Origin of the sequence: Nonomuraea sp. C10 (assembly GCF_008017515.1) — a bacterium.
GTDB lineage: Bacteria > Actinomycetota > Actinomycetes > Streptosporangiales > Streptosporangiaceae > Nonomuraea > Nonomuraea ferruginea.
This window is the reverse complement of sequence record NZ_VPFF01000003.1, coordinates 2473503-2571749: the sequence shown is the minus strand read 5'-3', so window position 1 is coordinate 2571749 and position 98247 is coordinate 2473503. Positions and strand designations below refer to the sequence as shown.

Genomic DNA, 98247 nt, shown 5'->3' with positions numbered 1-98247 from the left:
TATCCCGGTCAAGCTCGCCCCCGACCTGGCCGACCACGACCTGACCGGCAGATCGCTGTACGAGCTCCTGGAGAGCCGCTACGGGCTGGTCATGGACGCGGGCGAGCTGACCATAGACGGGGGGATAGCCGATCCGAGCGACGCCGACCTGCTCAAACTTCCCCGCGGCGGCGCCGTGCTGCTGCTCCAGCGCAGGTCGTTCTCCGGAGGCGTCTGCGCCGAGCTGGGCGTGTCCACCTACCGGGCGGACCGCTACCAGCTGCGCACCATACTCGAAATGCCCGCAAGACGGGGTTGAGGGCCCGACCCGGAGGAACACCCGGTGAACGAGACCACCGCCGCCCGGCCTTCGCCGTTCTCACGCCTGATGAACGTGCTGCAGAGGCTGGGCCGCTCGCTCATGCTGCCCATCGCCGCCCTCCCCGCGGCCGCCCTGCTGCTCCGCTTCGGCCAGCCCGACATGCTGGGCGGCAACGGCGCCGAGCCCGGCGGGCTCGCCGACGTGGCGGGCTTCGCCTGGATGACCGAGGTCGCGGCCGTGCTGGCGGCGGCCGGCGAGGCGCTGTTCGAGAACCTCCCGCTGCTGTTCGCGGTGGGCGTGGCCATCGGCTTCGCGCGCAAGTCCGACGGCACGACGGCGCTCGCCGCCGTGGTCGGCTACCTGGTGTTCGACCGGGTGAGCAAGGTGATGTTCGCCGGTTCGGCCATCCGCGAGACCGTGACCCTGCGGCAGGCCGCGGACCAGGGCGTCATCGAGATCATCAACCACGGCATGCAGAACCCCACCAAGGTGCTCGGCGGCATCCTGATAGGGCTGGTCACCGCGCTGCTCTGGCAGCGCTTCCACCGGATCAAGCTGCCGTCGTGGCTGGCGTTCTTCGGCGGGCGGCGGTTCGTGCCCATTCTCACCGCCTTCGTGGCGCTCGGGCTCGGCGTGCTCATCGGCTGGGTGTGGCCGATTCTCGGCGAGTGGATCGGCCACGCCGGTGAGGCGCTGACCACCCTCGGGCCGCTCGGCACCGGCCTGTACGGGCTGATCAACCGGCTGCTCATCCCGCTCGGGCTGCACCACTTCGTCAACTCGATCGTCTGGCACGTGGTGCCCACCTGCGAGGTGGACGGGCGGGTGCTCGGCGGCGACTGGAACTGCTACTTCGGCGGCGCCCCGGAGTCGGGGCAGTTCATGGCCGGGTTCTTCCCCGTCATGATGTTCGCGCTGCCGGCCGCCGCGCTGGCCATGTGGCGGGCCGCGCCCCCGCACCGGCGGGCCACGGTGGGCGGCATCATGCTGTCGGCGGCGCTGGCCTCGTTCGTCACCGGCATCACCGAGCCGATCGAGTTCGCGTTCATCTTCGTCGCGCCGCTGCTGCTGGCCGTGCACGCCGTGCTCACCGGGCTGGCCATGGCGCTGACCACGCTGATCGGCGGGCAGCTCGGCTTCGGCTTCTCGGCCGGGCTGCTCGACATGCTGCTCAACGCCAGCAAGTCCAACACCCAGAACCTGCCGGGCATCCTGCTGCTCGGGGTGGCGTACGGGGCGGTCTACTACGTGGTGTTCAGCTTCCTCATCAGACGGCTGAACATCATGACCCCGGGCCGCGAGCCGGAACCGGACGTGGACTCGGGCGAGGCCACCCCGATTCGGTCGTGACATCGCGGCGTGGCCGAGGGTCCGCAACCCGGACGCGGCCACCCCAACTCGCGCTGACCTTCTTCGCCATCCTCCGCGAACCAGGGCATGGATCGGGGAAGTTGGCGTGCCGTGTATCCCGGGGCCCGGCCGGAACCTCTTAGTACCGTCTCTCACCAGGAACGCCCCCGGAGGCTCCCGATGTCGCCCTCTCCCCAGGTCCACGGCTCGCTCGCGCTCGACACGCCCCTCGTGTGGGGCCCGCCCGGCGCGCTCCCGGACGAGCGCCGGCTGCGCCACCTCGGCCAGGCGCTCGCCGAGGTCCTCTCCGGCCGTCGGCCCCCGGAGACGGTCGCCGACCGCCTCACCGGCCAGGCCTACCGCGAGCTCGTACGGGCCGGTCGCATGCTCGACACCCGCCGCCCGCCCTTCGTCGGCGTCCCGCACGTCAAGGAGCCCAGCGACGGCGTGGTGGAGATGTGCCTCCTGGTCCACTGCGGCGAGCGCGACCGCGTCCTGGCCCTGCGCCTGGAACGCAGGGGCGTGCAGTGGCTCTGCACGGACTTCGAGACCGCCTGACGGCAAGCCGGCTCCAACCGAGCTCCCACCTCTGAGCCGGACGCACGAGGACCCCCCGCCCGTCCGCCGGGCGAGGGGTCCTCGTGTCACGCGTCAGTTGCCGGCGTTCTTCGGGTCGCCGTGGCAGCGCTTGTACTTCTTGCCCGAGCCGCACGGGCAGGGGGCGTTGCGCTCGACGTTGCCGTAGGCGGCGCGCTCGGCCGAGGTGGTGCGGACGCGGGTGTGTTCCACGTCGCCCTGCTCGCCGGGAGCGGTGTACTCCAGCTCCGCCGGGCGGTCGGGCCCGCGGAGGCCGCGCGCGATGATGGAGCGCGTCTCGGCCAACACCGGGTCCTCCTGCTCCTCGACGATGGGGTTCTCCTGAACCTCCACCTCCAGGTTGAACAGGAAGCCTACGGAGTCCTCCTTGATGCCCTCGAGCATCGCGTTGAACATCTCGAAGCCCTCGCGCTGGTACTCGATCTGCGGATCCTTCTGCGCGTAGGCCCGCATGCCGATGCCCTCGCGCAGGTAGTCCATCTCGTAGAGGTGCTCGCGCCACTTGCGGTCGAGGACGGACAGGATGACGCGCCGCTCGAGGTCGCGGGTCGCCTCGGCGCCCCACTCCTCCTCGCGCCTGGCGTACGCCTCCAGCGCGTCGGCCTTGACCCGCTCCCTGATCAGGTCGTCGGTGACGTTCTCCTGACCACCGGCCTCCTCCAGGAGGTCCTCAAGCTTGACGGAGATCGGGTAGAGGCCGGTGAACGCCTTCCACAGCTTCTCGAGGTCCCACTCCTCGGAGAACCCGTCGGAGGTGGCGCCGTCGACGTAGCCGTCGACGACGTTGCCGATGAAGCCGCGCACCTGCTCGTGCAGGTCGGCGCCCTCCAGCACGCGCCGGCGCTCGGCGTAGATCACCTTGCGCTGGCGGTTCATCACCTCGTCGTACTTGAGAACTTCCTTGCGGATCTCGAAGTTCTGCTGCTCGACCTGGTGCTGGGCGGAGGCGATGGCCTTGGAGACGATGCCGGACTCGATCGGCTGCTCGTCGGGGATGTTGAGGCGCGTCATGATCGCCTCGACCCTGACCGAGTTGAACAGGCGCATCAGGTCGTCGCCGAGCGACAGGTAGAAGCGGGACTCGCCCGGGTCGCCCTGGCGGCCGGAGCGACCGCGGAGCTGGTTGTCGATGCGGCGCGACTCGTGGCGCTCGGTGCCCAGCACGTAGAGGCCGCCCAGCTCGGTGACCTCGTCGTGCTCGGCCTTCACCGCGGCCTTGGCCTTCTCCAGCGCCTCGGGGTAGGCCTTCTCGTATTCCTCGGGCGTCTCGACCGGGTCGAGACCGCGCTGGCGCAGCTCCTGGTCGGCGCGGAACTCGGGGTTGCCGCCGAGCATGATGTCGGTGCCTCGACCGGCCATGTTGGTGGCGACGGTGACGGCGCCCTTGCGGCCCGCCTCGGCGATGATCGACGCCTCACGCGCGTGGTTCTTCGCGTTGAGGACCTCGTGCGTGACGCCTCGGCGCCTGAGCGCCTTGGACAGCCGCTCCGACTTCTCGACCGAGGTGGTGCCGACGAGGACGGGCTGGCCGTGCTCGTGACGCTCCTTGATGTCGTCGACCACCGCGTTGAACTTGGCGTCCTCGGTCTTGTAGACGACGTCGGCCTGGTCCTTGCGGACCATCGGCCGGTTGGTCGGGATGGGGACCACGCCGAGCTTGTAGGTCTGGTGGAACTCGTTGGCCTCGGTGGTCGCCGTGCCGGTCATGCCGGCGAGCTTGGTGTAGAGGCGGAAGTAGTTCTGCAGGGTGATCGTGGCGAGAGTCTGGTTCTCGTCCTTGATCTTCACGCCTTCTTTGGCCTCGATGGCCTGGTGCATGCCCTCGTTGTAGCGGCGGCCGTGGAGGACGCGGCCGGTGAACTCGTCGACGATGAGGACCTCGCCGTCGGTGACGATGTAGTCCTTGTCCTTCTTGAACAGCTCCTTGGCCTTCAGGGCGTTGTTCAGGAAGCCGACCAGGTGGGTGTGCTCGGCCTTGTAGAGGTTGTCGATGCCGAGCCAGTCCTCGACCTTCTCGACGCCGGACTCGAGGATGCCGACCGTGCGCTTCTTCTCGTCGACGATGTAGTCGCCGGTGCTCTCCTCGCCGGGGTTCTTCGCCTCGACGCCGCGGCGGAGCCGCGGGACGATCTTGGCGAACTCCTGGTACCACTTCCCGGACTGCTCGCCCGGGCCGGAGATGATCAGCGGGGTCCTGGCCTCGTCGATGAGGATCGAGTCGACCTCGTCGACGACGGCGTAGTTGTGGCCGCGCTGCACGCACTCGTCGAGCCCCCACGCCATGTTGTCGCGCAGGTAGTCGAAGCCGAACTCGTTGTTGGTGCCGTAGGTGATGTCGGCGAAGTACTGCTTGCGGCGCTCGTCGGGCGCCTGGCCGGACAGGATCACCCCGACCTCGAGACCGAGGAAGCGGTGGACGCGGCCCATGTTCTCGGCGTCGCGCTTGGCCAGGTAGTCGTTGACCGTGACGACGTGGACGCCCTTGCCGGACAGCGCGTTGAGATAGGCGGGGAGGGTGCAGGTGAGGGTCTTGCCCTCACCGGTCTTCATCTCCGAGATGTTGCCCATGTGGAGATTGGCGCCGCCCATGATCTGCACGTCGAAGTGGCGCTGACCGAGCACGCGGCGCGCGGCCTCGCGTACGGTGGCGAACGCTTCGGGAAGCAGGTCGTCGAGCGACTCGCCATCGGCATGGCGCTGCTTGAACTCGTCCGTCAGGGCGCGCAACTCCGCGTCGGACAGGCTCGTGAAGTCGTCCTCGATGGAGTTGACCTGGTCTGCGATCCGCTTGAGCTTACGCAGAGTCTTGCCCTCGCCGGCACGTAGGATCTTGTCGAGAATGGCTGCCACTTTATGTAAAGCTCCTCGCAGGTCTACCCCGGCGGCGCCGCCAGGAGGAGAGGCCGAGACAAACTTCCCCGCTGCCATCGTAGGCGGTTCTCCAACCAGACACAGCCACCGTGCCGACAAGGGCGCAGGACATGTCTGGGAGAATGTCAGGCGGGCTGATAGTACGCCGGTCAAAGGCCGGTTCGCCCCGATAACCGGGATATCCGGGCAAGGAGGGATTTGTCATGGTTGAGGGACAGAAGTCGGAGCAGACCGAGAATCTCGGTAGCCACGGCGGCCGCGCGTCCTCATGGCTGGCCGTGACGGTGATGCTGCTCGGCAGCGTCGTCGCCGGATTCGGCCTGACCATGGAGAACTGGATGGTCGTCTGGATCGGCGTCGGCCTGTTCGTGGTGGGCGGCATCCTCGCCCTCGTGTTCGACATCTTCACCGATGTGGTGATCGACGCGCCCCGGGTGGGACTGAACGCCGAAGACCACCGCTGACGTTTCCCCCTCGGAGCGGGCACCGTCGAGGCGGCCCCTCCGAGAAGCACCCCCGACGGCGACGGGTTCGTCCCATCATGAACGCGGGCCCGCTGACGGTAATTCCCGGGCCCCGTTCTGTCAGTGGCCGCGGCTAGCATTCCGGCCATGCTCCCCCGTACGGAATCGCGAACATGACCGAACTGACCGCCGACGAGGCGCGCCGGCTCATCCTGCGCGCCCAGGGGCTGCTCGGCTCCGACGGCCGTCAGGGCGGGGTGCAGGGCATGCTCCGCAGGCTCGGCGCCGTCCAGCTCGACACCATCTCGGTGCTCGCCCGCTCCCACGAGCTCGTCGCCTACGCCCGGCTCGGCGCCGTGGGCAGGCCCGCCGTCGAGCGGGCCTACTGGGACGCCCCGGCCCGCAGCTTCGAATACTGGTGCCACGCCGCCTGCATCCTGCCGATCGAGAACTGGCCCCTTTTCGCGTTCCGGCGGCGCGCCTACCGCGAGCGCCGCTTCCGCTGGCACGAGGTGCCCGACAGCGTCGACAAGCTGCTCCAGCAGGTGCGCGACCACGGCCCGCTCACCACCGCCGACGTCGGCGGGGCCAAGAACGGCGGCCCGTGGTGGGACTGGTCCGACTCCAAGATCGGCCTGGAGTGGCTGCTCGACATCGGCGAGGTGGTCTGCACCCGCCGGGTGGGCTGGCGCAGGGTCTACGACCTGGCCGAGCGCGTGGTGCCCGCTGGCCTGCTGGCCGAGGACCTCACCGACGAGGAGTGCGTCGTGCGGCTCGCGGGCATCGCGGGCCGGTCACTCGGGATCGCCACGCGGGCCGACCTGATCGACTTCCTCCGTCTCAAGGGGCGCTCCGCCGCGATCCTCGACGAGGCCCTCGCGAGCGGCGCCGCCGGGCTGACGCCGGTGCGCGTCGCCGGCTGGCCCGCCGTCAGGGCCGGCCGCAACGGCTCGGCGTCTAGATCCGTGCCCAACGCCTGGGCCGACCCTGCCGCGCTGGAGTCGGAGCCGCGCGGACGCCACCGCACGACCCTGGTCTCGCCGTTCGACTCGCTGATCTGGCACCGCGGCCGCACCGAGCGCGTCTTCGGCTTCGCCTACCAGCTTGAGCTGTACGTGCCGAAGCACAAGCGGGTCCACGGCTACTTCACGATGCCGGTGCTGGCCGGCGGCCGCCTGATCGGCAGGGTGGACCCGGCGCGCGAGGGCACCACGCTGGTGGCCAGGAAGGTCAGCCTGGAGCCGGGCCTGACCAGCGCCCGCTGGGTCGAGGCGATGGGCGACGCGCTCCGATCGGCCGCCACCTGGGTCGGCTGCGACACCGTACGCGTCGAACGCGCCGACCCACCCGAGCTCGCCGAGGCACTCAACACGACCCTGGCCCGCTGATTCCCAGGTCGGCGAGCCACCCCTCGCGGGACCGTGGCCCGCTGAGGTTCCCGGACCGGCGAGCCGTCCGTCCCAGGACCCTAGCCCGCTGACTTGCCCAGGTCGGCGAGCCGCCCTTCGCGGGACCTTGGCCCACTGAGGTTCCCCGGCCGGCGAGCCACCCCTCGCGGGACCTCGGCCCGCTGAGGTTCCCGGACCGGCGAGCCGCCGGGCCCGAACCCGCCTTGGCCCGCCCTCCCTCAGGGGGAGGGGCGGGCGGGGCTGGGGCGGATCAGGTGATTTCCAGCATGCGCTCGCGGACCGCGTACACCACGGCCTCCATGCGCGAGTGCAGTTGCAGCTTGTCCAGGATGTTGCGGACGTGGTTCTTCACCGTGTTCTCGGAGATGAACAGCTGCTTGGCGATCTCCCGGTTGTTCATGCCCTTGGCGACGAGCCGCAGGACCTCCATCTCGCGCTCCGTCAGCCGCGGGACCGGCACCTGCGGCGGGCGTTCGGTCTCCTTGCGGCTCATGCTGGCGAACTCGTTGATGAGCTTGGCCGCCATGGCCGGGTTGATCAGCGACTGCCCCTCATGGACGCCGCGGACCGCCGCGGGCACGTCGTTGATCTGGACGTCCTTGAGGAGGTAGCCGGTCGCGCCGGCCTTGATGGCCTCGAAGAGGTCTTCTTCCTCATCGCTCACCGTCAGCATGATGATGCGGGTGCTCGGCACCGAGGCCTTGATGCCCTTGGTCGCCTCGATGCCGTCCTGCCGCGGCATGCGCACATCCATCAACGCCACGTCGGGCATGAGGCGATCGGCCAGCTCGACCGCCTCCTGACCGTCGCTCGCTTCCCCGACCACCTCGATGTCAGGCTCCGCGGCCAGCGCCAGGGCCAGGCTGCGCCTGATCAGCTCGTGATCGTCCACGATCAGCACGCGGATCGGCTCGCCGCCGGAGGGGCGCGCCTCGCCGGACTCCGTCACAAGGCCTCCTTGATGCGCCTCGCGACCGTCGTGTCTCCGGTTCGCTCGCTCGTCCTCGCCTGACTGAGCTCGCTCACGTCTCCTCCTCGTCGGGGGGCCAGAGCCGTCGAACCGCCATGATCGCACGTGTGCCGCGGTTCTCGGGTGGTCGAGAAGATCTTTCCGGCGGCCGTCAGGGCTCTACGAGCCGCAGCACACCGTAGTTGTACCCACGCCGGTTGTAGACGACGGATGGCAGGCCGCTCTCCTTGTCACGGAACAGATAGAAGTCGTGTCCGACCAGCTCCATCTCGAGGAGGGCCTGGTCGATGGTCATGGGCTCTGCTTTGTGGTGCTTCTCCCGGACGATCAGAGGGCCTTCGCCGTCCATCTGGATGGGGACGATGTCGTCGTACTGCTTGTCTTCCGGCAGCCGATCCTCCTCGGGCTCGGCCTCCTCGCGGGCGGGCTCGACCTTGGACGGCGCGGGCGCGGCCAGGTCGGGCATCGTGGCGGTGATCTCCGCCATGGACGGCTGCTTGTGGTTGCCGTGATGGATCTTGCGCCGGTCGGCCAGCCGCCTGAGGCGGCCCTCCAGCTTGTCCATCGCGATGTCCAGAGCGGCGAAACGGTCGTCGGCGCTGGCCTCCGCGCGGATGGCGGGGCCGCGGGTGTGAATGGTCAGCTCGACCCGCTCTCGCTGGTCGGCCGCGCGCACGTTGCGCTCCTTCGACACCTCCACATCGACTCGGATGAGTTTGTTGTCCAGACGCTCGATCCTGGCCAGCTTGGTTGTCACCTGGTCTCGGAACCGATCACTCACTCCCGTGTGCCGGCCCTTGACGATGATGTCCATGCAACAGCCCCCCTTCGTCTAACGACTGAGATAGAGCGCCCGACGACTCGCGTGGTGCCGGGCAGGGTTTTCTGCTGTCCGCCTGTCCTTCAGGGTTACCCTCCTCCGACGCCTCGTCACCGGGAACGCGGGTGGCACCCGTCCGGCCGACCTGGTCTTCGACCCCACATCCGCCTGCTGAGGGTTTCGCAGCTCTGATGCCACTACCGCCCTTCTCTCCTGGCGGGGGACATCTGGACCCCCGGGGAGGCAGGACTTACCCCTAAGCCGCACCGTGATCGGACGACGAAAAGTCGCCTTACGTGGGCCGTTTCGCCTGCGGCTGGCATCGGCTAGCGGAGCCGGGAGCCCCGGCTCTGCGCAACCACGGACCCGAACGGGTGCCATGTTCAGAACGCTATCCGGATCGGCGGCGAATGTCAGCCGGAGGAAGCTCCAAAGGATCACTTTCCGTGATTTTCGCGCGGGGTTACGGGCCGGCTGAATGCCCCGTTTGGTCCCACGGCACCCCTTACAGGACAGGGCGGCAAGCCTTCTGAGCTGCCTCACCTGGCGCTTCCCGCTACGGACATGTGGCCCTCCGGAAGGCAACACACCTGGGCCTTTCTTTACTGACTGTCACCGTGACCATTTCGTGAGATCCGGCGTGTCGCGGCGACGGTGACGGCCAGCGGCACCGTCGCCCCCACCGCCCGCAGCGCCCTCGCGGCGTCCGCGAGCGTGGCTCCCGTCGTGACGACATCGTCCACGACGACCACCCGGGCACGATCGAACACATCCCCGGCTGTCCGCACGAAGCCTGCGGAACTCCCACGTACGCGGACACCACCCCTCCCTGCGACCCGCAGATCATGGACACCTCCTCTCTCTGCGACCGACAGATCGTGGGCACGTCCTCTTCCTGCGGCCGACAGATCGTGGGCACCTCCTCTCCCTGCGGCCCACAGATCGTGGACCCCTCCTCTCCCTGCGACTTCGAGATCTCGGACAGCGCTCTCAGATACGGAGAAGGACCCGGCCAGGTTCGACACTCGGTCGGCGGAGCTCAGGCCCGACTGGTCGGCCACCTTCCGGCGCTGCCGCAGCGCGGGCCAGAGCGTGACGGCCATCCCCCGTCCGCGCAGCCGGCGCACCACCCGCTCCGCCAGCGCCCCCACGTGGTCGTGACCCCGCCCCTTGACGGCCGCCCGCCCACTGGGCACCGGCACCACGATCACCCCCTCCCCTCCCAGAAGAAGCCCGCACTCCCCCACCCCACGAAGCCCCACCGACGACCGAGCGCTCCCCCGGCCACGGAACCTCTCCACAGCGCCCTCAGCGACCTCCTGCGGCGACCGGAGGGCCGCCACGAGGGCGAAGGCCAGAAGGTCGGCGAGGGCCGCCGCCAGGGCCGCCTCACCCCGTTCCTTGTAGGCGATGACGGCCTTGCGCACCACGCCCCCGTACGGAGAAGCGGACCAGCACACGGGAAGCCCATCGGGACACGGCGCGGGCATCCGGCGAGAGGGCACCACCACACCCGCCAGACACTCCTCGCACAGACGCACCCCCGGAGCGCCACAGCCAAGACAGGGCTGCGGCAGCACGACATCAAGCAGACCGGCGAACACGGCCCCAGCATGCCACCCACCACCGACACTTTCAGTAGCCGAACGGGCACCCAGAGACGCCACCTGTCGCGAACGACTCTCTACGGAACTACGGCGGGCTGAGCGGGCCGTCAGGCACGCCTATCGGCGCCCAGCCCGAGGGGGTTCCCAAAAGGATTTTCGCTTTTGGATCTTTCGTTTGAACCCAAGACGCTGACCGAGCGTGCGTCCCTCGGGCCCGCACAGAAAAGATCAAGAGAGGCGCGTGCCTCTGCGCTCGCGCCGCGAGAAATTCGGGCTCGCGCCCCAGGAAGCTTCGCACCCGCGCCCGCAAGAGACGCCCGGCTCACCCCCCAAGAAGCGCCACGCCCACGCCCCAAAAGACATCCGGCTCACGCCCCACAAGGCTTCGCGCCCGCGCCCGCGAGAGACGTCCAGCTGCGCCCCAGGAAGCCTCACTCCCACGACCCAAGAGACCTCCGTGTCACGCCGTAAGAAGCTTCACGCCCGCGCCCCCGAAAGACTTCCCGCTCGCGCCCCAAGCAGCTTCCGGCTCGCGGTCGAGGCGGTCGAGGCGGTCGAGGCGGTCGAGGCGGTCGAGGCGGTCGAGCCAGTCTGGAGAGCCGCCGGAGCGATCCCCCAAAGTCAGCCCAGGGCGAAGATCGGCTGGTCGACGGCGGTGGCGGGCTTCGGGGTCCAGGTTTGTTTGTCGCGGCTGTATTCGAGGATCTCGTTGCTGTCCTCGGTGGTCGCCAGGATCGCGTCGCCCAGGGCGGCCAGGCGCTCCAGTCGCTTGCTGGTGGTCGGGAGCTGGGTGGTCTCCCCGTCGCCGACGTTGATCTCCTTGACGACCTGGCCCGCCTTGGTCTGGACGAGGACCAGGAGGTGGCCGCCGTCGCTCCAGGCGATGTCCACGATCTCGTCGCCGCCCGAGACCGTGGTCAGCGTCTCGAAGTTGCTCAGCATGGCGTTGCCGCCGCCGCCCGTGAGCGCGCCGACCTGGACCCGGTTGTCGCCGATCTCGACCGCGACGCGGACCCCGTTGCGCGCCATCCGCAGCGAGGTGACGTTCAGCCCCTGGAGGGCGGGCGCGGCGACGCGTTCGGGGCCCCGGCCGACGACCGGGTGGGAGCGGATGACCTCGCCGTTCTGCCGGTCGAACGTCCACAGGCTGCCGTCGCGATGCCAGGACGGGTCGGTGAGGTCGGCGCCGGGGATGGACTCCTGCCAGCGGCCGTCGGGCGAGTGCCGGGTCACCCAGATGCCGCCCGCCGCGGACCTGGCGGCGATCCGGTCGCGGTCCTTGGAGACGGCGAAGCCGGTGTAGCCCTGGCTGGGCTGTCCGGCGGGGCCGGTCACGGGGTGGCCCTCGCCGTCGCTGCCCAGCACGAAGACCGCGCCGCCGCTGCTGTAGAACACCTGCTTGTCCTCGCTGCCCAGCCAGCTCTCCGGCAGGTTGGCCGGCACGGTGAGCGGGCCGGAGGAGAAGAACTGCTCGCCGTCGAGCAGCACCTCCAGGGTGCGGCCGTTGGCCAGGTTGTTGCTGCTCAGGCTGGCCCTGAGCTGGGCCTGCAGGCCCTGTGTGTAGGTGTCGAGCGGGTTGAACGGGCCGCCCATGTTGATCACCACCCGGTCCTCGGTGGACCGGATCCACCGCACCCTGGCGCCCTCCGGGAACTCGTTGCCGACCGCGCCCTGCAGCCCGCTGGTCGGCCCTTCGGCGAGGCGCTCGACGATGGTCTGGGCGAAGCTCTTGTCGGGGTCGACGCGCAGCCGCAGCCGGTCGACGACCAGCCGGTCGGGCTGCGGGTCGGCGCCGGAGCTGCCGTTGAGGTAGTAGAGGTTGGTGGGACGGTACGCGCGCCGCACGTCGGCGTCGGTGAGCAGCAGGCCCTGCTGCAACCCGTTGACCTTGAAGGCCCCGTTGGCGTCCTTGACCAGGGTGATCGGCCGGTTGATCTTGGGGTCGTCGGACGAGCCGACCGGCACGTACGTGTCGTCCTCGTTGATCTGCGCGATCTTGTTGCCCTGGATGGAGAGGACGGTCTCGTTCTTCTCCTTGTTCTCGACGAGCTCGCCGAACCGGAACGAGTTGTCGATCACCGTGATGGCGCCGTCGGGTTTCCAGACCCGCCTGGCCTCCTCGGTCAGGTACTTGGGCAGCACGGAGGGGTCGTCGTCGTAGGCGGCCATGGCGGCCAGCAGGCCCTCCACGACCTGCTGCGGCCCCCAGTCGGGCTGCGGCGCGACGGCGAGCATGCGCTGGAACGGCACGGTGACGGAGTCGCCGCTGCCCGCGTCGTCCACCGGGAACGGCCCGCCCACGGGGATGACCGCGCAGCCGGTGCCGGCCAGGAGCATGGTGAACGCGAAGGCGGCGGCGCCGCCCAGCCGCCTAATCCTCGTCATGGCCGCCCCCGTCTCCGGTGGCCGGCAGCAGGACCGGCGTCATCTGGCCGCGCCAGGTGCGGCGCATCTCGATCTCGGGCGGGACCAGCGACAGCGGGGAGCCCTTGAGGTCGGTGCCGGCCTTCCTGGGCAGGGTGAGCCGGAACTGCGAGCCCTCGCCCGGCTGGCCCCACGCCTGCAGCCAGCCGCCGTGCAGGCCGGCGTCCTCGCGGGAGATCGCCAGGCCGAGCCCGGTGCCGCCGATGGTCCTGGCCCGCGACGGGTCGGCCCGCCAGAACCGGTCGAACACCAGCGTGTCCTCGCCGGGTTTGAGCCCTATGCCGTGGTCGCGCACCGCGACCGCGACCGCGTCCCTGTCGGCGCCGACGGTGACCACGACGTCGCGGCCCTCGCCGTGCTCTATGGCGTTGAACAGCAGGTTGCGCAGGATGCGCTCGACCCGGCGGTTGTCGACCTCGGCCATGCACGGCTCGTTGGGCAACCGCAGCTCGAAGCGGGTGCTGTGGCGCTCGGCCAGCGCCTCGGAGTCGGCGATGGCGCGCAGCACCACGTCGCGGATGTCGACGGAGTCGAGGTCCAGGTCGGCGGCGCCGGCGTCGTACCGGCTGATCTCCAGCAGGTCGGCCAGCATCGACTCGAACCGTTCGAGCTGGGCCTGCATCAGCTCGGCCGAGCGTGAGGCCATCGGCTCGAAGTCCTCGCGCGCGTCGTACAGCAGGTCGGCGGCCATGCGGACGGTGGTGAGCGGGGTGCGCAGCTCGTGCGAGACGTCGGAGACGAACTGCCGCTGCACCTGCGACAGCTCTTCCAGCTGGTGGATCTTGAGCGCCAGGTTGGCGGCCATCTCGTTGAACGAGGTCGCGAGCCTCGCCAGGTCGTCCTCGCCGCGCACCTTGAGCCGCTCGTCGAGCTTCCCGGCGGCCAGCCGCTCGGCGGCCTGGCGGGCGAGCCGGACCGGCGTGACGACCTGGCGGGCCACGAGGTACGCGATGGCGGCGAGCAGCAGCACCAGCCCGAAGCCGACCACGACGATGGCCAGCCGGACGTTCGACAGCATCTGCTCTTCCTCGTCGAACGGGAAGAAGTGGTAGACCTCGTAGCTGCCGTTGACGTGGATGATGGCGCCGATGACGAGGGTCTGCCTGTGCTGGCTCTCGCCGGGCAGCCTGATCGGCTCGGTGTAGCGCTGCGGCCTGTCGATGAACTTCTCGGCCTGGCGGCGCAGCATCTGCTGCAGCGCCTCGGGGATGTTCTGCTGGTTGACGTTGCCCGACGCGCGGGACCGGCCGGGCTCGTCGACGTTGAGGATCAGCACCTCGTAGCGCTTCTTCCAGCCGTCCCTGCCGGTGCCGATGATGTTGTCCATCACCTCGTCGAGCGGGTCGGGCGGCACGCTCTTGCCGGGGTCGGAGGACTTGGCCTGGTCGTCCTCGCGCCGGGTGAGCGCGTCGGCGATCTGCAGCCGGTCGGCGGCGGCCTCGCTGGCGGCGGACTGCTGCCGCCGCTCGATGACCGAGTTGTTGATCTGGTCCGACAGGAAGATGCCGAGCACCACCACGACGATCAGCGAGATGACCAGGGTGCTGGTGACGACCTGGAGCTGGAGCGAGCGCCGCCACAGCCGGCGTGCCCTGCCCGCCGCACGACGAGCCCGCCGCCGGATCCCGCCGAGTATCTGGCGGAGGGTCCGGCGGCGTGTGCGTCTCGTCTTGGTCGGGGGCATGGCGGGGAGAGCCGGGTCCCTAAGCGGGACCGGCCTTGTAGCCCACGCCGCGGACCGTCACCACGATCTCGGGGTGCTCGGGGTCCTTCTCGATCTTGGCGCGGAGGCGCTGCACGTGCACGTTGACCAGGCGGGTGTCGGCCGCGTGGCGGTAGCCCCAGACCTGCTCCAGCAGGACCTCGCGGGTGAAGACCTGGCGCGGCTTGCGGGCCAGGGCGACGAGCAGGTCGAACTCGAGCGGGGTGAGGTTGATGGTCTCGTCGCCGCGCTTGACCGAGTGTCCGGCCACGTCGATGGTGATGTCGCCGATCTGCAGGATCTCGGGGGTCGGCTCGTCGGTGCGGCGCAGCCTGGCCCGCACCCGGGCCACCAGCTCCTTCGGCTTGAAGGGCTTGACGATGTAGTCGTCGGCGCCCGACTCCAGCCCCAGCACCACGTCGATGGTGTCGCTCTTGGCCGTGAGCATGACGATCGGCACGCCGGACTCCGCCCTGATGCGGCGGGCGACGTCGATGCCGTCGGCGCCGGGCAGCATCAGGTCGAGCAGGACGAGATCGGGGCGCGTGTCGCGGAACGCGTCCAGCGCCTTGTCGCCGTCACTGACAAAGGATGGTTCGAAGCCCTCTCCGCGCAACACGATGCCGAGCATCTCGGCGAGAGCGGCATCGTCATCGACGACCAGCACGCGACCTTTCATGGCCCCTCATTCGTTCTACGCATTCTGGGACATACCTGCACGGTCGGTGAAGGTTACCCCCGCTCGGCCCATGAGTGTGACATGAGTCCCGCGAAAGGTCTGTATCAGGCTCGCGCCGCGACCGCTTTCTTCAGTCTGCGGTAACGGAAGGTCTTTCGGCCACCCTGGACGAGATCCGCCGCGCCGAAACGCGTGGAATGCGAGCCAAGATGCGGTCTTCTCGACGGCGCGACGCCACCCAGCCGCCCAGCGTGCCAGGATTGGGATATGTCAGACGGTCACGGTTCCGCGTCAGAGAGGCCTTCGGGCTGGGCAGCGGAGCAGCCCCCGCCCTACGGCGCGCCTCCGGCGTCGCCGTGGACCGCCCCCGGCAGCGAGCAGCCGCCGCCTTCCGGTCCTCCCTACGAAGCCGGCCCCCAGTCCGGCGGGCAGCAGTCTTACGGGCCGCCCCACGGCCCCTACCCGCAGGGCCAGCCCTACGGGTACGGTCCCCACCCGCCCGCGCTGCGGCCCGGCATCATCCCCCTGCGCCCGCTCGCTCTGGGCGACATCTACGACGGCACCATCAAGCTCATCCGCTCCAACCCGAAGGCCGTGCTCGGGCTGTCGGCGGTCGCGGCGCTGCTCGCCGCCATCCCGCTGGCCGTCGGCCAGGGCTTCGTGTTCGGCGCCGTGGCCCCGTTGATGAACGACCCCGCCGCCCTCCAGGCCGAGGACCCGGCCGGCACCTACGGCATGCTCGGGGCCCAGTACGTCAGCGCCTTCGTCTCGTACGCGATCAGCTTCGTCGCGGTGACGGTGCTGACCGGGGTGCTGACGCGCATCCTCGGCCGGGCCGTGTTCGGCGGCAAGATCACCACTCAGGAGGCGTGGCAGACGACCAGGAGGCGGCTGCCCGCCCTGTTCGGCGTCGTCGGGCTGCTGGCCCTCATCATGCTGGCTCCGGTGGCCGTCATGGCCGCGGTGCTCGTGGTCGCCTTCGGCACCGTCGCCGGGGGCTCGCCCGAGGCGGCCGGCGGGCTGCTCCTGCTGTTCCTGCTGATGATCGTGCTCTACATCGGGTACGTGTTCTTCTTCCGTACGCGCTTCGCCTTCGCGCCCGCGGCCGTGGTGCTGGAGGGCAGGGGGCCTGTCGACGCGATGCGCCGCTCGTGGAACCTGGTGACCGGCGACTTCTGGCGCGTCCTCGGCATCCTGTTCCTGACCACGCTCGTGGTCGGGCTGATCGCCAGCATCCTCCAGGTGCCGTTCATGATCGTCGGAATGGTGATCGGGCTGGTGGGCAGCGGGTCGGTGGCGACGATCGTGATCGGTTCCATCCTGGTCGCCGTCGGCGGCACGCTCGGCGCCATGATCACCTACCCGTTCGAGGCGGGCGTCGCCGGGCTCCTGTACGCGGACCGCCGCATGCGGGGCGAGGCCTTCGACCTCGTCCTGCAGACGGCGGCCATCGAGCAGCAACGGCAGGGCTGGGTGCATTCGACGGCCGACGAGCTGTGGCACCCGTCCAACTCCGCCAAGTCGTGAGCCCGATCGGCAGGGACGAGGCCGCCGGGCGTGCGGCGCGCGAGCTCCTCGACCCTCAGTACGCTCGGGAGCCGCTGTTCGACCGGCTGCAGCGCTGGTTCTTCCAGTTCGTCAACGACCTGCTCGACACGGTGGCCGGTGGCGGCACCGCGGGCGGCGTGCTGGCGGCGATCGTCATCCTGCTGCTGCTCGTGGGCGTCGCGGCGCTGGTCGTCTGGCAGGTCCGCCGCGCCGGCCGGCGCAGGGCCGCCGCTCCCGGCGAGCTGTTCGACACCCGGCGGCTGACGGCGGCCGAGCACCGTGAGGCCGCCGAGCGGCTCGCCGCCGAAGGCCGGTGGACCGAGGCGATCCAGGAGCGGCTGCGCGCCATCGCCCGCGACCTGGAGGAGCGCGCCCTGGTCGACGGCATGCCGGGCCGCACCGCCGCCGAGCTCGCCGCCGAGGCCGGCCGGGCGCTCCCGCCGTTCGCCGCCGACCTGGCGGCGGCGGCCCGCTCCTTCGACGACGTCACCTACGGCGACGTCCGCGGCACCCCCGCGGCCTACGAGTCCATGAGCACGCTGGACACCCGCCTCGCGACCGCCCGCCCGGCCGCCCTGGGAGCCACCCCATGACCCTTCCCCGCCCATCGCCCCCGCACGACCGCCCCGTTCAGACCACCCCAGCAGGGCACCATCCCCTGGAAGGACGCCGGGCCGGGAGGCCGGGTGGGGTGCGGTTCGGAGGTTCTGATGGCCGGTGAAGGCGTGCGGGTGAGGCCGGAGGAGAGCGTTCCGGCGTCGGGCGGGCTGGCGCCGGCGGCCGGGGGCGGGTCGGTGCCGACGTCGCCGACCGTGCGGTCCGTGTGGCGGGGCGGCCGGCTGATCGCGCTGCTCGGCCTGATCGTCGTGGCGGTCGCCACGGCCGTGGTGCTGCTCGGCCCCGACCGGGGCGCCCAGCGCTTCCTCGATCCGGACGACACCTCGCTGCAGGGCTCCAAGGCGCTGGCCGAGCTGCTGCGGGCCAGAGGCGTCACGGTGGACCGGGTGGACTCGGCGGAGGCGGCCAGGGCCCTGGGCGGCGACCGGCTGCTGTTCGCCGGCGACACGACGTACGTGGACACGTCCGCCCTGGCCTCGCTCCCCGGCGACCGGCTGATCGTGGGCTTCTACGACCTGCCGACGCTCGCCCCGAACGTCGACCCGGTGCCGGAGGCGGTGCGGGAGCGCTCGCGCGACCCCGAGTGCGCGCTGCCCGCCGCGACCGCCGCGGGGAGCGCCTACATCGGCGGGGTCGCGTTCGAGGTCCCCGCCGGCGGCACCGGCTGCTACCCGTCGCATGAGGGCTCGACGCTCGTCAGCTTCCCGAACGGGTCCGGCACGACCACGGTCGTCGGCAGCGCCTCGTTCATGACGAACCTGCGCCTGGCCGAGGACGGCAACGCCGCGCTGGCGCTCAACCTGCTCGACACCGGCAAGCCCGTGACCTGGCTGGTGTCCCCCGACACCCCGCCCGCCGGCGACCTGGCGGGCACCGAGGGCCGGTCCATGTACGACCTCATGCCCGCCGGCGTCGGCTGGTCGCTGGTGATGGCGTGCGTGGCGGTGGCGCTGGTGGCGTTCTGGCGGGGCAGGCGGCTCGGCCCCGTCGTGGTGGAGCGGCTGCCGGTGGTGGTGCGGGCCGCCGAGACGGTGGAGGGCCGCGGCAGGCTCTACCGCGCCAGGAAGGCCAGGGCCAGGGCCGCCGACGCGCTGCGGGCGGGCGCGATCGACCGGCTGACGCCCCGGCTCGGGCTGGGCCAGGGCGCGGACAGCCGGGAAGTGGTGGCGGCGATCGCCGTACGGACGGGTGAGGACGCGCAGCGGGTCGGCGCCGCGCTGTACGGGCCCTCACCGGAGACGGATGACGAGCTGGTCGCCCTGGCCGGATACGTGGACCACATCGAAAGGAAGGTCAGTGAGCTCTGAGCATTTCGCCCGGACGGCGGCCCCCGCGGACGCGGCCAGGGAGGCGCTGAGCGCGCTCCGGGCCGAGGTGTCCAAGGCCGTGGTCGGGCAGGACGCGGTGGTGACCGGGCTGGTCATCGCCCTGCTGTGCCGGGGACACGTGCTGCTGGAGGGCGTGCCGGGCGTGGCCAAGACGCTGATGGTCCGCACCCTCGCCGCGGCGCTGTCGCTGGATTTCAAGCGGGTGCAGTTCACCCCCGACCTGATGCCGGGCGACGTGACCGGCTCGCTCATCTACGACGCGAAGACGGCGGAGTTCGAGTTCCGCGAGGGCCCGGTGTTCACGAACCTGCTGCTCGCCGACGAGATCAACCGCACCCCGCCGAAGACCCAGGCGGCGCTGCTGGAGGCGATGGAGGAGCGGCAGGTGAGCGTGGAGGGCGCGGCCCGCCCGCTGCCCGACCCGTTCGTGGTGTGCGCGACGCAGAACCCCGTCGAGTACGAGGGCACCTACCAGCTCCCCGAGGCCCAGCTGGACCGGTTCATGGTGAAGCTGACGGTGCCGCTGCCGCCGCGTGACCAGGAGATCGCGGTGCTGGAGCGGCACGCGCTCGGCTTCGACCCGCGCGACCTGTCGGAGATCAAGCCGGTGGCGACGGCCGCCGACCTGGAGGCGGGCCGCCAGGCGGCGGCGCAGGTGCACGTCGCCCCCGAGGTGCTCGGCTACATCGTGGACGTCGCCCGCGCCACCAGGAACTCGCCGTCGCTCCAGCTCGGCGTCTCACCGCGCGGGGCGACCGCGCTGCTGGCTGCCTCACGGGCGTGGGCGTGGCTGTCGGGCCGCGCGTACGTGACTCCGGATGACGTCAAGGCGCTGGCCAGGCCCGCGCTCCGGCACCGGGTGCAGCTGCGGCCGGAGGCGGAGCTGGAGGGCGCGACCGCCGACGGCCTGCTCGACGGCATCCTCGCCTCGGTCCCGGTCCCGCGCTGATGGCGCTGACGGGACGCGCCGGGCTGGTCGCGGCGCTCGGGATCGTGGTGGTGCTGTTCGCCCCGCAGCCCGGCCCCGCGCTGGCCGGGGTGTGCCTGCTGCTGGCCGCCGGGATCCTCGTGGACCTGGTGTTCGCGGGCGCGGTGCGGCCGCTGCGCTTCCACCGGTCGGGCGAGCGGCTGGTGCGGCTCGGGCAGCGGGCGACGGTGGAGCTGACGGTCGAGAACCCGGGGAGCAGGCGGGTGCGCGGGGTGCTGCGCGACGCGTGGCCGCCGTCCGCCGGGGCGGCGCCGCGCGAGCTGGCGCTGGACGTGCCGGCCGGCGAGCGCCGCAAGCTGGTCGTGACGCTCACCCCGACCAGACGCGGCGACCGCGAGTCCGTGGCGGTGACCGTGCGCTCGCGCGGGCCGCTGGGGCTGGCCGCCCGGCAGGGCAACCACCACTCCCCCTGGTCGGTGCGGGTGCTGCCGCCGTTCCTGTCGCGCAAGCACCTGCCGTCCCGGCTGGCCAGGCTGCGCGAGCTGGAAGGTCAGCATCCGGCGCTGGTGCGCGGTCAGGGCACCGAGTTCGACTCGCTGCGCGAGTACGTGATCGGCGACGACGTGCGCTCGATCGACTGGCGGGCCACCGCGCGGCGGCACGACGTGGTCGTGCGCACCTGGCGGCCGGAGCGCGACCGGCGGGTGCTGATCGTGCTCGACACCGGCCGCACCTCGGCGGGCCGGGTGGGCGCGGCGCCGATCCCGCTGGCCGGGGCGGTCGCGGACGGCCAGGGCGGGCTGCTGGTGCGTCCCGCGCCGCGTCCCGAGCCCGGGTGGCCGCGGCTGGACTGGTCGATGGACGCGGCCCTGCTGCTGGCCGCGCTCGCCGCCAGGGCCGGCGACCGGGTGGACTTCCTGGCCTACGACCGGTCGGTGCGCGCCTGGCTGAGCGGCGCCTCCCGCACCGAGCTGCTGTCATCGCTGGTCAACGTGATGGCGCCGATCGAGGCCGAGCTGGTCGAGGCCGACGCGCAGGGCATGGTGGCCGCGATCCTGTCCCGGGCCAAGCGCCGCTGCCTGGTGGTGCTTCTCACCGACCTGAACGGGGCCGCGATGGACGAGGGTCTGATGCCCGTGCTGCCCCAGCTCTCCTCGCGCCACCTGGTGCTGGTGGCGGGCGTGTCGGATCCCCGGGTGGCGGCGATGGCCGCCGGACGGGGCACGGCCGAGGAGGTGTACGACGCGGCGGCGGCCGAGCACGCCCGGCTGGAACGCCGGCGGATCACGGCCAGGCTGCGCCGCCACGGCGTCGAGGTGGTCGACGCGCCGCCCGACGACATCGCGCCCGCGCTGGCCGACCACTACCTGGCGCTGAAGGCCGCGGGCCGGCTCTAGCCGCTCGGGGCCACGTCGGGGGCGTCCTCCAGGTCACCGGTCTGGTCGTCGCGGGCCGCGCGGCGTCCGAACGCGATCACGTACCCGAGGAAGACCACCTCGGCGAGCACCCCGATGCCGACGCGGGCGGCGGTGGGGAGCCCGGACGGCGTCACGAACGCCTCGATCAGGCCCGACACGAACAGCACCACGACCAGCCCGAGCGCGACCGCCATCACCGCTCTGCCGTGCTCGGCCAGCACCTCGACGCGTCTGCGCGGGCCTGGCGCGATGACGGTCCAGCCGAGCCGCATGCCGACGGCGGCGGCGAGGAACACGGCCGTGAGCTCCAGCAGGCCGTGCGGGGTGATGAGGCCGAAGAAGATGTCGAGCTTGTCCCTGGAGGCCATGAGGCCGCCCGAGATACCGACGTTGGCGGCGTTCTGCCAGAGCACGTAGGGAATCGGCAGGCCCAGGAGGACGGCGTAGGCGATGACCTGGAGCGACACCAGCGCGTTGTTGATCCACACGCGGTTGGCGAAGGACGCCGCGGGGTTCTCCGAGTAGTAGTCTGCGAAGTCGTGCTCGACCAGCTGGGTGATCGCCTCCTCGGTGGCGATCGAGGCCTGCACCCTCGGGTCGCCGGCCACCCACGCGCCGAGCGCCCAGGCCACCGCCACGAACGCCAGCGACGTGGCGAGCCACCACCAGCGCGTCCGGTAGGCCACCACCGGGAAAGAGACCGTGAAGAAGCGGACGACCTCCCGCCAGGCCGGGTTGCGGGAGCCGGTGACGGCCGAGCGGGTGCGGGCGACCAGCGCCGACAGCCGGCCGGCCAGCATCGCGTCCGACGAGGAGGAGCGGACGATCGACAGGTGGGTCGACACCCGCTGGTAGAGGTCGACGAGCTCGTCCACCTCGGCCCCCGTCAGGGAGGAGCGGTGCTTGACCAGGTGCTCCAGCCGATCCCATGTCGGGCGGTGGGCCGAGACGAACGCGTCGATGTCCACGTGACCATTCTGGCCGCTCACGCGGGCGGTCATTGCCGTTAGGCTCCACATATGTCAGAGGTTGTGACCGGTGACGCCGTCGTCCTGGAGGTACGGGTAGCGCAGTTCCCCTCGCGCGCCCTGGCCTTCTTCATCGACTACGCCATCCAGATCCTGCTCCTGATCGGAGGGCTGAGCACGCTGCCGTACCTCGCGGCGTTCACCGATCCGGCGATGTTCGCGGCCGTGGTGACCCTGTTCCTGTTCCTGGTCATGGTCGGCTATCCGGTGATCTTCGAGACGGCCACGCGCGGGCGCAGCCTCGGCAAGCTGGCGCTCGGGCTGCGGGTGGTGAGCGACGACGGCAGCCCCGAGCGGTTCCGGCAGGCGCTGTTCCGCGGGCTCGCCGGGCTCGTGGAGTTCTGGGCCTTCTTCGGGGCGCCGGCGCTGATCTCCTCGCTCGTCTCGCAGAAGGGCAAGCGGCTGGGCGACCTGTTCGCCGGGACGATGGTGATCTCGGAGCGGGGGCCGCGCGACAACTCCGACGCCATCGTGATGCCGCCGCAGCTGGCGTCCTGGGCGGCGTCCCTGGAGCTGTCACAGGTGCCGGACGAGGTGGCGACGGCCGCCCGTCACTACATCCTTCGCTGGCATGAACTGTCGCCGCGGATCCAGTACGAGATGGGGGTGCGGATCGCCACCCAGATGGCGTCGTTCGTGTCCCCGGCCGCGCCGCCGGGCGTGCCGCCGCACGCCTACCTCAGCGCCGTGCTCGCCGAGCGCCGCCGCCGCGAGCAGGCCCGCCTGATGCGCCAGGCCGCTCCTCTCCCGTACGCGCCGCAGACCGGCCCGTACGGGCCCCCTCCCGTCCAGCCGGCCCCGTACGGGCCCGCTGCCGGTCCTCAGGGCGGGCCGAATCCGTACGGACCGCCGGCGCCGCCCGCTTCGGAGGGGACCGGCGGGTTCGCGCCGCCGCAATGAGGGGCGCCGGCCCCGGGGAGCCGGGACCGGCGCTGATGGTCGGGTCGTGGCCTAGTGGCGGCCCGAGCCTCCACCGGGGTAGGACTCCTGGGTCTGGACGTTGAGGATGTCGCTGCGGACGTGCGACGCCCCCTTGACCAGCGGGTCGTCGATCTTCAGCACGTCGAGGCCGTTGTCGAAGTCGGCCGCGTACACGTACCCGTTGTAGTAGTACGCCGACCAGACACCGCCGCCGCTGCCGTCGGCCTTCGGGCCGCGCTCGAAGTAGCCGAACTCGCGCGGGTTGGCCGGGTCGGTGAAGTCGATGAACGAGACGCCGCCCATGTACCAGGCCTGGACCATGATGTTCTTGCCCTTGACCGGGATCAGCGAGCCGTTGTGCGCCACGCAGTTCTCGGTGTCGGCCTGGTGCCGCGGGATCTTGAAGTAGCCCTGGAAGACGAGCTCGCCGCGGTGGATGCGGTAGATGGCGTCCGCGCCGCGGTTCGGCCCGACGGTCTCGTTGCAGGTGGCCGCGCCGCCGCCGCCGAGCTCGTCGGTGAACAGCACCGTCCTGGCGTCGTTGGTGAAGGTCGCCGAGTGCCAGAAGGCGAAGTTCTCGTCCGTGGTCCTGGCGGTCACCTGCGGGTTGAGCCGGTCGCGGATGTCGAACAGCACGCCGTCACCCATGCAGGCGCCGGCCGCGATGTCCTTCTCCGCGTAGACGGTGATGTCGTGGCAGCCGGTGGTGGGCACGAGCAGCCCCGGCTGGGTCTCGTTGCCGCCGTCGGGGAAGACGACCGGCGTGGCGGCCACGTGCGCCTGCGTCGGGTTGCGCAGCGGCACCTTGATGATGGAGATCTTGTCGTGCGGGGGCTGGCAGTCGGGCAGGTTGGCCGCCGGCAGGTACGACGAGACGTAGACGTAGACGTTCTTGTTCCGGTCCCGGCCCTTACCGGGCACCAGGGTCAGGGTGTGGGAGCCGCAGTCGGTCTCGACCGACTTGATGTAGCGGGGGTTGCGCTTGTCGCGGATGTCGAAGATCCGGACGCCCTCCCACGACTCCTTGATCGCGGCGCTCTGCCCGGTGCTGTTGCACGAGTCGTCGCTGCGGGAGCTGTCGACGGCGGCGAACAGCAGGTCGCCGTAGACGCTGAGGTCCATCTGGGCGCCGGGGCAGACGACCGAGCTGACGACCTTGGCCCGCTTCGGGTTCTTGATGTCGTAGATCGAGAATCCGCCGTAGTTGCCGACGTAGGCGTAGTCGCCCTGGAAGGCGATGTCGGTGTTGATGGTGCCGGCGAGCGGCGCCGGCTTGGGGATGTTGAGCACGTGGCTCACGTTCGGGCTGTGGACGATCGTGTCCGCGGGCGGGATGTCACCCGCGGTGGCGGGTAACGCCGTAAGGCTCAGGGCGACGGCTGCGCCTGCCGCGAGCAGCGTTCGGAACATACGGGACATGCAGAGAGCCTCCTCGGTCTCGTGTTTCCTCATGCCGAAGGCGGCGGGGCCCCGGTGAGGTCCCGCCGCCGACGGACGATCAGTGGTGCCCGTGGTCCTTGTAGGACTGCTGGGTCTGGGCGTTGAGGATGTCGAACTTCACGCCGTTGGCCTTGTTGGTCCGCGGGTCGTTGATCTTGAGGACGTCGAGTCCCAGGTTGAAGTCCGAGCCGTAGATGTAGCCGTTGTAGTAGTAGGCCGACCAGTGGCCGCCGCTGAGCGGGTTGGGCGCGTCGGGCCCGCGCTCGAAGAAGGCGATCTCCTGGGCGTTGGCCGGGTCGGTGAAGTCGACGACCGAGATGCCGCCCTGGTACCAGGCCTGGACCATGATGTCCTTGCCCTTGACCGGGATCAGCGAGCCGTTGTGCGCCACGCAGTTCTCGGTGTCGTCCTGGTGCCGCGGGATCTTGAAGTAGCCGCGGAAGGTCATCTGGCCGTCGGCGCCGATGTCGTAGTACGCGTTGGCGCCGCGGTCCGGCCCGATGGCTTCGTTGCAGGTCGCCCTGGTGCCGCCGCCGAGTTCGTCGGTGAAGATCACCCGCGAGCCGCTGTTGTTGAAGGTGGCGGAGTGCCAGAAGGCGAAGTTGGTCTCGTCGCGGACGGTCGCGGTCACCCTCGGGTTCTCCGGGTCACGGATGTCCATGAGGATGCCCTCGCCCATGCAGGCGCCGGCGGCGATGCCCTTCTCCGGGTAGGCGGTGATGTCGTGGCAGCCGGTGGTGGCCGACTTGCCGTTGGGGTACGAGCCGGGCACGCCGGGGAAGCCGCCGTCGGGGAACAGGTTCGGCGTGGCGATGACCGACGCCGAGCCCGGGTCCCGCAGCGGGACCTTGACGATGGAGATCAGGTCGTGCGGCGGCTGGCAGTCGGGGAAGGCCGCGTTCGGGCTGTACGAGGAGATGTAGAGGTAGACGTTCTTGCCGCGGCGGTCGGGGACGAGCGTGTGCGTGTGGGAGCCGCAGTTGGTCTCGACGGACTTGATGTACCGCGGGTTCTTCTTGTCGCGGACGTCGAAGATCCGGATGCCCTCCCACGACTCCTTGATCGCGGCGCTCTGCCCGGTGCTGTTGCAGGAGTCGTCGTTGCGGGAGGAGTCGACGGACCCGAAGACCAGGTCACCGTAGACGCTGATGTCCATCTGGCCGCCGGGGCAGACCACGGAGCTGACTACCTTGGTCTTCTTGGGGTTCTTGATGTCGTAGATCGAGAAGCCGTAGTAGTTGCCGACGTAGGCGTAGTCACCCTGGAAGGCCATGTCCGTGTTGATGTCGGCCAGGGCCTCGGGCTTGGGCACGTTGGTGACGTGCGTGATGTTCTGGCTCTTGACGATCTCGCCGGGAGCCGGGATGTCCGCAGCCTGCGCGGGAAGGCCGGCCATCACCAAGGTGAGGGCGGCTCCAGCGAGGACGAGGAACCTGCGGGTGGACGGCACGGGAGGTGTCCTCCTATAAAGGGGGCATAAATGGTGAAATTTTCACCCTTCAACTCCGCTCACGACCAGCACGCAATATGTCAAACATTAGAGCAGGTTGCCCTCTATTAATGATCACCATTCCCTCTTAGAATGCGACGTTCCGACCGAAACCGTCAGGAGGCTGAGTGCGCGCTGCGCTCGTCGTCGTCACCGGTGCCCTCACGATATTCGCCGTTTCCGGCTGCACCTCAGAGACTCAGGCCCCGCGCGCCGACTCGACGGCGCCGGTCATCGCCCCCGGCAAGCCCGGCGAGGAGGCCAGGACACTCGCTCCGGGTGAGGCGGTCACCGCCGTGCCCCAGGCGAGCGCGAACGCGGCCGACGTCGCGTACGTCCAGGACATGATCGTCCATCACCAGCAGGCGCTCGACATGGCCATCCTGGCGCCGAACAGGGCGGAGTCGGCCAAGCTCAAGAGCCTCGCCTCGCGGATCAAGGACTCCCAGGGCCCGGAGATCCAGTGGATGCGCACCTGGCTGCAGCAGCAGGGCCAGCGGGTGCCCGACCACCACGCCGCGCACGACGGCATGGCCGGCATGGCCACGCCCGAGCAGATGGAGCAGCTGAAAGCGGCGTCGGGCCAGGCGTTCGACCGGCTGTTCCTGGAGCTGATGATCAAGCACCACGAGGGCGCGATCGAGATGTCGACCGAGGTGCTCAAGGGCGGCTCGCACCTGCGGATCGAGGAGCTGGCCAACGACGTGGGCGTCACCCAGCTCTCGGAGATCCGGCGGATGCGCGAGATGCAGGCGGCCGGTTAGCGCTAGGAGCCGCTGCGCCAGGAGTGGAGGTAGGACTCCTGGTCACCGGTGAGCACGTCGATGCCGATGCCGGCGGCCACCAGCTTGAGCCTGGCCACCTCCTGGTCGATCTCTTGGGGCACGTCGTACACGCCGGGCGCCATCCCCGCCCGCTCGCGGGCGAGCCAGGCGACGGCGAGCGCCTGCGCGGAGAACGACATGTCCATCACCGCGGCCGGATGGCCCTCGGCGGCGGTGAGGTTGACCACCCGGCCCTCGGCGAGCAGCAGCAGGCGGCGGCCGTCGGGCAGGACGTACTCGTCGGTGTTGGGCCGGATCCCGCGGTGCACCTCGCTCGCCAGTTCGTCCAGCGCCCGCACGTCGATCTCCACGTCGAAGTGGCCGGCGTTGGCCAGGATCGCCCCGTCCTTCATGGCCGCCACGTGCGCGGCCGTGATCACGTCGCGGTTGCCGGTGACGGTGATGAACACGTCGCCCGCCGGGGCCGCCTGCTCCATCGGGCGCACCTCGTATCCCTGGAGGGTGGCGTCGAGTGCCTTGACCGCGTCGATCTCCGTCACGATCACCCGCGCGCCCAGCCCCTTGGCCCGCTCGGCCACGCCGCGCCCGCAGTAGCCGAACCCGGCGACCACGACCGTGCTCCCGGCCAGCATGGTGTTGGTGGCCCGCATGATGCCGTCGAGCGTCGACTGGCCGGTGCCGTAGCGGTTGTCGAACATCCGCTTGGTCCGGGTGTCGTTGACCGCCACCATCGGGAAGCGCAGCGCCCCCTCGGCGGCCATCTGCCGGAGCCTGATGACGCCGGTGGTGGTCTCCTCACACCCGCCCGACACCCCGTCGAGCAGGTCGGTGCGCTCGGTGTGGAGGATGTTGACCAGGTCGCAGCCGTCGTCGAGCACCAGGTCGGGCCGCACGTCGAGGGCCTGGTGGATGTGGCGGTAGTAGGTGGCCCGGTCGACGCCCGCCCTGGCGTGCACGGCCACGCCGTAGCCGCGCAGCGCCTCCGCCACGTCGTCCTGCGTCGACAGCGGGTTGGAGGCGGCCAGCGCGATCTCCGCGCCGCCCGCCTTGAGCGTGCCCATCAGCACCGCGGTCTCGGCCGTGACGTGCAGGCACGCGGCCACCCGCAGCCCGTCGAGCGGCCGCTCGGCGGCGAACCGCTCCCCGAGCGCGGTCAGCACCGGCATCGAACGGGCGGCCCACGAGATGTGCCGCTCCCCGCTCTCCCACAGATCCATGCAAGCCTTCAGACACCAAGGCTCCGGAGGGGCGCCCGCCCCTCCGGAGCATCGAACACGCCGGAGATCAGTAGCGGTAGTGGTCGGGCTTGTACGGGCCCTCGACGTGGACGCCGATGTAGGCCGCCTGCTCCTTGGTCAGCTGGGTGAGCTTGACGCCGAGGGCGTCGAGGTGCAGCCTGGCGACCTTCTCGTCGAGGTGCTTGGGCAGCACGTAGACGTCGATCGGGTAGTCCTCCGTCTTGGTGAACAGCTCGATCTGCGCGATCACCTGGTTGGTGAACGAGTTGGACATGACGAACGACGGGTGGCCGGTGGCGCAGCCGAGGTTCATCAGCCGGCCCTCGGCGAGCACGAGGATGGAGTGGCCGTCGGCGAACACCCACTCGTCGACCTGCGGCTTGATGTTGCGCCGCTCGATGCCGGGGGTCTTGGCCAGGCCGGCCATGTCGATCTCGTTGTCGAAGTGACCGATGTTGGAGACGATCGCCTGGTGCTTCATCCGCGCCATGTGGTCGGCGGTGATGATGTTGAAGTTGCCGGTGGTGGTGACGAAGATGTCGGCGATGCCGACGACGTCCTCCAGCGTGGTGACCTGGAAGCCGTCCATGGCCGCCTGGAGCGCGCAGATCGGGTCGATCTCGGTGACGATGACCCGGGCGCCCTGGCCGCGCAGCGCGTCGGCGCAGCCCTTGCCGACGTCGCCGTAGCCGCACACCACGGCCACCTTGCCGCCGATGAGCACGTCGGTGGCGCGGTTGAGGCCGTCGATGACGGAGTGGCGGCAGCCGTACTTGTTGTCGAACTTGGACTTGGTGACCGAGTCGTTGACGTTGATCGCCGGGAACAGCAGCTGGCCGTTCTTGTGCATCTCGTAGAGACGGTGCACGCCGGTGGTGGTCTCCTCGGTGACGCCCTTGATGCCCTCGGCGATCCGGGTCCAGCGCTTCTCGTCGGTGACGGTGCGCTTGAGGAGGCCGATGATGACGTGCCACTCCTCGGGGTCCGCGTCGGTGGCGTCGGGCACGAAGCCGGCCTTCTCGTACTCGGCGCCCTTGTGGACCAGGAGCGTGGCGTCGCCGCCGTCGTCGAGGATCATGTTGGGGCCGTCGGCGCCGGGCCAGGTGAGCGCCTGCTCGGTGCACCACCAGTATTCCTCGAGCGTCTCGCCCTTCCAGGCGAACACGGGCACGCCCTTGGGGTCGTCGGCGGTGCCGTCGGGGCCGACGACGACCGCGGCGGCGGCGTGGTCCTGGGTGGAGAAGATGTTGCAGCTCACCCAGCGCACCTCGGCGCCGAGCGCGACCAGCGTCTCGATGAGGACGGCGGTCTGGATGGTCATGTGCAGGGAGCCCATGATCTTCGCGCCGCGGAGGGGCTGGGAGGCCGCGTATTCACGGCGGATCGCCATGAGGCCGGGCATCTCGTGCTCGGCGAGCCGGATCTCCTTGCGGCCGAACTCGGCCAGTGAAAGGTCGGCGACCTTGAAGTCCATCTGCGTTACCCCTCGCGTCATCGTGTGGTCGCGGACGAGTCTAGGCGGCAGTCCGGCAAGGTCGCACCCCGAGAGCCCGGAAGTTGACGTAAGAATGTAAGAATGCGAATCACGGAAGCGGCCAAGCGGCTCGGCATGTCTCCCAGGATGCTCCGCTACCGGGAAGCTCTCGGGCTGCTGCCACCGGTGCGCGGTCGCGGCGCGCACCGGCGTTTCGGCCCTGAGGAGCTCGCCGCCGTCGCCCACGCGGTGGAGCTGGAGAAGCGGTTCGACGTCTCACCGGCCGAGCTGGCGTTCGCGCTGCGCGCGCTCAGCGAGCCGGCCGTCGCCGCGAGCGTGCGCGAGCTGGGCGTGCGCATCGGCCGCATCCAGGTGCCGCGCAGGGCGCTGGACTTCGAGAAGGAGAAGGCGCTGCGCCTGCTGCGAACCCCGGCCGCCGGCGATACGTCGAACAGGGCATGAAGGAGCTGCTGCTGGCCACCGTGCTCACCACAGGACTGGCCCTCACCCCCGCGCAGACCGCCGCCGACGTCCAGGTCTACTTCTCCGAGGGGCACGGGGTGCCCGGCAAGGTCGTGCCGGTCACCAGGACCTCCCCGCACGCCGGCGTCGCCAGGTTCGCCGTCGAACAGCTCATCAAGGGCCCCACCGCCGCCGAGCGGCGCCGCGGCCTGCACTCCGAGCTGACCGGCAAGCTCCGCGGCCGCTCCGACTGCGGCGCCGACTTCACGCTGAAGATCCGCGAGGGCACCGCCACGCTCCGCTTCTGCCGCACGGTCTGGGGCTCGGGAGTCGGCTCCGACGCCCGGGCGCTGCGTACGATCGAGGCGACGCTCAAGCAGTTCGCCACCGTCAAGAAGGTCGTGACGCTGGCCAGAGACGGCCGGTGCCTGTTCGACCAGACCGACTCGGGCAGGTCGTGCGTCACCGGCCACGAGTGACCGGTCAGGCCGTGGTGGACACCTCACGGTCGAGGTCGGGCTCCAGGTAGATGACGCGGGCGATCGGCACCGCCTCGCGGATGCGCCGCTCTGCCTCGTCGATGCCCTGGGCGATCTCCGGGGCGGTGTCGGACCGCGTCACCGCGATCTTGGCGGCCACCAGCAGCTCCTCCGGGCCGATGTGCAGCGTCTTCATGTGGATGACGCGGTCGACCTGCGAGGAGGCTTCGAGCGCGGCGCGGATGCGGCCCTCCATCTCGGGGGCGGCGCTCTCGCCGAGCAGCAGCGACTTGGTCTCCACGGCCAGGATCACCGAGATGACGGCGAGCAGGGCGCCGATCATGAGGGTGCCGACGGCGTCCCAGACCGGGTTGCCCGTCACCACGGCCATCGTCACGCCGAACAGCGCGAAGATCAGGCCGAGCAGCGCGCCGAGGTCCTCCAGCAGGATGACGGGCAGCTCGGGCGCCTTGGACCGGCGGATGAACGCCATCCACCCCTGGTCGCCGCGGACCGCGTTGGCCTCGATGATGGCCGTGCGGAACGAGAAGATCTCGGCGATGATCGCGAAGATCAGCACGCCGAACGCCCAGCCGGGCGAGGTGAGCGGCTCCGCGTGGGTCAGCTTGTGATAGCCCTCGTACAGCGAGAACAGCGCGCCGATCGCGAACAGCACCACGGCCACCACGAACGCGTAGAAGTAGCGCTCGCGCCCGTAGCCGAACGGGTGCTCGCGGGTGCTGGCCCGCTTGGCCCGCTTGCCGCCCAGCAGCAGCAACGCCTGGTTGCCCGAGTCGGCGACGGAGTGGATGCCCTCGGCCAGCATCGACGACGACCCGGTGAAGGCCGCCGCCACGAACTTCGCGACCGCGATGGACATGTTCGCGGCCAGAGCCGCGATGATTGCTTTGGTTCCGCCGCTCGCACTCACCGGTCGTCTCCAGTCATACGATCACAAAGTCCTGGACGGATGGATCCTAGTGGGAAATCCGAGCCCTCAACTCCGTGATCGGCCGCACCGGGGTCGGGTCGACGCCGTAACCCAGCGCGAGATAGGTGCTCGCGAAATCCGTAAGCCCAATCAGCGAGGCCAGCCGCTCCAGCGGGTGGTCGCCGTCGGACGCCAGCTCGGTGACGCGCACGTCGCGATCCTGCGCGACCCGTAGGACCGCCTCCCTCGTGCTGGTCACCCGGGGGTGCTCCTCCATGTCGCGCAGCAGCACCAGCCGGAGCGTCCGTGAGGAGGTGTCGGCGAAGATGTCGCGCTCGGCCAGCGGCCCGTCGAGCACCGCCACCTGGTTGTGGCCGGCCTCGGGCAGCTCGCCGGCCATCGCGGGATATTTGGCGTTCTCGTTGAGCCGGTGGGCGAAACGGGTGGCCGCCACGGTGGCCAGCGGGGACGAGCCCCAGATCATCGGCACGGATTCGGCCAGGTCCATCGCCAGCGCCTTGCCGGGGTTGATGAACGAGTCGCTGGACGGCCGGCAGCGGTGCGCGATGTCTTCGAGCGTCCTGGCCACCCGCTCGTAGACCGTCGGCTCGGCCCGCACCAGCCTCAGCGAGGCGGCGGCCACCACCAGCGGGGTCGTCACGAGCCACAGGTCGGCCCTGGGCCGGCGGCCGGTGGGGATCGCCACGTGGAGCGAGGACGACTGGACCGCCACCGCCTCCAGGGCGGACCCCGCGGGCCCGACCGCGAGGAGCGTGCAGCCGCGCCGCACCGCCTCGGCCGCCATGGCGAGCGTCTCTCCGGTCTCTCCGGACCAGGAGACGGCGATCACCAGGTCGGTGGCGCCCACCCAGCCGGGGAGCTGGTAGGAGCGCACCGTGACCACGGGGATCGGAGCGCCGGGCCCGCACACCGCGGCCAGGATGTCGCCCGCGAGGGCGGAGCCCCCCATGCCCGCGACCACGACCGCTCTCGGCCGCACGTTCGCGGAGAGGCGGTCGACGCCGGACTCGACCGCGCACCGATAGCCGGTGCGGACCTGGGCGGCGGAGTCGGCGACCGCGCGGAGCATGCCGCCGGGGTCGCCCTCGGTGAGGTGATGCGTGTCGTCGAGCCGCTCGGGCTCCCAGGTCACGGCTTCCTGGCCTCGTCGACGAGCAGGACGGGGATGTCGTCACGGACGGGATAGACCAGGCCGCAGCCGGTGCAGGCCAGCTCCTCGGCCCCGCCTTCGGCGCGGAGCGGCGCCTTGCACGCCGGGCACGCCAGGATCTCCAGCAGCCAGTCGTCGATCTTCACTGTTGAACCTCTCTCAGCAGGTCGAGGACCTCGTCCCGGACCGCCGTCATCGTGGTCTCGTCGGCCGCTTCGGCATTGAGCCTGAGCAGCGGCTCGGTGTTGGACGCGCGCAGGTTGAACCACCAGCCGTCGCCGCTCACGGTGAGCCCGTCGAGCTCGTCGGCCTCGCCCCGGCCGCCGAACGCCGAGCGCACGCGGCGCACGGCCGCGTCCTGGTCGGCGACCGTGCTGTTGATCTCGCCCGAGGCGTGGTAGCGGGAGTAGGCGGACACCACCCGCGACAACGGGTCGGGCTGCTCGCCGAGCGCCGCCAGCACGTGCAGCGCGGCCAGCATGCCGGAGTCGGCGAACCAGAAGTCGCGGAAGTAGTAATGAGCGGAGTGTTCGCCGCCGAAGACGGCCCCGGTGCGGGCCATCTCGGCCTTGATGAAGGAGTGGCCGACGCGGGTGCGGACCGGGTCGCCGCCGTGCTCGCGGACGATCTCCGGCACGCCGCGCGAGGTGATCAGGTTGTGGATGACCGTCGCGCCGGGGTGTTTGGCCAGCTCACGCACCGCCACCAGGGCCGTGATCGCGGACGGCGAGACGGACTCGCCGCGCTCGTCGACCACCCAGCACCGGTCGGCGTCGCCGTCGAAGGCCAGGCCGATGTCGGCGCCTTCCGCCACCACGGCCCGCTGCAGATCGACCAGGTTGGCCGCCTCCAGCGGGTTGGCGTCGTGGTTGGGGAAGGAGCCGTCGAGCTCGAAGTAGAGCGGGGTGAGGTCGATCGGCAGCCCGGCGAGGACCTCGGGGACGGTGTGGCCGCCCATGCCGTTGCCGGCGTCGACCACGACCTTGAGCCGCCTGATGCCCGACAGGTCGACGAGCGTGCGCAGGTGGTCGGCGTAGCCCGGCAGCAGGTCCTTCTCGATCAGCGACCCGGTGGGCGTGGCCGTGACGCCGACCAGCTCGGCCGCCCGGTCGCGGATCTCGGTGAGCCCGGTGTCGCCGCCGATCGGCACCGCGCCCGCGCGGCACATCTTCATCCCGTTGTACTGCGCGGGATTGTGGCTGGCCGTGAACATCACGCCCGGCAGCCCCAGGCTGCCGCTGGCGTAGTAGAGCAGGTCGGTGGAGCCCAGCCCGGCGTGCACCACGTCGGCGCCGCGGGAACGGGCACCCCGGACGAACGCGTCGGCCAGCACCGGGGACGACTCGCGCATGTCGTGGGCGAGGACCATCGACCGGGCTCCGGTCACCTCGACGAACGCCGCCCCCACGGCCTCGGCCACCGGCTCGTCGAACTCGTCGGGCACCAGGCCACGAACGTCATACGCCTTGAAGATCCTGGCGAGATCGCCCATCCAGCTCCGCCCCTAGGTCGTCACTCCGGCTAGAGCCGAGCCTACCGGTCGCGGTGCTGCTGGGCCGACCTCAGAACACGCAGGTGTCCGCGCCGCCCGACCTCGACTCCCTGGCCGACGGGCTCCCCCACGCCGGATCCGCTGGGCCTGGCCGCCTCCCTGACCGCGTTGGCCAGCGCTTCGAGATCGTCGGTGCTCGGTGTGGCGCCGTCGGTGGGCAGACGCACCACCTCCCAGCCGCGGGGGGCGGTGAGCCGCTCGGCGTGTTCGGCGCACAGGTCATAACAGTGCGGCTCGGCGTACGTCGCCAGAGGGCCGAGAACTGCGGTCGAATCGGCGTATACGTACGTGAGCGTGAAGACGGCAGGCTGACTGCAGGCGGTGCGGGAACAGCGGCGGACGGGGCTCACGGAGGGACCGTATCTGGTAAGGGGGCGGGACGCCACTATCTGAGCGCTCTTAAAAGGCGTGTCGCCACAATTCGGACAGCTGTCGCAGCCTTTCCACCTACATGCACCGATGCCGGTGTTCTTCGCCGGGGGCGGCTTACACTTGCCGTGTGACTAGCAAGCGCGGTCCTCGACGGCGCGACAGGCACGGCCGCGGCCTGCGCGGCCCGATCGCCCCTTCCTACGTTCCCATGGCCCGTGCCCGCAGCGAGCGCTTCGACGACCTGGTGCTCGACGCGGTCGACCGGCTCAGGCCGAAGTGGGGCAGGCAGCTGTCGTCGGTGGAGTTCGCGGTGGAGGAGGTGCCGCCGCTCAGCGAGCTGGGCGACGGGCCCGGCTTCGGCGCCGACCCGATCCCGCTCGGCCGCGCCGACACGGCCAGGGGGCAGGACCCGGCGTCCATCGTCCTCTACCGGCGCCCGCTGGAGGCCCGCGCCCGCGACCGCGACACGCTGGGCGCCCTCGTCCACGACACCGTGGTGGAGCAGGTCGCCTCCCTCCTCGGCCTGTCCCCCGAGACCGTCGACCCGGGCTACGACGAACGCCGCTGACAGCCGCGGCAGGTCAGGGAAGGACCGCACGGGGAGTGTCGGTGAGCGGCCGGAGCACGGTCCAGAGCCGGGCGGGGGCCAGGGGCTGAGCCGTGATCAGGAGACCGCTCCTGAGCCGTTCCTCCATCACCCGCCCCCCGTACACCCTCCCCGACACCGGCGTGACCACCACCGCGTACGCGCCCTCGCCCTTCAGCCGCACGTTCCTGGTCCGGTCCGCCGGCACCGCCACGTCGATCGGCGCGGGCGGTTCGCCGCTCTCCGGCACCACCTGCACCCGCACCTTCCCCGCGGCGCCCGGCGCGGTCAGCACCAGCCGGGAGCCGGCGCCGTTGGCGGCCACCGCGCTGCCCAGGTCGAGAGAGGGCGTGCCGGCGGTGAACGCCACGTCCGGCTGCCGCCCCGTACCCGTGATCACCACGCCCGCCACCACCGGCGCCGTCGAGGTGAGCACCAGGGCGGCCGACTCGCCGCCGATGCCGGTGGTCACGTCGAGCGGCAGCACGCTGCCCGCCGGCACGTCGACGGACTCCCTGCCGCGCATCGCGTACGCGGCGCCCTCGGTCACGGCCTTGATCGTCACGGTCGCGTCGGTCTCGCCGGGCGCGGCGACCAGCAGCTCACGACGCCCGCCGCCGCCGGGGACGGCAGGCACCACGACCTCGGTGGCCGGGGCCGCGGCCGGGGGCAGCCAGTCGACGCCGCCGGTCTCCAGCACCGCCCTGGCCGAGACCGCCAGCCTCCCGGTGAACGTCTTCACGCTGACCGCCATCACGTCGGCGGCGTCGGCCAGCGTGCGGAGGTCGATCTGGCGGTGCTCGCCGGGCTCGATCTCCAGCCCGAGGCCCCTTTCGCCGGAGACGGGCCCCTCCGCCGCGTACACCTCGACGTCGGCGAAGGCGGGCGCCTTGTCGGCGTTGACCAGGTGCAACGTGACGCGGGCGCGGGCGGGTCCCGGCCCGACGAGCCAGCTCTCGGCGGCGGGCTCGGCGCACCGCACCCCGGCCAGCCCGCGCCCGGCGCCGCTGGTCGTCCGCGTGATGTAGCCGGCCTCCAGTCCGCCGGGCCCGCTCACCGTGTACGGTTCCGCGTCCCTCATCGGCTCCCGTGACAGCGTCCCCGGCAGGTAGACGCTGACGTCCTCACCTCGTGTGGCGGGACAGGCCGCGGTCGCCGCCTCCACCCCCACCTTCCTCGGCTGCGCCTCCACCGGCCGCTCCGCCGCCGGCCTGGTCACGTACGCGACCCCGTACAGACCGGCGAGCACCCCCACCACCAGCAAGACCAGCCCGAACCGCCCGGCCGCGAACCTCCTCACACCCCACCCCCCAGCCGAGACCGACCGACCACCCACCGGGGGCCCACCACGCGCGCTCTCATCGGGCGCCTGCCAGGGCCGGGGACGGCTGGGAGGGTTCGGGGTCGGTGGCGGGGTCGCGGCGGCCGGGTGCGGCCAGCAGCAGTACGGCGAGGACCATCGCGCCCTGGAGCCACAGCCACGGGGTGTGCAGGAAGTGCGCGGGCGGAGGCTGGACGGGGGTGACCGTCTCGGCCACCCGCCACAGCCCGCCCGCTTCGGACAGGCTCATCCGCTGCAGCGACGGTTGCGAGTCCAGCGTCTCGGCCAGTCCGGCCGGCACCGGCGGGGCGATCGCGACCATGGCCACGCCCTGCTGGGCGAGCGTGGCGGCGTCCGTGCCGCCGCGCCCGCCGACGAGCCCTTCCGCGGCGGTGCGGACACGTGCGCGGGCCTCGGGGTCGGCGGGCAGTTCCGCCTCGCCGAGGAGCGGGGCCCGGCCGGGCAGCAAGGTGAACTCCGAACCGTTGACGAGCAGGATCCGCTCTCCGGGCCGCGCGTGGATCGCGGCCAGCGGGGGCGTCGGGTCGGGCACGTCCGACCGGAGCGGCCCGCGTACCCCCTGGACGACCCAGTGACCGGCGGCGAGCAGCGGCGTGCTGATCGCCACGGCGGCCACCAGCACCGCCGCCATCCGGCGCACCCCGCCTGCCGCAACCAGCGCGGCGAGGCCCGGCGCGCTCAGGCCCGTGAGCACGATCAGCGCGGCGGCGGCCAGCGCCAGCGGCACGCTTGGCCAGGCCGTCGCGCCCGACACGGTGATCCGGGCGATCACGACCGCCACCAGCATCGCGAACAGGGCGGCCGCCCACCCGGCGGCCACCGCCCGCCGCCGTCTGCGGGCGAGCAGGGCGGCGAGCCCCGCGGCGACCAGCCCGGCGGTCACCCAGAACGGCGGCACGCCGGGCCCGCCCGGGTTGAGCGCCAGCAGGGACTCCGGCCCGAGCCGGGCGTCGCTCAGCGCCGGGCCGTGCAGCCCGGCCTCCAGCAGGAGCCGGCCCGGGTCCAGCGCCTGGTCCACCAGCCACGGCAGCAGCAGGGCGACCGGCACGGCCAGCGCGATGCCCGCCGAGGTCAGGACGCCGGACCGCGCCCCGCGCAGCAGCCAGGCCGCCGCCCCGCCCAGCACGGCGACCAGCACGTAGACGAGCGGCACGAACGCGGTCCCGACGGCCAGCAGCAGACCGAGCCCCCAGGCGGCGCGGCGCGACCGGCGCGGGTCCCCGAACAGCAGGTGCCCGCCGAGCACCGCGTAAGCGGGCAACAGCACATGCACCACCGCCGTCCCCAGCCGCCCGGCCGCGACCGCACCGGTCACGACAGGCAGCAACGCGTACGTGCCCGCGACCCACACCCGAACCGCCACCCCGGTACGAGTGACCGCCCCTTCACCCCACCCGGCCGCGGAATCGGCGGCCTGGCCCGCACGCCCGGTCGCCCCGGAAGCGGCGGCCCGGCCAGCACGCCGCCCAGCCGCGGAATCGGTGGCCGGACCCTCAGCCCCGGTATCGACGGCGGCGCCCCCACGTCGCCCACCCCGCCGCCGCCTACCCGGCTCGGCGGTACCCGAGGGACGCCCAGCGGCCGAAGTGACGTCAAGGGTCGAGGAGAGGCCCCGGCGCGAAGAAGCACTCGCGGCCAGAGCCCGGTCGGAAGGCGAGGCGAGATCAAAACCCGAAGACCCGTCCGCGACCGGGGAACGACCGGAGAACGAGGCAAAATCCGGACCCGAAGAACCGTCCTCAGCCGGAGAGCGACCCGAGGACGAGGCGAAATCACGACCCGAGAAAGCATCCGCGACCGCCGAGCGACCCGAGGAGGAGACGGGATCACGGCCCGAAGGACCGTCCGCGGCCGGAGAGCGGTCGGACGAGGAGGGGCGGTCGGACGGGGGGTGTTTTGAGCGGCGGAGGAACGGGGGGCGGCCGGTTGGGGGGTGGTTTGAGCGGCGGAGGAATGGGGGGAGGTCGGGGAGGGTGGTCAGGCGGCGGGTGGCGAGGTACGCGGACGCCCCGGCCAGGGGCACCGCGCCGAGGAGCAGCGCCGACACCACCGGACCCGTCTGCCCGAACGCCGGCAGGGACAGCGCCGCCAGCACCGCCACGTACGGCGGCGCCCAGCCGGCGGAGCCGCCGGTGTAGAAGGCCCAGAGGTCGGCCGCGCTCCCGGTCACCGGGACGAGCGCCCCGCCGCCGAGCCGGTCTCCGCCCAGCAGGGAGCGCGAGGCCACCAGCGTGACCAGGCTGAGCGCCAGCACGAGCAGCACCCCCGGCCGGCCGAGGAAGCGCTTGACCGCGCCGCGGTCCTCCGGCGGGAGCTCGTCGGGGTCCTCCGGCTTGCCGGGGGCGGCGGCGTGGTGGTGCCGGCCGGCGGACTCGACCGGCCGGTCGCCGCTCAGGAAGCCGCGCGCCATGTCGACCAGCCGCCGCAGCCCCGACCCTCTGGGCGTGAGCAGCAACCGGACTCGCGCGTACCCCTTCTTGCGCCCCGCCCGCCTGGCCCGCCGCGCCCGCAGCAGCCGCAGCGGGTGGATGAGGATGGACCCGAGGGCGACCAGCTCGTCCAGCGCGTTCGCGGGCTGCTTGCCCACCAGGAACAGCGACGTCCGTACGAACGAGCCGAGCACGTTCCTGACCAGCGCCCACAGCATGGTGCGGAACGGCAGGTTCGCCATGACGACGAAGATCGCGTTGCGCCGGTCCAGGCGGCGCGGGTGGTCGCCGCTGACCGTGATGCGCCGCCGCCTGCGGGCCGCCGCCTCGGCGTGCCAGGCGACGGCGTCGGTGACGGCCAGCACGCGGTGGCCCGCGTTCCGTACCCGCCAGCACAGGTCGAGGTCGTCACGGAAGAGCGGGAAGAACGGGTCGAGCCCGCCGGCCGCCTCCCACACGTCGCGGCGGATCAGCATCCCGGCGGTGGACACCGACAGCGCCTCGCGGGTGCCGTCGTGCTGCCCCTGGTCGAACTCGTGCGGCTCCAGGCCGGTGTCCCTGCGGCCGGTGAGCCCGACGGTCACGCCGATCTCCAGCAGCCGCCGCCGGTCCAGCCAGTCGCGCAGCTTCGGACCCAGCACGGCGGCCTTGCGGTCCTGGCCGGCGGCGTACAGCAGCGCCTCCAGAGCCCGCCAGTCGGGGGCGCAGTCGTCGTGCAGCAGCCAGACCCACTCGTCCTCGACGGCGGGCAGGTCGCTCAGCGCCTCGGCCACGGCCTCGCCGAAGCCCGTGGACCGGGGCAGCCTGCGCACGTTGCCGGGGCCGAGCGCCTCCGTCAGCAGGTCGGCCGAGCCGTCGCGGCTGCCGTTGTCGACACCGACCACGCGGTCCGGGCGCCGGCTCTGGCCCAGCAGGCCACGCAGGGTCTCCCCGAGCCAGCGGGCCCCGTCGTGGGAGACGACGACCACGGTGACGTAGGGACGGGACATCAGGCTCCAAGGGGCGGATGATCGGCGGCGCTTACCCTACAGGCCGAACCGGGTCATCCACATGAAAAAGGGGCCACACGGGAACTCCCGTGTGACCCCTCCGTCCGCATATCGCTAAACGGCCTCGCGCTTGATCCTTCTGCGCTCCCGCTCGGACAACCCACCCCAGATGCCGAAGCGCTCGTCGTGCTCAAGTGCGTATTCCAAGCACTCGGCACGAACCTCGCACGATCGGCACACCTTCTTGGCTTCTCTGGTGGAGCCGCCCTTTTCCGGGAAGAACGCCTCCGGATCAGTCTGCGCGCAGAGCGCGCGCTCCTGCCAGCCCAGTTCTTCAGCGTCAAGCTGATCTTGTGCGATGACCAAGTCGGTCACTGCACACCTCCCTGCCGCCCGCCCGCAATGGAGCCCCCCATGGAACGCCTTCCTTATTACCCACCCACTGGAAGGCGTAACAACATGGTTGTAATTACACGCGTGTGCTGTACGTGACGTCAAGCGGCATGCCGGTATCCGGGGAAAGACCTGGTCTCGCCCCGGTCCAGCTCGCGTGTGTGGTTCGCGCCCGAATTGCGCCGTTCTGATGCGGCGTGGACGGGCGTGTTCAACGCTGTCAGCGGTCGGAACCGTATCAGGGCGGGATAGAGCTCCGCCCTTCAGCCACCTCTTCTCTAGCAGTCCTTTGCGAGTCCCTTACCTGCGGGGCTCGTTGGGGGTGTATATCGCCGTCGGGTCGATCGGGTCGTCCCCGCGGTAGGAGTTCGGGTCGAGCCTGACCGTCGAGTCCGCCGGCTGACCGCCGCTCCAGCCCGCGGGCGCCTGGTGGGTCGGCTGGTAGGCCTGGGGCTCGTACGGGTTCGGCTGGCCGGGCTGGTGCTGGCCCTGCTGCGGCGCCTGGTGCTGGGGCTGGGGCTGGTGGGCCTGCTGCTGGGGCGGCTGCTGCGGGTGGCCGAACGGGTCGTCGTACGGGTTCGGCTGGCTGGTGTAGTCCGGCACGCGCAGGTCGGGCTGGGTGCCGATGATGCCTGACTGGTACGTCTCCGCCTGCTGGTAGGCGTCGAGCAGCTGCTGCGAGCGCGGGTCCACGGGAGGGTCGGGCTCCTGGGAGGACCCGAACTCGTGGCCGGAGTACCCCGTGAACGGCTGGCCGCCCTGCGGCGGGGACTGCTGGTCGAACGCCGGCGGTTGGTCGTAGTAGGGCTGCTGGGCCTGGTCCGCCTGGGGGTAGGGGACGCTCGGCGCCGTCTCGCCCGAGGAGTAGGGCTGGCCGAACCCGCCGGACTGGCCCGCCTGGGGCTGGCTGTCCGCCTGAGGCGTGTACGGGGCGTACGCGTTGGGCTGGCTGTCGGCGGGGGCGTACGGGTTCGGCTGGGCGTAGACGTCGGGCTGGCTCTCGGCCGGGGCGTACGGGTTGGGCGGCGGGTACGCGTTGGGCAGGCTGTCGGCGGGCACGTACGGCGCGGGCTGGTACTCCTGGGGCTTGAACCCGGCGTCCGGCGAGGTCTCACCGGAGGTGTACGCGGCCTGCTGGGCCTGGGGGGCGTAGGGGTCCTGGGCGTGGGCGGGCGTGGCGTACGGGTCCTGTCCCTGGCCGGGCGGCACGTACTGCTCCTGCGACTGCGCGGGCGGCGCCGCGTACGGGTCCTGGGCCTGCGGCGCGAACTGGTCCGGCGTCTGCGCGGGCGGCGCGTACTGGTCCTGGACGGGCGGAGTCGCGTACGCGCCCTGAGAGGGCGGGGCGTACTGGTCCTGCGCGGGCGGGGCGAACTCCTGCGCGGGCGGGGCGAACTCCTGCGCGGGCGGGGCGAACTCCTGCGCGGGAGGAGTCGCGTACGCACCCTGGGCGGGCGCGGCGTACTGGTCCTGGACGGGCGGGGCGTACTGGTCCTGGACGGGCGGGGCGTAGGCGTCCTGAGCGGGCGGAGCGTACTGGTCCTGGACAGGCGGGGCGTAGGCGTCCTGGACGGGCGCGGCGTACTGGTCCTGGGCCGGGGCCTGTTGGGGGAAGGCCGGCTCGTGGTTCTGGTCGCGGTCCGCGGGGGCGGCCGGGAGCGCGGCCCTCGGCTGCTGGGACGGGGGCTGCGGCTGGTAGGCCTCCTGCCCCTGCTGCGCGAATCCGGGAACGCCCTGGGACGGAGGCTGCGGGGCGTACTCCTGCGACGGAGGCTGGGGAGCGTATTCCTGGGACGGCGGCTGGGGGGCGTACTCCTGGGGCGGCGGCTGCTGGGCGAACCCCGGCATCGGCTGGCCCTGCGAAGGCGGCTGCTGGCCGTAGCCCGGCATCGGCTGGCCCTGGGACGGAGGCTGCTGGCCGTACCCCTGCTGCTGGCCGAAGTCGGGCTGCTGCCCGTACCCCTGCTGGCCGAAGCCCTGCGGGCCGTACCCCGGCGGGAAGCCCTGCGGGTAGCCGGTGGGCTTGCGCTCGGGCAGGACCTGGGGCAGCAGGTAGACCAGCGCGATGACGGTCAGCGCGAGCTGGGGCGCGCCGCCGAGCACGAACTCCACGGTGGAGCGCGCGCCCCGGTCCGCGAACAGCCCCAGCAGCAGCGACAGCGCGCCGAACAGGGTGGCCAGCCCCAGGAACGCCGCGGCGCCGTACGCCGCGATCTTGGCCTTGGGCGAGGGCGGGCCGACCTTGGTGAGCAGCAGCACCGCGCCGAGCAGCAGCGCGGTCACCACGGGGCTGGTCAGGCCCCCGAAGTACGTGGCGGCGCGCTCGGTGATCGTGAAGCTATCGGACGAGCCGATGAAGATCCGGCCGAGCGTGACCAGGATGTCCAGACCGCCGGCGGCCAGCATGATCCAGGCGGCCGGCTCTCTCAACCGGGCGACGTCAAGCTTGTTCACAACTACCCCCATCAGACCCTTTAGCCCGAAGGGAGTTTGCCATATCGTGGCAAAGACCGCTTCGATCACAGGTCGCGCGTTGGTCTCAATGCGCGCCTTTCCTCCCGCTTGCCCCGGCTCAGGGGAAGGGACAAAAGGGCACGATGCAAGACTGACCGCATGCACATCGTGTCCCTCGCCGGCGGCATCGGCGGCGCCCGTTTCCTGCGCGGGCTGCGCGCCACCGCCCCGGACGACCAGATCACTGTGATCGGCAACACCGGTGACGACATCACCCTGTTCGGCCTGCGGGTCTGCCCCGATCTCGACACCGTCATGTACACCCTGGGCGGCGGCATCAACGAGGAACAGGGCTGGGGCCGCCTGGACGAGACCCACGTGGTCAAGGAGGAGCTGGCCGCGTACGGGGTCGAACCGCAGTGGTTCGGGCTGGGCGACCGCGACTTCGCCACCCACATCGTGCGCTCCCAGATGCTGGAGGCCGGCTTCCCGCTCTCCCAGATCACCCAGGCCCTCTGCACCCGCTGGCAGCCGGGGGTGCGGCTGCTGCCGATGACCGACGACCGGTGCGAGACGCACGTGGTCATCTCCGACGAGCGGGGCAGGCGCGCCGTCCACTTCCAGGAGTGGTGGGTCCGGCTGCGCGCCTCGGTCCCGGCGGAGTCGTTCGCGCTGGTCGGCGTCGACGCCGCCAAGCCCGCGCCGGGCGTGCTGGAGGCCATCGCCGAGGCCGACCTGGTGATCCTGCCGCCGTCCAACCCGGTGGTCAGCATCGGGACGATCCTCCAGGTCCCGGGCATCCGCGAGGCGCTGCTGGCGAAGACCGTGGTGGGCGTCTCGCCCATCATCGGCGGCGCCCCGGTGCGCGGCATGGCCGACGCCTGCCTGACGGCGATCGGGGTGGAGACCAGCGCCCAGGCGGTGCTGGAGCTGTACGGCGCCGAGCTGGTCGACGGCTGGCTGGTGGCGCCCGAGGACTCCGGGGTGGCGCTGGAAGGCGTCCGGGTGGCGGCCCGTCCCCTTCTCATGACCGACCAGGACGCGGCGGCCGCCATCGCCCGCGCCGCCCTCGACCTCGCGCAGGAGCTCTCCCGATGACCGCTGACCCCACCCTCTCCGCGGCCGAGCGGCTGGAGGTGTTCGGCGTGCCCGGCCTCGGCGAGGTGCGCCCCGGAGACGACCTGGCCGCCCTGCTGGCGGACGCGGACGTGCGTGACGGCGACATCGTCGTCGTCACGTCCAAGATCGTGAGCAAGGCGGAGGGCCGCGTCCGCGAGGCCCCCGACAGGGCCAAGGCCATCGAGGACGAGACCGTCCGGGTGGTCGCCAGGCGCGGCGACACGGTGATCTCGCAGACCCGCCACGGCTTCGTCATGGCCGCCGCCGGGGTCGACGCGTCCAACACCGCCGCCGGCACCGTCCTGCTGCTCCCCGAGGATCCCGACGCCTCGGCGCGCCGGATCAGGGCCGGTCTGGGCCGCCGCGTCGGAGTGATCGTCTCCGACACGTTCGGCCGGCCGTGGCGGAACGGGCTGACCGACGTGGCCATCGGCGTGGCCGGGATGCTCCCGCTGGCCGACTTCCGCGGCGGCGCCGACACCCACGGCAACCCGCTCAGCGCCACCGTGACGGCCCTGGCCGACGAGATCGCCGCCGCGGCCGAGCTGGTCAAGGGCAAGCTCGACAGGGTCCCCGTGGCGATCGTGCGCGGGCTGTCGCACCTGGTGACCGAGGAGGACGGCCCAGGGGTCCGGCCGCTGGTGCGTCCCGCCGACGAGGACATGTTCCGGTACGGGTCGCGCGACGTGGTCTTCGCCCGCCGGACGATCAGGGCGTTCGCCGACCGGCCGGTGGATCCGCAGGCGGTGCGGCGGGCCGTGGCGGCGGGCATCGCCGCGCCCGCGCCGCACCACACGACGCCGTGGCGGTTCGTGCTGGTGGAGTCGGCGGAGACCCGGGTGCGGCTGCTCGACGCCATGCGGGAGGCGTGGATCGCCGACCTGCGCGGCGACGGGTTCACCGAGGAGTCGATCGCCAAGCGGATCAGGCGCGGCGACGTGCTGCGCGACGCGCCCTACCTGGTGGTCCCGTGCCTGGTGATGGAGGGCTCGCACACGTACCGCGACGAGCGGCGCAACGCGGCGGAGCGGGAGATGTTCGTGGTGGCGACGGGCGCGGGGGTGCAGAACTTCCTGGTCCAGCTCGCCGTCGAAGGGCTGGGCTCGGCGTGGGTGTCGTCGACCATGTTCTGCCGCCCGGTGGTGCGTGAGGTGCTCGACCTGCCGGAGGCGTGGGACCCGATGGGGTGCGTCGCGGTGGGCCACGCCGCCGCTCCCCCGCGCGACCGGGCGCCCCGCGACGCCGCGGACTTCACGGTGACGCGTTGATCCGGGGCGGCAGGGGTCACGTATCTCTCACTGACTGGCTTTCTCATGAATAGTCACGAATCGGTTCACTGTTAGGAAACTTTCCTTTACATTGGGCGCACCCCCCAAGGTAAAGGAGCCACTCGATGCGAAGGATGCTCACGGTACTGTCGGTGGCGGCGCTCGCCTCCGCCACCACGGTCGTCTCCGCCGCCCCCGCCCTGGCCCACGGGTACGTGAACGCGCCGCCCAGCCGGCAGGCCCACTGCGCGCAGGGCCGGGTCTCCGGCTGCGGCGACATCATCTACGAGCCGCAGAGCGTGGAAGGCCAGAAGGGCCAGCGCAACTGCCACGGCGGCGTGGCCCGGTTCGCCCAGCTCAGCGACGAGAGCAAAAGCTGGCCCGTCACCTCGGTCGGCACCACGGTCAACTTCAACTGGACGCTGACCGCCCGCCACGCCACCAGCACCTGGGAGTACTACATCGGCGCCAACCGCGTCGCCGTGTTCAACGACGGCGGCCGGCAGCCCGCCGCCCAGGTCAACCACACCGTGAACCTGTCGGGCTACAGCGGCAAGCAGAAGGTGCTGGCCATCTGGAACATCGCCGACACCCCCATGGCCTTCTACGCCTGCATCGACCTGCAGATCGGCGGCGGCGGCAACCCCACCCCGACTCCGACACCCACCCCCACGCCCACCACTCCGACCCCGACCCCGACGCCCACCTCGAACCCGGGCGGCACCTGGAAGGCCGGCACCGCGTACGCGGTCGGCTCCACCGTGACCTACGGCGGCGCCACCTACCGCTGCATCCAGGCGCACACCGCCCTCACCGGCTGGGAGCCGCCGAACGTGCCCGCACTCTGGCAGCGCGTCTGACGATCCCCTGAGCCGAAGGGGGCGCCCCGCACGGCGCCCCCTTCTTCACGCCCCCGGCTTGCAGGTGGGGTGGCAGAGGCGGCGGGCCAGAGCGGCGAGGAACACGTCGATGATCTCGCCGGGCTGCTGGGCCACGTGCAGCGAGCCGTTGGTGGCGGCGGTGATGGCCGTCAGGCCGTCGCGGTCCACGTCGTCGCCGAAGGCGATGACGATGATCTGCACCGGCCGGTCCGGCTTCCACTCCCCGCGCAGCCGATCCAGCAGGGCCTGCCGCTTGACGCCGCGGCCGTCGTCCTTCCCGGCGGTGATCACCAGGAGCGTGTTGTTCATCTCCTCGCGGTACTCGCCGCCGACCTCGCGGAAGCCGCCGAGTATCGCGTCGTAGAGCGAGCTGTCGCGGTCCGGGTCGGCCTTCATCGTGGTGGTCAGCCGGTTCAGCTCGCCGCGCCGGACGAGCTGGCCGGACTCCGGCTCGTTGATCGGCCCCAGGCCGACCCGCTCGCGGTAGCCGTGCAGGCCGCCGGCCCGGTGCGCGAACTCCCACAGTCCCATGTGCGTGGACTCGGGGAAGAGCTGGAGCCCGATCCTGGCCGCCTCCAGCGCGACCTCGGACTTGGTGGCGCCCTTCAGCTTCTCCGCCATGTGCCTGGAGGTGTCGGTCAGCACGAGGATGTTGGTCGGCGGGGCGAGCCTGCTCCACGCCCGCAGCGCCTCGTCGATGTCCTCGGGCGACACCGACGGGCGCACCTTCGGCGTCGCCGGCGGGCTTTCCGAGCCCGGCGAGATCGGCCCGTGCGCGCCGTCCCCCGACCGGAAACCCGCCCGGCGCACGATCTCCTGCGCCTCGGCGTCCGCCAGCCAACCGGCGAACGCCTTGGACGCCTCGGCCACGGCCGGGTCGGTGGCGGTCACCACGTACGGGTAGTCGAGCGTGATCGTGCCCTCGCGCGGGTGCAGCGCGACCACCGGGTCGTCCGATGGGGCGCGGTTGTGGTGCCACACCGACTGCTCGGGCACGATGACGACCGGCCGCTGCCAGAACGTGCGGTCGTCCACGGCGGTCAGCATGCTCCGGTAGTCGGGCGCCGAACCGGCCTGCGCCCACCGGACGAACGCCGTCAGCGCCTTGTCCGCCTCCGGGCCCGTACCGACGACGTCGCGGGCGGCGGCGACGGTGGCGATGCCTGCGCCCGCCAGCGACGGGTCGGGCACGCGGACGACGTCGGGCTCGTTCTCCGTAGGTGCGAGCCGGCCCCTGGCGGTGGCCGGGAACACCATCCGCCAGTTCATCTCCGTCTTGCCGATGGCGAACCGCTCGGCCAGCGACGAGCGGGTGGCGAACACCAGCGGCGAGGTGGCCACCACGGTCTCGCCGCCCGGCAGCGCGCCGGCCCCCTGGTCACGAGCGAGCCGGATCCAGGCGGACGAGTCGGCCACCCACCCGTCCGGCCGCTCGCGCAGCACGCCCACCTTGTCGCCGATGAGCGTGCGTAAGACCGTGGCCGGGGGCTGCTCGGTCACCTGGACGAGCACGCACCGGCCGCCGGCCGTGGTCCTGGTCTCGTTGAACCGCCCGGCCGCCTCCATGACGGCGGGGGCCACGTCCACCGCGGCCGCCACGTCGACCAGAACAGGCTCTCGCGTGGCGCACACGGCCGCGCCGCCGCCGAACACCAGGACGATCGCCGCCGCGAGCACGGCCACCACGGTCGTACCCGCCAGCACGCCGCGCCACAGCGCCCGGCTCCGCCTCTGCTGGGGGGACAGCGCGGCGCGGTGTCGGCCCAAACGCACGGTGAAACCTCTCTCCGAAGGGGGTGCCGATGTTCCCAGTGCCTCCCAGAGCGGACGCCAGTCTAACTAGAACTGGTTATATCTACGCCAGTGGCAGCACCCTGCGCACGCTCTGGCACACGCCGTCGCTGGCCGCGGCGGCGGCCAGCCGCTCCGCGTTCGGCACGCCGTACTCGGTCGTGCGCTGGCGGACCGGCCGCCCGGTCACCTCCACCATGGCCCGCAGCTCGCTGATGGTCTTGTACGAGCCGTTCTCCGACCCGGCCATCCGGCTGATGGTCTCCTCCATGAGGGTGCCGCCCAGGTCGTTCACGCCGCCCTGGAGCACCTGGCGGCACAGGTCGTCCCTGAGCTTGACCCAGGAGCACTGGATGTTGCGGATCGCGCCGTGCAGCAGGATCCTGGCCAGCGCGTGCACGGCGCGGTTCTCCTGCGCGGTGGGGCCGGGCCTGGCCACGCCCGCCAGGTAGATGGGCGCGCTGGTGTGCACGAACGGCAGCAGCACGAACTCGGAGAAGCCGCCGGTCTCCTCCTGCAGCCGCCTGATCAGCTTGATGTGCCGCACCCAGTGCAGGTGGTTGTCCACGTGCCCGTACATCATCGTGGCGGTGGTCGGGATGCCGACCCGGTGGGCCGTCGTGACGACGTCGATCCACTCGGCGGCGGGCAGCTTGCCCTTGGTGAGCACCCAGCGCACGTCGTCGTCGAGGATCTCGGCGGCGGTCCCGGGCAGCGAGTCGACCCCGGCCTCGCGGGCGCCGTGCAGCCACTCCTCGACGGACAGGTTCGCCCGGCTGGCGCCGTTGATCACTTCCATCGGCGAGAAGGCGTGCACGTGCATGTCCGGCGTGCGCGCCTTGACCGCCCTGGCGATGTCGAAGTACGCGGTGCCGGGCAGGTCGGGGTGGATGCCGCCCTGCATGCACACCTCGGTGGCGCCCGCCTGCCAGCCCTCCTCCGCCCGGTCGGCCACCTGCTCCAGGCTGAGCGTGTACGCGTCGGCGTCCGTCCTGCGCTGGGCGAAGGCGCAGAACCGGCAGCCGGTGTAGCAGACGTTGGTGAAGTTGATGTTCCTGTTGACCACGTACGTCACGTCGTCGCCGGCCGCTTCCCGGCGGAGCGCGTCGGCGATCCCGGCCAGCTCCTCCAGCGCCTCGCCGTCGGCCGACAGCAGCGCCACGGCCTCGTCGTCGGTGAGCCCGGCGGGGTCGCTCGCGGCCCTGCCCAGCGCCTTCCTGATCTCGGCGGGCGTCCCGCCGCCGCCGGTCGCGGCGGGGAGGCGGTCGCGCAGGGCCTCCCAGTCGCCGTACACGTGGTCGAAGTCGTCCCGCCGGTCGTGGGTGCGGCCCGTGGTGTCGACCTCGACGTGCAGGTCCACCCGCCCGCCGGGGGCGAACCCGCCGTCGGGCTCCTGCCAGGGCAGTCCCTCGGGGATCGCGCCCTCCCTGGCCAGCCCGGTCTCCGGCTCCGCCAGCGCGGCCACGTGCGCCGCCAGCCGCGGGTCCAGCCACGGCTCGCCCGCCTGGACGTACTCGGGATAGATCGTCAGCCTCTCCCTGAGCCGGAACCCGGACTCGGCGGTACGGGACGCCAGCTCGTCGATCTGCGGCCACGGCCGCTCCGGGTTCACGTGGTCCGGGGTCAGCGGCGACACGCCGCCCCAGTCGTCGATCCCGGCCCGGATCATGAGCGCGTACTCGGCGTCGACCAGGTTCGGCGGCGCCTGGACGCGTGCCTTCGGCCCGAGCACGAGCCGGGTCACGGCGATGGTGGCGGCCAGCTCCTCCAGGTCGGCGTCCGGCAGCCCGCGCATCGCCGTGTCCGGCTTGGCGCGGAAGTTCTGCACGATGACCTCCTGGACGCCGCCGTACTCGCGGGCCACCCGGCGGATCGCGAAGATCGACTCGGCCCGGTCCTCGATCGTCTCCCCGATGCCGATGAGGATGCCGGTGGTGAACGGCACGTTGCTGCGCCCCGCGTCCTCCAGCACCCGCAGCCGCACCGCCGGGTCCTTGTCCGGCGACCCGTAGTGGGGCTGCCCCTTCTCCTCGAACAGGCGCCGCGACGTGGTCTCCAGCATCATGCCCATGGACGGGGACACCGGCTTGAGCCGCTGCAGGTCACGCCAGCTCAGCACGCCCGGGTTGAGGTGCGGCAGCAGCCCGGTCTCCTCCAGCACCCTGATCGCCATCGCGCGCACGTACGAGAGCGTGTCGTCGTAGCCGTGCGCGTCGAGCCACTCGCGGGCCTGGTGCCAGCGGTCCTCCGGCCGGTCGCCCAGCGTGAACAGCGCCTCCTTGCAACCCAGCGCGGCGCCCTGCCGGGCGATCTCCAGCACCTCGTCGGGGGACAGGAACGGCGACGGCAGCTTGTGCGGGGCGGTGGCGAACGTGCAGTAGCCGCAGCGATCCCGGCACAACCTGGTCAGGGGGATGAACACCTTACGGCTGTAGGTGATAGTCCCGGCACGGCCGACGGCCTCCAGGCCCGCGTCCCGTACCCGGGAGGCGTGCCCGAGCAGGGCGTCGAGATGCTCACCCCGCGCGTGCAGCAGCACGACGGCCTCGGTGAGGTCGAGCGTCTTGCCGTCACGGGCGCGGGCGAGAGCGCGGCGAAGGGCCGAATCACTGACAACGGTCATAGGCAGACCTTACTCAGAGGAACTTCGCAAAGCGGACGCCCGGTACCGCAGAACCGCGGTCAGAACGACCGGTAGTCCCTGGCGGCCATCCGGGGGCCGCGGGCCGGCGGGCGGCGGCCGGTCAGCGTGATGAACAGACCGGCCCGGTGGCGATGGCCGAGATACGGCTCCAGCAGGCGCAGCATGCCCGGGTCGTCGGTCTTCTCCCCCGTCAGCGCGTACCCCACGATCTTGGCGAGGTGGAAGTCGCCGACGCTGATCGCGTCGGGGTCGCCGAAGACCCGCTGGCGCACCTCCGCCGACGTCCACACCCCGATGCCCGGCAGCGCCCGCAGCAGCCGGTCGAGCTCATCGCTGGTGGCCGCCGCCTCCAGCTTGGCGGCGTGCCAGGCGGCGGTCGCGATCGTCTTCGCGCGCACGGTCTCCGCGCCCGACCGGTGCCAGTGCCAGGCCGGGATCTCGCGCCACACCGACGGCTCCGGCGCCACCCGCATGCCCTCCGGGGCCGGCCCCGGCGCGGGCTCGCCGTAGCGACCCAGCAGCCACCGCCACGCCCGCCAGGCCTCCTGGCCGACGACCTTCTGCTCCAGCACCGCGGGCACCAGGGCCTCCATGACCCGGCCCGTCCTGCCGATCCGCAACCCCGCGTGCCTGCGCACCGCCTCGCGCAGGATCTCGTGCCTGGCCTCGAACCCGGAGACGTCGTCGTCGGCGCCGAGCAGCGCCGGCAACCCGTCGAGCATCCACTCGGCCCCCGGCCCCCAGGCCTGCCCGCGCACCTGCCCGCCCGCCACCGACACCCGCAGCGTGGCGATCCCGGCGGGGGTGCGGCAGGTGCGCCAGATCGCGCCGTCGGGCGTCTGCCGCCAGGCCGGGTCACCGCCGCCCCGCTTGTGCGGCGCCAGCGCCAGGCCCACGTCCAGCGGCCCGTCCGGAACCCAGCTACGCTCCCTCACCCGTCCAGTCTGCCGTGCCCCCGCAGCTCAGCGCACCAGCACGAAGGCGCACGGCCGGTCACTCGTCGCTGGAGTAGCGGATCGCGCGCTCCGGCAGCTCCACCCCGGGCCAGACGCGCACCCCGGCCAGCAGCTCGTTGCCCGGCCCCACGACGGCGCCGTCGCCGATCACCGCGTCGCGGACCACCGCGCCGCCGCGCACCCGCGCGCCCCGGCCCAGGACCGAGTCGGTGACGACGGCGCCGGGCTCCACCACGGACTCCTCGCACAGCACCGAGCCGGTCACCGTGGCGCCCGCGCCGACCACCGCGCCTTCGCAGACGGACGTGCCGCCCTGCACCTTGGCCTCCGGGGACACCGACGAGCCCGGCAGCGCCAGGAACTCGCCCGTGGCCCCCGGCATCGCGGGCGACTCCAGCCGGCCGAGCACCAGGTCACGCGAGCCCTGCACGAACGCGGCCGGCGTGCCGACGTCCAGCCAGTAGGTGCGGGTGGCGTAACCGAGCACGGGCCGCCCCGACTCGATCAGGGCGGGGAACGTCTCGCGCTCCACCGACACCACCTCGTCACGCGGGATCTCGTCGATGACCGACCGGGTGAACACGTAACAGCCGGCGTTGATCCGGTTGGTCACCGGGTTGGGCGTCTTCTCCAGGAACGCCGTCACCCGTCCCTCGTCGTCGGTGGGCACGCAACCGAACCGGGCCGGATCTTCCACCTCGGTCAAATGGAGCGTTACAGCGGCCTGGCGCGCCAGGTGGAGGCGCACCTGCTCGCCGATGTCGTGACCCGACAGGATGTCGCCGTTGAGCACCAGGACCGGATCGGACGGCCCCGAGCCGAGCGCCTGGGCCGCGTTGCGGATCGCGCCGCCGGTGCCGAGCGGGGTCTCCTCCGTCATGTACTCCAGGGAGAGCCCCAGCGCCGACCCGTCGCCGAAGACCGGCTCGAACATCGCCGCCTTGTAAGACGTCGCGAAGACGATCCGGCGCACCCCGAACGCGCGGGCGCGCGCCAGCTGGTGGGCCAGGAACGGCACCCCCGCGGTCGGCAGCAGCGGCTTCGGCGTGCCGAGAGTCAACGGGTGCAGGCGCGTGCCACGGCCTCCGACCAGGAGTATCGCCTCGAGGTCTGGCAAAGAGCTGCTCTCCATAGTTGTGGGAGGTTACCGAACTATTCCGTCGCGCGTTGGAAGGCGCACAGGTGTGCCTCGGCCGAAGCTTCCCAGGTGAACTCGCGTGCCCTCCGCAGCCCCGCCTCGCTGAGCCGCCGCCTCCTCTCGGGCGAGGCCAGCAGGTCGGCGAGCCCCGCGGCGATGCTGCCGGCGTCGGGCTCGGTGTAGGCGACGGCGTCGCCGCCGACCTCCGGCAGTGACGTGCGGTGGGTGGTGAGCACCGGGGCCCCGCAGGCCATCGCCTCCAGCACCGGGAGCCCGAACCCCTCGCCCCGCGACGGGAACGCCACCACGAGCGCGCCGCCGAGGAACCCCGCCAGGTCGGGGGCGCCCAGGAAGCCCGGCCGCACCACCTTGACCGTGGCCTCCACCTCGCGGCACGCCGCGTCGACGTCGTCCTCGTGCACGCCGCCGCCGAGCACCAGGGCCGGCGGCGTCTCCAGGTCCTTGACCGCCGTGGCGAAGCCGCGGATCAGGTTGGGCACGTTCTTGCGCGGCTCCAGCGCGCCCAGGAACGCGACGTACGGCTGCCCGTGCAGCCCGCACCGGCTGGCCGCCCGCCTGGTCTCCTCCTCGGAGGGCGGGTGGAACTGGCTCTGGTCGACCCCGTGGTAGGCGACGTCGATGCGGGTCGGGTCGGCGTGGAGGACGCGCACGAGCTCGTCCCTGGTCGCCTTGGACGGCACGATCACCCGGTTGGCGTGGCGCACGGCGGTACGCGTCGCGGAGCGGAAGAACGAGGCCTTGGCCGGGCTGTACTGCTCGGGCTCGGTGAACCAGGTGACGTCGTGCACCGTCACCACGGTCGGCAGGCCCGAGCGGAGCGGGATGGAGTAGTAGGGGGCGTGGATCACGTCGGCCCCGGCCTGGCGGGCGAGCAGCGGCAGTCCGGTCTGCTCCCAGGTGAGCCTGGCCGCGCGATTCGTGATCGAGACGGGACCGGGGAGGACGCGCGCGGACGGGGCGAGGCGTCTGTAGCGGGCGGCGTCGGCCCGCTGGCAGACCACCGCCAGGTCGGCGCCCGCCCGGTCGAGCGCCGCCACCAAGCCGTCGACATATCTGATCAGTGCGCCGCGGTCGGCGGGAACCGCCGCCGCGTCGACGAGCACTCGAGGCATTACGTGATCTTCTCCCCTCAAGATCAACGTGGGACCCGGCGGCCCCCCTCTTCTTCCACCTTATGACCAGCGTCCCCCAAAACGTGCGCCAAATCACACGGAGGAACGCCGCGCTGACAATCCGGCCACACCGGCGCAGATCAGGTCACCCAGCACGATCACCACGCGGGAGCTGAGCGCGACCGCGATGGCCGGTCCGGCGGGCATCACCGGCGCCAGCGCCGCCACCATGGCCACCTCCCTGACTCCCGCCCCTGCGGGCACCACGAACGTCATGATGCCCAGGCACCACGACAGCGCGAACGCCCCGACGGCGAAGACCACCCCGCCCTGCGGGGCGACGAAGTAGAGGTGGATCCCGTAACAGGCCCAGCCCGCGAACGCCCAGCCGAGCGCGGCGAGCATCCCCTTACGGGTGAGCGGCCGCTCCAGCGGCGGCCGCTTCAGCCTGCGCAGCCCGTAGCCGATCACCGCGTTGATCACCTTGGGCTCCAGCAGCACGAGCAGCGCCGGCACCAGGAGCAGCAGCCATCCGAACCGGTCCCAGCCCAGCGTGGCGAACGCCACCAGCAGCCCGCTTGCGAGCTGGACCGGCATCATCAGGAAGAACGCCGCCGCGCTCCTGGCCCGCGGCACCCCGAGGTCGCGGCCCATCTCCATCTGCGCGAGCATCGGCCACACGGCTCCCGGGATGTACTTGCCGAGCTGGCCCACGAAGAACACCTTGGCCGCGCTCCGTACGGGAAGCCGCGACCCCAGGTCGGCCAGCAGCGTCCGCCACGTCAGCATGGCGCCCAGCAGCGCCGCCACCACGGCGGCCAGCGAGGCTCCGACCATGCCCGGCGTCAGCTGCCGGAACCCGGCGGCGACCTCCTCCCACCGCGACGCCACCGCCCAGGCCCCGAACCCCAGCGCCACGACGAGGAACCCGCCCCGCACGGCCGTCCGCCACCCCCACCGCCTGGCGGGCACGGCACGCGGCTCTCCACCGGACGGAAGGGACGGCGACGCCTCGGACCGGGGGACGTCCGTCACAGCGGCCGGACCCGTTCGGGGGGCTGCGGGAGCGCGGGGCCCGCGGGCGGGCGCGGGGTCTTGGTCGCGACCCAGAGGTACGTGGGAACGAGGGGAAGCAGCAGCCGGAGCGCCGCCCGGGGGGTGCGGGCCAGGAGAGCGCGCGCCACGCGGCCCGGGACGCCGGGGAACAGCTCGCCGCCCGCGAACCGCTCCGGCGTCGCGAGCACGGGGAACGTGTAGTCCCACACGTGGAAGGCGCGCAGCATCCTGCGCAGGCCGCGCCGGGTGCGGAACCGCTCGTAGTAGTGGTCGGCCCGCCCGGACGCGCGCACGTAGCGGTCGGCGAGCGAGGGCGGCAGGTAGGACAGGAACGGCAGCTTGTAGTGCGGCTCCATGACGCCCAGCCGGTTGCCCAGCCCGAGGTAGAGCACGCCCTCGTCGGAGAGCACTCGGCGCATCTCGGCCACCACCGCGTCGGGGTCGACCACGTGCTCGTAGATGTGGTTGAACACCAGCACGTCGATCGACCCGTCAGGGAACGGCAGCGCCGTGCCGTCGCCGCAGACGAACGCCACCCGCTCGCCGAACCGGTCGGCCGCCCTGCACAGCCCGGGCACGTCGATGTCGACGCCGAGCGTGTGCTTGGCCCCCGCCGCGGCCAGCTCGTCGGCGATGAACCCGGCCGAGCAGCCGACGTCGCCCACGGTCAGCCCGCCGAGCGGCCCGTGGAAGTGCTCCAGCACCGCGATGATCTTCGCGGCCTTGCGCCGGCGCTTCTCCTCGTCGAGCATCGCCGCCTGGAACTCGGAGTAGGCCAGCTGCGCGACCCGTTGCTTCCCCACGACGCCCAACAGTACCCGCGCCCGCCGCGACCATCAGTCGATCCGGCTTTGGTACGGTGCCCGCCAGTGCGAACCACCAATAAGCGGGTGCTCTATGGCTTTTCTGGACATGATCCGCGGCGAATTCATCGACATCATCGAATGGCTCGACGACAGCCGCGACACGATCGTGTGGCGCTTCCCCCGGCACGACAACGAGATCAAGATGGGCGCCAAGCTGGTGGTCCGCGAGTCCCAAGTGGCGGTGTTCGTCAACGAGGGCCATATCGCCGACGCGTTCCCGCCCGGCACGTTCACGCTGCAGACGCGCAACCTGCCCGTCCTGTCCACGCTCAAGGGCTGGAAGTACGGCTTCGACTCGCCGTTCAAGGCCGAGGTGTACTTCGTCAGCACCCGGCGGTTCACCGACTTCAAGTGGGGCACGCAGAACCCGATCATGCTGCGCGACCCGGAGTTCGGCCCGGTGCGGCTGCGGGCGTTCGGCTCCTACTCGGTCCAGGTCACCGAGCCGATGAGCCTGCTGCGCGAGCTGGCCGGCACCGACCAGCGCTTCCGCACCGAGGAGGTCGAGGGCTACCTGCGGCAGATGATCGTCGGCCGGCTGGCGGGCGCGCTCGGCGCGGCGCAGGTGCCGGTGCTGGACCTGGCCGCCGACCAGCACGCCATGGGGCAGAAGCTGGCCGACATCCTCTCCGCCGACCTGTCCACCGTGGGGCTCTCGATCCCGAACTTCTCCTTCGAGAACATCTCGTTCCCGCCCGAGGTGGAGAAGGCGCTGGACAAGCGCACCCAGATGGGCCTGGCCGGCGACCTGGGCCAGTACACGAGGTTCCAGGCGGCCAACGCGCTGGAGAACGCGGGCGGCGCCGGCGAGGGCATGGGCCTCGGCATGGGCATCGCGGCCGGCCAGCAGATGGCGGCCTCTCTGAGCCAGCCCGCCCAGCAGCCGCCGCCGCTCCCTCAGCAGCACCAGTGGTTCCTCGGGGTCGGCGGCGAGCGGCGCGGCCCGTTCGACGAGGCCGGCCTGGCCGCCGCCGGGCTCACCCTCGACGCGCTGGTGTGGCGGGCCGGCATGGCCCAGTGGGCGCCCGCCCGCGACGTCCCCGAACTGGCCGCCCTGCTGCACAACACCCCGCCGCCGCTCCCGCCGTCCTGACCGGCTCCCTCGGCCTCACCGCCCCGGCGCCCCGTACGGAAAGACCCGCGATGACCTCGCTCACCCCCACCACCCACCCCTGCGGGGGCTGCGGCGCGAGCGTCCAGTACGCGCCCGGCACCAGCGTGCTGCGCTGCCCGTACTGCGGCCACGAGCAGCCGATCGCCGCCCCCACCCGGCACGTCCGCGAGCACTCCTACGACGCGTTCCTGACCAAGCCCCGCGTCCAGGCCATCGCGCCGAACCAGTTCACCTGCCCGGGCTGCGGCGCCCGCACCGAGAGCGACGCGATCTCCAAGGACTGCCAGTTCTGCGGCACCGCGCTGGTCGCGGGCAGCACCGGCGACGAGATCGCGCCGGAGGCCGTGCTGCCGTTCGCGCTCGACAAGGGAGCCGCCCGCGACGCGCTCCGCACGTGGACCAGGTCCCGCTGGTTCGCCCCGAACCGCCTCAAGAAGGTCACCGAGGCGGAGTCGATGAAGAGCACCTACCTGCCCCACTGGACGTTCGACGCGAGCACCTTCTCCCACTACTCCGGCCAGCGCGGCGTCCACTACTGGGTCACCGAGACCTACACGGACAACGGCCAGACCAAGACCCGCCGGGTGCGCAAGACCCGCTGGTATCCGGCCAGCGGCTCGGTGACCAGGGCGTTCGACGACGTGCTGGTCTCGGCCACCGCCCGGGTGCCCAGGGAGCGGCTGGACGCGCTGGAGCCGTGGCCGCTGGAGCGCGCGGTGGCGTTCGAGCCCGGCTTCGTCGCCGGCCACCACAGCCTGCGCTACGACGCCGGACCCGAGGCGGGCCTGGAGAACGCCAAGGGCAAGATGGCCGAGGTGATCGCCGCCGACTGCAAGCGCGACATCGGCGGCGACGTGCAGCGCCTGCACAGCGTCGACACCCGCTACGCGGACGTCACGTTCAAGCTGGTGCTGCTGCCGGTCTGGGTCGGCTCCTACCTGTATGGAGGCAGGCCGTACCAGGTGCTGGTCAACGGGGTGGGCGGCGAGGTGCAGGGCGATCGCCCGTACAGCGCCGTGAAGATCACCCTGGCGGTGCTGGCGGCGGTGGCGCTGGTCGCGCTCGTCGTCTCGCTGTTCGTGATGCGGTAACTGGCTTTCACCTGGGCGGACACCGTACCCTTGCGTGATGTTCCGCCGCCTGCTGCGCATCGTCCTCGCGCTGGTCGCGCTCGGGTTCCTGGGCTACGGCCTGGCGGCCAACTGGGCCGACACCACGGCGGCGGTCGCCGAGATCCCGCTGTGGGCGGTCGCCGGCGCGTTCGCCGCCGTGCTGCTCGGCCAGTTCTGCATGCTGCTCGCCTGGCGGCAGGTGCTGGCCGGGCTGGGCTCGCCGCTGCCGGTGCGGACCGCGGGGCGCATCATGTTCGTGGGCCAGATGGGCAAGTACATCCCCGGCGCGATCTGGGCGTACGCGGCGATGATGGACCTGGGCCGCGACCACGGCAGCCCGCCGCGCCGCACGTTCGCGTGCATCTCGCTGGCGCTGGTGATCAACCTGGGGGTCGGCATCGCGATCGCCGCCGCCACGCTGGCCACCCAGGAGGTGGTGCGGCAGGCGTGGTACCTGCTGCTCCTGCTGCCGGTGATCGCCGTCTGCATGCATCCGAAGATCCTCACCTGGGGGCTCAACCTGGCGCTGCGGCTGGCCCGCCGCGACACGCTCGACTCCGTGCTGCCCGGCCGCACGGTCCTGGTCGCGGCCGCCTGGACGGTGCTCGGCTGGCTCGTGTACGGGCTCCACACGTGGATGCTCGCGGGCCGCTGGGACCTGTACGTGATCGCGACCGGCGCCTACGCGTTCGCCTGGTCGACCGGGCTGCTCGCGTTCCTGGTGCCGGCCGGGGTGGGCGTGCGGGAGGGCGCGCTGGTGCTGGTGCTCCACCCGATCCTCGGCACCGGCCCTGCGCTCGCGGTGGCGGTGGTGTCGCGGCTGGTGTTCACGCTCGCCGACGTGACGGCCGCCGGGCTGGCGTTCCTGCTGGGCCGTCAGCCGAGCAGGGTGGCGGTGTACGAGGCCCAGAACGGGTCGGGGTCGACGGCCTTGACCCCCGACCGCAACCTCTCGGGCTCCCCCGAGGCGTAGAACCGCTCGATCGCGTCGCGGAGCGCGCCGGCGCTGCCCGGCTCCACGAGCAGCCCGTCGACGCCGTCGGTGACATGGTCGGCGAGCGCCCCCACCCGGGTGGCGATCACCGGCACGCCGTGCTCGTGCGCGAGCCACACGTTCTGGCTGGCGGTGGCGCTGCGGTAGGGCAGCACCAGCGCGTCGGCCCCGGCGAACAGCGAGGGCACGTCCCCGGCCGCGACGTAGCCGGGCCGCAGGTCCACCCGGTCGGCGAGACCCAGCTCGCCGACCAGCGCCTTCGTCTCGTCGAGCCCGCCCCAGAACTCCCCGGCCACGGTCAGCGACACCCCCGCGGGCAGCGCCCGCAGCAGCAGGTCGAGCCCCTTGTACGGGCGCACGATGCCGAAGAACAGCAGCCGCCGGTGCACCCGGTCGGACCGGGCGCCGTGGGTGGACGGCAGGTGCGGCGGCAGCGCGGCCACCCGCACCGGCCTGGTGGTCAGCTCGCGGGCCACCCCCGCCTGCTGCTCGGAGTGGGTGAGCACCACCCCCGCCCGCCTGAGCAACGCCCTCATCAGCGGCCGGTCGTACGGCTTGCGCTCGTGCGGCAGCACGTTGTGGCAGAGCGCGACCGTCCGGGCCCGGCCCCGCAGCCCGGCCAGGATCGCCAGGTAGGGCGGCACCTGCACCGGGCTGAGCACGGCCAGGACCACCAGGTCGGCGGCGCGCAGTCGCCGCCCGGCGGCCACCCACCCATCGGGCCTGCGCCAGTCGAGCTCGCGCAGCACCTTCGGGTACGGGACGCCTTCCGGCGCGTCGATCGTCTGCTGCCCCGGGTAGAGGAACGACGGGTACTGCGCCCGCCAGGACTCGATGACCACGTCGTGGCCGAGCGCGGCCAGCCGGTGCGCCAGCTCGGTGGTGTGCTGCGCCCCGCCGCCCTTGTAGGGGTAGGTGGGGCCGACGATCGCGACGCGCACGCTCAGTCTCCCCGCGACCGCACGATCAGGTCGGCCAGCAGCGCCACCGAACCGATCAGCATCCCGGACAGGAAGATCATCACGGTGTTGGCCGGGAAGTAGAACGGGTGCTGGATCATGTCCCACGCGCCCTTCACGAGCCCGATGCCGACCAGCCAGAGCGCCGGCGGCATGAGCACCTTGAGCGGGTTGAAGTACATGATCATCCGCAGCACTTGCAGGATGTAGCGGTAGGCGTCGGAGACGAAGCTGAACTTCGACTTGCCCGCCCGCTTGGCGTAGCCGATCGGCAGGTAGTAGACGTCGTGCTGGTTGGACAGGAACGACAGCGTGATCGTCGTGACGCAGGAGAACCCGGGCGGCAGCAGCCGCAGGTAGGGCTTGGCCACCGACTTGCGGAAGGCCCGCAGCCCCGAGTTGAGGTCGGGGATCTTCTGCCCGGCGAGCATCTCGGCGACCTTGCGGATCACCCACTTGGCGGGCACCCGCAGCAGCTTGTGGGACCCCTCCTCGCTGGTGCGCGCCCCGACGACCTGGTCGATCGTCGGGTCCTTGTCGAGGATCTGCACCAGCTCGGGGATGCGCTCGTTGGGGTAGGTCATGTCGGCGTCGGTCCAGACGACGATCTCGCCCCTGGCCTCCTGCGTGCCGATCCTGCGCACGGTGCCGGAGCCGCCGTTGCGGTGGAAGGCCCGGATGCGCAGGTGGGGGTAGAGCGGCGCGGCCTCCTTGAGCCTGGCCAGCGTCTCGTCGGTCGAGCAGTCGTCGACGGCGACCAGCTCGTAGGTGTAGCCGCTCGAGTCCATCGCCTTGGTGATGCGGTCGACCTCGTCGATGACATGGTCCTGCTCGTTGTAACAGGGCAGGACGATGGTGACGTACGGGGTTTCCTCATCCACGGCGGGTCCACCTTGCTGCGGGGGCTCGGAGCGTTCTCACGTGGGACGAGGGTACTCTGCCCGGTCCGTGGCCGAGTGCACATCACAGGTCAAGGCAGGGCCATCCACACGTTGATCCGCAGTGACCAGGTGCCGTCGGGCGCCTCGGTGAGCGACCGCTCGTCCTGCCGGGTGACCAGCCCGATCAGCTGCGTGACCGGACCGTACGGCGCCACCTGCCCCTCCTCGGCGGCCAGCACGACCGGGGTGCGCCCGGCGGCCCGCACCCGCTCGACCAGGCGGCGCACGTCGGACTCCGGCGCGGTGTCGCCCTCCACCTGGCGCACCTCCGCGGCCGGGACGCCGCAGGCGCCGCGGACGACCTGCGTGTACCGGTCGGCGGTGACCCGTTCGGCGATGAGCACCGAGGCGTCCGGCGGGATGCGCGCGCACATGGCGGCCACCGCGGCCGCCTCGCCCCGCCCGACCGGCGTGAACGCGGTGCCGATCGAGGTCACGGCCGGCGGCACGACCAGGAGCAGCGCGCAGACCGGCACGACCCAGCCGCGCCACCTGCCCTCTCCCGCCCGCTCGCGCAGCCGCTCCGCCCCCCACACGGCCAGCAGGATCACGCCGGGGATCACCACCGGCACCAGGCGGCGCGCGGCCCACGGGTGGTCGGGGGTGATCGCCGGGCGGAGCAGCGTGGTGAGCGTGGCCCAGCCGATGACCGCCAGCGGCAGCAGCCATGGCAGGCCGCGGCCGCGCAGCAGCCGGTGCGTCAGCACGGCCGCGGCCAGCGTGGCGAGCACGAGCGCCGGGACGCCCACGTACCACGCCACCCAGTGCAGGGTGTGCTCGAAGTACAGGCGGGTGCCGTCGATCGGCAGGCCGTTGGCCTTCTGGATCTGCTCGATGAAGGTGGCGGTGAGCCGGTCGTCGACGTTGTCGGGGACCCGGCGCACGGTCACCAGCCAGGGCCGCACCGCCAGCCCGGCCATGGTCAGGGCCACCAGCGTCGCCCCAGCCGCCGGCAGCCAGCCCGGCGGTCTGAGCCTGGCCAGCAGCGGGGCGGCCACCGTACCGGCGAGCGTCAGCACCAGGACGGCGGCGCAGATCAGCAGCAGCGGCCGCATCGAGCTGGACAGGTACGTCAGGTAGGGCCGCGACAGCCCGTAACCGGCGGCCAGGCCGAGGCCCGCCCCGGCGGCGAGCCCGGCCAGCAGCGGCGGCCCCAGCCCTCCGTGGCGGCCGGGCGACCGGCGGCCCATCGCGACGAGCAGGCCGGCGAACGCCAGCACGGGCAGCACGTCACGCAGGCCGTCCACCCGCACCAGCACGGCCAGCCCGAGCGTCAGCCCGCCCAGCGCGGCCCCGATCCGCCGCCCGTGCCCGTACAGGGCGTCGTGCACCAGCGCCAGCCCGCCGAGCAGCAGGAGCATCGACGGGATCTCGCTGAAGGTGGCGCGCGAGGTGTAGATGATCGGCATGCAGCAGGCGAACGCCAGCGCCGCCACCGGGGCCCAGCGCCCGCCGGCCAGCCGGGCCGCCAGCCCGGCCACGGCGAGCACCGCCAGCGCCCCCAGCACGACCGGGGCCAGGAACAGCCCGCCGAGCCACTCCCCGAGCGCGAACAGCATCGGCGCGCCCGGCATGAACTGCGGCACCACGGAGTCGCCGACGGCGTAGAAGCCGACACTCTCGAAGATCAGCGACGGGTCGGCCCCGCCGAACGCCTCCGGCCGCGCGGGGATCGGCAGCGACCCCTCCCGCGCCAGCCAGATCGCGTACTGCGCGTAGGTGGACGGGTCACGCCGGACGGCGAGCTGCTCACCGTGCATGACCCCGTTGAACACCCCGGCCCCCACAGCGACCACCACAGCAGCGGCCACCTGCCCCACCGTGGCCCGCACGGTGTCGACCGGCCCGTCTCCGTCGGCGTCCTCCGCCACGCTGACCAGCCCGCGCGTGCCCGCCCAGCACAGCAGCCCCGCCATGGCCAGCCCGAGCGGGATCGCCACCACCGGCCGGTAGACGCCGAACGCGAGCAGCGGCAGCGCGGCCAGCAGCCACCCGGCCACGGCCAGCGCGGGCAGCACCGAGAGCGCCGCGAGCACCCGGCCCGCCGGCGGCCTCCGCATCGGGTCCAACCAGGCGATTCCCATCGGTGAGCGAGCGTATCCAACCTCACGCCGACGGCACGCCAGGCAGCGCCGAGAACACGTCAATCATGATCACACCAACCCCGACCCCCAGCACACGATGACGAAAGCCAAGACCAAAGGGACGAGTCACGGGTTCACCCCACTCACGGCGGGTCGGGCAGGCCGAAGGCTTGCTATCGGCGCTCAGCCCGAGGGGTTTCGCCAAAAGGCTTTTTGAGTGTCCACCCCACCTACTACGGCAGAAAACAGAAGAAGGAGACCCCAGCCCGAGTAGATGACCACGGCAGCACACGACGTGGCCGGCTTGGGATGCCGGCAGGGCGAGCGGGGCCGGTCACGTACGTGACGGGGGAAAGATCGGGAGGGCGCGGGGGCCGGTAGCGAACGCGGCGGGACGGAAGAAGACCCAGCGCACGTGGCACGACGGAAGACGGGCACCGAGATGACGGCACCGCGCGCGGGTGCCAGTAGCGCACGCGGCGTAGGGAGACCGGGAGGGCGCGCGGACGAGGGCCGTTAGCGAACGCGGCGGGACGGAAGAAGACCCAGCGCCGCGACGTGACGGGAGACAAGGAACCGGTTTGAGATGACGGCACCGCGGGCGGGGGCCGGTAGCGTACGCGGCGTGGGGGGAGATCGGGAGGGCGCGCGGCGAGCAGCCGCTCGCGTGCGCGGCGTGGTGGATGAGCGGGCCGGGTTCGGGCGGCACGGGTGGTTTCTGGCGGTCCTGGCGATCGGCGCCGCGCTGCGGGTGGTCACGATGCTGGGTTACCGGCCGGCGCTGTGGTTCCCCGACTCCTACACCTACGTGGTCACCGTCCTGCGGCCCCGGCCCGATCTGGTGCGCCCGGCGGGCTACTCGATGTTCATGAAGCTGCTGGAGCCGCTGCACTCCTTCGGCGCGGTCACCGCCGCCCAGCACCTGCTCGGGCTGGCCACCGGGGTGCTGGTCTACTGGGCCGCGGCGCGGCGCACCCGGAGGTGGATCGCGACGCTGGCCGCCGTCCCCGTGCTGGTGGAGCCGTACCAGATCGAGCTGGAGCACCTGCTCGTCTCCGACACGCTGTTCATGTTCCTGGTGGTCGCCGCCGTCGCGCTCGCGCTCGCCGGACGGCCCAAGGCGGTCACGATCGGGCTGCTGCTGGCCGCCGCCTCGCTCACCAGGACCGTCGGGCAGCCGTTGATCGTGGTGCTGGTGGCCTGGTTCCTGCTGCGCCGCCAGATCAGGCCGGCCTGGATCATGCTGGTGGCCGCGGTGGTCCCGATCCTCGCGTACGGGGGCTGGTTCTACGCCACCTACCAGCGGGTCGGCGTCATCGGCGCGAACGGCGTCTTCCTCTACGCCCGCACGATGTCGTTCGCCGACTGCGCCGAGATGGACCCGCCGCCCGACCTGCGGGTGCTGTGCGACCCGCGCCCGGCCGACCAGCGGCCGCCGTCGCAGGAGTACATCTGGGCCAGGGACGCGCCGATCGTGGCCCTGCCCGGCATCACGTTCACGAAGGAGACCGACGACCTGGCCATGCGCTTCGCGCTGCTGGCGATCCGCACGCAGCCGCTCGACTACGCCGGCTCGGTGCTGGCGGAGCTGGGCCGCTCGTTCGTGTGGGGCCGCCCGGTCTACCCCGACCAGGAGATCTACGGCTACTACCAGTTCCCCGAGACCCCGCCGGGGCCGCCGGGCCGCTACCCGGCGCAGGTCGGCACCGAGTTCGCCAAGCGCTACGAGCAGGGCCCGATCGGCACCTCGATCGTGGAGCCGTACGCCGGGTGGATGCGCGCCTACCAGGACGTGGCGCGGATCCCCGGCACGGTCCTGCTGGTGGTCCTGCTCGTGCCGCCCGCCGCCGTGGCGTGGCGGGCATTCCGGTACGGGCGGGGCCCGGGTTCCCCTCGTGCCCTGTGGCTGCTGCCCTGGTCGGTGGCCGTGGTGTTGTTGATCACTCCGGCGGCGGTGGCCGAGTTCGACTACCGGTACGTGCTGCCGGCGGTGCCGCTCGCCTGCCTGGCGGCGGCGCTGGCCTGCGGGAACGGTAGAGAATTTACTGATCTTATTCCACGAAATGTCCAACTCTGAGTATGCTTTGCCCCGGTATCATCACCGCTGGGTCACGGTCGATTACTCCAGTCATGGCTGCGGCGACGCCGCCGGTGACCTAGTCTCGTGGCGCAGAACGACCGAGCCAGCGCGTGAGGCGCAGCGACGAGGCTAGGGGGCGCATGAGTGACTACAGAGGCATGTCCGTAGAGGACAGCAGGTCCCCCCAGCCCGGCAGCAGGATGGCACGCAGGCTCGCCGCCTCGGCGCCGCCTCCGCCGAAGGAGCCCGAGCGCGGCCGGCGGGGCGGAGACGGCGGCAACGGCAAGATGCGCGTGCTGGCCTGGGTCAGCATCGCGGCCACGTCCCTCATGGTCGCCGGCTCGCTGACCGGCTACGTCGCCTACCGCGACGCGTTCGGCGCGATCGACCAGAAGAACGTCAAGGACGACATCATCAACCCCCGCCCCCGCGACACCGGCGCGCTCAACGTGCTGCTGGTCGGCTCCGACACCCGCGCGGGCGACGGCAACGCCCAGTACGGCCAGGAGACGGCCCGGCTGGCCGACGCGGGCGGCAAGCGCACCGACACGATCATCGTCCTGCACATCTCCCCCAACCGCGACCAGGCGAGGCTCGTCAGCTTCCCGCGCGACTCGATGGTGGACATCCCCAAGTGCAAGAACGAGACGACCAAACAGGAGATGCCGCCCCGCCGCGCAATGATCAACTCCGCCTACAACGACGGCGGCGTCGCCTGCACGATGTCCACCCTGGAGACGCTGACCGGCATCCGCATCAACCACTTCGTCGAGGTCGACTTCAGCGGCTTCAAGAACATCGTCGACTCGCTCGGCGGCATCGAGATCTGCCTCAAGTCCGGCGTCAACGACAAGAAGGCCAAGCTCGTCCTCCCGCCCGGCAAGAGCCTGCTCGACGGCGAGAAGGCGCTGGGCTACGTGCGGCTGCGCAGCTACGGCGACGGCAGCGACATCCAGCGCATCAAGCGCCAGCAGATCTTCCTCAGCAAGGTCATCGCCAAGGCCACCAGCAGTGACCTGCTCACCGACCCGATCAAGCTCACCGGCTTCATCAAGTCGGCCGCCGCGTCGGTGACCATGGACCCCGACCTGGCCAACAACCCGCAGAAGCTGATCGACATCGGCATGAGCGCCAAGGACCTCACCGCCAAGGGCGTCCAGCTCACCACGGTCCCGTGGATCCCGGACCCCGAGGACGAGAACCGCGTCGTCTGGCAGCAGCCGGCGGCGGGCGAGCTGTTCGACTCCATCATCAACGACACCGAGCTCCCCGAGCCCACGCCGAGCGCGACCGCGGTGGCCGACAAGCCGAAGGTCGCCGTCAAGCCCGGCCAGGTGCGGATCCAGGTGCTCAACGCCACCGGCGAACCGGGCAGGGCGCGCGAGGTCGCCGACCAGCTCGCCAAGGAGGGCTTCCAGGTCACCGGGCTGGGCAACTACGCCGACGCCGGCGGCCAGCCGGTCGCCGCCACCGAGGTCCGCTACCCGAAGACGGCCGAGACCGGCGCCGACCACGCCGACGTGCTGACCAAGAAGCTCAACCCCGCGCCCGACGCGACGGCCGGCAAGGTCAGGCCCACCAACACCGAGCCCTACACGCCGACGGTGGCCCCCACCACCGCGCCGGCCGCCGACGGGCCGAAGGGTCCGGTGCTCCAGCTCGTCATCGGCACCGACTTCAAGGCCGTCAAGGTCACCAAGCTGTCGGAGGCCGTGGAGAAGAACACCATCACCGCGTCCCAGCAGAAGAACGTCTGCGTGTAAGGCTCCTGCAAGTTGTCTGTGTAACCCTCAGGCCGTGAGACAGGACCTCCGGCGCCCGCTAGGGTGGTTCGGGTCGGCGACGCGGCTCGCCCTCGCGGGCGTCGCCGCCTGTCGCGTACCCCGGCCCCGAGCGAAGCTGAGCGACTTCCCTGTGTCTGACACCAAGTACTCCCCTCCGGTCCAGGTTCCCGGCGATGAGAGTGCGGGGCCGGCGAACACAGGGGCCCGCTGGCCGCTCCCCGGCGGCGGCCTCTTCGAGCGCCCCGGCCAGGAGCAGGCCGAGCCCGCCCAGAAGCCCGAGCCCGAGGCCGGGCCGCCGAAGCGCAGGCGCGACCCGTACCTCGACAACGTCAAGTTCGTGCTCATCGCGCTCGTCGTGGTGGGCCACTCGCTGGTGCCGACGCTCGACGCCGACTCCAACCGGGCGCTCTACATCTTCGTCTACACCTTCCACATGCCGCTGTTCGTGCTGATCAGCGGCTACCTGTCCAGAAACTTCTGGAACTCCAACGCCAAGACCAACAAGCTCGTCGACACGTTCCTCGTGCCGTACGTGATCGTCGAGGTCGGCTACGCGGCGCTGCGCTTCTCCCTCGGGCAGAAGTGGAGCCTGACGATCATCGACCCGGCGTGGCTCAACTGGTATCTGCTGGCGCTGCTGTTCTGGCGGCTGTCGACGCCGGTGTGGAAGCGGATGAAGTTCCCGATCCCGGTGGCGATCGCGATCTACCTGTTCGCCGGGTTCTCCGAGATCTCCGGTGACTTCAGCATGGACCGGTTCTTCGGCCTGCTGCCGTTCTTCGTGATCGGGCTGGTCATGCAGCCGGAGCACTTCGAGCTGCTCAACCGGCTGTGGATCAAGATCGCCTCGGTGTTCACCATCGTCGCCGCGGCCACCGTGGCCATCCTCATCGCGCCCAGGGCCAAGCTCGCGCCGTTCTACTTCAAGAACAGCTACGAGAAGATGGACCTGTCCTGGTACATGGGGCTGGGCGTGCGCGTCGGGCTGCTGGTCTGCGCCCTGGCGCTCTGCTTCGCGGTGCTGGCGCTGGTGCCGCGGGGCGAGACGTGGTACTCCGATCTCGGCACCCGCACCCTCTACTGCTACCTGCTCCACGGCATCCCGGTGCTCATCGCCAAGGAGCAGGGCTGGCTCGACCTGCCGTGGCTGCACGGCCCGCTCGGGGCGCTGGCGATCAGCTTCAGCTGCTTCGCGCTGGCGATCGTGCTGTGCCTGCCGGAGACCCGGACGGTCTTCAAGTGGGTGCTGGAGCCGCGCCTGACCTGGCTCTATCGCCGTCCTTCCAGAAGTTAAGCGGCAGTTACCCCCGCATTCACGCCCTTGACCCGGTCGGCGCGGAGCATCGACGCATGCGGGTATGCGTTGCCACCGTCGTCCATCATCCCGAGGACGCCCGGATCATGCATCGGCAGATCAGGGCGCTGCTCGACGCCGGCCACGAGGTGACCTACGTCGCGCCGTTCACCTACCACAACGTGACGCCCACCCCACGGCTCACCGCCGTCGACGTGGCGCGCGAGGCGGGCCCGGGCCGGGCCCGGTCGGCTCTCAGGCGCGGCTTGCGGGGCGCCGACCTCTTGCTCGTCCATGACGCCCGTCTCCTCCGCGCGCTGCCGTACCGCCGCCCTCCGGTCGTCTGGGACGTACGCGAGGACGTCTCCGAGGCCAGGCTGGCGCGGGCCGCACGCAGGTGCCACGTGATCACACCGGACGTGGTGCCCGAGGCCACTCTCGTGGCGCCGGAGCCGCCCCCTCCCGGGGAGACGAGAGTGGTCCACATCGGCCGGCTGTCGGCCGCCAGGGGCGTGAACGAACTCATCGGCCTGGCCCGGCGGCTGGCCCCGCACGGCATCCGGATGGACCTCATCGGCCAGGCCGACCCGGCGGCGCGCCCGCTGCTGCGCGACGCCCAGCGGGTCGGCCTGCTGGACTGGTTCGGCCACGTGCCGCTCAGGCACGCGCTGCGGATGGCCGAGGGCGCGCTGGCCGGCCTGTCGCTGGCCGGTCCAGCGGTGACCGGGCCGCCCACCAAGATCCTCGATTACCTGGGCCGGGGCCTCCCCGTCGTGACCACCTCGCAGGGCGCCGGGGTGGTGGAGCGGGCGGGCTGCGGCTTCGTGGTCCCGCTGGACGTGGACGCGGCGCTCGACGCCGTGCTCGACCTGAAGGAGAGCCCCGAGCTGCGCCGGTCCCTCGCCGCGCGCGGGCACGCGCACGCCCGCGCGCACCACCACTGGCCGGACCACGCGCCGGCGTTCGTGGCCCGGATGGAAGGCTGGGCCGGGGTTCCCGCCCGCGCCCCGTCGTTCGCGGTACAGAGCAGGTCCGTGGGGTGATGGTCACGGCGTCCGGCGGTTGATGTACTAGACGCCATGGCATCGCATCTGATCCAGGGCCGGACGGTGAGCATGCCCGTCCGGGTACGGGACGTCATGGTGTGCGGCGCTCTCTACCTGGTCCGGGCCGACGCCGCACGGGCCGTGCTCGCGTATTCGGGGCTGGACGTGGCCGAGGTGCTGCCCGGCAAGGCCGTCTGCGTGCTGGTGTTCGCCGACTACCGCGACGGCGATCTCGACTCCTACCACGAGTTCGGCATGGCGTTCCTGATCCGTCGGCCGGGGGCGACGGGCTCGGTGGGGCTCGCCGACCTGCGGAACGCGGCCGCGTTCGTCCACTGGATGCCGGTCGACCAGGGCTTCACTCTGGAGGCGGGGCGCTCGCTGTGGGGCGTGCCGAAGGAGCTGGCCGACATCGACCTGCGGCTCGGCTCCCCGTACAAACGGTGTGTCCTGAGCAGGGACGGCAGGCTCGTGCTCGACATGCTGGTCAAGCCCGGCGCTCCGCTGCCCGGCCCGGGCCCGGTGATCGCCCTGGACGCCTACACGCACCGCGACGGGCTCACCCGCCGCATCCCGTGGACCGTCCAGACCCGCGGCCTGCGCGTGCGCCCCGGCGGCGCGCTGATCCGGCTGGGCAACCACCCCATCGCCAAGGAACTGAGCGAGCTGGGCCTGCCCAAGCGCCCTCTGCTGGCCGGCACGGTCGCGCATGCCACCATGGCCCTGGAGGAGGCCGAACTCGTCCGCTAGCGGGCGAACGCGGCCAGCCCTGCCCGCCAGGCGCCGTCGAGGTCGGCACCTGGCGGGAAACGGCCGTCGAGCTCCAGCATCACCATGCCGTGCGCGAAGGCCCACACGGCCCGCGCCAGCAGCGGGTCACCGTCGACGGCCTTGACCAGGGGCAGCGCTGTCCGGTCCTCCAGTCCGGCGGGCAGAAGTCCGCGCGGCAGCGGCCCGGTGCTCATCAGCCGGTAGAGATGGGGGTGGGCCAGCGCGTAGGCGCGGTAGGCCCGCGCCAGCACTCCCAGGCCGCCCTGCGACGCTTCCAGGGCCCGCGCCAGGTCCTGCATGGCGATCGCGATCACCTCGGCCTCGACGGCGCTCTTGTCGGGGAAGTGCTTGTAGAGCGAAGGGGCCCGGATGCCCAGCCGCCCGGCCAGCGCCCGCATGGTGAGCGCCTCCACGCCGCCCTCCTCGACGAGCCGCAGGGCCGCCTCAACGATCTGCCGTGACCGCTCGGACACGCCGGCTCCCATCCCGCTCCCGTAGTCCGTAACCGAACGCGCGATCGGCGGCGATGTGCATCAGCCAGGCGAGCCCGGCGGTCCACGTCGGCACTCCGCCGATCGGCCAGAATACGTATCCAACCAGCAGCAGGAGGGGCGCCCACGCCCGGTGTGCCGCGTTGTAGAACGGCACCGCCCGCGGTGACAGCCGCCCGCCGCCGCCCTCTCCCGCCCCTATGAGCATCGTCAGGTCCGGCAGGATCGCGAAGACCACCGCTGTGACCCAGGACATCCCCCCGTGCTTCGCCACCTCGAAGACGATGAAGGCCAGGCAGAAAATCGCCAGACCACCCCACGCCGCTCTTCTCATGACTGCTCCCGCGTCGGCTAACACTGTTAGCCAAGGCTAAGGCTAACAGTGTTAGCCGTCAAGCAGGGAAAAGCCCTCGCCGTGACGGCGAGGGCTTTCAGACGATGGGCGGGCGGCCGAGCTTCACCATGCGCCAGGCCGTCTTCCAGGCCATCGGGCGGCGCTCGCCCGCGGGTGTGCGCAGGCCCTCGAAGAACCCGGTGAACCATGCCTTCAGCGAGTCTTTGGAGCCGCGCTCCCTGATCAGGGTCAGCACCACCCAGTCGAGCAGGTAGAGCGCCGCCAGCGGCCACGGCAGGTTGCGTCTGGCCAGCCACACCCGGTTGCGCGCGTTCAGCCGGTAGAACTCGGCGTGGCGGGTCGGCGGCACCTGGGGGTGGTACATCACGGTCTCGGCGTCGTACTCGATCCGGTAGCCCTCGCCGAGCAGCCGCCAGGCCAGGTCGGTCTCCTCGTGCGCGTAGAAGAATCGCTCCGGCAGCCCGCCCACCTGGAGGAAGGCCGAGCGCCGGACGGCCGAGGCGCCGCCCAGGAACGTGGTGACCGGTGAGCTGCGCTCCGGGTCGCCGGCGCGCAGGCGCGGGACGTGACGTCGCTGGCCGATGCCGCCGTCGGGGTCCATCACCCGGAAGGAGATGACGGCCAGGTCGGGCTCGGTGGCGAAGCGGTCGCGGACGTGCGCGGCCACTTTCTGGTTGGCGTACCAGCCGTCGTCGTCGAGGAACAGCACCACGTCACCGGAGCACTCCTCGACCCCGCGGTTGCGGCCCGCGGGTATGCCCGTATTGTGGTCGAGCCGGATCGTCTTCACGATCGCCGACGAGCCAGCGGGGGGCGTCGCGGACAGCTCGGGCACGTCTGCGCCGTTGCCCACGATCACCACCTCGACGTCACCGTCGATCTGGTTGAGCGCGGACTCGACCGCCCGGTCCAGCTCCGCGACCCGGTTTCCCATGGTGAGGATGACGCACGAGATCTTCAACGAATCATCGTCCTGACGCGTTGAGAGCACGGGCGGAGCAATCTTTCATGATCACCGAGTCTGCTGGGTGGCTTATTTCCTGATATTGGTGGAGCTAAGCGTATCGGAACCGGTAGTGAACCCCCACCGAACCGGGGATGTCCGATCAATACGACGGACGAGAGGCCCTGCCGGTTCCGAGAATCGCATCACGCCAGCCGCCTCGACGCGAGAATGCTGACCAAATGCAGGACAACCTGTAGCCCTGCCGCGACCACACAGGCCACGACGAGCACCCGGGTGGCCGCCAGATCGCCCCGCACCACGTCGATCACCGCCGTCGCGAGCGCGAGCAGCGACAGCTCGATCGGCTGCACGATCCGGTGGAACCCGGTCGCCGCCAGGACCCGCCTGCCCAGCCCCAGCAGCCCCGAGCGGAACTGCACGGCGGCGGACTCGGTCGCGGCGGGCAGGCCGCCCTTGGCCCGCGCCACCTCCACCAGGTCGGACTCCGCCTTGATGAGGATCGCGCCGAGCGCCGCCGCGAAGCCCAGCACGGTGTACCAGTCGGGCAGCACGGCCGACGCCCGCCAGCCCAGCCCGGCCAGCAGCGCCGCCTCGGCGAAGTAGGCGCCGACCCGGTCGAGGTAGACGCCGGTCAGCGAGGTCTTGCCGGTCCACCGGGCCAGCTCGCCGTCGGAGCAGTCGAGCAGCAGGTAGACCTGGATCAGCAGGGCGGCGGCCACGGCCGCCCACAACCCCGGCAGCGCGATCACCACCCCGGCCGCGACCCCCGCCACCGTCATCACCCAGGTGAGCTGGTTGGGCGTGACGCTCGTCCTGGTCATCAACCAGGTGACGTAGATCGACAGCCTGCGCATGTAGAGCACGCCCGCCCAGTGCTCGCCGTTGCGGCGCTCCAGGTGACCGGCGGGCTGGGCGACCCCGCGCAGCTCAGCGACCGAAGGCCCGGACATAGTCCTCCACCCGATCGCGGATCTCGGAGTCCTGCAGGCGCAGGTGCTCCAGGATCGTGTAACGGCCGGGACGGGTGGCGGGCGCGAGCGAGACCGCGGCGGTGAACTGCTCGCTGCTCAGCCCGATGTCGCCGGGGGTCACCGGCAGCTGGTGCTGCCGCAGGCAGCCGACCACCTGCTTGAGCCGGGCCTCGTCCTCCCTCAGGAAGTAGCAGAAGGCGGTGCCGACCCCGGCGAGCTCGCCGTGGTTGGAGGTGCCGGGGAAGAGCTGGTCCACGGCATGCATGATCTCATGGTCGCCACCGCTCGCGGGCCGCGATGAGCCGGCGACCACCATCGACATGCCCGACAGGATCAGCGACTCGGCCAGAACGGTCAGGAACGCGTCGGACTCGACGGAGTCGGCCCTGCCGAGCAGCGCCTCGGCGGCCGTGCGCGCCATCGAACAGGCCAGCCCGTCTATCGGCTCGCCACGCTCGACGTTGCTGAGCTGCCAGTCCTCGCACGCCGACAGGTTGGCGAGCACGTCGCCGACGCCTGAACGGACCAGCGACTGCGGGGCCTTGTGCACGAAGTCGAGGTCGACCAGGACGGCCAGCGGCATCGGCACACCGAACGTGCCCTTGCCGCCCTCGTACAGCAGGGAGGCCGTCGGCGAGCAGATGCCGTCGTGGGACAGGTTGGTGGCCACCGCGACCATGGGGATGCCGGCCAGCGAGGCGGCGTACTTGGTCGTGTCGATGGTCTTGCCGCCGCCCACGCCCACCACCACCTCGTAGGCGCCCTTCCGCAGGTCGGCGCCGAGCGAGACGGCGGCTTCCACGCTCCCGTCGGAGACGCGGAACACCTGGGCCTCGTCCAGCGTCGGCGCGATCAGGCTCTCTATGTGGTCGCCCTGGCCGGGGCCCACGGCCACCGCGACCCGGCCGGAGGTGGCGACCCTGCTGTCGGCGAGCAGCGCGCCGAGCTCCGCGACCGCACCGCGCCTGACCTCCATCTGGATCGGCGCGGGCAGCATCCTCGCAAGAAGCGGCATCCGGCCCCCTCAGTAGTGGACGGCGATGGTGCGGGCCTTGGCCAGGTCGTCGTGGTTGTCCACTTCGACCCAGTCGACCTCGCCGATGGGGGCGACGTGGATGGCCTCGCCTCGCTCGACCATCTCCTGGTAGCCGTCTTCGTAGTAGAGCTGCGGGTCGCGCTCGAAGGTGGCCTTGAGCGCGTCGGCCAGCCGCTCGGCGGCGCCCGGCCGGATGAGCGTGGCGCCGATGTACTCGCCGTACGCGTCGGACGGGTCCATCAGCTTGGTGATGCGGCGCAGCGCCCCCTCCTCGGAGAGCGTGACCTTCATCTCCTCGTCGGCCAGCTTCTTCACGTCGTCGACGGCGAGCAGGATGTCGCTGGTCTCGGGCGCGGCGAGCAGCGTCTTCTCGACCGAGACGGGGTGCACGGTGTCGCCGTTGACCAGCAGCGCGCCGCGGCCGAAGTAGTCACGCGCGCACCACAGGGAGTAGGCGTTGTTCCACTCCTCGGCCTTGTCGTTGTGCACGAGGGTGAGCTCGACGCCGTGACGCTCCTCAAGCTCGCGCTTGCGCTCGTGTACGGCCTGCGCCGCGTAACCGACGATGACCACGACCTCGCGCAGGCCCACGGCGGCCAGGTTGCGCAGCGAGATGTCCATGATCGTGGTCTCGCCGTCGACCGGCACGAGCGCCTTAGGCAGCGTGTCGGTGTACGGCCGCAGGCGTCGTCCGGCTCCAGCGGCCAGCACCATTCCCAGCAACGTGCACTCCTCAGTCGAGCATGACTACGTAGGCCCAAAGGTTAGTTGGCTTTCGGCCTCGTGAGGGTAATCCGCCGTTAGTCTTGCGTTCCCGTGTCCGCCGTGCGCACCCCGGTCCTGGGCGCGGCGAGCCAGCACGTGAGGCTCTCCCACCCGAAAGCGCCCCACAGATACACCGCCAGCAGCAAGAACCCGCCGGTCACCCAGCCCACGAGGGCGAACAGGCCGAGCACCAGCATCCGCCCCTCCCAGCCGAGGCCGAGCGCGGCCAGCCAGGGCGGCGGGTAGACCTGCTGGCGCAGCCGGTAGACCAGGTCGTAATGGTGGAAGGCGGCCGCCCCGAGCAGCAGGAAGATCAGCACCGGGGGCACCCCGTGGGCGAAGCCGCAGGCGGCGATGAAGGCGTACTCGATCCCGCGCAGGATCGGCGGCGCCATCCAGTCGAGCCGGCCGTCGTGCGGATGGGAGCTGCCCGGCCCGGCCAGCAGCAGCGTGACGAGCGGCGCGAACACCGCCAGCCCGCCGGCCCCCGCCACCCCCATCAGCAGCAGGATCCCGATGACGAAGGCGGCGGCGACGAGCGGCGGCAGCGGCGGGAGCTGCCCGGCCACGAGCATGCCCATGCCGCGCGAGAGCGGCCCGTCGTCGCGGTAGGCCACGACCTTGCCCCGGGGCACCGGCACCATGTGGACAGAGCTCATTCAGCAGACCTCATCATCCGGCCGACGAGCTGGTAGGCGGCGGCCACCGCACCCCAGCCGAGCAGCGCCACGAACGTGACCCGGGCGTCGGACACCGCGGCCGTGACCGCGATCAGCGCCGTACGCTCCCCGATGGGCAGCACGACCATCCTGCGCAGCCAGTGGACCGCGGAGCCGTGACGCACCCGCTGGGCGATCCTGAGCAGACCCTGCCGAGGGCGTCGGCGCCCGGCGTCGGACGGCTCCAGCAGCGAGCGCGACGGCCTGGCAGGCAGCGCGCCGGTCTGGCCGGCGTCCCACACGGACCCGGCGTACGCGAACTGGAGCGAGTGGCGGACGGCCTGCAGCATCATGGCGGCGACGGCGAGGAACCAGATGCCGTCGGGGTTGCCGCCGCCGTAGGCGTGCGTGGCCGCGTAGCCGTAGGCCAGCCCCACGTAGACCGCGTACTCCTTGAACCGGTCGGCCATCCCGTCGGCCCACGCGCCGAGCGGCGTGTACCCGCGCGTGTAGCGCGCGAGCTGGCCGTCGAGGCAGTCGAGCGCGAACGACAGGTAGAAGAGCAGGGCCCCGGCCACCAGCGCGACCCTGCCGCCCTCGGAGAACCAGACCGCCGCCAGCACGGCCACGGCGACCGAGACGCCGGTGACGGCGTTCGGGGTGAGCTTGAGCGCGTGCGCGGGCCTGATCAGGTGGCGGGTCAAGGGCGAGACGAGGTACGAAGTGAAGAAGCCGTCGTCGGACTTCACCGCGCCGTCGAGGCGGACCTGGTCCTCGTCCACCTCCGCGAGCCGCTCGATCGCGGTGTCGGCGGAGGCCTGGCCGGTGGGCCGCACGCAGTGGAGCGGCCCGAGCGCCGCCGTGCGCACCGGCACCCCCGATCTGACCAGCCCGACCAGCAACAGGTCGACGGTCTCGACAGGGGTGACGGGGCCGAGCCTGCCCGACTCCGCCAGCTCCGCCAGCTCCTCCGCGACCTCGGCGAGCACGCCCAGGTCGGCCTCGCCGGCCTGCAGCCCGCCGGCGAACGCGGCGTTGGCCTCCGGCACGGTGTGGAACGAGCTGCCCGCCGCGGTGATCCGCCCGCCCTCGACGCGGAGCGGCGGCCGGGTCGGCCCCGCCGCGGCCTCGCCGTCGACCAGCGCCCGCGTGTCGCGCGCCGGGTGCTCCAGCAGTACGGCCAGCGCCTCCGTGTGGGCCACCAGGTCGCCGGGCAGCAGGGCGACCGGCCCCGACGCCACGCGCGCCAGCTTGGCCACCACGCGCAGGTCGGCGGCGAGCCCGCCGGCCGACGTCAGCACCTGGACCTCGCGGGCGGGCAGGGTCGCGAGCTGGTCCGCGAGCCGGTCGGTGAGCGTGCCCTCGCGGCAGCCGAGCCGGGCCGCCTGTGTCGTGGCGAGCAGCACGATCGTGCCGCTTTCGGTGAGCGAGTCGGTCAAGGCGCGGGTCCTCCCGTTTGATGAGGGAGCGCGTGGCACACAGCGTAGCGATCGGGCCACGCGATAGCACGGACCAGTACCGTTACCCTCGAACTATGATTTCTCGGCTGCCCTCCATCGGCGTGGTGCTCGCGGGCGGCACAGGCCGGCGTGTCGGCCACAGTGAGCCGAAGCAGCTCATCAAGCTGGCCGGGCGGACGATCCTGGAGCACACGATCGAGCTGTTCGACGCCTCTCCCGACGTCGACGAGGTGGTCGTGCTGATGACGCCGGGGTTCGTGGAGCCGGTGCGCGAGCTGGTGCGGCGGTGCGGTTTCGGCAAGGTGACCGCGATCGTCGAGGGCGGGGCGAGCCGGACCGAGAGCACCTGGCGGGCCCTTCAGGCGGTGGGCGAGCGGGAGTGCAACGTGCTCCTGCACGACGCCGTGCGGCCCTTGCTGGAGCCCCGGATCATCACCGACTGTGTCCGCGCCCTGGAGACGTACGAAGCCGTCGAGGTGGCGATCCCCAGCTCCGACACGGTGCTGGTGGCCGAGGACGACATCGTGCGCGAGGTGCTGGACCGGTCGCGGCTGCGGCGGGCGCAGACGCCGCAGGCGTTCCGGCTGTCGGTGATCCGCGAGGCGTACCGGCGGGCGATGGCCGATCCCGGCTTCGCCACCCGGCAGGCGACCGACGACTGCGGCGTGGTGCTGCGTTACCTGCCGGAGGTGCCGATCTACCTGGTGCCGGGCAGCGAGCGCAACATGAAGGTCACCCACCCGATCGACCTGTCCATCGCCGACCAGCTGCTGCGCCTGGCCGCCGCCGGCACGCCCGCGCCCGCCCCGCCCGACTACCGGCGGGTCCTCTCCGGCCGCACGGTCGCGGTGTTCGGCGACGGCGCCGACCTCGCCGCCCTGGCGTCCGGATACGGCGCGGTGGTGCGGTGCTTCCCCGCGGATCTGGCCCGTACGGAGGAGCAGGCGGCCAAGGCCCTGGCCGAGGCGGGCCCGGTGCACCACGTCATCCACCTCGCGGGCCCGCGCCCCGGTTCGCTCGCGGCGGCCGACGCGGAAGCCCTGGCCCTGGCCTGCCTCGGGGCGGCGAACGTCGCCAGGGCCGCGTACCCGCTCCTGCGCGAGACCGGCGGCACGCTCGTCCTCCAGGCAGACGGCGGCGACGGCAGCGTCGCCGCCCCGGCCCGTGCGGCGACCGCCGAGCTGGCCCGAGCCCTGGCCGCCGAGTGGGCAGCCGACGACATCCGCGTCAACGCGGTCCTCACGACCGACCCCCACCGGACGGCGCGGACCTGCCTGGACGCGCTCGCCTCCGGCCTGACCGGACAGGTCATGGACGGCTGATCCCACGCTCACGCACCGTACGGAACGGTGCGTGGCGTCAGCGGGGTGGGCGGGCCGGACTGCGCGGGTCTGGCGTCAGCGGGGTGGGCGGGCCAGTTTTCGAGGGCTGGTGAGGAAGCCCCAGCCCCATGACATGTGCATGGTCGCGTACACCACCGGCAGCCGCAGCCTGGCCGACCACGGCAGCCCGCTTCCGGTCAGCGCCGAACCCGCCACGATGGCCGCGGCGTATCCGCCCGGGACGACCAACCCCAGGGGGAAGAACGGCGCGACCACCAGCCCGAGCAGGATGGCCAGCACGGCGGCCGGTGGCGCGAGGTAGCGCAGGTTGATCGTGCCCTCGTGGGTGCGCGCCACCACCCGGCGCCATCTGCCGTAGTGGAAGTACTGCTTGGCGAGCGCCTTGACGTTGGGCCGCGGCCGGTAGGAGACCCGCATCCGCGGCTGGAACCACACCAGGCCGCCGGTCTGGCGGATGCGGTGGTTCATCTCCCAGTCCTGGGCGCGCTGGAAGTGCTCGTCGTAGCCGCCCACCCGGGCCAGCGCGGAGCGCCTGAACACGCCGAGGTAGACCGTGTCGGCGGGCCCGGCCGTGCCGCCGACGTGGAAGGCCGCCGCGCCCACGCCGATCTTGGAGGTCATCGCGCACGCGACGGCCTGCTCGAACGGGCTGACGCCCTCGGCCGCCATCACGCCGCCGACGTTGTCGGCTCCTGTCTCGTACAGGGTCTCGACCGCCACCCGCAGGTAGTCGGGCGGGAGCATGGCGTGGCCGTCGACCCTGGCGATGATGCCGTTGCGGGAGGCGGCGATGGCGGCGTTGAGCGCGTTGGGTGTGCGGCCCGTGGGGTTGGGCACGACGGTCACCCGGCGGTCGGCGGCGGCGATGGCGTCGGCGACCTCTTGCGTGCGGTCGTGTGACGGACCGACGGCGAGGACGACCTCGATCTCACCCGGGTAGTGCTGGGCGAGCACCTGGTCGACGGCTTCGCGGAGATGGCGTTCCTCGTTGAGGACCGGCATGACGACGGAGATGGGGGGCCAGCCACGCGTCTCCGCTGGCGCGTGCGGCGAGTCGGGGAACTGCTTCATGGCGGGGCTCACGCTACTGTACGACCACGGGAGGACGGCAATCGAGAGCGCAATCCTCCGGCGGCACGGAGGGGGACGGTCATGCGCGACCCAGGCGAGGAGGACGCCGGGGTGATCGTGGGCGGCGACGCCTACGGCGGCGTCAAGCTCGCCGGCGGGCGGCGCAGGCCGCGCAGGAGCGCCAGGGTGCGGCGGCGCAACGCGGTCCTCGCGGGCCTGCTGTCCACGGGCGTCCTGATCGGCACCGGCGTGGTGTGGGCGACGCCGCGCCAGATCGGCACGGTCGACGCGGGGGTCGAGGAGACCGCGCCGCGCGGGGCGGAGAACATCCTGCTGGTGGGCGTCGACAAGCGCGACGACCTCACCCGCAAGAAGCAGAACGAGCTCAAGCTCGGCCGCGAGTCGGGCCAGCGCACCGACACCATGATGGTGATCCACCTGTCGGAGGACCACAGCCGGATCACCGTGGTGAGCCTGCCGCGCGACACCTGGACGACGATCCCCGGCAAGGGCGATCACAAGATCAACTCGGCCTACCAGTTCGGCGGCCCGAAGCTCACCGTGCAGGCCGTGCAGCAGGCCACCGGCCTCAAGATCAACCGGTACATCGAGGTCAACGTGCTGGGCTTCATCGACGTGGTCGACTCGCTCGGCGGCGTCACCGTCTGCACGCCCGTGCCGATCAACGACCCGAAGACCGGTCTCAACCTCGCCGCCGGCACCCACGAGCTGCAGGGCGCGCAGGCGCTGGGTTACGCCCGCACCCGCGCCACCGCCCGCTCCGACCTCGACCGGATCGACCGGCAGCAGCAGGTGATCTCGGCCCTGCTGAACCGGGCGCTGAGCGCCGACACGCTGGCCAACCCGGCCAAGCTGGCCTCGTTCGTCAACACCACGCTCGGCACGATCAAGGTCGACCCCGACGACGGGCTGCTCGGGCTGGCCACCCAGCTGCGGGACGTCAAGCTCGACAACGTGCAGTTCGCCGACGTGCCGCTGGAAGACGTCGACTTCCGCACCTCCACGGGCGAGTCGGCGGTGCTGTGGGACAAGCAGAAGGCGCGTGAGCTGTTCCGGGCCATCGAGGCCGACCAGGACCTGATCAAGCCCACCCCCAAGGCGAGCCCCTCGGCCAAGGCCTCGGCCGGGCCGGCGTCCGTCCCGCCGCAGGAGATCTCGGTCAAGGTGCTCAACGGCACGCTGATCACCGGGCTCGGCGCCCGGACGCGCACCGCGCTGGTCGCCTACGGCTTCCGGGTGCCCGAGGACGCCGGCAACACCGCGCGCAAGGACCACAAGAAGACCGTGGTGCGCTACGGCCCCGGCCAGGAGGCCGCCGCCCGCACGGTCGCCGCCGCCATCCCCGGGTCCGACCTGCGGCAGGCGGACGTCAAGGAGATCGAGGTCGTCATCGGCGCCGACCAGCCGAAGGTGGCCAAGCCCAAGGCCTCCACGACGCCGTCGGCGCGGCCGAGCGCTTCCCCATCTGCGGAAACGGCAACACAGAACATCTGCAAGAAATAGGTTAACAATCAGCCAAGAGGGCACCCTTTCCCCATGATTGTCAGGTCTTGGCAGGAGGAACTCTGCACGGTCCTGCGCGTCTCGGGGGAGCTCGACGTGGCGGGCGCTCCCCGGCTCCGCGCCGAGCTGGAGCCGGTCCTGTCCTCCCCCGGCCCGCTCATGCTCGTGATGGATCTGAGCGAGGTGCCGTTCTGCGACTCGGTGGGGCTGGGCGTGCTGGTCTCGACGCACAACCACGCGCGGCGCACCGGCGGCAGGCTGATCCTGGTCCTCCAGGAGGGCATGATCAGCAACCTGCTGACGATCACCAACCTCGACCGCCACTTCGAGACGAGCCCCTCGCTCACGGACGCCCAGGCGGCGCTCGCCGCCGCGGCGTAGCCCCGCCACGGGATGCGAGACGATGTCATCGTCGTCCCTGCGGTTCTCCTGTGGAGGCATTGGCGTTGTTCGAGGAGTTCCCCGAGCCCGCGCGGTCCCAGCTCGTGGCCGCCCACGACGAGGGCAGGACCCGGCCGGAGTGGTGTTTCGCTGACGGGCCCGTCCGGCTGGCGTTCTGGGCACCCTTCGCCGGCGCGGAGCCGATGATCGTCTGGCAGTTCACGGCCGGCCCCGACCCGGCCGCCGCCTCGCGCCTGCTGCGCCGTGCCCTCGCGTCCGCCGGCGTCCAGAAGGTCATCCATGACATCTCGCTGCCGTCCGGCCTGTCGCCGCTCATCGACCGTGCGGTCGAGCACGAGTCGCTGACCAGCGCCGGGTTCGCGCTGGAGGTCGAGCGGCTGCTGCTCGAATGGCGGCCAGGCGGCGACCTGCCCGCCGACCCCGGCCGGCTGACCTACCGCCCGGCCAGGGAGCTCGACCCGGCCGAGGTGCTCGACCTGCTGGTGCGCATCTCGTACGGGTCGCTCGACCACGACACCCGGGTGGAGCTGGCGACGGTGGGGGCCGAGCACGAGGCGCGCTGGATGTACGACGACCTGATGAACCGCAAGGGCAAGCCCGGCTGGTTCGTGATCGGCTGTCTGGACGGCGAGCCGGTCGGCCTGGTCGCGCCCGACGACCACTCGATCGCCTACATCGGGGTGGTGCCGGAGCACCGCGGCCACGGCTACGTCGACGACCTGCTGGCCCACGGCACCCGCACGCTCGCCGAGGCCGGGGTCCAGCGCGTCGTGGCCGCCACCGACGTGGCCAACGCCCCGACCGCGGCGGCGTTCCTGCGGGCCGGATACTCCGAGGCCGGCCGCCTGCACCGCTACTACTGGCGGCTCCGTGATGGGATGTCCTCGTGAGACTTGGTGTGATCTTCGACCGGGATCTGCCGCCGGAGCGGCTCGTGCCGGTGGCGCGGGCGCTCGACGCCCTGGACCGGGTGGACGACCTGTGGGTGGTCGAGGACCTGGGCTGGACCGGCGGCGTCTCCTCCGCCGCCACCGCCCTGGCCGTCACCTCCCGGCTGCGCGTCGGCATCGGCATCGCCCCGGCGCCGCTGCGCAACCCGATGCTGCTGGCCATGGAGCTGGCCAACCTGGCCCGGCTGCACCCCGGCAGGCTGGCCGCCGGGATCGGCCACGGGGTGCCGGCGTGGATGGCCCAGGCGGGGGCCGCGCCGCCGTCGCCGCTGGCCCTCCTGGAGGAGACGATCACCTCCGTACGGGCGCTGCTGAGGGGCGAGACGGTCACCATGGCTGGCCGGTCGGTCCAGCTGGACGGGCTGTCGCTGGTGCACCCGCCTCGCGAGGTCCCGCCGGTGCTGGCGGGCGTCAAGGGTCCCCGCTCGCTGGCCCTGTCCGGGCGGGTGGCGCAGGGCACGATCCTGCCCGAGGGCCTCGGTCCCGACCAGGTCAGGCAGGCGCTCGGCCAGATCTCCCCCGCCGGTGACCACGAGCTGGCCGCCTTCACCTACCTGCACGTCGGGCCGGGCTTCCCCGGCCATGTGGCCGAGGGCCAGGCCGAGTTCCTGGGCGTGGCGCCGGAGGAGGTGGCGAGCGCCGTCGGCACCGCCGAGGAGGCCGCGGCGCATGTCAGGGCCCTGTGGTCGGCGGGCGCCGGCACGGTGCTGGTCCGCCCGGTGGCCGCCGACCCGGTCCCCCACGTGGAGGCCCTTCTCGCCGCGCTCTGACCCGTACCGGGATCTGGCCGAAAGGCGGACGGCGATCGGCCGGAAGGCTGATCCGCGCCCACCGGCGCCCCGGCCACGATCGGAAGCATGAAGCGGACCTTGACAGTGGCAGCGGTGATCGCCGGGATGGCCGGGCTCGCCGGTTGCGGCGCGACCTTCGACGACACCGAGACGCACTCCGCACGGGCGTTCGCCCATTCAGGGGCGACGCTGGTCGTCAAGTCCTCCGTGGGCGGCCTGCGGTTCCTGCCGGGCACGGCCGGCGAGGTCCGGGTCGACCGGTGGCTGGAGGGGAAGGCGGCCAGGGGCGGCAACGCCTCCTGGTCGTTCCGAGGGGGCGTGCTCCGGCTGAGCGCCGACTGCACCATGGTGTTCGGCACCTGCGGCGCCCGCTACCACGTACGGGTGCCGCCGGGGACGAGGCTCGTGGTCGACGGCTCCGACGACGGCGTCATCCTGAAGAACCTCGACCAGGACGCGGACGTCTCGACCCGCGGTCCCATCACGGCCGAGGGGACGTCGGGCAGGCTGCGCCTCCTGGGCGGCGAGGAGCCGATCAAGGGCTCGGGCCTCAAGTCGGCCGACGTGCGGGCCCGGACGGTGAGCGGCTCGATCGCGCTGGCCTTCGCCGTCGCGCCCGTCAAGCTGGACGCCCGGTCGCGGGAGGGCGGGGTGACGGTGGCGGTGCCGCGCGAGAAGTACGCGATCACCGCCGAGTCCGCCGAGGGGTCCGAACGCTCCGAGCTGAAGAGCGCCAGGAGCGATCGGACGATCGTCGCCAGAAGCGAATCCGGAAATATCCGGATCAAGGGGGTTGGTTGACCCGGCGGCCGTGCTCCCGGCTCCGGGGGTCAGTCGCCGTCCTGGTCGTTGTCGTCCTGGCCGTCGTCCTGGTCGTCGTTCTGCTGGTTAGTGTTGACGACATCCGGGTCGTCGTCGCCGTCGTCGCCACCGCCTCCGCAGGCGCCGGTCAACCCGAGCACGGCCACCATCGCGGCGGCCGCGAGCATCGACCTGTGACTCCTCCGACGCAGCATGCGCATCTCCCTTGATCAGTGTCTTTACCGTCGTTTCCTCCTTATCCACCATCAGCCCGGTTTAACAGGAGGAAGACCTGATTAGGTAAACGACCGGTCGTTCATATAGTCTGACGGCATGACACACGACGGCCGCCGGCTGCGCGGCCAGCGGAGCCGGGAGGCGATCCTCGATCAGGCCGTGAGCCTGGCCTCCGTGGAGGGCCTCGACGGGCTCTCGCTCGGCCGGCTGGCCACCACGCTCGGCATCAGCAAGTCGGGCTTCTTCGCCCACTGGCGCGACAAGGAGCAGCTCCAGCTCGACGCCGTCGACTGGGCGGCCCGCCAGTGGACCGAGCAGATCATCTCTCCCGCGCTGCGCGCGCCGGCGGGCGTCCGGAGGCTGTTCGCGCTGCACGAGCTGCGGCTGCGCTTCTACGCCGACCGGGTGCTGCCCGGCGGGTGCTTCTTCCTGGCGGCGCAGACCGAGTTCGACGACCGGCCGGGAGAGGTGCGTCAACGCGTCTCCCAGGCGCTGCGCGACTGGCTGGCGTTCATCCGGCGGCTCGTCGCCGAAGCGATCTCGCTGGGCGAGCTCCGGCCCGACGTCGATCCCGGGCAGCTCGCGTACGAGATCGAGGCCCTCGGCGAGCTGGCCGTCACCCACACCCGCCTGCTCGACGACCACCGGGCCGTCGAGCACGCCCGCCGCGCCGTCCTGCAGAGGCTGCGCGCCCTCTGCCCCGACCCCGCACTGCTACCGGAGGATTGAATGACCGACGAAGGACACTACGAGTCCGTCCACGTCCACTTCGACGACCTCGACGTCATGGGCCTGTTGCACAACTCGCGCTACGCCCTGCTGGTGGAGCGGGCGATCGGCGCCTACTGGACCAGGCTCGGCTGGTCGCCCGACCCCGCCACGTCGGCGTTCAAGGACGTGTCGTTCGCCGTGCGCGAGTTCAAGATCTCCTATGAGGCGCCCGTCATGGGGGCGGGCGAGCTGGCGGTGCGTCTCTGGATCGAGCGCATGGGGCGCAGCAGCGTGGTGTACGGCTTCCTCGTGCTGTCCCCCGATCATGAGATCACCCACGCCGAGGGCTACCGCGCCAACGTCAACCTCGACCCGGTCACGTTCCGCCCCACGCCCATCAGCGACGAGAGCCGCGCCGCCGCCGGGCCCCTGTTCCTGCCGGTGGCGGCGGGCTGAGCGGCTCATCGGCTTCCTGAGGCACCTGCGCGAGCCCTTCGCCGGCTCGCCCCGCGCACCGCTCCCTGCGGCGCACCGCGGGGATGAGCGTCAGCAGGCCGATCGCGGCCAGGGCCGCGCCGAGCCAGAGAGGGGCGCGCAGGCCGTAGGCATCGATGGCGAGGCCGCCCGCCGAGGAGCCGATGATGACCCCCAGCGTGATGAACGACGCGTGGACCGTGTTGACCAGCGGACGGGCATTCGCCGCTCGCTGGACTCTGGTGGCCATCGCGGGATTCATGGTCACACCCACCAGGCCGATGCCCAGCATGAACATCACCGCCGGGAACGTGGCGTGGGCCAGCAGGGCGAAGCCGACCAGGAAGGCCATGTTCAGGGCCAGACCCCACACCTGGACGCTGATCGTGTAGCGGTCCGCCAGGCGGCCGACGACCGTGTTGCCGATCACCGTGGCCGCGCCGTAGGCGACGAGCAGCAGGGGGACCGTGGTCCCGCTGACTCCGGTGACCTGGGTGAAGATCGGGTTCAGGTAACTGAAGGCGGAGAAGGTCGCGCCGATGATGAGTGTGCTGGTCGACAGGGCCAGCCACAGATCACGGTTCTTGAGTGCGGTCAGCTCCTCACGGAGGTTCCCGCCGTCATCGGCGACCCGTTCCAGACGCGGCACACCGAGCTGCGTGGCACCCGCGATCACCACGGTCAGCACGCCGATCGCCCAGAACGCGGCACGCCAGCCCAGATGCTCCCCGATCAGCGTCGACAGCGGAAGCCCCAGCAGCGTGCCGACCATCAGCCCGTTCATGACGACCGCGATGGCCCGTCCACGCATCCCCGGAGCCGTCAGCTGCGCCGCCATGGAGACGGCCACTCCGAAGAACGCCTGGGAGGCCACGCCGGTGATCACGCGCGCCACCAACATGATCGGGTATGTGGGGGCGGCGGCGGCCAGCACGTTTCCCGCCAGGAAGATCGCGAACAGCCCCGCGAGCGCCGTCTTCGGGCGCAGCCGCACCATGGCGACGGTGAGAAACGGACCGCCGACGGTCATGGCGACGGCGAAGGCGGTGATGAGGTAACCGATCTGGGGAATGGTCGCGTCCAGTCCGTCCGCCATCTGCGGCATGAGCCCGGCGACGGCGAACTCGCTGGTCACCATCGCGAAGATGCCGAGAGCCAGCAGATATATGACACGGGGCAAGGTCGGTCACTCCTTCAGCACGAATTTTGCATCGGTCGGTGTAGAATGCGGGCAGGCGGAAACCCCGCCCGACTTCCGGCGAGAGACTCAGGCCAGCGCGTCGAGTGCCGTGGCCGCGATCGACTCCAGGACGACACGGTCGCCTCCGCCGCGCGCGGTGACCCGGATGCCCGCGATCACGGCGTTGACGAAGCGAGCGAGGTCTTCCGGGTCACGCGTGGAGGTGAGGTCGCCGGCGGCCAGCCCCGCCGCGATGGCAGACCGCAGCGAGTCGAGCCGCCGGACCAGGTCGCGTTCCAGGATCAGGGCGATCTCCGGATCGCGACCCGCGAGCTCCACCGTGGTGTTGACCGTCAGACAGCCACGACCGTGACCGCCCGGCGAGGACTCGGACTCGACGATCACCGCCAGCAACGCGCGGATCCGTTCGATGACCGGCCGTTCCTCGTCCTCCAGGATGCGCAGCTGGTTTCCGGTGGTGGTCTCGACATAGCGAGTCAGCGCACGCCTGAACAGCTCGTGCTTGCTGGTGAACGCGTTGTAGAGGCTGCTGCGATCCAGCCCGACAGCGTCGCACAGATGGCGGGTGGAGGTGGCTTCGTAGCCGTACGTCCTGAAAAGGTCCAGCGCGATGGCCAGGACCTGATCCTCGTCGAATGTCCGGGGTCGAGCCATGCGATGGACGCTACCACGTTTTACACCGGTCGATGCAATACTCTGCCCGGAGGATGCCGCCGGCCTCCGGGCGGGAGGCCCGTGCTCGTCAGCCGGTCTCGGCGAACCGCCTGAGCACCGGGGCGAGCACGTCGGCGGCCACGCCGTGCTGCTCCCCCTTGACGACCTGCAGCGTGGCGGTCGGCAGCAGCTCGGCGACGGCGCGGGCGCCGACCATCAGCGACGGATCGGTGCCGTCGCCGTGCATGGCCAGGACGGGGACGTCGACCGCGGCCCAGCGGTCCTCGTCCAGCGGATTGCCCGCCATCGCGGACGCCACGAACCGGCCGTCGTAGGCGATCGTGTGCGCGACCTCCTCGACGGCCGCCCAGAACGGGCTCTGCCGGAAACCGTCGACGACCTCGGCGGGCATGCCGACCGCCGCGGTGAAGAACAGCGCCGCCGCGTCGCCGGGACGGCCCTGGGCGATCGCCTCGTCGAGCCGCTCGACATAGTCCGGCGGCAGGGGCGGGCGGGTGTCGTCGATGATGAACGGCGGCTCCCACACCACCAGCCGGCTGATCGGCAGCCCGGCCACCGCGGCGTCGAGGGCCAGGGCCGCGCCTGAGGAGAACCCGCAGACGATGGCGGGCCCTCCGGCGTCGGCGATGATCGCCGCGAGGTCCTCGATCTCGCGCTCCGTCGCGTACGGGGCGATGTCGGTGCTCTGGCCGCGCCCGCGCCGGTCGTAGGCGTAGGTGCGGAACCCGTCGCGCAGCAGCTCCCCAACCTCGGCGCCCAGCGGGTTGACGGCGCGGTGGGAGGTGGCGCCGTCGACCATGACCAGCGGCTGACCCTCGCCCACGGCGTCGAAAGCGATGATGGTGCCGTCCTTCGAGCGGACCGTGCCCATGGTTACTCTCCTTCATTTTCGGAACTGGACGGTACAGTACTGGCTTCCGTACGGAACTGTCCAGTACTATCCCTGCCTAGCCCTAAGGAGGTGTTGTGGACCCACAGCAGAGCGGCGCCGGGCCCGAGACCGGTCGCACGGCCAGGAAGCGGCGCGCGATCCTGGACGCGGCCACCGAGGTGTTCCTGCAGAACGGCTACCTCGGAGCGAGCATGGACGAGGTGGCCGCCAAGGCCGCGGTGTCCAAGCAGACCGTCTACAAGCAGTTCGCGGACAAGAAGCACCTCTTCACCGAGATCATCCTCGGCACCACAGCCCAGCTCATGGACGGCTTCAGGCAGGTCGCGGCCGACCTCGACCGGGCCACCGACGCGCGCCAGGCCCTGCACGACCTCGCCCGCGCCCTCCTCGCCAACCTCACCCAGCCGGACGTCCTGCGGCTGCGCCGCCTGGTCATCGCCGAGGCCGACCGGTTCCCCGACATCTCCGGGGCGTGGTTCGAGCACGGTTTCCACCAGTCGCTGGTGATGCTGGGCGAGACGCTGCGCCGCCTGGAGGGCCGCGGGCTGCTGCGCAACCTGCCTGACCCGACGCTGGCCGCCTACCAGTTCGCCGGGCTGGTCATGTACAAGCCGATGAACCAGGTGATGTTCGCCGGCACCCCCGCCGGTCCCGCGGCCGAGGAGCTGGAGAGCATCGCCGGCCAGGCGGTGGAGGTGTTCCTCGCGGCCTACGGCTGACAGTTCAGCCGCCCAGGATGCGGTCCAGGGTGCGGCGGCCCATCCGGCTCATGGCCCGGTTGCTCTCCGCGTAGTACCAGACCGCGCCCATCGCCTGCTGGAACGCCCACGCCCGGCCCCGCTCCCATTCGAGGTCGTCGCAGCCGAGCTCGTCGCGGAGCACCCGCCGAGGGCCCGGATCGAGCAGGTGCCACGCGCTCACGAGATCCAGCGCGGGGTCGGCCGGCCCGAACCCGCCGACGTCCAGGATCCCCGCCAGCCGCCCGTCCGCCACGAGCACGTTGCCGGGGATCAGATCGCCGTGGGTCATCACGTCGTCGGCCTCGCGCGGCAGGCTCCTCATGGAGTCCCACAGCCGCCGCAGCCTGGGGACGTCGAGCAGCCCCTCGCTGTTCCTGAAGCAGGTCTCCATCCACGCGTCGTGGGACTTCAGGTCGCCTCCCCGGCCTCCGCCCGCGAACGTGCGGCCCCGCGTGCCGACGGCACGCAGGCCCTCGATGAGCTCCGCCAGGTCGCGCGCGAACGCCGCCGACTCCCCCGGGTCCTCGTCCGTGGCCACGACACCGGGCAGCCACGTCTGCACCGCCCACGGCAGCGGATAGCCCGCCCCCGGCTCACCCAGCGCGACGGGCTCGGGCGTACGGAACCGCGTCCGGCCCGCCAGCTCCCGGGCCGCCTCCGCTTCCGCCCGCAGCCATCGCCGCGTCCGGCCGACGTCCCCGGGCTCCAGCGGGAACCGGGCGGCCAGCCGGTCGCCGACGCGGAAGACGGCGTTGACCGTCCCCTCGGAGGCGACGCTCCTGACGTCCAGGCCCCGCCACTGGGGGAACTGCGCCTCGATCAACGCACGCACCATCGCGGGCGTCACCGTCAGCTGGCCGGCGTGCATCCTCATCCGAGGAAGCCTCCCCACGCCGATGCCGGCCCGCAACCTCTTTTCCCGGGGTCCGCGCCGTCAGCGGGTGCTCGCCAGGGCGGTGCGGGCGATCTCGGCCCGTTCGGCGGCCTCCGCCTCGGCGGCCCGCTTCTCTGCGAGCACGCGGGCGTCGTAGGCGGTGCGGGCGGCGGCGATCTCGTTCTGGTGCGTCTCCGTCCAGGTGACCAGCTCGCGGATGGTGGAGTGCAGGGTCGTGCCGAGCGAGGTGAGCTCGTAGTCGACGCGCGGCGGGACGGTCGGGTGCACGGTCCTGCTGACCAGTCCGTCGCGTTCCAGGTGGCGCAGCGTACGGGTGAGCATGCGCTGGCTGACCCCGTCGATCATGCGGCGCAGCTCGGTGAAGCGCAGGCTGCGCCGGTCGAGCAGGGCGATGACCAACAGCGACCATTTGTCCGCGACGCGGTCGAGGATCTGCCGGACCTCGCAGTCCTCCCGGGTGTCCCACTGGAGAACGTCGTAGTCGTCGCCGGTATCCCCGCAGTGACCGAGGAACTCAGAAGTGCCGTCTTCCATGACATTTCATGATGCTCGACGATTCTGCTGGTTACAAGAAGGAACCGGCAGGCGGTCGAGGAACTGTGGGCCGGTTCCGCTTTCGTGAAAGGACCGCACCGTGCCCACCTCGATGTCCCCACGCTCGTGGGGCGTGCTCTTCGTGCTCGCCGGCGCCATCTTCCTGGAAGGGATCGACGTGGCCATGCTGAACGTGGCCCTGCCGGCGATCCGGGCGGATCTCGGCCTGTCCACCGGCATGCTCAGCGGCGTGGTCAGCGCCTACGTGCTCGGCTACGGCGGCTTCATGCTGCTGGGCGGCCGGGCCGCCGACCTGCTGGGACGCCGCAGGATGTTCCTGTTCTGGCTGATCGTCTTCCTGCTCTTCTCAGGTCTGGGGGGCTTCGCGACCGAAGGGTGGACGCTGTTGACGGCCCGCTTCGTGACCGGGGTCGCGGCCGCGTTCATGACGCCCGCAGGGCTCTCCCTGATCACCGGCAACTTCCCCGAAGGGCCGCAGCGCACCAAGGCGCTCGGGGTGTACGCCGGCACGGCCTCGGGCGGCTACGTGCTCGGCCTGGTCGCCGGCGGTCTGCTGGCCTCCGTCGGCTGGCGATGGGTGTTCTTCGCGCCGGTGATCCTGGCGGCGGTGATCCTCGTCGCGGCGCTGGTCCTGCTCAAGGAGAGCGAGGCGCCCGAGCGGCCTCCGGGCGGCTTCGACCTGGCCGGCGCGTTCAGCATCACCGGCGCGATGCTGCTGCTGGTGTACGGCGTGGTCCGGCTTGAGCACCCCGGCGACGGCCTCGCGGGCACGATCGGCGTGTTCGCCGCGGGCCTCGCCCTGCTGGCCGTCTTCGTCCTGATCGAACGACGCGCGGCCCATCCCCTGGTGCGGCTCGGCATCCTGCGCTCACACCCGCTGGTGCGGGCCAACCTGGGCGCGCTGCTGTTCCTCGCCTCGTTCGCCGGCTTCCAGTTCGTGGTCACCATCTACCTGCAGGAGGTGCGCGGCTGGAGCAGCCTGCAGACCGGTCTGGCCATGCTGGTGATCGGCATCGACACGATCCTCGCGCCGACGGTCACCCCGAAGCTGGTGAACCGGTTCGGCAACGCCCGCGTGCTCTTCGGCGGACTGGTGGTCGCCGCCCTGGCCTACGCGCTCTTCCTGCCGCTCGGGATGGACTGGACGTACGCGGCCATGCTGCCGACCATGCTCCTGCTCGGCGTGGCGTTCTCCCTGGCGTACGGCCCGCTGACCATGGCCGCCACCGAAGGGATCGACGAGCACGAGCACGGCCTGGCCAGCGGCCTGCTCTACACCTCCATCCAGTTCGGCACCGCGCTCGGGCTGTCGGCGGTGACCGCCGTGAGCGTCGCGGCGCTCGGCGACGCCGGCACGCCCGAGGCGACGCTGGACTCCCTGCGGCTCGCCCTCGTCGTCCCGGTCGCGGCCGCCGCCGCCGGCGCCCTGATCACCGCCTTCGGCCTCCGCCGCCGCACCGCCGGCCGCGTGTCCGTCCCGGCCTCGGTGTGACCGATGACGACCAGAGTGACCTCGTTCGGTGAGATCGAGCAGCAGTTCGCCGCCTACGTCGGCGACATCGTGTACGCCACCATGACCACCGTGGACGCCCGGGGCCGCCCCCGGGCGCGCGTCCTGATACCGGTCTGGGAGGTGGTCGACGGCCGCCCGATCGGCTGGCTGGCCACCTACAAGACCCCGGTGAAGACGGCGCACCTGGCCGGCAACCCGCACGCCACGTTCTCGTACTGGAGCCCCAGACAGAACGCGGTGAGCCTGGACACCGTGGCCGAATGGGCCGACGACCCGGAGCTCACGCGGCGGGTGTGGGACCTCTACCGGCAAGGGAGCCCGCCCGGGGCGGGGTACGAACTGGGCGACTTCTGGAGCGGCCCCGCCGATCCCCGGCTGCACGTCCTCCGGCTGGTCCCCTGGCGCGTCCAGGTCATCCGCGGCACCGACCTGCGGAGCAGGATCTGGCGAAACCCGTCGACCGGGAGCCTGGGCGCGGGCTACGGTCGCGCCTGATCCTCAGCCCTCTCCCGAGGCAGGTTGGTCCTATGGCGATCCCGAAGAAGTACGCGAGGCCCGTCACCGTCGACGGCACCGCGTTCCGGTGGCGTGTTCGCCGTAAGCCCACGTACTGCCAAGGGAACGGCTGGGGCCCGATGACGTTCGCGGTGGAGCAGGTCGACCTCTTCGACTGGGACGGCGCCGACCTGTTCGGCCCGTACACCTTCACGCTGTTCCTGGCTTTCCGCGCATCACGTGCGGAGGTGACCGTACGCGCGCGAGAGAGTGTCTTTCCGCCCACCCTGGGACAGTGACAGCAGATCTTGGAGGCGGCTGTGGCGATGCCGGATAAGGGGTCGCGGCTCATCACGGTCGGTGACGCCGTCTACCGCTGGCGGGTCCGCCGCAAGCCGGGCCGCCGTCAGGGTGACGGCTGGACGCCGCTCCGCTTCACCGTGGAGCGGGCCGAGGAGCCGGGGAGCGTGCTCGTGGTGACGCTCCCCTGCGCCCGGCCGGACAACTGGCGGGGGGAACGGACGGTCACCGTCCGTCCGATCCTCGTCGGCGGGTGCGTGCGGCGGGCCGTCGAGCGAGGATGGCGGCCCGGCCGCGCAGGCCCGGCGTTCGTCCTCGACGTCGCCGAGGACGAGCTGGCCGGGCTTCTCGGCGAGCCGCCCCGATACCTGGTCCCTTTCCTCTGGGGCATGATCCCGGAGGGCGGCCGCATCGAGGATCTCCCGCGATGCACTCAGATCTGGAGCCGGGACCGGTCTTCTTGATCCGCAGTGGGCCCCTTACGGGGTTCTCGGGTCGCGGAGCGAGCGCATCGCCTCCACCAGGCTCCCGTGGATGTACTCCAGCCCGGGCGTGGAGAAGCTCGTCCAGTCGTCGGCGTCCGACGACTCGGCCTCGGCGGCCCAGTCCTGGCCGGCCGCGGGATCGTGCTGGTACACCCACCAGAGATTCCCCGACCGGTCCTGGAACCGCGCGAGCGTGTCACCGAAGAAATCGGTCGGACGCGTGACGATCCGCGCCCCGCGGGTCTCCGCGCGGGCCAGGGTCTCCTCCACGTCGTCCACGTACACACGCGTGAGCGCCGGGGTGAACGGCCAGTCGGGCTTGCGGTCGGCGAGCGACAGCAGCGAGTCGCCCAGACGGAGCTCGGCGTGCAGGATGAGCCCGTCCTCGTCGATCGTGCGGGCCTCCGGCACGTCGGTCGCGCCGAACACGTCGATGAGGAAGTCGATCAGCTCGGCGGTCCCGTCGGCGATGACGAACGGGTTCACCGTGTTGGAGCCGGCGGGCGCGTGAGGTCGTGCGGTCATGAGGTTCCTTTCCTGATGAGCGGTGCACGCACTCTCGCAGCAGACGAGGTCACATCCCGTCCGCGTTCGTCAGGGCGCGTCCGGCGGCGTCTCCAGAGCGCGCAGCATCCGCCCGAGCGCCTCGCGAAGCTCCGAGCGCGCGGGATCGGGGAGGTCGACGGTGTACGCGACGCCGGCCGGAATCCACGACAGGGCGTACATCGTGTCCCTGAAGTCGGCGCCGCCCACCGGCCAGACCGTGGTGCCGGCGTCCCCCGGCTCGGCGCCCTGCGCCCACTCGCCGAAGAGATCACGCAGCCGCTCGGTCGGCATCCGGATCGTCGCGGTCGCGTCGGTCGCCTGCTTGCCCCATGACGACGCGACGGCCACGAACTCCGCGACCTGCCGGTGCGAGAGCGGCCGCGGCTCGAAGAACGCCCCGGTGCGCCGCACGCCGGCGATCCGGTCGATGCGGAACGTACGCCAGCCGTCGCGATCGAGGTCCCAGCAGAGCAGGTACCAGTGCCGCTCGGACGGCGCGAGGTGGTGCGGCTCCACCTGGCGCGACGACGGCCCCGACCTCGACACGTGGGCGAAGCGGACACGCTCGTGGTCCCGGCAGGCCAGCGCCAGTTCGGTGAGCACGGCCGGGGACACCCCGGACCCGGGTCCTGTCCCGGCCGGTCGCACCGCGGCGGCGAGCGCGTTGACCCGTTCGCGCAGTGCGGCGGGCAGGACCCGTTCGAGCTTGGCGAGAGCCCGGATCGTCGTGTCCGCGCCGTCGGTGAGCTGCCGCGTCGCCGCCAGGCGCAGGCCCGCCGCCATGGCGACGGCCTCCTCGTCGGTGAGCAGCAGCGGCGGCATCACACCGCCGGGCTCCAGACGGTAGCCGCCGGCCAGCCCCGGAACCGACTCGATCCGGTAGCCGAGGTCACGCAGGCGTTCGACGTCCCGGCGCACCGTACGCCGCGAGACCCCGAGCCGGTCCGCCAGCTCGGGGCCCGTCCAGTGCCGATGCGTCTGCAGCAGGTTGAGGAGCGCGAGGGCGCGTGCGGTGGTGTCCGGCATACCGCCAGCTTGCCGCCGAACGCGGACGGTTCGTGTCCGCGTCCGGAGGGCGCGCGGGATCCGTCAGGAGGCCGGGTGCGGGTCGCCGAGGTACGGGAACCGGTCCAGGGTGTCGGTGTGCGGCGTCAGCCCGGTGGGCGGCGCCTCGTTCTTGGTGAGGAACGCGACGCGGATGTCGATGACGTCTTCGGTGAACGTCCGCCCGTTGGGGTACGCGGCCGGCTTGGCCGGGTCGAAGTGCAGCACGTCCGGCAGGAGGCCGTGCTCGTCGATCGCGGCGATCGCCTCCTCACGGGAGTAGCCGCCGGTGTGGCCCAGCAGGTGGACGAACTGGTCCGTCCACTTCTCCCGGTCGTCGACCGGCTCGCCGGCGTTGTACTCCTCCTTCGTGTCGTCGGTGTTGAAGAAGCTGCTCATCGACGGGTGTCCCGCCCGGTCCGCGTGGACGAGTTCGCCGTCGCGCAGGACGCTGCACCGGCCCCAGACGCGCAACGTGGGCTCGGGTGCCAGCTCCGCGGTCGGCAGTTCGATGGCCATGGAGAAGACGTTGGCCGTGGTGTTGGAGTCGACGCCGGTCCACGGGGACTTCCCGCCCAGATGCGGTGCGGTGAAGTTCCGCTTGCCGCTGGTGTCGAACAGGTTCTTGATGCCGTCGAAGTCGAAGAAGAAGGCGTCACTGCGGCTGCCGGCGGCCACCAGGTAGTCGCCGCTGCTGACCACGTTGGCCCGGGGGCCGAAGGAGACGGCGGCGCCCGACACGATCTTGGTGCCCACCGCCCCGAAGTCGCGGGACTCCGCTCCGGTCGCCATGAAGACGCTGTAGGTCTGGGAGCCGTCGGATGCAGGCCGGCTGAAGACCCAGCTGAAGGCGACGTCGGTCAGGTAGTCGCCGTCGTTGTCGATGTTCAGGCGGTACACGGCGTCGGGGTGCAGGGCGTCCGCGTTGGGATTGGCGTTGAGGATGAGAACGGTCCTGCCCGGATCGCCGGGCGACTGGAAGGCGTACAGGTCGCACAGATCGAGGCGCTGGTCGCCCAGTGGTGGCCCGAGGCTGAGGCCGGTGAAGTGGTTCGACATGTCAGGCCCTTCGATCGCTCGCTCGCCGGGAAGCCACCAGGACACTCGAACAATCGTTCGGTGCCCGCCGCCACATCCAGCGGTCGTCGTACATGAATCCGTTTCTGCAGATTAAGCGTCGGCGAGTGCGCTGTGAGGGTTCCGTCGCGGTGTGTCGCGAGGGAGAGTTCACCGAGGTCGGGACGCTCATCGGCGCCTCCACCGTCGGACACCGGAGGTTGCCTGTCCGTGAGGGACGGTAGTCAAAAATGCCTCTAACTGGGTTCATGTGGCGTATGGGACATGCTTAGATAGGCCAGGCGTCTGAGGCGATGCCCCCGCCGTGCCCCGTGTCACGGCATCCGTCTCGACGCCGATGCTCTGGCTCCGAAGAAGGGTGACGGCAGGAAGCCCACGACCATCACTCACCTTCTCGCGGGCACCCGGGCTTCCGGTGTCCCCGAGCGCCAGGGCGCGTCTATTCACCATGCCCCGAGTCGTGACCGCGTCCTGCGACGCATTGGCCCCCTTGGAGGATCTGTGACAACCTCGACGTCCTACTATGACCAGATCGGCGGCGCGCCGGCTGTTCGCGACGTCGTCGACCTGTTCTACGTGCGGGTCCTCGACGACGCCGACCTCAAGCCCTACTTCGCCGGCATCGACATGCCGAGGCTGAAGCGGCACATGGTGGTGCTGCTGTGTTCCGTCCTCGGCGGCCCCGAGCCGTACGAGGGCCGCGACCTGGCGGAGGCGCACCGCGGCATGGGCATCACCGCCGACCACTACGCGAAGGTCGGCGAGATCCTGCTTTCGGTGTTGCAGGGGGCCGGCGTGGGGGACGAGATCCTGCAGCACGTCGTGCTGACCCTGAACAAGGTGGAGTCGTCCATCGTGGCCGAACCTGTAGAGACGGCCGACTGAGTGGACGCGCAAGCTCTGAAAGACAGCTGGCGCCTCGTCGCCCGGTCAGGCGACCAGGTGCCGCTGTACTTCTACTCGGCCCTGTTCCTGATGAACCCGGAGACGAGGGACCTGTTCCCGGTGTCGATGGCGAGCCAGCGCGACCGGCTCGTCAGCGCGCTCGGGCACATCGTCAGCAACGTCGACCGGGTGGAGGAGCTGGTCCCGTTCCTGCAGCAGCTCGGCCGGGACCACCGCAAGTTCGCCGTGGTGACGGAGCACTACCCCGCCGTCGGCAGGGCGCTGCTCGCCACCCTGGAGCACTTCATAGGCGACCGGTGGACGCCCGCCCTCGCCGAGGACTGGACGAAGGCGTACAGCCTGGTGGCCCAGGTGATGACGGACGCCGCCGCGGACGCGTCCAGGACCACCCCGCCCTGGTGGGAGGGCGAGATCATCAGCCACGAGACCCCCGCCCTCGGCATCGCGGTGATCAGGGCGCGGCTGAACTACCAGTACGGCTACCGTCCCGGCCAGTCGGCGTCGATCGCGCATCCCATGCGGCCGCGCGTCTGGCGTTTCTACTCCTTCGCCAACGCGCCGCGCCAGGACAACACCATCGACCTGCACGTCCGCATGGTCGACGGCGGCGTGCTGAGCGCCGCCCTGGTCATGGGCGCGCGGCGCGGCGACGTCCTGCGCGTGGGAGCGCCCGTGGGCGACCGGCTGAGCCTCACCCCCGAGATCACCGGCGACCTGCTCCTCATCGCGGGCGGCACCGGCCTCGCGCCGCTGAAGGCGCTGGTGGAACAGGTGATGTACGAAGGCCCGTCACGGAAGGTCGACGTCGTCGTCGGCGCCCGGACGTCCCGGGAGCTGTACGACCTCGAAGCGCTGTCCAAGATGGCCGCGGAGCACCCCTGGCTGACCGTCGTCCCGGCCGTCTCCAACGACCCCTTCTACCGGGGCGTCCGCGGCAACGCCGTGGACGTCGCGCTCCAGGCATGGCGTGGCCAGCAGGTCTTCGTCTGCGGCTCCACGGAGATGGCTCAGAGCACCGTCGGACGACTGCTGGACGCGGGCGTGCCCTCCGAGCGGATCCACTTCGACGAGTTCACGAGCGACAAAGGCGGGGAGTCATGACGGCAGAGATGCCTTGGGGAGATCACCCGGAGCGCGAACGCCAGCCTCTCACCCCGGATCGGGTACGCAAGCAGGAGTTCTCGCGCACACCGCTCGGACGCCGCGGCTACAGCGAGGACGAGGTGCGCTCGTTCCTGTACCGGGTCGCGGAGGACATGGCGGCCGGGGACAAGGAGAAGGCGGACCTCCGCGCGTACATCGACCGTCTGAAGCAGTGGTACAAGGACCACGGCGTCAGCGTCGAGCAGGCCGCTCCCCAGCAGGCCCTGAGCGTCGACGCGATCAACATCCTCTCCCGCGCCCAGCAGACCGCCGACGTCCAGATCGCGGAGGCGGAGGACTACGCCCGGCGGATCCTGGGGGAAGCCCGCCAGCAGTACGAGGTGATCCTCACGGAGGCGCAGCGGCAGGCGGAGGAGGCCGCCGACCAGGCGGTCGGCGCCTACCGCTCGCGCGGCGGCGAACACGGCGCCGAGGCCGAGGAACTGGAGCGGCAGATCGCCTACCTGCGCACCTTCGCCGACGTCACCCGGGTGCAGCTGCGCGCCGTGCTGGCAGGGCTGGCCCAGGAGGTCGACAAGCTCGGCACCATTCCTGACCAGGACGGGCAGCTCCTCCACGGCCCCTCACCGGTCCACCGCTGACCGGGCCCGTACGTCTGCCCTGGCGCGGTCGCCGACCACCTTCTCGACGACATCACCGCGGCGCCGGCTTCGCCGCCGAAGCGGGCGCCTGCGGGTGTTCTGCCCTTGATCGTGTGTCTGGGAGTGTGATCCCGGCACCGGAGCGCACGGGACGGCGCTCGCCCGTAGCATCGCCCTTGTGACGGCAGCCGAGGACTTCCACATCTTCCGCAGGACAGTCAAGGCCCGCTCGCTCGAACATCACCAAGCCATGGAGATCGCGCTGGAGCGGGGCTGGTGGGCGATCGCCGGCAGCGTGCTGCGCATGGAACTCGACTCTTTGATCCGCGTCATCTACCTACTGCACAACCCGGATGTGCGCGACCGCATTTTGGCGTCCTGCGTCACCGGCAACGGATTCACGGACGACCGGGGCCGTATCTTTGATCGACGGATGATCGACCTCGCTGTCGGCGACAACAGCTGGGTAGGTGCCGTTTATGAGTTCGGAAACAAGTTCGTACATCTGACCGACGCGCACGACTACGCAGACGTAGATCCGTTCCAGGCTTACGAATACAAGGATGAGGT

The 98247-nt window shown here is 71.5% G+C and carries 92 protein-coding genes (1 of these 92 cut by a window edge); 43 read left to right on the top strand and 49 right to left on the bottom strand.

The window, feature by feature from the left end; all coding sequences use genetic code 11:
- The 3 genes from FR742_RS44205 to FR742_RS44195 form a co-directional block, all read left to right on the top strand.
- A partial coding sequence (locus FR742_RS44205) for a UTRA domain-containing protein (RefSeq protein ID WP_148037084.1) occupies positions 1–298 on the top strand: 298 nt, incomplete at its 5' end.
- A 24-nt stretch (positions 299–322) separates the two neighbouring features.
- Positions 323–1651, top strand: coding sequence for a PTS transporter subunit EIIC (locus tag FR742_RS44200; protein ID WP_148034213.1), 1329 nt, complete (start codon positions 323–325; stop codon positions 1649–1651).
- A gap of 180 nt (positions 1652–1831) precedes the next feature.
- Positions 1832–2209 (top strand): Rv3235 family protein, encoded by a 378-nt coding sequence (locus FR742_RS44195; RefSeq protein ID WP_148034214.1) that lies wholly within the window; start codon positions 1832–1834, stop codon positions 2207–2209.
- 93 nt (positions 2210–2302) lie between these two features.
- Here the strand turns inward: FR742_RS44195 and secA are convergent, their stop codons facing one another.
- A complete protein-coding gene (gene secA / locus FR742_RS44190) occupies positions 2303–5098 on the bottom strand; it encodes a preprotein translocase subunit SecA (RefSeq protein ID WP_148034215.1) in 2796 nt (931 codons plus the stop codon).
- 224 nt (positions 5099–5322) lie between these two features.
- On the opposite strand from secA, the gene FR742_RS44185 reads away from it, so the two are divergent.
- Positions 5323–5583: an HGxxPAAW family protein gene (locus FR742_RS44185; RefSeq protein WP_148034216.1), complete on the top strand. Its 261-nt coding sequence runs from the start codon at positions 5323–5325 to the stop codon at positions 5581–5583.
- Between the two features lie 173 nt (positions 5584–5756).
- Positions 5757–6971 (top strand): winged helix-turn-helix domain-containing protein, encoded by a 1215-nt coding sequence (locus tag FR742_RS44180; RefSeq protein WP_148034217.1) that lies wholly within the window; start codon positions 5757–5759, stop codon positions 6969–6971.
- 271 nt (positions 6972–7242) lie between these two features.
- On the opposite strand, the gene FR742_RS44175 is transcribed toward FR742_RS44180, so the two are convergent.
- The 6 genes from FR742_RS44175 to mtrA all read right to left on the bottom strand — a co-directional run bounded on the left by FR742_RS44175 (position 7243) and on the right by mtrA (position 15194).
- Positions 7243–7941, bottom strand: a complete 699-nt coding sequence (locus FR742_RS44175) for a response regulator transcription factor (RefSeq protein ID WP_148034218.1) — start codon at positions 7939–7941, stop codon at positions 7243–7245.
- 172 nt (positions 7942–8113) lie between these two features.
- Entirely contained in the window at positions 8114–8776 is a 663-nt protein-coding gene (hpf, locus tag FR742_RS44170; RefSeq protein WP_148034219.1) for a ribosome hibernation-promoting factor, HPF/YfiA family, read from the bottom strand.
- Positions 8777–9384: 608 nt separating this feature from the next.
- Positions 9385–10209: a phosphoribosyltransferase family protein gene (locus FR742_RS46345; RefSeq protein ID WP_261808833.1), complete on the bottom strand. Its 825-nt coding sequence runs from the start codon at positions 10207–10209 to the stop codon at positions 9385–9387.
- Positions 10210–11010: 801 nt separating this feature from the next.
- The gene (locus tag FR742_RS44160) at positions 11011–12774 is read right to left on the bottom strand and encodes an LpqB family beta-propeller domain-containing protein (protein ID WP_148034220.1); all 1764 of its coding nucleotides are present in this window, start codon (positions 12772–12774) and stop codon (positions 11011–11013) included.
- Positions 12761–14497 (bottom strand): MtrAB system histidine kinase MtrB, encoded by a 1737-nt coding sequence (gene mtrB, locus FR742_RS44155; protein ID WP_148034221.1) that lies wholly within the window; start codon positions 14495–14497, stop codon positions 12761–12763. Before mtrB ends, FR742_RS44160 begins: the two co-directional genes overlap by 14 nt.
- Positions 14498–14516: 19 nt before the next feature.
- The gene (gene mtrA / locus FR742_RS44150) at positions 14517–15194 is read right to left on the bottom strand and encodes an MtrAB system response regulator MtrA (protein WP_090763607.1); all 678 of its coding nucleotides are present in this window, start codon (positions 15192–15194) and stop codon (positions 14517–14519) included.
- A 267-nt stretch (positions 15195–15461) separates the two neighbouring features.
- On the opposite strand from mtrA, the gene FR742_RS46340 reads away from it, so the two are divergent.
- The 5 genes from FR742_RS46340 (at position 15462) to FR742_RS44125 (ending at position 21013) form a co-directional block, all read left to right on the top strand.
- Positions 15462–16721, top strand: coding sequence for a DUF3824 domain-containing protein (locus tag FR742_RS46340; RefSeq protein WP_148034222.1), 1260 nt, complete (start codon positions 15462–15464; stop codon positions 16719–16721).
- A complete protein-coding gene (locus FR742_RS46335) occupies positions 16718–17335 on the top strand; it encodes a DUF4129 domain-containing protein (RefSeq protein WP_148034223.1) in 618 nt (205 codons plus the stop codon). The genes FR742_RS46340 and FR742_RS46335 overlap by 4 nt, the downstream gene beginning before the upstream one ends.
- Positions 17336–17452: 117 nt before the next feature.
- On the top strand, positions 17453–18667 hold the full coding sequence (locus FR742_RS44135; protein WP_148034224.1) for a DUF4350 domain-containing protein: 1215 nt from the start codon (positions 17453–17455) through the stop codon (positions 18665–18667).
- The gene (locus FR742_RS44130) at positions 18657–19637 is read left to right on the top strand and encodes a MoxR family ATPase (protein ID WP_148034225.1); all 981 of its coding nucleotides are present in this window, start codon (positions 18657–18659) and stop codon (positions 19635–19637) included. The genes FR742_RS44135 and FR742_RS44130 overlap by 11 nt, the downstream gene beginning before the upstream one ends.
- On the top strand, positions 19637–21013 hold the full coding sequence (locus FR742_RS44125; protein ID WP_148034226.1) for a DUF58 domain-containing protein: 1377 nt from the start codon (positions 19637–19639) through the stop codon (positions 21011–21013). Before FR742_RS44130 ends, FR742_RS44125 begins: the two co-directional genes overlap by 1 nt.
- Here FR742_RS44125 and FR742_RS44120 read toward each other — a convergent pair.
- On the bottom strand, positions 21010–22002 hold the full coding sequence (locus tag FR742_RS44120; RefSeq protein WP_148034926.1) for a stage II sporulation protein M: 993 nt from the start codon (positions 22000–22002) through the stop codon (positions 21010–21012). The genes FR742_RS44125 and FR742_RS44120 overlap by 4 nt on opposite strands.
- Before the next feature lie 51 nt (positions 22003–22053).
- Between FR742_RS44120 and FR742_RS44115 the strand changes: the two genes are divergently transcribed.
- Positions 22054–22962, top strand: coding sequence for an RDD family protein (locus tag FR742_RS44115; RefSeq protein WP_148034227.1), 909 nt, complete (start codon positions 22054–22056; stop codon positions 22960–22962).
- A 51-nt stretch (positions 22963–23013) separates the two neighbouring features.
- Here the strand turns inward: FR742_RS44115 and FR742_RS44110 are convergent, their stop codons facing one another.
- Both FR742_RS44110 and FR742_RS44105 read right to left on the bottom strand, forming a co-directional pair.
- Positions 23014–24402, bottom strand: a complete 1389-nt coding sequence (locus FR742_RS44110; protein ID WP_148034228.1) for an LVIVD repeat-containing protein — start codon at positions 24400–24402, stop codon at positions 23014–23016.
- 79 nt (positions 24403–24481) lie between these two features.
- Positions 24482–25819, bottom strand: a complete 1338-nt coding sequence (locus FR742_RS44105) for an LVIVD repeat-containing protein (protein WP_261808893.1) — start codon at positions 25817–25819, stop codon at positions 24482–24484.
- 221 nt (positions 25820–26040) lie between these two features.
- On the opposite strand from FR742_RS44105, the gene FR742_RS44100 reads away from it, so the two are divergent.
- Positions 26041–26676 carry a DUF305 domain-containing protein gene (locus FR742_RS44100; protein ID WP_148034230.1) on the top strand — a complete coding sequence of 212 codons (636 nt, stop codon included), beginning with the start codon at positions 26041–26043 and terminating at the stop codon, positions 26674–26676.
- Positions 26677–26678: 2 nt separating this feature from the next.
- Here the strand turns inward: FR742_RS44100 and FR742_RS44095 are convergent, their stop codons facing one another.
- Both FR742_RS44095 and ahcY read right to left on the bottom strand, forming a co-directional pair.
- Positions 26679–27914 (bottom strand): adenosylhomocysteinase, encoded by a 1236-nt coding sequence (locus FR742_RS44095; RefSeq protein ID WP_148034231.1) that lies wholly within the window; start codon positions 27912–27914, stop codon positions 26679–26681.
- A gap of 67 nt (positions 27915–27981) precedes the next feature.
- Positions 27982–29409 (bottom strand): adenosylhomocysteinase, encoded by a 1428-nt coding sequence (gene ahcY / locus FR742_RS44090; protein WP_222709088.1) that lies wholly within the window; start codon positions 29407–29409, stop codon positions 27982–27984.
- A gap of 102 nt (positions 29410–29511) precedes the next feature.
- Here ahcY and FR742_RS44085 point away from each other — a divergent pair, with 102 nt between their 5' ends.
- Together FR742_RS44085 and FR742_RS44080 are read left to right on the top strand one after the other, a co-directional pair.
- Positions 29512–29871: a MerR family transcriptional regulator gene (locus tag FR742_RS44085; protein ID WP_148034233.1), complete on the top strand. Its 360-nt coding sequence runs from the start codon at positions 29512–29514 to the stop codon at positions 29869–29871.
- Entirely contained in the window at positions 29868–30350 is a 483-nt protein-coding gene (locus FR742_RS44080) for a GerMN domain-containing protein (protein WP_148034234.1), read from the top strand. The genes FR742_RS44085 and FR742_RS44080 overlap by 4 nt, the downstream gene beginning before the upstream one ends.
- Positions 30351–30354: 4 nt before the next feature.
- On the opposite strand, the gene FR742_RS44075 is transcribed toward FR742_RS44080, so the two are convergent.
- From FR742_RS44075 to FR742_RS44055, 5 genes are read right to left on the bottom strand one after another with little or no spacing between them, the layout of a single operon-like run.
- Positions 30355–31281, bottom strand: coding sequence for a cation diffusion facilitator family transporter (locus tag FR742_RS44075; protein ID WP_148034235.1), 927 nt, complete (start codon positions 31279–31281; stop codon positions 30355–30357).
- Positions 31282–31327: 46 nt separating this feature from the next.
- Positions 31328–32434 (bottom strand): SIS domain-containing protein, encoded by a 1107-nt coding sequence (locus FR742_RS44070; protein ID WP_148034236.1) that lies wholly within the window; start codon positions 32432–32434, stop codon positions 31328–31330.
- The gene (locus FR742_RS44065) at positions 32431–32598 is read right to left on the bottom strand and encodes a Trm112 family protein (protein WP_148034237.1); all 168 of its coding nucleotides are present in this window, start codon (positions 32596–32598) and stop codon (positions 32431–32433) included. Before FR742_RS44065 ends, FR742_RS44070 begins: the two co-directional genes overlap by 4 nt.
- Entirely contained in the window at positions 32595–33944 is a 1350-nt protein-coding gene (locus FR742_RS44060) for a phosphomannomutase/phosphoglucomutase (RefSeq protein WP_148034238.1), read from the bottom strand. Before FR742_RS44060 ends, FR742_RS44065 begins: the two co-directional genes overlap by 4 nt.
- A 41-nt stretch (positions 33945–33985) precedes the next feature.
- On the bottom strand, positions 33986–34354 hold the full coding sequence (locus FR742_RS44055) for a DUF3499 domain-containing protein (protein WP_148034239.1): 369 nt from the start codon (positions 34352–34354) through the stop codon (positions 33986–33988).
- A gap of 149 nt (positions 34355–34503) precedes the next feature.
- Here FR742_RS44055 and FR742_RS44050 point away from each other — a divergent pair, with 149 nt between their 5' ends.
- Positions 34504–34944: a metallopeptidase family protein gene (locus FR742_RS44050; RefSeq protein ID WP_261808834.1), complete on the top strand. Its 441-nt coding sequence runs from the start codon at positions 34504–34506 to the stop codon at positions 34942–34944.
- Positions 34945–34957: 13 nt separating this feature from the next.
- Here the strand turns inward: FR742_RS44050 and FR742_RS44045 are convergent, their stop codons facing one another.
- The 4 genes from FR742_RS44045 to FR742_RS44030 all read right to left on the bottom strand — a co-directional run bounded on the left by FR742_RS44045 (position 34958) and on the right by FR742_RS44030 (position 42569).
- Positions 34958–36262: a DUF5719 family protein gene (locus FR742_RS44045; RefSeq protein WP_148034241.1), complete on the bottom strand. Its 1305-nt coding sequence runs from the start codon at positions 36260–36262 to the stop codon at positions 34958–34960.
- 58 nt (positions 36263–36320) lie between these two features.
- Positions 36321–39722: a glycosyltransferase family 2 protein gene (locus tag FR742_RS46330; protein ID WP_261809092.1), complete on the bottom strand. Its 3402-nt coding sequence runs from the start codon at positions 39720–39722 to the stop codon at positions 36321–36323.
- A gap of 114 nt (positions 39723–39836) precedes the next feature.
- Positions 39837–40097, bottom strand: a complete 261-nt coding sequence (locus FR742_RS44035) for a WhiB family transcriptional regulator (protein WP_185088496.1) — start codon at positions 40095–40097, stop codon at positions 39837–39839.
- Between the two features lie 318 nt (positions 40098–40415).
- Complete coding sequence (locus FR742_RS44030) at positions 40416–42569, bottom strand: hypothetical protein (RefSeq protein WP_148037083.1); 2154 nt, start codon at positions 42567–42569, stop codon at positions 40416–40418.
- Positions 42570–42728: 159 nt separating this feature from the next.
- Here FR742_RS44030 and cofD point away from each other — a divergent pair, with 159 nt between their 5' ends.
- The 3 genes from cofD to FR742_RS44015 all read left to right on the top strand — a co-directional run bounded on the left by cofD (position 42729) and on the right by FR742_RS44015 (position 45816).
- The gene (cofD, locus tag FR742_RS44025) at positions 42729–43667 is read left to right on the top strand and encodes a 2-phospho-L-lactate transferase (protein ID WP_148037082.1); all 939 of its coding nucleotides are present in this window, start codon (positions 42729–42731) and stop codon (positions 43665–43667) included.
- The gene (locus tag FR742_RS44020) at positions 43664–44956 is read left to right on the top strand and encodes a coenzyme F420-0:L-glutamate ligase (protein ID WP_148037081.1); all 1293 of its coding nucleotides are present in this window, start codon (positions 43664–43666) and stop codon (positions 44954–44956) included. The genes cofD and FR742_RS44020 overlap by 4 nt, the downstream gene beginning before the upstream one ends.
- A gap of 125 nt (positions 44957–45081) precedes the next feature.
- Positions 45082–45816, top strand: a complete 735-nt coding sequence (locus FR742_RS44015) for a lytic polysaccharide monooxygenase (protein ID WP_148037080.1) — start codon at positions 45082–45084, stop codon at positions 45814–45816.
- A gap of 45 nt (positions 45817–45861) precedes the next feature.
- On the opposite strand, the gene FR742_RS44010 is transcribed toward FR742_RS44015, so the two are convergent.
- The 7 genes from FR742_RS44010 to FR742_RS43980 form a co-directional block, all read right to left on the bottom strand.
- Complete coding sequence (locus FR742_RS44010; protein WP_261809091.1) at positions 45862–47610, bottom strand: substrate-binding and VWA domain-containing protein; 1749 nt, start codon at positions 47608–47610, stop codon at positions 45862–45864.
- A gap of 82 nt (positions 47611–47692) precedes the next feature.
- Positions 47693–50251 carry a bifunctional FO biosynthesis protein CofGH gene (locus FR742_RS44005; protein WP_148037079.1) on the bottom strand — a complete coding sequence of 853 codons (2559 nt, stop codon included), beginning with the start codon at positions 50249–50251 and terminating at the stop codon, positions 47693–47695.
- Positions 50252–50310: 59 nt separating this feature from the next.
- Complete coding sequence (locus tag FR742_RS44000; protein ID WP_148037078.1) at positions 50311–51207, bottom strand: DNA-3-methyladenine glycosylase; 897 nt, start codon at positions 51205–51207, stop codon at positions 50311–50313.
- A gap of 58 nt (positions 51208–51265) precedes the next feature.
- The gene (locus FR742_RS43995) at positions 51266–52360 is read right to left on the bottom strand and encodes a sugar phosphate nucleotidyltransferase (RefSeq protein WP_148037077.1); all 1095 of its coding nucleotides are present in this window, start codon (positions 52358–52360) and stop codon (positions 51266–51268) included.
- A gap of 20 nt (positions 52361–52380) precedes the next feature.
- Positions 52381–53499: a glycosyltransferase family 1 protein gene (locus FR742_RS43990; RefSeq protein WP_148037076.1), complete on the bottom strand. Its 1119-nt coding sequence runs from the start codon at positions 53497–53499 to the stop codon at positions 52381–52383.
- Positions 53500–53592: 93 nt separating this feature from the next.
- A complete protein-coding gene (locus FR742_RS43985; protein WP_148037075.1) occupies positions 53593–54471 on the bottom strand; it encodes a lysylphosphatidylglycerol synthase domain-containing protein in 879 nt (292 codons plus the stop codon).
- A 59-nt stretch (positions 54472–54530) separates the two neighbouring features.
- Positions 54531–55358, bottom strand: coding sequence for a class I SAM-dependent methyltransferase (locus tag FR742_RS43980; protein ID WP_148037074.1), 828 nt, complete (start codon positions 55356–55358; stop codon positions 54531–54533).
- 109 nt (positions 55359–55467) lie between these two features.
- Here FR742_RS43980 and FR742_RS43975 point away from each other — a divergent pair, with 109 nt between their 5' ends.
- The 3 genes from FR742_RS43975 to FR742_RS43965 are packed head-to-tail and all read left to right on the top strand — an operon-like array spanning position 55468 to position 58620.
- The gene (locus FR742_RS43975) at positions 55468–56514 is read left to right on the top strand and encodes an SPFH domain-containing protein (RefSeq protein WP_261809090.1); all 1047 of its coding nucleotides are present in this window, start codon (positions 55468–55470) and stop codon (positions 56512–56514) included.
- 50 nt (positions 56515–56564) lie between these two features.
- Positions 56565–57626 carry a hypothetical protein gene (locus tag FR742_RS43970; protein ID WP_148037072.1) on the top strand — a complete coding sequence of 354 codons (1062 nt, stop codon included), beginning with the start codon at positions 56565–56567 and terminating at the stop codon, positions 57624–57626.
- A gap of 37 nt (positions 57627–57663) precedes the next feature.
- Positions 57664–58620, top strand: coding sequence for a lysylphosphatidylglycerol synthase transmembrane domain-containing protein (locus FR742_RS43965; protein WP_148037071.1), 957 nt, complete (start codon positions 57664–57666; stop codon positions 58618–58620).
- Here the strand turns inward: FR742_RS43965 and FR742_RS43960 are convergent.
- The 3 genes from FR742_RS43960 to FR742_RS43950 form a co-directional block, all read right to left on the bottom strand.
- Positions 58524–59582 (bottom strand): glycosyltransferase family 4 protein, encoded by a 1059-nt coding sequence (locus FR742_RS43960; RefSeq protein ID WP_148037070.1) that lies wholly within the window; start codon positions 59580–59582, stop codon positions 58524–58526. The genes FR742_RS43965 and FR742_RS43960 overlap by 97 nt on opposite strands.
- Positions 59583–59584: 2 nt before the next feature.
- Entirely contained in the window at positions 59585–60481 is an 897-nt protein-coding gene (locus FR742_RS43955; protein ID WP_148037069.1) for a glycosyltransferase family 2 protein, read from the bottom strand.
- A gap of 89 nt (positions 60482–60570) precedes the next feature.
- Positions 60571–62625 carry a hypothetical protein gene (locus FR742_RS43950; RefSeq protein ID WP_148037068.1) on the bottom strand — a complete coding sequence of 685 codons (2055 nt, stop codon included), beginning with the start codon at positions 62623–62625 and terminating at the stop codon, positions 60571–60573.
- 625 nt (positions 62626–63250) lie between these two features.
- Here FR742_RS43950 and FR742_RS43945 point away from each other — a divergent pair.
- The 5 genes from FR742_RS43945 to FR742_RS43925 all read left to right on the top strand — a co-directional run bounded on the left by FR742_RS43945 (position 63251) and on the right by FR742_RS43925 (position 69579).
- Positions 63251–64702 carry a hypothetical protein gene (locus FR742_RS43945; protein WP_261809089.1) on the top strand — a complete coding sequence of 484 codons (1452 nt, stop codon included), beginning with the start codon at positions 63251–63253 and terminating at the stop codon, positions 64700–64702.
- Between the two features lie 143 nt (positions 64703–64845).
- Positions 64846–66468, top strand: coding sequence for an LCP family protein (locus tag FR742_RS43940; protein WP_148037067.1), 1623 nt, complete (start codon positions 64846–64848; stop codon positions 66466–66468).
- Between the two features lie 151 nt (positions 66469–66619).
- On the top strand, positions 66620–67783 hold the full coding sequence (locus tag FR742_RS43935) for an acyltransferase family protein (protein WP_187281638.1): 1164 nt from the start codon (positions 66620–66622) through the stop codon (positions 67781–67783).
- A gap of 56 nt (positions 67784–67839) precedes the next feature.
- Positions 67840–68826 (top strand): glycosyltransferase, encoded by a 987-nt coding sequence (locus FR742_RS43930; protein ID WP_148037065.1) that lies wholly within the window; start codon positions 67840–67842, stop codon positions 68824–68826.
- Between the two features lie 36 nt (positions 68827–68862).
- Positions 68863–69579 carry an acetoacetate decarboxylase family protein gene (locus tag FR742_RS43925; RefSeq protein ID WP_148037064.1) on the top strand — a complete coding sequence of 239 codons (717 nt, stop codon included), beginning with the start codon at positions 68863–68865 and terminating at the stop codon, positions 69577–69579.
- Here FR742_RS43925 and FR742_RS43920 read toward each other — a convergent pair.
- The 8 genes from FR742_RS43920 to FR742_RS43885 all read right to left on the bottom strand — a co-directional run bounded on the left by FR742_RS43920 (position 69576) and on the right by FR742_RS43885 (position 76283).
- Entirely contained in the window at positions 69576–70073 is a 498-nt protein-coding gene (locus FR742_RS43920; protein ID WP_261809088.1) for a TetR/AcrR family transcriptional regulator, read from the bottom strand. The two genes, FR742_RS43925 and FR742_RS43920, sit on opposite strands and share 4 nt — an antisense overlap.
- The gene (locus FR742_RS43915) at positions 70045–70425 is read right to left on the bottom strand and encodes a DUF4260 family protein (RefSeq protein ID WP_148037062.1); all 381 of its coding nucleotides are present in this window, start codon (positions 70423–70425) and stop codon (positions 70045–70047) included. Before FR742_RS43915 ends, FR742_RS43920 begins: the two co-directional genes overlap by 29 nt.
- 97 nt (positions 70426–70522) lie before the next feature.
- Positions 70523–71407, bottom strand: coding sequence for a glycosyltransferase (locus FR742_RS43910; protein ID WP_187281637.1), 885 nt, complete (start codon positions 71405–71407; stop codon positions 70523–70525).
- Between the two features lie 188 nt (positions 71408–71595).
- Positions 71596–72363: a CDP-alcohol phosphatidyltransferase family protein gene (locus FR742_RS43905; protein WP_148037061.1), complete on the bottom strand. Its 768-nt coding sequence runs from the start codon at positions 72361–72363 to the stop codon at positions 71596–71598.
- Positions 72341–73399, bottom strand: a complete 1059-nt coding sequence (locus tag FR742_RS43900; protein WP_148037060.1) for an iron-containing alcohol dehydrogenase family protein — start codon at positions 73397–73399, stop codon at positions 72341–72343. Before FR742_RS43900 ends, FR742_RS43905 begins: the two co-directional genes overlap by 23 nt.
- Positions 73400–73408: 9 nt before the next feature.
- Positions 73409–74143, bottom strand: a complete 735-nt coding sequence (locus FR742_RS43895) for a sugar phosphate nucleotidyltransferase (RefSeq protein ID WP_148037059.1) — start codon at positions 74141–74143, stop codon at positions 73409–73411.
- Between the two features lie 77 nt (positions 74144–74220).
- Positions 74221–74844, bottom strand: a complete 624-nt coding sequence (locus FR742_RS43890; protein ID WP_148037058.1) for a DUF5941 domain-containing protein — start codon at positions 74842–74844, stop codon at positions 74221–74223.
- On the bottom strand, positions 74841–76283 hold the full coding sequence (locus tag FR742_RS43885; RefSeq protein WP_148037057.1) for a CDP-alcohol phosphatidyltransferase family protein: 1443 nt from the start codon (positions 76281–76283) through the stop codon (positions 74841–74843). The genes FR742_RS43890 and FR742_RS43885 overlap by 4 nt, the downstream gene beginning before the upstream one ends.
- Positions 76284–76378: 95 nt before the next feature.
- Between FR742_RS43885 and FR742_RS43880 the strand changes: the two genes are divergently transcribed.
- Complete coding sequence (locus tag FR742_RS43880) at positions 76379–77626, top strand: bifunctional cytidylyltransferase/SDR family oxidoreductase (protein ID WP_148037056.1); 1248 nt, start codon at positions 76379–76381, stop codon at positions 77624–77626.
- Positions 77627–77701: 75 nt separating this feature from the next.
- Here the strand turns inward: FR742_RS43880 and FR742_RS43875 are convergent, their stop codons facing one another.
- Complete coding sequence (locus FR742_RS43875; protein ID WP_148037055.1) at positions 77702–78718, bottom strand: glycosyltransferase family 2 protein; 1017 nt, start codon at positions 78716–78718, stop codon at positions 77702–77704.
- Between the two features lie 81 nt (positions 78719–78799).
- On the opposite strand from FR742_RS43875, the gene FR742_RS43870 reads away from it, so the two are divergent.
- The 5 genes from FR742_RS43870 (at position 78800) to FR742_RS43850 (ending at position 83186) form a co-directional block, all read left to right on the top strand.
- Complete coding sequence (locus FR742_RS43870) at positions 78800–80242, top strand: LCP family protein (RefSeq protein ID WP_148037054.1); 1443 nt, start codon at positions 78800–78802, stop codon at positions 80240–80242.
- Positions 80243–80275: 33 nt separating this feature from the next.
- Positions 80276–80623 (top strand): STAS domain-containing protein, encoded by a 348-nt coding sequence (locus FR742_RS43865; protein ID WP_148037053.1) that lies wholly within the window; start codon positions 80276–80278, stop codon positions 80621–80623.
- Between the two features lie 50 nt (positions 80624–80673).
- Entirely contained in the window at positions 80674–81534 is an 861-nt protein-coding gene (locus FR742_RS43860) for a GNAT family N-acetyltransferase (protein ID WP_148037052.1), read from the top strand.
- A complete protein-coding gene (locus FR742_RS43855; protein ID WP_261809087.1) occupies positions 81531–82364 on the top strand; it encodes an LLM class flavin-dependent oxidoreductase in 834 nt (277 codons plus the stop codon). The genes FR742_RS43860 and FR742_RS43855 overlap by 4 nt, the downstream gene beginning before the upstream one ends.
- Positions 82365–82451: 87 nt before the next feature.
- A complete protein-coding gene (locus FR742_RS43850; RefSeq protein ID WP_148037051.1) occupies positions 82452–83186 on the top strand; it encodes a hypothetical protein in 735 nt (244 codons plus the stop codon).
- Between the two features lie 29 nt (positions 83187–83215).
- Here FR742_RS43850 and FR742_RS43845 read toward each other — a convergent pair whose 3' ends face one another.
- Positions 83216–83401: a hypothetical protein gene (locus FR742_RS43845; RefSeq protein ID WP_148037050.1), complete on the bottom strand. Its 186-nt coding sequence runs from the start codon at positions 83399–83401 to the stop codon at positions 83216–83218.
- A 118-nt stretch (positions 83402–83519) separates the two neighbouring features.
- On the opposite strand from FR742_RS43845, the gene FR742_RS43840 reads away from it, so the two are divergent.
- Positions 83520–84152 (top strand): TetR/AcrR family transcriptional regulator, encoded by a 633-nt coding sequence (locus tag FR742_RS43840; RefSeq protein WP_148037049.1) that lies wholly within the window; start codon positions 83520–83522, stop codon positions 84150–84152.
- Positions 84153–84590, top strand: coding sequence for a thioesterase family protein (locus FR742_RS43835; RefSeq protein ID WP_148037048.1), 438 nt, complete (start codon positions 84153–84155; stop codon positions 84588–84590).
- On the opposite strand, the gene FR742_RS43830 is transcribed toward FR742_RS43835, so the two are convergent.
- The 3 genes from FR742_RS43830 to FR742_RS43820 all read right to left on the bottom strand — a co-directional run bounded on the left by FR742_RS43830 (position 84532) and on the right by FR742_RS43820 (position 87355).
- The gene (locus FR742_RS43830) at positions 84532–85788 is read right to left on the bottom strand and encodes an MFS transporter (protein WP_148037047.1); all 1257 of its coding nucleotides are present in this window, start codon (positions 85786–85788) and stop codon (positions 84532–84534) included. The genes FR742_RS43835 and FR742_RS43830 overlap by 59 nt on opposite strands.
- 87 nt (positions 85789–85875) lie before the next feature.
- Entirely contained in the window at positions 85876–86463 is a 588-nt protein-coding gene (locus FR742_RS43825; RefSeq protein ID WP_148037046.1) for a TetR/AcrR family transcriptional regulator, read from the bottom strand.
- Between the two features lie 88 nt (positions 86464–86551).
- Complete coding sequence (locus FR742_RS43820; RefSeq protein ID WP_148037045.1) at positions 86552–87355, bottom strand: alpha/beta fold hydrolase; 804 nt, start codon at positions 87353–87355, stop codon at positions 86552–86554.
- Between the two features lie 95 nt (positions 87356–87450).
- On the opposite strand from FR742_RS43820, the gene FR742_RS43815 reads away from it, so the two are divergent.
- The gene (locus tag FR742_RS43815) at positions 87451–88095 is read left to right on the top strand and encodes a TetR/AcrR family transcriptional regulator (RefSeq protein WP_148037044.1); all 645 of its coding nucleotides are present in this window, start codon (positions 87451–87453) and stop codon (positions 88093–88095) included.
- A gap of 4 nt (positions 88096–88099) precedes the next feature.
- Here the strand turns inward: FR742_RS43815 and FR742_RS43810 are convergent, their stop codons facing one another.
- Together FR742_RS43810 and FR742_RS43805 are read right to left on the bottom strand one after the other, a co-directional pair.
- A complete protein-coding gene (locus FR742_RS43810; RefSeq protein WP_148037043.1) occupies positions 88100–88990 on the bottom strand; it encodes an aminoglycoside phosphotransferase family protein in 891 nt (296 codons plus the stop codon).
- Positions 88991–89050: 60 nt separating this feature from the next.
- Positions 89051–89545, bottom strand: a complete 495-nt coding sequence (locus FR742_RS43805) for a helix-turn-helix domain-containing protein (RefSeq protein ID WP_148037042.1) — start codon at positions 89543–89545, stop codon at positions 89051–89053.
- Between the two features lie 100 nt (positions 89546–89645).
- Here FR742_RS43805 and FR742_RS43800 point away from each other — a divergent pair, with 100 nt between their 5' ends.
- The 4 genes from FR742_RS43800 to FR742_RS43785 are packed head-to-tail and all read left to right on the top strand — an operon-like array spanning position 89646 to position 92338.
- Positions 89646–91058: an MFS transporter gene (locus tag FR742_RS43800; protein WP_261809086.1), complete on the top strand. Its 1413-nt coding sequence runs from the start codon at positions 89646–89648 to the stop codon at positions 91056–91058.
- Positions 91059–91061: 3 nt separating this feature from the next.
- On the top strand, positions 91062–91574 hold the full coding sequence (locus FR742_RS43795) for a pyridoxamine 5'-phosphate oxidase family protein (protein ID WP_148037041.1): 513 nt from the start codon (positions 91062–91064) through the stop codon (positions 91572–91574).
- A 32-nt stretch (positions 91575–91606) separates the two neighbouring features.
- Entirely contained in the window at positions 91607–91873 is a 267-nt protein-coding gene (locus FR742_RS43790) for a hypothetical protein (protein WP_148037040.1), read from the top strand.
- A 21-nt stretch (positions 91874–91894) separates the two neighbouring features.
- Complete coding sequence (locus tag FR742_RS43785) at positions 91895–92338, top strand: hypothetical protein (protein WP_222709302.1); 444 nt, start codon at positions 91895–91897, stop codon at positions 92336–92338.
- 15 nt (positions 92339–92353) lie between these two features.
- On the opposite strand, the gene FR742_RS43780 is transcribed toward FR742_RS43785, so the two are convergent.
- The 3 genes from FR742_RS43780 to FR742_RS43770 all read right to left on the bottom strand — a co-directional run bounded on the left by FR742_RS43780 (position 92354) and on the right by FR742_RS43770 (position 95008).
- Complete coding sequence (locus FR742_RS43780) at positions 92354–92884, bottom strand: glyoxalase/bleomycin resistance/extradiol dioxygenase family protein (protein WP_148037039.1); 531 nt, start codon at positions 92882–92884, stop codon at positions 92354–92356.
- Positions 92885–92953: 69 nt separating this feature from the next.
- The gene (locus FR742_RS43775) at positions 92954–93931 is read right to left on the bottom strand and encodes a YafY family protein (protein ID WP_148037038.1); all 978 of its coding nucleotides are present in this window, start codon (positions 93929–93931) and stop codon (positions 92954–92956) included.
- A 63-nt stretch (positions 93932–93994) separates the two neighbouring features.
- Complete coding sequence (locus tag FR742_RS43770) at positions 93995–95008, bottom strand: DUF4331 family protein (RefSeq protein ID WP_148037037.1); 1014 nt, start codon at positions 95006–95008, stop codon at positions 93995–93997.
- 519 nt (positions 95009–95527) lie between these two features.
- Between FR742_RS43770 and FR742_RS43765 the strand changes: the two genes are divergently transcribed.
- The 4 genes from FR742_RS43765 to FR742_RS43750 form a co-directional block, all read left to right on the top strand.
- Complete coding sequence (locus FR742_RS43765; protein ID WP_148037036.1) at positions 95528–95911, top strand: group 1 truncated hemoglobin; 384 nt, start codon at positions 95528–95530, stop codon at positions 95909–95911.
- Entirely contained in the window at positions 95912–97033 is a 1122-nt protein-coding gene (locus tag FR742_RS43760; RefSeq protein ID WP_148037035.1) for a globin domain-containing protein, read from the top strand.
- Positions 97030–97677, top strand: a complete 648-nt coding sequence (locus tag FR742_RS43755; RefSeq protein WP_187281636.1) for a DivIVA domain-containing protein — start codon at positions 97030–97032, stop codon at positions 97675–97677. Before FR742_RS43760 ends, FR742_RS43755 begins: the two co-directional genes overlap by 4 nt.
- Positions 97678–97855: 178 nt before the next feature.
- Positions 97856–98247, top strand: partial view of a hypothetical protein gene (locus FR742_RS43750; RefSeq protein ID WP_148037033.1) — the 5' portion only. The gene runs 166 nt beyond the window's last position; only the first 392 of its 558 coding nucleotides appear in the window; its start codon is at positions 97856–97858; its stop codon lies off the right edge, out of view.

Bases quoted from the DNA above. Each gene is read 5' to 3' on its own strand.
- FR742_RS43870 (WP_148037054.1), top strand. From the start codon at position 78,800: ATGCGCGACCCAGGCGAGGAGGACGCCGGGGTGATCGTGGGCGGCGAC.
- mtrA (WP_090763607.1), bottom strand. From the start codon at position 15,194: ATGAAAGGTCGCGTGCTGGTCGTCGATGACGATGCCGCTCTCGCCGAG.
- FR742_RS44125 (WP_148034226.1), top strand. From the start codon at position 19,637: ATGGCGCTGACGGGACGCGCCGGGCTGGTCGCGGCGCTCGGGATCGTG.
- FR742_RS43820 (WP_148037045.1), bottom strand. From the start codon at position 87,355: ATGGGCACGGTCCGCTCGAAGGACGGCACCATCATCGCTTTCGACGCC.
- FR742_RS43995 (WP_148037077.1), bottom strand. From the start codon at position 52,360: ATGGAGAGCAGCTCTTTGCCAGACCTCGAGGCGATACTCCTGGTCGGA.
- FR742_RS43875 (WP_148037055.1), bottom strand. From the start codon at position 78,718: ATGAAGCAGTTCCCCGACTCGCCGCACGCGCCAGCGGAGACGCGTGGC.
- ahcY (WP_222709088.1), bottom strand. From the start codon at position 29,409: ATGGACTTCAAGGTCGCCGACCTTTCACTGGCCGAGTTCGGCCGCAAG.
- FR742_RS43790 (WP_148037040.1), top strand. From the start codon at position 91,607: ATGGCGATCCCGAAGAAGTACGCGAGGCCCGTCACCGTCGACGGCACC.
- FR742_RS43975 (WP_261809090.1), top strand. From the start codon at position 55,468: ATGATCCGCGGCGAATTCATCGACATCATCGAATGGCTCGACGACAGC.
- hpf (WP_148034219.1), bottom strand. From the start codon at position 8,776: ATGGACATCATCGTCAAGGGCCGGCACACGGGAGTGAGTGATCGGTTC.
- FR742_RS46340 (WP_148034222.1), top strand. From the start codon at position 15,462: ATGTCAGACGGTCACGGTTCCGCGTCAGAGAGGCCTTCGGGCTGGGCA.
- cofD (WP_148037082.1), top strand. From the start codon at position 42,729: ATGCACATCGTGTCCCTCGCCGGCGGCATCGGCGGCGCCCGTTTCCTG.
- FR742_RS43840 (WP_148037049.1), top strand. From the start codon at position 83,520: ATGACACACGACGGCCGCCGGCTGCGCGGCCAGCGGAGCCGGGAGGCG.
- FR742_RS44020 (WP_148037081.1), top strand. From the start codon at position 43,664: ATGACCGCTGACCCCACCCTCTCCGCGGCCGAGCGGCTGGAGGTGTTC.
- FR742_RS43835 (WP_148037048.1), top strand. From the start codon at position 84,153: ATGACCGACGAAGGACACTACGAGTCCGTCCACGTCCACTTCGACGAC.
- FR742_RS44105 (WP_261808893.1), bottom strand. From the start codon at position 25,819: ATGGCCGGCCTTCCCGCGCAGGCTGCGGACATCCCGGCTCCCGGCGAG.
- FR742_RS44185 (WP_148034216.1), top strand. From the start codon at position 5,323: ATGGTTGAGGGACAGAAGTCGGAGCAGACCGAGAATCTCGGTAGCCAC.
- FR742_RS44015 (WP_148037080.1), top strand. From the start codon at position 45,082: ATGCGAAGGATGCTCACGGTACTGTCGGTGGCGGCGCTCGCCTCCGCC.
- FR742_RS44080 (WP_148034234.1), top strand. From the start codon at position 29,868: ATGAAGGAGCTGCTGCTGGCCACCGTGCTCACCACAGGACTGGCCCTC.
- FR742_RS43825 (WP_148037046.1), bottom strand. From the start codon at position 86,463: ATGGCTCGACCCCGGACATTCGACGAGGATCAGGTCCTGGCCATCGCG.
- FR742_RS43990 (WP_148037076.1), bottom strand. From the start codon at position 53,499: ATGCCTCGAGTGCTCGTCGACGCGGCGGCGGTTCCCGCCGACCGCGGC.
- FR742_RS43775 (WP_148037038.1), bottom strand. From the start codon at position 93,931: ATGCCGGACACCACCGCACGCGCCCTCGCGCTCCTCAACCTGCTGCAG.
- FR742_RS43915 (WP_148037062.1), bottom strand. From the start codon at position 70,425: ATGAGAAGAGCGGCGTGGGGTGGTCTGGCGATTTTCTGCCTGGCCTTC.
- FR742_RS43965 (WP_148037071.1), top strand. From the start codon at position 57,664: ATGTTCCGCCGCCTGCTGCGCATCGTCCTCGCGCTGGTCGCGCTCGGG.
- FR742_RS43780 (WP_148037039.1), bottom strand. From the start codon at position 92,884: ATGACCGCACGACCTCACGCGCCCGCCGGCTCCAACACGGTGAACCCG.
- FR742_RS44180 (WP_148034217.1), top strand. From the start codon at position 5,757: ATGACCGAACTGACCGCCGACGAGGCGCGCCGGCTCATCCTGCGCGCC.
- FR742_RS43890 (WP_148037058.1), bottom strand. From the start codon at position 74,844: ATGAGCTCTGTCCACATGGTGCCGGTGCCCCGGGGCAAGGTCGTGGCC.
- FR742_RS44160 (WP_148034220.1), bottom strand. From the start codon at position 12,774: ATGACGAGGATTAGGCGGCTGGGCGGCGCCGCCGCCTTCGCGTTCACC.
- FR742_RS43925 (WP_148037064.1), top strand. From the start codon at position 68,863: ATGGCATCGCATCTGATCCAGGGCCGGACGGTGAGCATGCCCGTCCGG.
- FR742_RS43795 (WP_148037041.1), top strand. From the start codon at position 91,062: ATGACGACCAGAGTGACCTCGTTCGGTGAGATCGAGCAGCAGTTCGCC.
- FR742_RS44060 (WP_148034238.1), bottom strand. From the start codon at position 33,944: ATGGGCGATCTCGCCAGGATCTTCAAGGCGTATGACGTTCGTGGCCTG.
- FR742_RS43905 (WP_148037061.1), bottom strand. From the start codon at position 72,363: ATGTCCGGGCCTTCGGTCGCTGAGCTGCGCGGGGTCGCCCAGCCCGCC.
- FR742_RS44135 (WP_148034224.1), top strand. From the start codon at position 17,453: ATGGCCGGTGAAGGCGTGCGGGTGAGGCCGGAGGAGAGCGTTCCGGCG.
- FR742_RS43810 (WP_148037043.1), bottom strand. From the start codon at position 88,990: ATGAGGATGCACGCCGGCCAGCTGACGGTGACGCCCGCGATGGTGCGT.
- FR742_RS43770 (WP_148037037.1), bottom strand. From the start codon at position 95,008: ATGTCGAACCACTTCACCGGCCTCAGCCTCGGGCCACCACTGGGCGAC.
- FR742_RS43755 (WP_187281636.1), top strand. From the start codon at position 97,030: ATGACGGCAGAGATGCCTTGGGGAGATCACCCGGAGCGCGAACGCCAG.
- FR742_RS43845 (WP_148037050.1), bottom strand. From the start codon at position 83,401: ATGCTGCGTCGGAGGAGTCACAGGTCGATGCTCGCGGCCGCCGCGATG.
- FR742_RS43900 (WP_148037060.1), bottom strand. From the start codon at position 73,399: ATGCCGCTTCTTGCGAGGATGCTGCCCGCGCCGATCCAGATGGAGGTC.
- FR742_RS44195 (WP_148034214.1), top strand. From the start codon at position 1,832: ATGTCGCCCTCTCCCCAGGTCCACGGCTCGCTCGCGCTCGACACGCCC.
- FR742_RS44095 (WP_148034231.1), bottom strand. From the start codon at position 27,914: ATGGATCTGTGGGAGAGCGGGGAGCGGCACATCTCGTGGGCCGCCCGT.
- FR742_RS43970 (WP_148037072.1), top strand. From the start codon at position 56,565: ATGACCTCGCTCACCCCCACCACCCACCCCTGCGGGGGCTGCGGCGCG.
- FR742_RS43940 (WP_148037067.1), top strand. From the start codon at position 64,846: ATGAGTGACTACAGAGGCATGTCCGTAGAGGACAGCAGGTCCCCCCAG.
- FR742_RS43805 (WP_148037042.1), bottom strand. From the start codon at position 89,545: ATGGAAGACGGCACTTCTGAGTTCCTCGGTCACTGCGGGGATACCGGC.
- FR742_RS46330 (WP_261809092.1), bottom strand. From the start codon at position 39,722: ATGTCCCGTCCCTACGTCACCGTGGTCGTCGTCTCCCACGACGGGGCC.
- FR742_RS44110 (WP_148034228.1), bottom strand. From the start codon at position 24,402: ATGTCCCGTATGTTCCGAACGCTGCTCGCGGCAGGCGCAGCCGTCGCC.
- FR742_RS43930 (WP_148037065.1), top strand. From the start codon at position 67,840: ATGCGGGTATGCGTTGCCACCGTCGTCCATCATCCCGAGGACGCCCGG.
- FR742_RS43865 (WP_148037053.1), top strand. From the start codon at position 80,276: ATGATTGTCAGGTCTTGGCAGGAGGAACTCTGCACGGTCCTGCGCGTC.
- FR742_RS44085 (WP_148034233.1), top strand. From the start codon at position 29,512: ATGCGAATCACGGAAGCGGCCAAGCGGCTCGGCATGTCTCCCAGGATG.
- FR742_RS44115 (WP_148034227.1), top strand. From the start codon at position 22,054: ATGTCAGAGGTTGTGACCGGTGACGCCGTCGTCCTGGAGGTACGGGTA.
- FR742_RS43850 (WP_148037051.1), top strand. From the start codon at position 82,452: ATGAAGCGGACCTTGACAGTGGCAGCGGTGATCGCCGGGATGGCCGGG.
- FR742_RS44005 (WP_148037079.1), bottom strand. From the start codon at position 50,251: ATGACCGTTGTCAGTGATTCGGCCCTTCGCCGCGCTCTCGCCCGCGCC.
- mtrB (WP_148034221.1), bottom strand. From the start codon at position 14,497: ATGCCCCCGACCAAGACGAGACGCACACGCCGCCGGACCCTCCGCCAG.
- FR742_RS43950 (WP_148037068.1), bottom strand. From the start codon at position 62,625: ATGGGAATCGCCTGGTTGGACCCGATGCGGAGGCCGCCGGCGGGCCGG.
- FR742_RS43880 (WP_148037056.1), top strand. From the start codon at position 76,379: ATGATTTCTCGGCTGCCCTCCATCGGCGTGGTGCTCGCGGGCGGCACA.